Origin of the sequence: Altibacter sp., assembly GCF_019913785.1 — a bacterium.
Lineage (GTDB): Bacteria > Bacteroidota > Bacteroidia > Flavobacteriales > Flavobacteriaceae > Altibacter.
This window is the reverse complement of record NZ_JAIOHK010000055.1, coordinates 173,015-270,645: the sequence shown is the minus strand read 5'-3', so window position 1 is coordinate 270,645 and position 97,631 is coordinate 173,015. Positions and strand designations below refer to the sequence as shown.

Here is a 97,631-nt window from a genome sequence, read left to right as displayed (position 1 = left end):
GAACGCATTGAAATTGTGGATGAGATCTCACTACCCGAGGAATCTAAAAACCCCGATTTCAATAGGGCTGAAGAAAAAGCAGCCAAGGCCATTCAGAAACATGCCATTTATATCGACGGAAAGGAATACAACCCTCAGATAGATGAAGCCTATATGATGTTGGGAAAAGCCCGCTACTACGACATGCGTTTTATTCCCGCCTTGGACGCCTTCAATTTTATTCTGAATAAATACCCTACCAGCAACAATATCAACCGTGCCAAAGTGTGGAAGGCTAAGACCAACATTCGCTTAGACAACGAAGATGTGGCGCTGGAGAATCTGCAGAAGATGTTTGAAGAAGCCTCACTTGAAGATGAAGAATTAGCCGAAGGTGCGGCAATTATGGCGCAGGCCTATATCAATCTAGACTCCATTGAAGAAGCTGTTCCGTATATTAAAATGGCTTCAGAATATGTAAAGGATAACGAATTAAAAGGTCGCTATGCCTATATCAAAGGTCAGTTGTACAACAGATTGGAACAAAAGGACAGTGCCAATATGGCTTTCGATGAGGTTATTGCATTAAATAGAAAGTCGCCCCGTGTTTATATGATCAATGCGCATATTGCCAAGGCCAAGAACTTCAATTACGACAAGGAAGATCGCACTGCCTTATTGTTACTGCTTCAAGACTTGGAAAAGAACAGAGAAAATCGCCCTTTCCTAGATAAGATCTACAATCAGATGGGGGAATACTATCGAAGCACTCAGAATATTGATACAGCGGTAATCTACTATAACAAGTCGATTCAAACCTTCCGGGAAGATAAAATTCTACAAGCCGTAAATTATCAAACCTTGGCGGAAATCAATTTTGACCATGCCGAATATAAAACCGCAGGGGCATATTACGATAGCACCCTTACCTTTTTAGATGTAAATACACGCCCATGGCGACGTGTAAAAAAGAAGCGTGAGAATTTAGACGATGTAATCAAATACGAAGACATTGCCACGACCAACGATAGTATTTTACGATTTGCAAGCATGACCGAGCAAGAGCAATTGGCATATTTTACCGAATACACCACTCGCTTAAAGGAAAAGGCTATTGAAGACTCCATTGCCAGTGTTAAATTGGAAAAGAGCATTGCAAATAAGGAATTTTACAAAAAGCAAAATCCGGCAGGAGGCAAAGATGAAAAAGGAGGGCCAAGTTCTTTTTATTTCTACAATACGGCCACCATTGCCTACGGAAAACAACAATTTAAGAATGTTTGGGGAGACCGAAGATTAGAAGACAATTGGAGACGTTCCAGTAAGCAAACCACCGGAATAAGTGATGACGATGAGGTTATTGCCGACGCAGCCCCTATAGCCGAAAGTGAATTGTACAAGCCGGAGACTTATATATCGCGAATCCCTACCGACCAGAAGGAAATTGACAGTATTGCCAAAGATCGAAATTTTGCCTATTACCAATTAGGCTTAATTTATAAGGAAAAATTTAAAGAGTACGGATTGGCCGCAGATCGCCTTGAAAAACTGTTGACCTTTAATCCCGAAGAAAGACTTATTTTACCAACCAAGTATAACTTACACAAGATATACAGTCAGTTGGAAAACACCACTTTGGCAGACCGGTATAAGAACGATATTATCACGAATCATCCAAGTTCTCGATATGCCGAAATCCTGCTCAATCCAAACTCACAGTTGGCGACAGACGAATCGAGTCCCGAGTTCAAATATAAGGCACTGTATAAGGAGTTCGAAAATAGTAAGTACGACTATGTAATTAGTACCTGCGAAGAATACATTAATTTGTACAACGGAAATGATATTGTTCCAAAGCTCGAAATGCTAAAAGCAACAGCCTTGGCACGTCGCGATGGCTTCGAAGCGTACAAAAAGGCACTGAATTTCATTTCGTTGAACTATCCCAATGCCGATGAAGGCAAACAGGCGCAGACCATTTTTAGTTCGGTCTTGCCGAAATTGGCGAACAAGGAATTTGTAGCCGATGCCGAAAGCGATAGTTGGAAAATAGTGTACAAATTTAGTAGTGAAGAAACGGAAGCGGCCCAAGCATTAAAAGTAAAATTAGATCAGGCCATTGAAGAATATCGCTATACCAATATGAGCACTTCCATAGATTATTACAACCCCGAAACTTCCTTGTTGCTAGTCCATGGCTTGAATACCAGATTGGGCGGGCGCGGTTTTGGTGAGATTCTCAAGGAAAATAAAAAGTATAAGATCAAGAAGCCGTTTTTTGAAATTTCAACACCTAATTATAAGACCGTTCAAATTCATAAGAATCTAGAAGACTATTTAAATAGCGCTTCAGCAGAAGAAAAAAATAGTAATCCCCAAAAGTAAACGACTATGTTTTCAGACAAAAAAGAGAAGAATATGACAGAACCAACCACAGGACAAAATCGTATTAATGAAGGAACCAAATTGAAAGGAGACATCCAATCGGAAGGTTTTTTCAGAATTGATGGCATCATTGACGGAAACGTGAGTACCCCCTCCAAAGTAGTGTTGGGGAAATCGGGTATCATAAAAGGGACCCTCACATGTGAAAATGCAGATATCGAAGGCAAATTTGAAGGCGACCTAAATGTTACGGGAACGCTAACGCTGAGAGCCACTGCACATATTGAAGGAGAGGTAGTAGTTGGAAAATTAGCAGTAGAACCTGGGGCAACCTTTAATGCGAGCTGCTCGATGATAGGATCAAAAAAACCGAAGTCCGAAGCTACAACCACCAATCCCGAAGCTTCCGAAGGCTTAAAAAAACAAAATCATCCTTTTGACAGATCCCAAAGAGTCCAAAAAGCGAAAACCGAGCAGCAAAATTAATGACTATGCGCGCTTCACCGGAATTGGCTTTCAAATGATTGCCATAATAGGTCTGGGAAGTTATGGTGGTGTAAAACTGGATGAAAGCTATCCCAACGATTATTCTTTATGGACCATTGTTTGCAGTCTTGCATCGGTAGGAATTGCCATGTACTTTGTGGTGAAACAAGTGACCGATTTTTCAAATAGAAATAATGAGTAAAGACGTTCTGAAGTTCTTTTTAAAATTAGCCGCATTTACCGGCCTGTTATGGGCGGTACACTTTTATATATTTATCACTTTTTTTTCTGAAGTACTGCTATACTTTCCGCTTTGGATCATCTATATTTTCAACGCGGTATTGGTTCTTGCCGTATATGCGTTTGTAAATTATAAGCTCGCCAAGGGAAGTGAAAAGATTTACAACCTATTTTTAACTCTTACTATTGTAAAAATGGTTTTGGCCATTGTCTTTTTATTGCCTGTATTTGCAGGGAAAGCAGTATCACCAAGAGTTGAAGTAATTAATTTTTTTATTCCTTATTTTATATTTCTGGCCTTCGAAATTTACAGCCTCAGCGAAATTTTTAAAAACCAACAAACAAAGTAATTTTTGGTTTGTCATTTCATTTAGTATTAGTACATTTGCACCAAATTTCAGGAACGCAAAAGCACTATATTGAAAACGACCAATTTTAACTTGATTAGAAGCCTCATTTTAGGGGTGTTTTTTATTTTAGTAGCTAACCCAGCTATTGCAGCTTCACCGGAACCAGAGGGAGACAGCGAATTTAATGTAACCGACATGATCATGCATCACATTAAGGATGCACACGATTTCCATATTATGGATTGGGACGGTCATGCCATTTCAATTCCGTTGCCGGTAATTCTTTGGACGAACAATGGACTGGTAACATTCATGTCCAGTGAGTTCCAACATGACGATACCGGAACAGTAGTAGTCGAAAAGAACGGTCAGCGTTTTGTGAAATACCACGAGGAGATTTATTACGCTTCGGAAGCACCACATGGTGCCACTGCCGAAAAGCCTAGTGAAGGAGTTCATCACGAAGCTGAAAAACCACTTGATTTTTCTATTACCAAGTTGGTGTTTTCTATGTTCCTTTCCATGGTGCTACTTTTATTGATCTTCGGACTTTCAGCGAGAAAATACGATGCCAACGGAGTTCCAAAAGGAATTGCAAAATTCACCGAACCACTAGTGGTTTTCATAAGAGACGAAGTAGCGATACCTAATATAGGTGAAAAGAATTACAAAAGGTTCTTGCCTTTCCTACTCACCTTATTCTTCTTTATCTGGATCAATAACGTAATGGGATTGATTCCTTTCTTCCCATTTAGTGCAAACCTCAGTGGAAACATTGCCTTTACATTGGTTTTGGCTATAATCACCTTTGTAATTACAACATTTGTCGCCAACAAAGATTACTGGAAACACATCTTTTGGATGCCGGGTCTTCCTGTACCTATGAAAATATTTTTAGCCCCCATCGAATTCATGGGGATCTTTATAAAACCAATTTCGCTTATGATTCGTTTGTTCGCAAACATCACGGCGGGACACATTATTGTGCTTAGTTTAATATCTCTAATATTTATCGCGCAGTCTGAATGGGCAGCCATTCCTGCGGTCGTATTCTCAGTGTTCATTAGTATCATTGAGGTATTAGTTGTAGCTATTCAAGCGTATATTTTTACTTTGTTGTCGGCCCTATATATTGGCTCAGCAATGGAGGAGCATGAACACGAACATTAATTAATCTTTAATATTTAAAACTATGAGTAGTTTAGCATTAGTTCAAGACGTAGTAAGTTACGTTCCTTTTGCAGCAATTGGAGCTGGTTTAGCAGCTATCGGTGCCGGTATTGGTATTGGTAGAATTGGTGGATCTGCAATGGACGCTATCGCGCGTCAGCCAGAAATGCAAGGAAAAATACAAGGATCTGCAATTGTACTTATCGCTTTCGTTGAAGCGGTAGCACTTTTCGCGGTGGTTGTATCACTTATTGCAAAGTAAAAAAGAAAGGCGCAACGGTTGGTTGCGCCACTTTTTTTAGATTTTAAATAATTCAGATTATAAAAATATAAAGAAATGGATTTAGTTACTCCAGATGTTGGTCTCCTGTTTTGGACCTTTTTATCGTTTATTGTCTTATTAGTAACACTGAGAATGGTGGCATGGAAACCGATGCTTGGTGCTGTTAATAGCAGAGAACAATCTATTAGAGAAGCATTGGCTTCTGCAGAAGCGGCTAAAAGGGATATGGAAAACCTTACTACCGACAACGAGCGAATCTTAAAAGAAGCACGTGCCGAGCGAGAAGCTATGATGAAAGAAGCGCGCGAGATGAAAACAAAAATGATCGCCGATGCCAAAGATGAGGCAAAAGTAGCCGCCGATAAAATGATCACCAATGCGCAGTCTGCTATTGAAACAGAAAAGAAAGCAGCCATAGCCGAATTAAAAAACCAAGTAGCATCACTTTCATTAGAAATAGCTGAAAAAGTGGTGAAAGCTGAATTGTCCGACAAAGACAAACAACTGAAACTGGTGAAGGATATGTTGGGCGAAGCCACATTAAACTAATGGTACAATGAGCGGAAGCAAAGCAGGGATACGATACGCGAAAGCGGTTTTACAACAAGCTAACGAATCGAATATAGCAAGTGCTGTATTTGATGATATGCAAACGGTAGCTTTGACGTTGGCCGGAAGCAAGGAGTTACGTATAGTACTTCAAAGCCCGGTTATTAAGTCTGAAGATAAAAAAGCAGCATTGTTGGCTATCTTTTCGAATCAGTCGGAAACAACCAAATCACTTATAAAAGTATTGGTAGACAACAAGCGAGTGGCAAAATTGGGCGATGTGGCAGAGAGTTATATCAACCTCTACAATGAAGCAAAGGGAATTAAAGTGGCAAATGTGACCACGGCTGTACCGCTTTCCGAAGCCTTGGAACAGCAGGTGCTGACTAAAGTAAAGGAAATGACCGGTAGCACGAGTGTTACCTTAGAAAATATAGTTGATACGTCCATCATTGGAGGGTTTATCCTTCGAGTGGGCGATCTACAATACAATGCGAGTATTGCAAATCAATTAGGAAATTTAAAAAGAGAATTTAGTAAAAGTTTATAACGTGTGGTCCGAAGCGTAGCGATGGATCATCAAACATAATAAATCAAAATGGCAGAAGTTAAACCAGCTGAAGTATCAGCAATCTTAAAGCAACAACTTACAGGTTTTGAAGCAACTGCTTCCTTAGATGAAGTAGGAACCGTTTTAACTGTAGGGGATGGAATTGCCCGTGTATATGGACTTGCAAATGCACAATACGGCGAATTAGTTGAATTTGCGAATGGCCTTGAAGGAATTGTACTTAACCTTGAAGAAGACAACGTAGGGGTCGTATTGTTGGGACATTCAAAAGAAATTAGTGAAGGAGCAACCGTAAAACGTACGCAACGTATCGCCTCTCTTAAAGTTGGTGAAGGAATCTCAGGTCGTGTAGTAAACACCTTGGGACAGCCCATCGATGGAAAAGGTCCTATCACTGGTGAAACTTATGAAATGCCATTGGAGCGAAAAGCACCCGGGGTAATTTATCGTCAGCCGGTAACCGAACCATTACAAACAGGTATCAAGTCTATCGACGCGATGATCCCGGTTGGTAGAGGACAGCGTGAATTGGTGATTGGTGACCGTCAAACTGGTAAGACAACGGTTTGTATCGACACCATTTTGAATCAGAAAGAATTTTACGATGCAGGGGAACCTGTTTATTGTATCTATGTTGCCATAGGTCAAAAGGCTTCAACCGTAGCGAATATCGCCAAGGTACTGGAAGATAAGGGCGCAATGGCTTATACTACGATTGTAGCTGCAAATGCTTCAGATCCTGCACCTATGCAGGTTTATGCTCCTTTCGCAGGTGCTGCTATTGGCGAATACTTCCGTGATACGGGACGTCCTGCCTTGATCATTTATGACGATTTATCAAAACAAGCGGTAGCCTATCGTGAAGTATCCTTATTATTGCGTCGTCCACCGGGACGTGAGGCGTATCCGGGTGACGTATTCTACCTTCACTCAAGATTATTGGAGCGTTCGGCGAAAGTGATTGCAGATAACGATATTGCAAAAAACATGAACGATTTACCCGATGTCCTTAAACCAATGGTAAAAGGCGGGGGTTCATTAACAGCACTTCCAATTATTGAAACTCAGGCGGGAGACGTTTCGGCATATATCCCAACCAACGTAATTTCGATTACCGACGGACAGATTTTCTTGGAATCAGATTTATTCAACGCAGGGGTTCGTCCGGCGATTAACGTAGGTATTTCGGTATCGCGTGTTGGAGGTAATGCGCAGATTAAATCGATGAAAAAAGTAGCGGGTACGCTAAAATTAGATCAGGCACAATACCGCGAGTTGGAAGCATTCGCCAAGTTTGGATCCGATCTTGATGCAGCCACCATGAATGTTATTTCGAAAGGACAACGCAATGTGGAGATCTTGAAACAGGCTCAAAACGACCCTTTTACCGTTGAAGACCAGATCGCAATTATTTATGCAGGTTCGAAGAACTTGTTGCGTAACGTTCCTGTAGAGAAAGTAAAGGAATTTGAAAGAGACTATTTAGAAATGTTGAATGCCAAGCATAGAGAAACATTGGACACTTTGAAGGCCGGAAAATTGACCGACGAAGTTATCGATGTCTTAACAGCGGTGGCTGCAGATCTTTCTGCAAAATATAAAAAGTAATTGTCATTCCCGTGAATGCGGGAATCTCAAGCTTTTGAGCCCAATTAAAATAGATTCCGTATCAAATATGGAATGACAAAACAGAGGTATGGCAAATCTTAAAGAAATACGTAACAGAATAGCTTCGGTAGGCTCTACGATGCAGATCACCAGCGCCATGAAAATGGTGTCGGCGGCTAAATTGAAGAAGGCACAAGACGCCATTACAGCCATGAGGCCCTATTCTGAAAAGTTAACCGAATTACTGCAAAATCTGAGTGCCTCCTTAGATGGGGATACCGGAAGTAAGTATGCTGCACAACGAGATGTGAAGAAAGTACTGGTTGTTGCAATTACTTCGAACCGTGGTTTGGCAGGAGCTTTTAACAGTAACATTATAAAGGAGGCTAAAACCTTGGCCACCGAAACTTACGCAGGAAAGCAGGTGGATTTCGTTACCCTCGGGAAAAAGGGAAATGACATTCTGAAGAAGACCCATACCATTGTTGAGTACAACAACGGCATTTTCGATGAGTTGAGCTTCGAATCTACCTCGGTAATTGCTGAAAAGTTGATGGAACTTTATGCCAACGGAAGCTATGATAAGATTGTGTTGGTGTATAACCTTTTTAAGAATGCAGCTACTCAGCTAGTAATGACGGAGCAATTTTTACCCATTCTTCCGCCAAAAAGTACTGAAACAAGTGCGAATGCCGATTATCTTTTTGAACCATCAAAGGTCGAGATCGTCGAAGGATTAATTCCGAAGAGTTTAAAAACACAATTGTTTAAAGCACTTCGTGATAGTGTGGCCAGTGAACATGGCGCACGTATGACAGCAATGCACAAGGCAACAGACAATGCAACCGAGTTAAGAGATGCCTTAAAATTACAATACAACAAAGCCCGTCAGGCCGCTATTACCAACGAGATTTTAGAGATTGTTGGAGGAGCCGAAGCGCTTGCCGGATAATAATAAGTGACCTACTTAGTGCGAAAAAGCCTTCTGAACAAGACAGAAGGCTTTTTTGTATCTTTATGGCAAGGGTTTTGTAACCATCTAAAAAAACGGCTATCATGAAACAACTTAAACTGAGTATGGGACTTATTGGAATGTCATTAATTCTCTTTAGTTTTTCCAACTGCGGAAATGCGAAAATGAATAATTCGCAACCTACATTGGTGGAGAATCCACCCTTTATATTAGGAGAAGTTTTCTATCAAGATTGGGTAGCCGGTGTCAAAGAAGGGGGTTCCGGCACACATGTGCATATTACATTTACCGATTTAGAAGCTGGTGTCGTCGTGAAGGATATCTACTTCAGAAATAAAATAATAAAGGCACAAAATACGCCGCAGCATCGAAACCAATATGTAGCATCATTTATGAATGAAACCGTTACAGACATCATCATGGATGCCGATGCTACAAAGGAAGCACAAAACACGCCTCCTGTAAAATCCCCGTTCATGTTAAACGACAGTGATGCTGTGGTTAGCTATGTATACCATGGAAAAATAAACTATTATAAAATCTCCAATATGGAAAGAAAACCCATGTTGGCATACCCGCAGTCTAACCCTAACGATAAGAATTGACAGTTAGGTGATAAACAACTGGAATTTCAATACTTTTACCTCTAAAATGAGCCTGTATTGAGTGTCTTCAAAAATCTTTTTAAGCAAACTTTTATATATGGCTTAGCGACCGTATTACCTAGGGCGTTGGCCATTTTCTTAGTCCCGTTATACGTTATTGTCCTGGGCAAGGAGCAATACGGAATATATGCCTCGCTAATGGCGTTTCTGATTTTAGGGAACGTCCTCTTATCCTATGGGATGGAAACTGCTTTTTTCCGGTTTATCAATAAGGACGAATCTAAGAAAAGCATCGTTCAATCTACGGCACTTACCTCCTTAACGATCTCGACGCTCTTGTTTTTAGGAATCTCAATGTTAGTAAGAGAGCCACTTGCAAATTTTCTAGAGTTCAAAGTGGAATACATAGTCTACGGATTATGGATACTGGCATTAGATGCCCTGGTGGTGTTACCCTTTGTATGGTTTAGAGCGAACGAACAACCCATGCGGTATGCGGTCATAAAAATTTTTAATGTTGTTATTAATCTAGGCTTCAATTTGTTCTTCTTTTTAGTCCTTCCCGATTGGGCGGCCGCAAGTCCGGATTCATTTTGGAGTAGTATTTATTCGGAAGAAAATAATGTAGCCTATGTGTTTATAGCCAATCTTATCGCTAGCGGAATTACCTTGCTAGTCTTGCTTCCATTGTATTTAAAAATAGGCTTTGGCTTTAATCAAAAAATTTGGAAGCAAATGCTGAAGTACGCCTTTCCGGTCTTAATAGCAGGTGTTGCTTTCTCTATTAATGAAGCCTTTGACAAGATATTGTTAAAGTATTTATTGCCTTCAGATATAGCCGAAGCCGAAGTAGGCGTCTATGCTGCCTGCTATAAACTAGGGGTCTTTATGACCTTATTTGCCACCGCATTCCGATTAGGTGTGGAACCCTTTTTCTTCAATCATGCTAAAAGTGAGAATGCGAGGCAAACCTATGCAACAATAACCAAATATTTTACCATATGTGGCAGTATTATTTTATTGATTGTCATTGTATACATAGATATCTTCAAACAAATCCTTATTCCCGAAAGTGAATTTTGGGAAGCACTGGTGATTGTACCGATTATTCTGTTGGCCAATTTATGTTTAGGAATTTATCACAACCTTTCGGTTTGGTATAAAGTAACCGATAAGACCAAATTTGGCGCTTATATATCGGTGATTGGCGCCCTAATTACGATCGCCCTAAACCTGGCACTCATTCCTATTATCAGCTATAAAGGATCCGCCATAGCAACTTTAGCGGCCTATGGCACTATGATGGTGCTGTCCTACCTTATCGGACAAAAGCGGTATCCCATTCCGTACAACCTAAAAAAAATTGGAAGCTACCTATTGCTATCCGTTGGTCTCTCAGGGCTTTCGTTGTATGTTTTTGATGGAGATTTACTTATAGGGACTGCATTATTATTGGTATTTTTGTTGCTGATCTTTTTTTCTGAAAGACATGAAATCAAAAGAATTTTAAGACGATGAAAATTAAGATAATTAACAAATCGGAGCATCCCTTGCCCTCTTACGAAACTATCTATTCTGCCGGAATGGATTTACGAGCCAATGTACCGGGGCCTTCTACCCTGAAACCCCTACAACGCGCCATTGTAAAAACCGGGCTTTTTATTGAATTGCCAATTGGATTTGAAGCGCAAGTGCGCCCTCGAAGTGGGCTGGCTGCAAAAAAAGGGGTGACTGTCTTAAACGCACCAGGAACTATCGATGCCGATTATAGAGGAGAAATAGGGGTTATCTTAGTAAACCTTTCCAATGAGGATTTCACCATTGAAAATGGAGAACGCATTGCCCAATTGGTCATTGCAAAACACGAACGCGCCGCCTGGGAGGAAGTAGATGAACTGGACGAAACAAGCCGTGGCGCAGGTGGCTTTGGTAGCACCGGAACAAAATAAAATGATACTAAAATAAACGAATGAAAATAATTGTCCCAATGGCAGGCCGTGGGTCCCGCCTTCGCCCGCACACCCTAACCATCCCAAAACCCTTGATCCCTGTTGCCGGTAAGCCTATTGTCCATAGATTGGTAGCAGATATTGCAAACGTTCTAAATGAAGAGATTGAAGAAATAGCCTTTATCCTAGGTGATCCTGCCTTTTTTGGTGAAGAGGTTGTTGCAAGTTTAAAAGAACTAGCTAATGGTTTAGGAGCAAAAGCAAATATTTACAGGCAGTTAGACCCCAAAGGAACCGGCCATGCCATTATGTGTGCTGCCCCATCTCTTTCTGGTCCTGCGGTAATTGCTTATGCCGATACCTTAATCCGGGCCGATTTTAACCTCGACAAAGAAGCCGATAGTGTTATTTGGACTAAAAAAGTAGATAATCCCGAAGCCTACGGTGTTGTTAATCTAAATGAAAGGCAAGAAATCACCGAACTTGTTGAAAAACCAACCCAATTTGTGAGTGATCAAGCTGTTATAGGGATCTATTATTTTAAGGAAGTTGGTGTGCTTAAAAAGGAATTACAATACGTTTTGGACCATAATATTATTAACGGAGGAGAATATCAAATTAACGACGGAATTAAACGCATGATGGCGGCCGGAAAGGTGTTTAAGACCGGTACGGTAGACGAATGGATGGATTGTGGAAACAAGGAAGTAACGGTGGAAACCAATCGTAGGATGCTAGGATTTTTAGCAGAAAGTGGCGAAACTTTAGTTTCGGAGAAGAGTTCGCAGCAAAACTCAAAAATTATTGCACCTTGTTTTATTGGCGCAGGGGTTGTTTTAAAAAACAGTACGGTAGGACCGTTTGCCTCTGTTGGAGAAGGCACAATAATTGAGGATAGTACCGTTAAAAATAGTATAATACAAACCCACTCGGTGATTAAAAATGCTACTTTAGACAACGCAATGATTGGTAATCACGCCATTTTTGATGGAAAATTTACCAATGTGAGCATTGGCGATTACTCTGAATTGAAATAGTATGGAATGTCTCCCCAGAGCGCAGTCGAGTTGAACTGCCCAAAGGGTGGAGGGGGTGGTCTTAAATTAAATATGAATCGGAAACATTTTTTATTGATGCTTTTTTTATTCGGAATTGTTTTTCTTCCGACGCCAGCCCTTGCGCAGGAAATTAAAATCGAAACTGAAGAAGAACCCACCGATGACCTGGGAAATGTGAGCGATGCATTTCAGGATTATTTTTTTGAAGCCCTGAAGCAAAAAGGCATTGAGAATTACGAATTGGCGCTCGAAGCCCTAAAAAAAGCTGAAAAGGCAGCAAAAAAAGATCCGATGCAAGAAGCAGTCGTATATTTTGAAATGGGAAAAAACCAAACCTATCTCAAACAATACGATGAAGCAGAGGAAAACTTTAATAAAGTACTTAAGACGGAAGGGGATCGTTTGGACGTCTTGGAGGCCTTGTACGATCTGTACTATATAAGAAAAGATTACGATGCGGCCATCGTTCTGGTCAAAAAATTGGTCAAGTATGACGATGATTACAAAGAAGACCTAGCCAATTTGTACGTCCGAACCAAACAGTACGATGAGGCCATAGAAGTGCTGGACGAGCTCGATGAGCTTTGGGGAGAAAGTGACTACAGAGATTCGCTGCGTACCCAAATATATCGGGAGACCGGAAATACAACGGGACAAATTGAAAAGCTGGAAGTTAAAATTGAAACCAGCACTAAGAACGAAAAAGACTACCTCAGCCTTATATTTTTATACAGCGAACAAGGAAATACCGAAAAGGCCTTTGAAACGGCTCAGGAATTGCTTCAGGCGCATCCAAAATCTCAATTGGTGCATCTGGCGCTTTATAAATTCTACCTAGAGCGTGGCGAAGCCCAAAAGGCGATTGCTTCTATGAAGACAGTGTTTAGCGCCGCCGAAGTGGACAGCGACAGCAAATACAAGGTGCTGGGAGACTTTATGAATTTTGTGAAAGCAAACCCTAAATATGAAAGCGATTTAGACGATGTAGTACTCCTTTTTTCTACCGAAAATAATGGTAAGGTATATGAGCAATTGGGCGATTTTTACATGGCAAAAGGAATGAAGGAAGAAGCTCTAAGATTTTATGAAAAAGGGGTTGCTAGAGACGCAGACAATTATAGCCTGCTTAAAAACACTTTATTGTTGCAACTAGATTTTAAAAAATACGAGGATGCAAGGCAGTTAAGTGCTAACGCATTGGAGATCTTTCCATCTCAGCCGTTATTATATCTAATTAACGGGGTTGCCAATTTAGAATTAAAACAAAACGAAGCGGCCATAGAAAATCTCGAGACGGGCCTAGATTATCTCTATGATGATATAAAAATGGAAAAGGATTTCTACGAGCAACTGGCCTTGGCATACCGCCAAAAAGGAGATGAACGGAAAGCAACAATGTATTCAAAAAAGGCTGCAGACATCAAATACCCCAATTAACTTATGAAGCTGAAGCCAATCTATTTTCTCCTTATTTTTCTGGTGGTCACTTCTTGTGGCGGAGGTAAAGGACTCAATGGTTCTGTGAAGGCAGATAAGGCATTGTCCACAAAGAATATTCTATCGGCACATGAAAGTGCCTCGCCTAATTTTTCAAGCTTGGCCGCTAGACTGCAGGTGGTTTATGAGGACGAAAGCAAATTACAGAGTATCACGGTGAGCCTTCGGATGGAGAAAGACAAGACCATTTGGATCAAGGCATCTCTTTTGGGAATAACCATTTCCAAGGTTTTAATCACCAAAGATAGAGTTAGTTATTACGAATCCATAGGCAACACCTATTTCGATGGAGATTTTTCGTTGTTAAGTGAGTGGCTGGGAACCGAAATCGATTTCGAAAAGGCCCAGGCCATTTTGTTGGGACAGTCTATATTTTCTTTGGATGCTTCCGAATACAGTATGAAGGTGGTTCAAAATAAATATCAGTTATTTCCGAAGCAACAACCTCAGAATTTTATTCATTATCTGTTTCTGAACCCACAAAACTTCAAAGTCGCTTCGGGTTCTTTGTCACAACCCAATGAAGGGCGATTACTCTCCATTCGATATGGAGAATACGAAAAGATAGAGGGCAATTTTTTTCCTTCAGAAATCGCTATACATGCAACAGAAAATAATAAAAATACCAGGATCGAACTAAACTATAAGAAGATTGAACTCAATGTTTCGGTGAGTTTTCCGTTTACTATCCCGGAAGGATATGAAGAAATCCAATTATAAGGTATGAAGAAGTTTAGAATTTATATTTTCATCGCTTTCAGTTTTGTTAGTATTTCTTCTGTATTTGCACAACCCAACAAACAACTAGAGTTGGAAGAAAAACGACAGACACTTCTTCAGGAGATCAAACAGATCAATTCCTTGTTGTTTAAAACGCAGGGTAGGAAAAAATCCATTTTAACAGACGTGGAGGATCTGAATCATCGCATCAATGCGCGGGAAGATCTTATTAAAGTCACGAACCAACAAGCAAATCTCTTAACTCGAGAGATCAATCAAAACGGAAATAAGATATCTAATCTTAAAAAGGAACTGGCTGCCTTGAAGAAGGATTACGCCGCCATGATCAACAAATCGTATAAAAGCAAGTCGCAGCAGAGCCGTCTCATGTTCTTATTGTCTGCTGAAAACTTTCTTCAGGCCTACAAACGCGTTCAATATATGAAACAATACGCCAGGCATCGCAAAGAACAGGGAGAAAGTATTAAAGAGAAGACAGCATTGTTGGAAATATTAAATAAAGATCTGGCGGAACAAAAGAAGAAGAAGCAAGTATTGATCGACGAAAACAAACTTGCCAAACAGCGGCTTACAGAAGAAAAGCTTAATCAACAATCCTTGGTATCTTCTTTAAAAAAGGAAGAGGGAAAATTTTCGGCACAGATTCGTGATAAGCAAAAAGAAGCAGATGCTATAGACCGACAGATAGAAGCACTCATCAAAGCAGCTATTGCAGCCTCCAATAAGGCGGCGGCAGGAACGACCAGTACAGCCACTGTGAAATCTTCTTCAGAAACATTTGCACTAACAGCCGAAGCGAAGGCGCTTGCTGCTAGTTTTACGAACAACAAAGGAAAGCTTCCATGGCCCGTAGAAAAAGGAGTGGTTATAAAGCAATATGGAAAGCAACAACACCCCCAATTGCCAAATGTGACTACTTTTAATAGCGGAGTAGAAATTGTTACTGAGTCCAATGCAAGGGCTCGCGCTGTATTTAATGGAGAGGTAATGGAAATTCAACAGTTGAAGGGCGCTAATAAGGCGGTGTACATTCAACATGGAAGTTATATCACAGTCTATAATAACTTGGTGAATATCAATGTTAAGAAGGGAGATAAAGTGACTACAAAACAAGAGATAGGAACTATTTTTACAAACCCTACAACAGGGAAAACCATTTTAAAATTCCTTATTTATCAAAACACCAATCGTATGAATCCTTCAGATTGGGTATATAAAATGTAATAAAAAAAGGGGCTGTTTTAACAACCCCTTTTTTACTTCAGTATAAGCCGTTTTATTTAACAAGTAGCTTTTTGGTAGTAGACTGATCACCATTTTTAATGGTTACAAAATACAGTCCGGTATGCAAATTAGAAACATTTAGTGAAATCACATTAGTTCCATTCGATGTTGCATCCACGCGCTCTAGGGTTTGTCCTAAACTATTTGTAATAGTCACCTCAAGGGCATCAATAAAGCTGCTATCAAATGCAATAGACACCTGTTGTGTAGCAGGATTCGGATACATTACAATAGAACTCACTTCAAGATCTTCGACACCTAATATACAGTTAAGTTCTCCTCCTGCATAATTGACTGCGAGACTTCTAAAACTCTCCCAGCCTTCAGAGGCATTCTTGGCAGAAACAGCAAACCACATAGGATCTAAATAATTGTCAATAGGTACCGTAATCGAATTGGTCGCCGAATTGCCAACTACCTCCATAAATTTATCTCCCAAAATATATAGATCGTAGGATTCTGCATCGGTTACCGGATTCCATTCGAAGGTTGCGGTATTGTTATCACACACTTGAACGACGGAAATTCCACTTACTTGACTCGCGATAGAAAAGTTATCATCGCTAGTATCTGTAAACGCGCCACTCGTAACTCTTATAAGTGCCTCACCAGTAATTTGGGCAGGAACACTCCATATATGATGACGATTTGCGGCCGGAACAGTTATAATTGAATTCCAGCTAGCTCCATTATCGGTAGAATATTCTAAGTCAAAATCTGCTACGGTATTCACGGCATCCCAATGAATAATTTCACTTACGCTAGGTGTAAACTTTTCTCCCGAATTAGGATAGGTTACCGTTATATTTTCTGAAATAATCTCATACACCACAAAATATTCCTGTGGACCAACCGGCACGTTAAACCCTGTAACTTCCACCGTATAATTTCCAGCAGCAGGATCATTTAAAAGAACCTGTTCCATATTGTTTAGATGGTCAGCTCCATTAGTTGCTGGCGTATCTAAGGCGACCGGATTTGGCGTATGATCCAATATCCAAGGTAAGTGATCTGTTGCTCCGGGATCGGTAACAACTAAATCCAAATCATTCACCAATGCAGGATTGGCACCGGCTACACCAGCCGGATCGTTCCAATACACCATAAAACGCACCTGCTTGGTTCCCGCAGGAACGTTAATAACATGGTTATTGCTATTTCCTTGTGTTACGTTATCTGAAAGATAACGGCCATCTTCGATTAGCATTCCAGCTCGCAGTCCATTTACAAGTCCCCATCCCCATTTGAAATCGGGACCGACATTTCCTTTGTCCTGAGCGGTATTCAACATCGCAGCTTTTATTAAAGCCGACTGTGGAAGTGCCCCGCCATTAGCATCGGCATAGGCTTCGTATAGTTGCGCAGCAACACCAGCAACACCGGGAGATGCAAAAGAAGTTCCACTAGTGCTTGAAATATAGGTATTATTAGGAAGTGTAGAAGAAATTCCATCGCCTTGGGAGGCAATATCGGGCTTAATTCGTCCATCTGATGCCGGCCCACGGCTGCTAGATCCCGCTAGAATACCAGCGGCATTTGAACTCGCAGAAGCGATCACATTTTTCCCTTGCTTATGTCCTCCGGTGATGTTTCCCCATCCAGATCCTGCTCCATATCCACAATTGGAGGTTCCGGAATTTCCACAAGAAAAAACATGTAATAGTGTAGGCTCCACATTAATTTGAGTATCGACTGTCTGAGATCTTGTGGTATAACCATCATTACAACCGTCTCCATAAGAAGAATTGGTAATTTGTACGCTTCCGTCATTGATCAAAGTAGTTGTGTTAACATCCAAGAAAGAGGATACATAGGTCACAACGTATAACTCTGCGCCAGCTGCCATGCCTCGCTTTTCGGGGTTCAAGTTACCGGCACCGCACAATACTCCCGCAACTCTATCACCATGTGTCCCACTTCCTGTTGCCATATTGGTAATACGTCCTTCAAAATCGATATGAGGCCCCACATTTCCATCATCGCGCACCATAACGCCAATTCCGTCTCCGGTATAATTTCTTCCGGCACCGGTTTGTGTATCCAAACCGTTGGATCTTCCTAAATTTCTAGCCCGAAAATCTTCCGGCACTGCAGGAGGCGCAATTAATTCGACCCATTTTACATAGGGCAGATTTGAGAGCTCATCTAAGCAGTTGTTAGGGATGGACAGTTCGAGATTGGTCGAATTTTGATATTGTCTTGTTAGTGCAATTTGTTTACGCGCTAAATCCTGAATAACAAATTCTGAACTTACGTTTTCATGGTGTACCAATGTTACCAAGATATTATTTCCGTCCATCGCCCAACTTTCATAAGGCCCATTTTTTAAGGCCGTTGAAAGCTTAAATGTACTTTCAACAGGAACTATGGATCGCACACCCTTGCTTTGTAGATAACTTACCGAAACACCTGCTGGAAAGAAAAACAAATAGGCTCTGTTCGGAATATATTCTAGCAACTTATAATTGTTTGCTCTAAATTCATCTTGAACACTTTGAGAAGGTGTTTCATAAAACTGAATCCAACCCACATAGCCATTATCAAGTTGAGCAGATTCCGGCATTTGATTCCAGCTAAACGTTGTAATGTTTTCCGGAATTTCGATCGCATCCCCTTGAAGTTGGATGGCATATTGACTCTGTGCAAACGACATAGAGGCCGTCAATAGCAGTGCACAAAAAAATACCGAACCATTTCTTAAAAGAGAAAAAAGCGTAATTTTTTTCATAGTTTTTGGTTTAAATGTTTTGAAATTATCTGACTTTTTAAAGCTCAGAAAAAAAATAGAATTTCAAATATATTCAATTAGGTCATAAAACCCATAAGAAAATAAGTTAATTCGATAAAGAAACTAAAAAATAAAACCCTATAAATCAGCTAGATTTAAGGGCTTAAAGAAGCAATATTAGGTAGGATTTCTAAAGCTTACGCAAAAAGTGCTTTAAGCTCGGTGGCCTCGTTTGGTTTCATTTTACCCGCAAGTACCAAACTCAGTTGTTTTCTTCTCAAGGCCGCTTCAAACCGTGCTTTTTCAAGCTCTGTTTCAGGAACTAATTCGGGAACCGATACCGGATTTCCCATTTCATCTACCGCGACAAAGGTGTAGATGCCTTCGTTTGCCTTGCTGCGAAGTCCACTTTCCCGATCTTCGATCCAGATGTCCATATATACTTCCATGGAACTTCTGAAGGCTCTAGAAACATGCGCTTCAACCGTCACTACACTTCCCAAAGGAATCATTTTATTAAAGGCTACATGATTCACCGAGGCGGTCATTACAATCCTTCTGCTGTGTCTTCGAGCAGCAATACTAGCCGCACGATCCATCCGTGCCAACAATTCACCTCCAAACATATTACCAATAGGATTGGTCTCACTAGGGAGTACGAGATCGGTGATAACGGTTCTGGATTCTTTGGGAGTTCTTGCTGCCATTTCGTAAAATTTTGACAAAGGTACGTAGTATTCTAACGAATGGGAACTACTTTTTACGGAAATGGAAGGCGTTATTTGGTCAGATCGAGGACCAATAGCCAAGCATCTTTATTTTCAGTTTGTTGAATGGAATGTAAGCTTTGTAAAGCTTCCAATCGCTCTTCATGGCTACTGTAGACCACTTGATGTAGCCCATACCTGTTAGCGCCAATCAATCTTGCTGGATAGCCTTTGGCAACCAGTTGTTCCAATTTGTTTTGCGCATTTTCGGGTACTCTAAACGCCCCTGCAATAATATGGTAGTTGCCGGTCTGTTTGGGAAGGGAAATATTGAGAGAAGGCAACGGACTTTCCAACACAAATGTGGCTTCTTGAATTTGCTTATCGACCAATGTATTTGCCTTTTGTTTTTCTACAAAATTGTGCTGTTGCACGCCTCTTTCATACAGTTTTAATCCTCCAAAACTGCTTAACGCAACAGCAACCAAGCCTATGGCAGCATATTTAAGATACGGTCTTGATGCCCTTTTTTCGGGAGTGAATAAGATGGGTGCTTTTTCCTCAAGTGCTTCGGCAGCTTTCTTGTACACCTCCCGCTGAATAGTGGGTGAAACGAATGAACTCAACCCAAAGGCAGCGGTACTGAAGTTTTCTGTTTGAACTGGCACAAATTGCAACGATTTTTCAGCATTTAAGAAGAAATCACCAATCTTTTGTAATGAAACAGTCTCACCTTCCGATAATTGGAGAGAAAGCTTCCCGGTAAAGTTTCTTATTTTCTGAAGTGCAAGCTCATAACTACATTGCTCCACCGAAGCCATATAATTGGCCAGCAAGCCGTCGTTTGTTTGTAATTGACGATTAAAAGACAGTGTTTTTCCCGGAGGATAAAACGTATGGGTTTCAGCATCAATTCTCGCCGAACGGGACTGTGTTAAAAATGCTCCAAAACCTGGAATTATCACACATTCGTAGCGGTACAATAAATCGTTTATGTAGGTTGCCAATTGCATTAAAACAAACTTAAAAGAATTTTTAGGACCATTCAATTTTAAAGATACGAACTTATTAACAACCTAAAAAATTGTATTTTTAAGGACTCCCCGGGTTTTTAGAAACCGAGTTATGCTTTCAAAAAATGAATTATTGTACACGCTTGCACTTCAGCGTGTTCCCAACTTGGGAGATACTTCCGCTAAAAAGTTATTACATACTATTGGCTCTGCGGAAGCAATTTTTAAAGAGACAAAAAAAGCACTTTTAAAGATCGATGGTATTGGCGCTTTTAGGGTAAAGAATCTGTCTGAAAAGAGATTGCTGGAAGAAGCGGAAGAGGAACTTGAATTTATTACCAACAATGAAATTAGCTATAGCTATTTTAAGGATAAAAGTTATCCCGAAAAGCTGAAACATTGCCTGGATGGGCCCATATTGTTTTTTTACAAAGGGAACATCGACTTACAGAACAAAAAGGTAATTAGTATTGTTGGCACTCGAAACGTAACTTCCTATGGATCGGGGTTTTGCGAAAAACTAATCGCAGCACTAACGCCTTTAAACCCTGTGATCGTTTCAGGATTTGCCTATGGTGTGGATATTACGGCCCATAAGGCAGCTATCAAGAATGGGTTGCAAACTATTGCCTGCCTGGCACATGGTCTTAATCAGGTGTACCCTAAAGAGCACCAAAAATATGTTTCAAGTGTAAAGGCAAATGGCGGATTTATCACCGAATTCTGGAGCACCGATCTCTTTGACCGTGCTAATTTTCTTCAGCGCAACAGGATCATTGCCGGATTGAGTGAGGCAACCGTCGTAATCGAATCGGCTGAAAAGGGAGGAAGTTTGGTGACAGCAGATATTGCGAATTCATATCACAGAGATGTTTTTGCCGTTCCGGGGAGAATAACAGATACGCAAAGCCAAGGGTGTAATAATTTGATAAAATCGCAACAGGCTCATGCATTGACCAATGCGGCCGACCTTGTTTATATGTTGGGATGGGAAATCGAAGCAGAGGTCTTAAAACCCCAACAAACCAAACTCTTTATTGAGCTAACGGAAGAGGAACAAATAATCTATGATTTTTTAAATGAAAGGGACAAGGAGGCGTTAGACATCATTGCACTTTCATGTAAGATGCCCACATTTAAGGCAGCAAGTATCCTTCTTAATATGGAATTAAAGGGCGCGGTACGGCCCTTACCTGGGAAATTGTTCCAAGGGGTTTAATAACCTACTTTGGCACGAACCCGATCTAATACCTCATTTGCTACAAGTCTGGCCTTCGAAGCACCAATTTCTAAAGCCTTATCTACCTCCGAAAGCTGTTCCATATAATATGCATAGCGAGTTCGTTCTTCGGCAAAGCGAGAAGTAATTAGTTCGAAAAGTGCCTGTTTGGCATGTCCATACCCGTAATTTCCGCCTTCGTAATTCTTTCGCATTTGGGCAACTGCTTCGGAGGTAGCCAATAGGTTATACAAGGCAAAGACATTACACGTATCCGGATTTTTAGGTTCCTCCATGGGAGTGCTGTCCGTTTCAATTCCCATCACCTGTTTTCGGAGCTGTTTGTCCGACAAAAAGATATTGATGATATTGTTTTTCGATTTACTCATTTTGGCACCATCCGTCCCGGGAATAAGCATGGTGTTTTTCTGCACCTTTGCTTCGGGTAACACAAAAACTTCTCCCATTTGCGCATGAAAGCGGGAAGCCACATCGCGCGTCATTTCTAAATGTTGTAGTTGATCCTTTCCTACAGGAACGATATCGGCATCATATAACAGGATGTCGGCTGCCATCAACATAGGATATGAAAATAAGCCCGCATTCACATCTTCGAGGCGATCTGCCTTATCCTTAAATGAATGTGCCAATGTAAGGCGTTGGTAAGGGAAAAAACAGCTCAAATACCAAGAGAGTTCAGTGACCTGAGGAATATCACTTTGACGGTAAAAGACCGTTTTTTCAATATCCAATCCAAAGGCCAGCCATGCTGCAGCGGTACTGTAGGTATTATTCCGAAGTGTTTCAGCATCCTTGATCTGTGTTAGCGAATGCATATCGGCTATAAATAAAAAGGATTCGTTTTTGGGGTCATTGGCCATCTCGATAGCCGGAAGAATTGCCCCTAGTATATTACCAAGATGTGGTGTGCCAGTGCTTTGTATCCCTGTAAGTATTCGTGACATGCTGAAATTTCTATTTAATATATCACAGTTTTATATATCCTTTTTTGATGCGCTTCAAAAGAATACTTCCCTGCTTTAAATTTTGGCAAAGTTACTTTTTTTAGTGTATTCTCATGTTTCTTATTGCTATTTTTGGGTCTTGATGAAAATCCTACGCTACATTTTTACACCTATTTACCGCATTTGGTTCTATATCTTGGTCACAGTTCCGATTTTGGTGTTATTTCCCATTTTGCTTGTGAGCATATTAAAGGAGGCATGGTATCCATTTTTTTTTAGACTGGCCCGGTTTTGGGCAGCAATCATTTTATTTGGTATGGGTTTTATGCCTGTAGTTAAAAGAGAAGAATCCTATAAGAGAGGGAAGAGCTATATGTTTGTCTCCAACCACACCTCCATGCTAGACATTATGTTGATGCTATATGTCACCAAAAATCCCTTTGTCTTTGTGGGTAAAAAGGAATTGGAAAAAATTCCCTTATTTGGATTTTTCTACAAACGAACTTGCATCATGGTGGATAGAAATAGTCCCAAGAGCAGATCGGATGTGTTTAACAGGGCACAAAAGAAATTTAATCAAGGACTAAGTGTGTGTATTTTTCCGGAGGGAGGTGTGCCGGATGATGAAAGTGTGCTGTTGGACGAATTTAAAGACGGAGCTTTCCGGCTTGCCATCGAACATTGTATTCCTATAGCACCCATGAGCTTTCACGATAACAAAAAACGGTTTCCGTATAATTTTTCATCGGTAAGTTCGGGGCCGGGGAAATTAAGAGTTTCTATTCATAAAACAATTTCTACAAAGCATCTGGAAATAGAGGACAAGCGTCGACTCAAGGATCAAATTCGAAATATCATCTGGACGGCTTTAAAAAAAGGAGTATAAAAAAACCGTCCTATGGCGAAGAACGGTTTTCTCTGTCATCATTGTTTGGTATAATCTCCAAACCTAACCAACTAAAAAAACTAACCTAAAACTTAAAACTCAAGCCACTGTAAATCCCTACATAATAGGGCTTAAAGTCTACAGAGGAATCTGTATACGGATTGAGTTGATATTTAAACATAGGCTCAATATTAAACGTGAACTTTTTACTAATTTTATAATCGAAGCCAAGCCCTACATTCGTGGTAAAGCTCACTGAAGATAGATTATTCGCTTCACCCAAGGTATCGTTGAAATCTCCGGCTTGTACCGAAACTTCGTTGTTTCCTAAGAACAGTGTACTAAACCCTCCAATCAGGTTGATCCCAAACTTATTGTTCACCACCGCATAGGTTAACTCTAAAGGCACTTCGTAATAGGAAATATTTTGTATCAATTCCACATCACCGGAAGTCGATTTCGGCATGATATTGTCAAAGGGGTTGCCTTCACCCGATTGTGCCGCAAAGGTTCCTTTATCCAGTGCTGTGACAACGACTTGACGCCCTCCATAATCAATAGATTTTAAGGCGGCCGAAACAGGGGCAGTCCCCAACTCAAGGCCGGAAGTGGCATAACTAAGATCTACATTGCTAACCCCACTTCTCACTTTTAACCGATTACTAAGGGCATAGCTCACCTGAACTCCGTAGCTAAAATTGACATCTCCTTTTTTATTATTGTCGGCAAAGGAAGGATCTATAGACGAACCTTCTCCTAAACTATTGTAATAAACGGGTGCGAAATTTGGCGCTACATCCCAGCGATCTTTGGGTTTATCCGAAGTCTTAGCAATGGCTTCTACCTCGTTTTTTTCGTTGATAGCATCCAGAATGGAACGTTTTTTTGATTCCTCTTCTATTTTTGAAGCTTCAGCTTCGGTTTTTGGATCAACACCATTTTTAGTCCGATTTGTATCAGTATCTGCCGTTACCACTTTGGTGGTTTCCTCGATGCCGAGTTCTTTTTTGACTGCTGTTTTATTTTTTTCTGAAGTAGTCTCTGCTTCCGTATTTATTGCCACGGCTTCTTTTTTAGTCGAAATCCCTTCCGAAGCATCCTTTTTAATTAAGTTGTCAATAGCCGCCTTTTTCTGTGATGCCGCAACATCTTTTTCGGTACCGGTTTCAATGGCTACTGCACTTTTAACCGCTGTGGATTTTTTAAGAATCGCATCCTTCTCTTTCTCCGCATTTACCACATCGGTTACTGCAGCGGCTTCTGAAGCATCCTTGGTGGAAGGATCATTTTCTTCAGAAGCAACAACAGTCTCATTAATATAATCATTATTTAGCGGATTATCTTGTAGTTCCGAATGGGTAGGATCCGGAATTGTTTTGTCTTCGGTTTCGGTAGTAATGGTATTGTTGGTGTCAAACGGATTAAATACCGTTACGCCTACCGTCAATAAAATGGCCAGTAATGCTGCCACACCACTCAATTTCCACCACAACGGAATCACCTTGCGGTCCTCCTTCTCTTCTTTTAATTTCGCTTGAATCTGTTCCCAGACTTGCGGAGAGGGGGAGGCCTCAAAGTTTTTGAAGCGATCTTTAAAAAGCTGATCTATGTGCTTTTTTTCTTTCATTTAGCGATTACGCTTTATTTGACGTGTTATAGTCTTCTATTTTAGTCTTTAATATACCTCGTGCTCTTGCTAGATTCGATTTAGACGTTCCATCCGAAATTCCTAACAGTTCGGCAATTTCTTTGTGGGAATATCCATCCAAGACATACATGGAAAAAACCAATCGATACCGATCCGGGAGTTCCTGAATGATCTTCAGTAAAAAATCCAACGGAACATGCTGGTCTTCCAGTTCTTCTTCGGCAGCTTCTAACTGCTCCTCATTCGAAATGTCAAAAACACGTTGTTTCCGGTATTTTTGAAGGACGGTATTTACAGTCACCCGTTTCATCCAGCCTTCAAAAGAACCCTTGTCCTTAAACTGCTCTATTTTTTTAAAAATGGTAAGAAATGCATCTTGTAGGTTGTCTTCTGCTTCTACATAATTGGGGGAATACCGTAAACAAATAGAAAAAAGTGTACTTGAATAACGTTGGTACAATTCTCCCTGTGCCTTAGTATTCTGCTTCTTACATTGTAATATGAGCTCGTCTAAAGTCAAATGCAGTCCCGAAAATTATTATTAATTACACTTTTTAAGCGGGCAACCATAACAATTTAGGGTTCTACGTAAAGTAGATACCTTTTTAAGAAAAGGGTTGCGTGAAACGTGTAAAATTATTGGTTCATGGCCTTAATGGCTTCCTTTATTTTTTGCTCCAATTCGTCCATGAGTTCAGGGTTGTCCAATAGTAGTGTTTTTACGGCGTCTCTTCCCTGTCCTAACTTAGTGTCGTCATAGCTAAACCACGAGCCGCTTTTTTTCACTATGTCAAAGTCAACACCCAGATCTATCACTTCACCTACTTTGGAGATTCCCTCTCCGTACATAATGTCGAATTCGGCCATTTTGAAAGGCGGAGCAACCTTGTTTTTAACCACTTTTACACGCGTTTTATTTCCTCTTACATTACTCTCGGCATCTTTAATTTGGGTAGAACGTCTAATATCGAGCCTTACTGATGCATAGAATTTCAAGGCGTTCCCACCGGTAGTGGTTTCGGGATTTCCGAACATAACCCCAATCTTTTCACGTAGCTGATTGATAAAAATAACCGTACATTTTGTTTTACTGATGGAACCGGTTAATTTCCGAAGCGCCTGTGACATCAATCGCGCATGTAATCCCATTTTGCTGTCACCCATTTCGCCTTCAATCTCACTTTTGGGCGTTAGGGCCGCTACCGAGTCGATCACAATAATATCTATAGCGCCACTCCGAATTAAATTATCGGTAATTTCCAAGGCCTGTTCGCCATTATCAGGCTGTGAAATGATTAAATTTTCAATATCCACGCCTAGCTTTTCAGCATAATACCTGTCAAAGGCATGTTCTGCATCAATAAAGGCTGCAATGCCTCCCTTTTTCTGAGCTTCAGCGATGGCGTGCAATGTTAAGGTTGTTTTACCCGAGGATTCCGGTCCGTAGATCTCTACAACACGGCCTCTGGGATAGCCACCTACGCCAAGGGCTACATCCAAGCCCAAAGATCCGGTAGGAATAACTTCTACCTCTTCCACGGCCGAATCGCCCATCTTCATGACAGTTCCCTTGCCGTATGTTTTATCCAATTTATCTAATGTAAGCTTTAAAGCTTTTAATTTCGCGTCTTTTTCAGTGCTCATGTATTCAAAAATTTGTGGTGAAAAATAGATGTTCCCTATGTTAATTTCTTTGACACAGGGAGTATGCTAAGGTACTATTTCTTTGCCGTTGCCCCAAAAGGAAATGTGGGGATAATTGCTTTTTTGTCAACAACAATCCGAATCAATTTTAAAAAAACGAGACCGTCTCCCATAGTGAAAGGATTCTTCCATAACTGGCGAATTCACGTATACGTATCGCGATTCGTGAATTTGAGGAGGAAAAGAGATTTGCACTACTGTTTTTCCCATTTCCTTAAAAATGGTATTTTTGCCGTCATATTTTAGTATTAAATTCTTTTCACTCAAAAAAGTATAGCATGCAACTGTACAACACCTTAAGTGCAAAAGAGAGGGAAGCCTTATTAGAACAGGCAGGTGAAGACCGCCTTACCCTTTCTTTTTATCAATATGCCAAAATTGGCAATCCGCAATTATTTCGAAATCATTTGTTCGTCGCCTGGGACGAGATGGGTGTACTTGGCCGAATTTATGTGGCCCGTGAAGGAATTAACGCCCAGCTTTCGGTACCGGCAAAGCATTTTGCAGTGTTCAAAGAATTTTTAGACGGAATTTATTTTCTGAAGGAGGTACGATTGAACATTGCCATAGAACACGATCTAAAGTCATTTTTAAAATTAAAGGTAAAGGTTCGCGATAAAATTGTAGCCGACGGTTTAAATGATGACACCTTTGATGTGCGAAACAAGGGAGTTCACGTTAACGCCGAAACCTTTAATGAGTTAATAGAAGATCCCGATACGGTCTTGGTAGATATGCGGAATCACTACGAAAGCGAAATAGGCCATTTTAAAGGTGCTATCACTCCCGATGTGGATACCTTTCGGGATTCTTTAGACATTATTGAAGCCGATTTAAAAGACCATAAGGAGGATAAAAAGCTAGTGATGTATTGCACCGGGGGGATTCGTTGTGAAAAGGCCAGTGCCTATTACAAACACAAGGGCTTTAAACAGGTCTATCAATTGGAAGGCGGCATCATTGAATATGCGAGACAGGTAGAGAACAAAGGCTTGGAAAATAAATTTATAGGAAAGAATTTTGTCTTTGACCACCGTAGAGGGGAGCGTATTACCGATGAGGTCATCGCGCATTGCCACCAATGTGGAACTCCTTGCGATACCCATGTGAACTGCGCCAATGAAGCCTGCCATTTGCTTTTCATTCAATGTGAGACATGTGGATTGAAAATGGAAAACTGTTGTTCTACCGATTGTCAGGAAATAATTCAATTACCCTATGGAGAACAAAAACGACTTCGACAAGGCATTCCGAACAGCAACAAAATTTTCAAAAAAGGGCGTTCAGAAAAACTAAAATTCAAAAAGTAAGGTTCTGTAATAAATTGTATCTTTACCTACTAAAGACAATGTTTAATCTTCGTCTCTTTTTTACTTGAAAAAGAGCTATATATAAAGAAATATGGGCTGTACAAGCTGCGCCACGAGTGCCAACGGACAGCCAAAAGGATGCAAGAACAATGGAACTTGCGGAACTGATGGCTGCAATAAATTAACGGTGTTCGATTGGCTTTCCAATATGACACTTCCCGGAAATCAAGAACCCTACAACGGGGTGGAAGTGCGCTTTAAGAACGGCAGAAAACACTTTTATCAGAATTCGGAAAAACTATCTTTAAGTATTGGTGATGTGGTAGCTACCGAAGCCGAAAGCGGTCACGATATTGGTATTGTTACCCTTACAGGCGAACTGGTACGGGTCCAAATGAAGAAAAAGAACGAAACACCCAATCCCGAAGCACTTCCAAAAATTTATAGAAAGGCCTCTCAAAAAGACATAGATGTTTGGCAAAAAGTACGGGATAAGGAAGCCGATGTACAGAAACGGTCCCGTGAAATCGCTATTCGACTAGGACTTCAAATGAAGATCTCTGATGTCGAATTTCAAGGCGATGGTTCGAAGGTGATTTTTTACTATACGGCCGAAGAACGCGTAGACTTTCGACAGTTGATAAAAGAGTTTGCACGTACCTTCAGCACTCGCATTGAAATGAAACAAGTTGGATTTCGCCAAGAAGCATCCCGCTTGGGAGGTATTGGTTCCTGTGGCCGTGAATTGTGCTGTTCTACCTGGTTGACCGACTTCCGGTCGGTGAATACTTCGGCGGCTCGCTATCAACAATTATCTTTAAATCCCTTGAAGTTGGCAGGACAATGTGGAAAATTGAAATGCTGTCTCAATTACGAATTGGACACCTATTTAGAGGCGTTGGATGAGTTTCCGAAGAGCGATGTAAAATTACTGACCGAAAAAGGGACGGCTATTTGTCAAAAGTCAGATATATTTAAAAGGATGCTTTGGTACTCCTATGAGAACGAAGGAATGAACTGGGTTCCAATGAGTTTGGAGAAGGTGAACGAAATTATCGCGCTCAATAACAAAGGGAAGAAAGCCACGAGCTTGGAAGAATATATCGTCGAAATTGAACAACCGAGTGAGGAAATTTTCAGTAATGTGGTGGGACAAGACAGTCTTACCCGTTTCGACAAACCCAAGCGAAGCCGAAATAAAGGCCGCAATAAGAATAGAAACAGAAATAAGAAGCGAAACCCAAGGAAAAATGCGTAGTGCAATTGTACTCTTAGTTTTGATCACGTTTTTTGGCTCGTGTAATTCGAACACCATAGTTAGTGAAACGCAACCGCTTCCGGGGTATTGGGATAAGGATAATCCTGTTGGTTTTAGCATACCTCAATTGGATTCGTTAAAGAAATACAATGTGTTTCTACACATTCGAAATACGAATGCATATCGTTTTAACAATCTGTTTCTAATCGTGACCATGGATTTTCCACATGGGAAAACAGTGGTGGATACTCTGGAGTACCGAATGGCAAATGCAGATGGTTCTTGGCTGGGGCAAGGTATTGGCAGTGTCAAGGAAAATAAATTGTGGTATAAAGAACATGTCTCATTTTTTGAAGAAGGAAATTATAACATAACTATAACACATGCCGTTCGCAATAATGGAGATGTGGAAGGCGTTTCAAAATTAGAAGGCATAACCGATGTAGGGTATAGTATTGAAGAGGCTTCACAACAATAGGTAGTATGGCAAAGCAACAGGCAAAGAAGAAATCAGCTCCCCAGAATAGTAACCGGCAACACGCAAAAAAGTTTTGGAAAATTTTAGGGTGTGTGCTAGGCCTTGTTTTTCTGATATTTATTTTAGCCTCTTGGGGTGTTTTTGGAAGTCTCCCTGATGAAACAAGTTTGGAAAATCCCGAAAAGAACTTGGCCACCCAAATCGTAGGATCTGATGGGGTTGTACTTGGGACATTTTATAAGGAAAACAGAACTCCGGTACAATACGAAGACCTCCCAGATCATCTTATAAATGCACTCATTGCCACAGAGGATGTCCGGTTTTACGATCATTCCGGCATCGATGCTAAGGGTACTGTAAGAGCCGTAGCTTTTTTAGGTACCAGAGGAGGTGCCAGTACTATCTCTCAGCAATTGGCAAAACTGTTCTTTACCGAACAGGTCTCCCGAAACAAACTGTCTAGAGCCACGCAAAAGATCAAAGAATGGATCATTGCCATTCGCTTGGAACGCCGCTATACCAAGGAAGAGATTATTACCATGTACTTTAATGAATACGATTTCTTGAATCAGGCGGTTGGAATACAATCTGCTTCTAAAATTTACTTCAGCAAAGAACCCTCCGAACTATCTACGGTGGAAGCAGCAACGCTGGTTGGCATGTTTAAGAATTCTGCCCTGTATAATCCATTAAGGAATCCCGTTGGCGTAAAGAATAGACGGAATGTGGTTTTAGCACAGATGGAAAAATATGACTATATCACTCAGGTGGTAAAGGATTCGTTGCAGGCTCTCGATCTGAATATAAGACATTCCCCACAGGGACACGACGAAGGAATTGCAACCTATTTTAGAGAGTATGCCAGAGCATTTATGGCCGACTGGATCAAGGAGAACCCAAAAACAGATGGTTCTAGTTACGACATTTACAGTGATGGGCTGAAGGTTTATACAACCATCGATTCAAAAATGCAGGAATATGCCGAGGAGGCTGTTGATATGCATATTGCAAATCTTCAAAAAGAATTTGACAAGCAGAACGAAAAAAATAAAACAGCACCGTTTCGAGATATTACCGAAGAAGAAATAAATGGAATTATGAAGACTGCCATGCGGCGAAGTGACCGCTGGCGTGAAATGGAAAAGCAAGGGAAAAGTGAAACAGAAATCATCAATAGTTTCAGCAAAAAGACACCCATGAGTATTTTTTCTTGGACGGCCAAGGGTAATTCTAAGGATACCATCATGACACCCATGGACTCCATTCGGTATTATAAATCGATCCTACAAGCGTCCTTGATGTCTATGACACCTCAAACGGGAGAAGTTAAAGCCTGGGTAGGCGGGATTAATTATAAACATTTCAAATACGATATGGTAAAAAAGGGGAAACGCCAGATTGGTTCCACTTTCAAACCTTTTGTATATGCGACGGTCATCGATCAAATGCATATGTCACCCTGTGATACCTTACCCAATACCCAATATACTATTCCAGCCGGTAAGTACGGATTACTGAAGCCCTGGACTCCTAAAAATTCGGGAGGGGTCTATGGCGGAATGGTTACTCTTAAAAATGCCTTGGCGAATTCTATCAATACAGTAACGGCCAGATTGATCGATCGAGTGGGTCCGCGGCCCGTTATCGATCTGGTAAAAAAAATGGGGGTAGATACTGAAAATATGCCTGAAGCACCATCAATTGCATTGGGAACTCCGGACGTTTCTTTGTTTGAAATGGTCGGCGCTTACAGTACGTTCGCCAACGAGGGCGTATATGTAAAACCAACATTGATAACGAGGATTGAAGATAAAAACGGTACCGTCTTGTATCAACATGTTCCCGAAACAAAGGATGTAATTAGTAATGAGACGGCCTATGTTACGGTAAGTTTATTGGAAGGGGTAACTCAGTCGGGATCGGGGAGCAGATTACGAGGTACTTGGGCAGTTGGGAATTCGGTCTATAAGAGTGTGGTAACAGGTTATCCCTATGATTTTAAAAACCCGATCGCAGGAAAGACAGGAACTACTCAGAATAATAGTGATGGGTGGTTTATGGGCATGGTGCCTAATTTGGTTACCGGTGTTTGGGTAGGTGGTGAAGATAGGGCGACACATTTTGGCTCTACTACCTACGGACAGGGAGCTACCATGGCATTGCCTATTTGGGGAATCTATATGCGGAAATGTTTTGAGAATGAAGAGCTAGGTGTTTCCAAAGGAAATTTCGCAAAACCGGGTAAGTTATCTATAGTTACCGATTGTAAAGAGTTTAAAGAAGGAAATTCAGATATAGAAGGTATCCCGGACGAATTGGATTTCTAATAGAGAAAATTGCTAAACCCGATGGTTACCTCGGGTTTATTTTTAAAATGAATTTGCTTCGGAAGTAATTCTAAAGCAAATTCAGTATTTTTATAAACGTATAACCCCGTGACATAAATAGCCCGAATTTAATATAACAAATGGGGCCTTCAGAAAAGAATATTCTATGATCAATAAAACAGTTTCTAACGTTTCCGAAGCCTGTGAAGGCGTAAAAGATGGCATGACCTTTATGCTAGGTGGATTTGGATTGAGCGGCATCCCCGAAAATGCGATAGCCGAATTGGTACGCCGCAATGTACAAGGGGTGACGTGTATTTCGAATAATGCCGGAGTGGACAATTTCGGACTGGGGCAATTGCTTCAGAAACACCAGATAAAAAAAATGATCTCTTCCTACGTAGGGGAGAATGCCGAATTTGAGCGACAAATGCTGAGTGGCGAGTTGGATGTTGAATTAATTCCGCAAGGAACTTTGGCACAGCGTTGTCAAGCTGCCCAAAGCGGGATTCCGGCCTTTTATACCCCTGCCGGGTATGGGACCGAAGTGGGTGAAGGAAAGGAATCACGCGAGTTCAATGGAAAGATGCATATTTTGGAAGTGGCCTTTAAGGCAGATTTTGCCTTTGTAAAGGCATGGAAAGGGGATGCCGCCGGCAATCTTATTTTTAAGGGAACCGCCAGAAATTTTAATCCGAATATGTGTGGCGCCGCTACCATAACGGTGGCCGAAGTGGAAGAACTAGTGCCGGTAGGCACTTTAGATCCAAACCATATTCATATTCCCGGAATTTTTGTACAACGTATTTTCCAAGGAGCTAAATACGAAAAGAGAATTGAACAACTAACTGTAAGACAGAGAAACTAATGGGATTAACTAAAGAACAAATTGCACAGCGCATCGCAAAAGAAGTGAAAGATGGCTACTATGTGAACCTGGGCATAGGAATCCCAACCTTGGTGGCTAATTTTGTGCGTAGCGATATTAATGTCGAATTTCAAAGTGAGAACGGAATTTTAGGAATGGGGCCATTTCCCTTTGAAGGGGAGGAAGACCCGGATCTTATCAACGCGGGAAAGCAAACCATTACAGCCTTACCCGGAGCTTCGTTTTTCGATTCAGCGATGAGTTTTTCCATGATTCGCGGTCAGCATGTTGATCTAACCATCTTGGGAGCCATGGAAGTATCGCAAAACGGCGATATAGCCAATTGGAAGATTCCCGGAAAGATGGTCAAGGGGATGGGTGGAGCGATGGATCTGGTGGCTTCAGCCGAAAATATTATTGTCGCTATGATGCACACCAATCGTGCAGGAGAATCAAAAATTTTAAAGGAGTGTACACTGCCGTTAACCGGAGTGAATTGTGTGAAGAAGATCGTCACCGACCTTGCCGTCTTGGAGATTGCCAATGGTAAGTTTAAACTCTTGGAGCGAGCCCCGGGCGTTTCGGTGGAAACCATACAAGCGGCCACCGAAGGCAACCTGATTATAGAGGGAGAAATCCCTGAAATGACCCTCTAGTCTTATAAAATTCTTCCCAAAACCAATGTAAAAACATTGGTTTTTTTATTTCCTATACGTAGGAAAAATCCTAAAATTATATTTGAATAGTTAAAAAAACACGTATTTCATCGAATAAATATGCTTTTTAACGTATTTTACTGAAAATGTTTACATATTAGCAGTCCCAAATAAAATAAACCAACCTACTATGCAAGTTCTTATTAAATCGGTTAAAAATACAATGCGACTATTAAGAAACGTATTGTATGTTGCGAAAAAAGTTTTTCTATTGATGTAATTTTTTTCAGAGAGTACATTACCCCCGAATCATTCATGATTCAAATAGTTGGTCCCGTTCTTTGTGAGGTTAGAACGGGACTTTTTTTATAGCCCCTTCGGAATCGCGTCGATAAGCCGCTTTGTATATGCTTTTGTTGGATTGGCATAGATTTCATCGGCATCTCCTAATTCTTCCGTTTTTCCGTCCTTCATCACCAATAACTGGTCTGCCATGTATTTTACCACGGCAAGATCATGTGAAATAAAGATATAGGTAAAACCAAAATCGTCTTTTAACTCATTCAGTAAATTTAACACCTGTGCTTGAACCGAAATGTCTAATGCCGAAACAGATTCGTCACAGATGACCAATTTGGGTTCCATGGCGATGGTTCGGGCAATACCCACACGTTGTCGCTGTCCGCCGGACAGTTCGTGAGGATAACGGTAATAAAAACTTTCGTCCAGGCCTACCCGATCCAATAATTGTAAAACCCGTTCCCTTCGCTTCTTTTTTGAATTCAATATATGGTGAACCTCCATCGGCTCTATTAGTGCTTCCCCAATAAGGAGTCTTGGGTTCAACGAGGAGTACGGATCTTGGAATATCAGCTGGATCTCTTTTCGAAGTTTTCTAATTTCAGAAGCCGATAACTTAGTCAGTTCTTTTCCATAATATTTTATACTGCCGGCAGTTGCCTTTTCGAGCTGAAGTATCGCTTTCCCCAAGGTAGATTTGCCACAACCCGATTCACCTACCAAGCCTAAAGTTTCGCCTTCAAAAACATTAAAACTCACCTGGTCAACTGCTTTAATGACGCTTTTTTTCTGAAACAAACCCGCATTGCTATAATATTCTTTTTCTAGATTGAGTACCTGCAACAAGGGAGCGCGTGTATATATTTTTTTATGCCGAAGCGCCCGTTGCTGCGCACTTACTACTTTTGGGACAAAGCTTTTATCGGCCAGTGATGCGATGGTGGGTAATTTTTCAAAACGCACATCCAGGCTAGGGCGAGAAGCCAACAAGGCTTTGGTATACTCATTTTTTGGTGTTTTAAAAATTTGAAAAACACTTCCTACTTCCACGATCTCGCCTTGGTACATCACCGCAACCCGATCGGCGATCTCGGAGACCAAACCCAGATCGTGTGAAATAAAAACCATACTCATCTTCGTTTCTTTCTGAAGCTCCTTCAACAGCTGTAGAATCTCTTTTTGTACCGTAACATCCAAGGCAGTAGTAGGCTCATCGGCGATTAGGAGTTTGGGTTTGCAGGCAATGGCCATGGCTATCATAACACGTTGCATTTGTCCGCCACTTATTTGGTGGGGATAGCTGTTATAGATCTCTCGAGGGCGTGGCAGTTTAACTTTTTCAAATAGGGAAATAGTTTCTTTTTTTGCTTCGGAAGGAGATACTTTTTTGTGATGCTGTAAAATTTCTGAAACCTGAAATCCACAACTCAATGAAGGGTTTAGAGCACTCATGGGCTCTTGAAAGATCATGGCAATTTCGTTGCCGCGGAAGTTTCGAAGCGTTTTCTCATGTTCCTTTAAGAGATTTTTTTCTTCAAAGAGAATTTCACCCGATACCAACGCTGTTTTCTTCGGAAGCAATCCCAGTAAGGCCAATGAAGTAACCGATTTGCCCGAACCCGACTCTCCAACAATGCCAAGTATTTCATTTTCAGCGACAGAAAAGGAAATTTCGTGAATTACTTCGACCTTTTTTTTCTTTTTTCCGAAGGAAATAGAGAGGTTTTTTACTGCGAGCAGCGTTTTTTCTGACATAATTTCAAAGGTAGCAAATTGTCCGATTCTTTCTTAAAAATTCTTTAATCTACTAAAACACTGGGAATTAAAAAGTAAGACTGCTTTGTAGGAATATAATTGTTAATAAATTCTTAATGTCGTTCATCGAAAAAAATTTTATTATTCGCATTAAAAATGTTCTTTTAATGGCGAAAATTAAAAATAAACACTAATTATTAACCTAAACACTAATTCCTTATGAGAAACATTAGTAAATTGATTTTTCTTTTTTCACTTTCAGCACTTGTTTTAATGGTGGGTACAACAACCATCCTTGCCCAAAACAAGAGTGATGAAAAGACGAATGTAAAAAAGCCACCCAGCCTTTTGGTATTGGATGAAACACAGAATTTTACACTTCAAAATTCCTCACAGTTGTTCAAAGAAGTATTAAATCCCTCCCCTCAAACTTCCTTTGCAACCGTAAAACAAGAACAAGACAATTTAGGATTCACACATCAAAAACTACAACAGTTTTACAATGGTGTGAAAGTTGAATTTGGAACCTTAATTGTGCATAGTAAAAATGGCGCAATTCAGTCCTTAAGTTCAGAATACTATCCAATTGAAGATTTTAACGTAAGTCCCGGGATTAGCAATACCCAGGCGTTTAACAGAGCGCTCTCTCATATAGGTGCCCAAAATTATATGTGGGAATACCCCGAGGCCGCCAAAGAAATGGATAATTATAAAAAGCCAACAGGTGAATTAGTCATTCTTCCCGACTTCAACAGTGGCCGCGATGTGGCCGATATCAACACCTATAGATTGGCGTATAAATTTGATATGTTCGCAACCAACCCAATGAGTAGAGGTATATTATATATTGACGCTCAAAACGGGCAGGCCTTATTTTACAATGCCATTATCAAGCACGCGAGTACTTTTGGACACGTAGGTGAGATCTTTGTAACTGTAGAGAACGAAGCGGAATACTGTGCACGGATCGCCAACGAAGACTACCTTGCCCTAGTGAGTGGTACTGGAGCCACTCGTTATAGCGGATCGAGAACTATAGAAACAGCACTGAGTGGAAGTAATTATATCCTATCGGATGCAGGAAGGAAAGTGTATACTCGTGATGCCTTAAATCAGGCACCTGGAGGTTCGTATCCCTATGTGAACAACTATGCACAATTCACCGATAATGATAATAATTGGACTTCAGCAGAGCACAACAATGCCGATAAGGATAACGCCGCTTTGGACGCACATTGGGGCGCCATGATGACCTACGATTATTGGCAACAAAAACACAACCGAAACAGTTACAACAATGCAGGTGCGCAAATTAGAAGTTATGTACATGTAGACAATAATTACAACAACGCATTTTGGAATGGATCGGTGATGTCTTATGGAGATGGATCCTGTGTTAGCGAAGGCTGTAATGGTTTCGACGCACTCACTTCAATCGATGTAGCAGCGCATGAAATTGGACATGCCGTAACCGAATTCACAGCAAACCTGGCCTATCAAAGAGAATCTGGGGCACTAAATGAAGGATTCTCAGATATTTGGGGGGCTGCCGTGGAGCATTTTGCCAAGGGGAATGGAAGTGATACCAATCCAACTTCAGCAGTATGGCTGATAGGAGATGAGATCGATAGACGAAGTGGTTCGGCCGCTTTGCGCTCTATGAGCAATCCTACTTCTCAGGGACAACCGGATACCTACGGCGGTACGTATTGGCAAAACCCGAATTGTGGTACACCAACGCAGAACAATGATTACTGTGGTGTACACACCAACTCAGGAGTTTTAAACTACTGGTTCTACCTTACAGTTGTAGGGGGTTCCGGGACTAATGATATTGGAAATGCGTTTAATGTTTCCAGCATCGGAATGACAAAAGCATCTGCGATTGCCTACAGAACCTTGAACAATTACCTTTCTTCAAACTCTACCTTTGCCAATGCGAGAACAGGAGCCATTCAGGCTGCCGTTGATCTGTATGGCGCCGGTGGTGCCGAAGAACAGGCTGTTACAAACGCCTGGCATGCGGTAGGTGTTGGTGCTGCCTATGGCGGTGGCGGTGGTTCGAACTACTGCGCTTCGGCGAGTACCAATGTGAACGATGAATATATTAGCAGAGTTCAGCTGAATACTATTAACAATACTTCAGGTGCGCAATTCTATTCAGATTTTACAAGTATTTCAACCGATTTAACCGAAGGGCAGCAGTATACCATAACGGTAACTCCAACATGGACAGGTACCGTATATTCCGAAGGTTATGCCGTTTGGATAGATTATAACGGAGATAGTGATTTTTCGGATGCAGGCGAACTCGTTTGGTCCAAAGCAGCTTCCACTAACACTCCGAACAGTGGCTCGTTTACAGTACCTTCGGGAACTGTGGGTACTGCTACCAGAATGCGGGTTTCTATGAAATACAACGGTATTCCAACGGCGTGTGAATCGTTTACCTACGGAGAAGTGGAAGATTACACAGTTAATTTGGGAGGATCGGCACCCGATACGCAGGCGCCTTCTGTTCCGGCAAATCTTGTGGCTTCAGGAGTAACTCAAACGACGGTTGATCTTTCTTGGAACGCTTCTACGGACAATGTGGGAGTAACAGGTTATGACGTGTATCAAGGAAGCACCAATCTAGGAACCGTTACGGGTACGTCGACTCAAATTACCGGCTTAACACCATTGACGGCCTATTCATTCAGAGTTCGAGCTCGTGATGCTGCCGGAAATATTTCAGGCTATAGCAATACGGTAAATGTTACTACAGCTTCACCACCCGATACAGAAGCACCTACAACACCGGCAAATTTAGCCGCATCGAATATCACAAATACAACCGTTGATCTTTCTTGGAGTGCTTCTACAGATAATGTAGGTGTTACGGGATACGATGTATATCAAGGAAGTACCAATCTTGGAACCGTTGGAGGAACTTCCACGCAAGTAACCGGATTAACTGCGGCAACTGCGTACTCATTTAGAGTTCGGGCACGTGATGCTGCCGGAAACCTTTCGGGATATAGTAATACAGTGAATGTAACTACTACCGGAGGCGGTGGCGGAAGTGGCTGTACCGGAGGTATTGCTGCCTTTCCATATACAGAAAGTTTTGAAAGCTCTTTTGGTGCATGGACACAGTCTACGGCAGATGATATTAACTGGACACGTGATTCAGGAGGTACTCCATCCAGCAATACCGGGCCATCTACAGGAGCTGCCGGATCATGGTATGTCTATGTGGAAGCATCTTCACCAAACTATCCTAGCAAACGGGCTATTTTAAACTCGCCATGTTTTAATCTATCTGCCGAAACAGCAGCAACTTTCAACTTTAGCTACCATATGTATGGAGCCAGTGACATGGGAAGTATTGCTTTGGAAGCAAGTAGTGACAATGGTGCTAATTGGACCAGTTTATGGAGTCAGACCGGGAACAAAGGAAATGCTTGGCTAAGTGCCAGCATCGATCTTTCTGCCTATGTTGGAGGAGGTGTTCAATTGCGATTTAACCGACTTACAGGTTCTACCTGGCAAGCCGATATAGCTATTGATAACATCAACCTTTCTACAGGTGGTGGCGGAGGAAATCCACCCACCGGATATTGTGCTTCTAACGGGAATAACACCTCCGATGAGTACATTCAACGCGTACAGATTGGAAGCATCAACAATGCTACCGGCGCATCTCCGGGAGGATATGGAAATTATACGTCGTTATCCACCAATTTGGGAGCAAGTAATACCATTACCATTACTCCGGCTTGGACAGGAACCGTTTATCCGGAAGCCTATGCGGTATGGGTTGATTTCAACCGTGACGGTGATTTTGGAGATGCCAACGAATTGGTTTATTCAAGATCGGCTACAACAGCTACTTCGGTATCTGGAAGCTTTGGAGTCCCAACAGGTGCTTCGGCAGGACCGACAAGAATGCGGGTTTCCATGAAATACAATGGAATTCCAACCGCTTGTGAATCCTTTACCTACGGTGAGGTAGAAGATTATATCGTTGTTATTGGCGGTGGTAATCCAATACAAGGAATCATGGGTGGCGATACTTCAGCTAGGTCAAAAGGTGTATTCAGTATCTATCCTAATCCGGTAGAAGGCGCTGTCTTACATGTTGAAGTCTTGGAAGCAGAAGCTACCGATTATGTAATTTATAACCTTATTGGACAAATAGTTTCAAAAGGTGCGTTCACCAACCGTGTTGATGTGTCAACACTGGATAGTGGCGTATACATAATCATGGTTCATGCGGGAGATGAAAAATTCGTTGAACGTTTTATCAAAGAATAACACCAACCATCAATATGTAAAAAGCCTCACGATGAAAATCGTGAGGCTTTTGTTTTATAAACAAACTGATTCAAATTAAAGTGGAGCTCCAACAGGAATATCACAACGATGCCCTGGCTGCCCATGGGCTGGATTTGCCTTTCCGGTTCCCGCGTTAAGCAACGGGGAACTTTTATCGTTGGTGTTGGTGTTGAGTTTCTTTGAAGCAGAATTTAACGGTGCTCCAACAGGAATATCACATCTGTGCCCCGGCTGCCCGTGTGCCGGATTCATGGCAAGACTATCCGCAACGGCCGGCGTACTCGCTTTTACTTCGGTAGCGCTTTTTTCGACCGTAGTATCTGCCTTTGTTTCGGTGGTGTTCTCCTTACAAGAGGTTACCAGTACAAGGGATGATATAAAAAGTAATGTTGCAATTTTTTTTGCTGATTTTTTTAGTGTTTTCATAGCTTTTATTTAAAATAATGTGTGTAAAGCTACATTTTTTTACTGAATTTTCGAAAAACGGATGCTTTTTGACCTGCGAAATACAAGTATAGGGTCATACCGATTGAATCTCATCATCGGAAAGTTGTTCTTCATTCCGAAGGCGTAAAAAGATTTGAGCTACTGTTATGGTATCTTTTTCACAGTATTCTATAATGCGATCAATGTCTTTGTCGTTGTAAAATACATCCCGCACCTGACTCCCGTCAATATCATCTTTTGGAGAGGGAATACCCAAAACATAGGCCATCAATTTCAAAGATGTGAATGTCTTGTAGTCTCCAAATTTCCACAATTCCATAGTGTCTAAATGCGGAATTTCCCATGGTTTTTTTCCAAAAAGATTTAATTTAAAAGGAATGTCAATACCATTGATGATCATTCTTCGGGCGATGTATGGAAAATCGAATTCCTTTCCGTTATGAGCGCATAGCAGGTGTTGAGGTTTGTTGAAATGATGTTCCAAAAGAGACTTAAACTCCTTTAAAATAGTGACTTCTTCGCCGTGAAAACTTGTAACTCTAAAATTTCGGATATCGCCTTTAAACGTAAAATATCCTACCGAAATACAAATTATCTTTCCAAATTCGGCCCAGATTCCGGCCCGGTCGTAAAATTCTTCTGCCGTAAATTCTTCCTTGCGTTGGTACTGTGTTTTCAATTCCCACAATGCCTTTGCAGGTGTTTCAAGATCTTTAAATTGTTCGTGTAGAGGAACGGTCTCAATATCCAAAAAAAGGATATGTTCCAGATTCATTTTTTTAAGCATAGTTTGAAAATAATTGGGGAGGACGTTTAAAACTACAAAATATTTAGGAATTTACGTTTAACATTTCATAGGCTTCTTCCAGTAGGGTATAAAAATCTGAACTAAACGGATCGTCTCCTTTTTCCCCTCGTTGATGTCCCAAACGAACTATGATGATATTGTCTTCGGGAATGGTAATCACGTATTGCCCGAGGATTCCACGCATCACAAAGCTATTTTTGCCCAAATGATTACTGAGCCAAAAACCATAGCCGTATTCCGGGCTTTCTTCAAAGCGTGGAACGATCGAGGTCGCTACAAAGGTTGAATCTAGGATCTGTATTCCATTCCAGTTTCCAAAGTCCTTGTATAATTTTCCGAAGCGGGCAAAATCGCGCGCATTGCTCGCAATACAGCAATAGGCTTTTACCAGGCGATGGTCTTTATCGTCTATTTGCCAAAGTGCCGACTGCTCAAACCCCATTGGCTCCCAAAATCTGGAGGAGAGATAGTTGGTGAGATTTATATGGTCTTTTTCTATGGCTTTCTGAATAAGCATTCCCAACAACTGCGTATTTCCGCTGAGGTAGGTAAATGCTTCACCGGGAGTTTCTGTCACGTTCAAATTTAAAATGGTTTCAGCCAAATCATCATCGTAGTACGACCGTGCTGTCACGCTAAACGGACTCGTATAATTCTCGTTCCAATTGAGGCCCGAAGACATTGAAGACAGATCCCCAACGGTCATGCTACTTTCTTTAAACTGGGGGTAAAAATCGCTTACCGGTTGCTCTAAACCTTCGATATACCCTTCAGAAATTGCTTTGCCAAGTAGGGCCGAGGTAATACTCTTGGCCATCGAAAAGGAGTTGGTCTGAGAGGTGGTGCCATATTTTTCTGTGTAGTCTTCAAACCAAATGCTGTCGTCCTTAATAATTAAAAACGCAACAGTGCCCAACTCGGAGTTCATCTTCGAAAGTCTTTCAGTCATGACAGCCGAATTATAATCTTTGTGAAGCGGCCAAGGTTGTGGGCTTGTACTAGCCGGAATTGTTTCGTTTTCAAAATACACATGATCATCTATAAATGCGGTGGTGTGTCCGGTAAAATAAACCACACGAACGCCTTTTAAAATATAATCATAATCGGTTAGATACATGGTTATAAGCAGTACGATTACAATTCCGATACACCATTTTAAACATTTTTTCATAGGGTACACTTAAAAAAGGGATTGTTGTTTTGCCGGGCTTTCATGTTCCAGCAACCATTTTTTTCGATATAAGCCTCCTGCATAACCGGTAAGGGAGCCATCACTTCCAATTACTCTATGACATGGAATGACGATAGCGATAGGATTTTTTCCGTTTGCGGAAGCAGCCGCGCGAATTGCTTTTGGATCTCCCAAACTATTCGCCACTTGTTGGTAGGAGATGGTTTTCCCAAAGGGAATTTCTTGCAGTTGTTTCCATACCTTTTTTTGAAACTCTGTTCCTTCAGGAGCTAGTTTTAAGCTGAATTCTGTGCGTTTTCCTTCAAAATAGGCCGATAATTGCGAAACGGCAGCTTCTAATTCTGAAGGAATATCATCGCTAATTTCTTCCGAAGCATCCATAAATGTCACCGAAGCCAAACCTTTGACATCTCCTGTTACTTCCAAAACCCCAACGGGGCTTGCAATATATGCGGTTTTCATTATTCGTCGTCTTCTTTGTTATTATTTTGCAACTGAATTCCCATCCGTTTTGCCCTCCGCTCCCAGTTTTTTCTGGCCTGAACCTGCATATCCTCAATGTCGTCACTTTCATCCATAATTTCTAGCCCCAATAAGGTCTCAATGATGTCTTCCATAGTTACAATCCCCGTTGTATTGCCGTATTCATCAACCACCAGTGCGATATGTGCCCGTTGTTTTATAAAAGTGTCGAACAAATCTGGGATGGGAGCATCATCCTGAACTACCGTCATTTCGCGTTTAATCTCACTTAAAGGCTTTTCCCCCTGCTCCTCCACAATTTCTTCTAAAAGGTCATCTCTTAGCACAAATCCGGTTATATTGTGACTCTTGTCTTTAAAAATTGGGATGCGTGAAAAGCGTAAACTTTTATGCTTTTTATGAAACTTATTTAAAGTAATAGTTTCATCCTCACTGATCACCACCGAGAAAGGAGTCATCACATTTTTTGCGGTAACCGACTTAAAAATTAATAGATTCTTAATAACTGCACTTTCGTTTTCTGCGAAGACACCTTCCTGTTCGGCGGCATCGGTAATTGCCATAAATTCTTCCCTGCTAATAGTGCTTACGTGCGCCGACTTACCAATTAATTTCGTCGTTAGTAGTAACAGCCAAAGGATTCCGGAGTATTTTAAGGGAAATATGATAATCTGAAGAAATAGTGCTGTAAAAGAACCTAAATTTTTCCAATAGGTGGCCCCAATGGTCTTCGGAATAATTTCAGAAACAATTAGTATGAGCAGCGTCATTATCGCCGATACAATTCCAACCAGATTAATACCAAAAAATTCCACTTTGTAAGGAAGCTTCTCTGCTTCTACACCTACCAGAATCGCACCAACAGTATGTGCGATAGTGTTTACTGTGAGAATTGCAATTAAGGGCTTATCGATATCTTTTTTAAATTTTGATAATGTCTTTGCGTACCCTTTCCCTTCTTGCGACTTTAGATTGATAAAACTAGGAGTGAAACTTAATAAGGCTGCCTCCAATATGGAACACAGGAACGAAAAAAAGATTGAAACGAGTGCGTAAACAATTAGTAGGGTCATTCTTAGTATAAAAGTTTCTACTAAATTAAAGATTTAAAAACTTATATTCTTAAAATACGAGCTGAATAAAAAAGGGCGGTTTTAAAACCGCCCTTTTTTTAAATTACGATGCCTTGAGATGTGGCTTGATCAATTTCTCCCACTTGATAGCCTGCTGCATACAAACCTGAGGGTCGGTAGCCGGATTGTCCTCATCCTTCTCTTCATAAAACGCGATGTCCTTTTTAGTAGTTGTACCAAGCAACTCCAACCCCACCCAATCTGTTGTTTTTGGAGTAAGTTTGATTGTTTTTACACGGCAGTCTTTTAAAGAAGAGAGCTCGATAATTTGAAATTCTGTATCTATTTGTTTTCTGTTAGACAATATCAATTTAGTGGCGGTTGTGTCTAAGCCAAGCACCACATTCCCGTGAATGTCAAAACTCCCTAAAGCAATATTATTGGCCTTACACAGGGTGTTTACTTTACGTTTTATTCTCTTATCACCGTTTATGGTGTAAATTACTAAAACGGCTAGTGGTACTGCAATAATTGAAAATAAGACGATATCAATGATTAACGATTTTGTTTCCATTTTTAATGAATTTAAGTTTAACTACTTTTTTTTTGAAATACGTGTGCCCCCATTGGCAACTTTATTCAGAAAGTTGAAAGAGACAATAGAATTAAAACAGGTGTTACCAGAAAAAATGGAACGGAAAGAGGTACTGACTAATAAGTTTTCGTTGATCCCGAACTAAAAGCGCTTGATAGCTTGTTGCACGCTTTTGATTGCTGAAGGATATCTCGGCAGTACCTATACCGATGCTATTAAAGAAAGAATTGCTTTCGGATGCGGGCTGAAACACTTCAGAAGGCGCCATTTCTTCAACAAACAACGCCGCTGCATGCGAATCGGTTTGAAACAAATGCTTTTCTTCGGAAGTAGTTTGTGAAAGGACCTCTGTATTGGCGAATACCGACACCCCCGATGCCAGATAAAAGGCGATCAGGAGGAAGAAAACAGAAAGAATTTTCACTTTTTTCACAAAGCAAATGTATGCGAAAAGTAAATTCGTTCTGCTAAAATTTTATTAATTATTTAGAAAATTGATTACCAGCCCACATACTTTGGCGGTTCCACCTCATTGAGGTTGAGGTAGACCACCAGCTGTCCGCGGTGATGTGTTACATGATCCTGTAGCAGATTCAGTATTTGCAGCTTACTCTTCGGTCCTGCAAAGAAATCGACAACAGTCGCCAGCTCTGATTCGGAAGAATTCTTTATAATTGCCAGGGTTGCATCGAAAGCTTCGGAAAGGAGCGCAATGGTTTCGTCTTTGGTTTCCGGCAGTGTTGTTTTTTCTTTTTTGAATTCCTTTTCAGTAAAAAAGGTATTGCTCAACCAATCCATATTACCTTTTATATGAATAAGCTGTTCCTTAAAACTCATTTGACGCTCGGTGGGTTTGAAATCATAGTGTTCCGCCGGCATCGCTTCTGCCATGGCGATCATATAGTGCTTAGAGTTTTCCCATTTCTCTAGAAAGGCTTCTTTTGGAGTGGTTTGTTGTGCCAACACATTTGATATACAAAAAAGGGAGAATACTAGCGCGAGATGCTTCATGTCTTAAACTTACGAAATTAATTTCACCACATCCTTGGCAAAATAGGAGGCAATGATATGGGCACCGGCTCTTTTTATGGCAATAACTTGTTCCATCATCACCGCATCGTGATCCAGCCATCCCTTCTCAGCGGCGGCCTTTAACATGGCATATTCACCACTTACCTGATAAACAGCAACAGGAACGTCTACCGCATTTCGTACTTCGCGAACAATATCCAAATAACACAGCCCCGGTTTTACCATGACGATATCTGCTCCCTCATCGATATCCATAAGGGTTTCTCTAATGGCTTCTTCCCGATTGGCAAAATCCATTTGGTAGGTTTTTTTGTCACCAAATCCCGGAGCCGAGTCCAAGGCATCCCGAAATGGGCCATAAAATGCCGAAGCATACTTGGCACTGTAGCTCATAATCCCGGTATCGTGAAATCCTTCGTGCTCTAAAAGCGATCTAATTTCGAAAATACGACCGTCCATCATATCGCTGGGTGCAACAAAGTCGGCACCTGCAACAGCATGTGACAGGGACATCTGAGCAAGCACTTCATTGGTTAAATCGTTCATGATCTTCCCTTCCGAAACAATTCCGTCATGACCATAATTAGAGTAGGGATCCAGGGCGACATCGGTCATGACAAGCATATCGGGCACAGCGTGCTTCACGGCATGAATAGCGCGTTGCATCAACCCATCGGGGTTTAGTGCTTCTTTTCCGGTATTGTCTTTTAGATTGTCGGGCACTTTTACAAATAGCAAGACCGATTTCAACCCAAGTTTCCACAGTTCTTTTACTTCGGTAGAAAGGAGGTCTAAACTATATCTGAAATAGTTAGGCATGGACGGAATTTCTTCTTTGATTCCCTTGCCTTCTACCACAAACAGGGGCACTAGAAAGTCGTTGGGAGTGATACTAGTCTCTCTTACCAGACTTCGTATGGCTTCGGAGGTGCGCAAACGTCTATTTCTACTTAATGGGTACATAGTTATATAATTTTCTAGATCCAGTTTTTTGGGTTTTTCAACACCCGAATTAATTTTTCTTCCTCACTTCCCGGTTCGGGATGGTAGTCGTAACGCCACTGTACATGCGGTGGCAGACTCATTAAAATACTTTCAATGCGACCATTGGTTTTTAAACCGAATAAGGTTCCCTTGTCATGCACCAGGTTGAATTCGACATAGCGACCCCGCCGAATCTCTTGCCAGTCCTTATGTTGAGAAGTATAAGGGGTATTTTTTCTTTGTTCCACGATAGGAAGGTAACTTTCGAGAAAGCTATCGCCCACTGAGGTTACGAAATTATACCAGTCTTGCATATTCATGGTGTCTGTTGCCTTCAGATAGTCGAAGAATAGCCCGCCAATACCGCGAGCTTCATTGCGATGTGCATTATAAAAGTATTCATCGCAGCGCTTTTTATAGGTGGAATAAAATTCAGAATTATGCGCATCACAGGCACGCTTGCAAATGGTATGAAAATGAGCCGCGTCCGCTTCAAATAAATAATAGGGCGTTAAATCCTGCCCGCCACCAAACCATTGTTCAACTATATTGCCTTGGTTGTTATAAAGCTCGAAATAACGCCAATTGGCATGAACGGTCGGTACAAATGGATTTTTTGGATGCAAAACCAGGCTCAATCCACAGGCAAAGAAATTCGCATCGGTAACTCCGAAGTATTCCTGCATCGATTTAGGCAATTCACCGTGAACTTCACTAATATTCACGCCTCCTTTTTCAAATACAGCCCCGTTTTCGATCACCCGAGTACGACCGCCACCCCCTTCAGGGCGTTCCCAAAGGTCTTCTTTAAACACCGCCTTACCATCCTCAGCTTCTAAACCGGATGTAATGGTGTCTTGAAGATTTCGTATATAATTGACAAATTGTTCTTTCATGCTATTTTTGAAATAGATTCGGGCGCGTTTAGTTTTTTAGTTTCCTTTAAAATCCGGACTGTTTCCGTACTTGCTGCAGTTACCGAAAGCGGTAAGACTAAAATGATCCCAATAACGGGAATTAGCAGCATTAACATGAAAATGATACCATTCCCCACGGCCACACCCCTATTTTGTTTTACGAATTTTACACTCTCTCCTACTTCAAAATGCCGCTCCAAGGTGTAGTCCATATTTCCGAAACCGGCGTAATACGACTGCACTAAAAACAATAAAATAGACGATAGGAAACCAATAATGGGTATAAACCCCAAGATAAAAATAGGAATGGTTAACAATAACTCCATAAGTAAATTCCGAATGTTTATTCGTATCCCACGCCATAATTGCGCCATATTGGACGACTTTCTGTGCGTGTGTGTGATTCCGGTTATATGTGCTTCAATCTTTTCGGAAACGGGGCTCATAAAGGGAGCACTCAATGCCATTACAATGTGTTTGTATACTACCAAACCAACAACAATCACCAAAATAGCTCCAAGAATATCACCAATGCTTCGGAAGGTTTCTGCACCCCATTCCCAAAACCACGCTTTGGCAATAAGCCCTCCTATATTATCAGACAAGGTCCATGCGGTCACCCCAATGAGCAGCGCTGTTAGAAAACTGATAAGCATGGGGATGCCAAAATACTTCCACAATCCCAACTTCGAAATTAGTTGGAAGGTGCCTCCATACGCCTGTATGCCTTTTAAAATATTCTTTACCATTTTTCTAAAATATAGACCAATTGGCCTTCTGCATTGTTTATATCTTCAATTTGGACAATTTTTATCGCTTTTTGCAATTTTTCTTCCAAAAAACGATCGATTTCAGTCAGTTTTAGACTTTTTTGCTCAAAAAAGACCTTTCTTCCTATCTCATTATTGTGTAAATCCATCACCTCGTCCAAAATGTTGTTATTTGTTACTTTTTCATAGGTTTTTGTCACTTTTTCGGCCCAAATCAAAGCTTTTTGACTGTTTTTCGCAATTTTTAATATATTTCGACATATTAAATAATTCCAAAGTGCATGTCGGAATGCATTACTTCGATTGCTCTTGTGATGAGCCCTTCCGAACTTAGCATCACATAACTTCATGGTCTCTTTCGTAGCGCGAATCGTCGGTTGTATATAAAGTGGCTTTCGGGCAAACAAAAACGCCAACTGTAAAAGCTGTTTTATACTTAATTGTTTAATTCGCACCCAAATGTTCACGCTTCGGCTTTGTATTCTTTTACCGCCTGGATAAATGCAGCTGCATTTTCCAAAGGGGTGTTTGGTAAAATACCGTGGCCTAAATTTACGATATAACGATCTTTCCCAAATTCGTTGATCATCTGAGTCACCATTTTTTTAATTTCTGAAGGAGGGCTAAACAATCTTGTAGGATCAAAATTACCTTGTAGTGTAATTTGCCCCCCACTTAAATACCGCGCATTTCTTGGAGAACAGTTCCAATCAATTCCCAATGCCGATGCACCGCTTTTTGCCATCGTATCCAAGGCGAACCAGCATCCTTTTCCGAAGGCGATTACCTGAGTTTCGTCTTTTAAAGCATCGATTATTTGCTGCATATATTGCCAACTAAATTCCTGATAATCGACAGGGGATAGCATCCCACCCCAACTGTCAAAAAGCTGCACCGCATTGACCCCGGCCTTTACTTTCTCTTTTAAATACAGTATGGTTGTGTCTGTTATTTTCTGAAGTAACGCATGTGCCAACAAAGGTTTTGTAAAACAAAATTCCTTGGCTATATCGAAGTTTTTACTGCCCTGCCCTTGTACGCAATAACACAAAATGGTCCAGGGACTTCCTGCGAAACCAATTAATGGGACTTCATCGTTCAGCTTTTCCTTGGTCATTTGTATTGCTTCCATGACATACCCTAAAGTGTCTTCAATGTTTGGAACGATCACTCGATCCAGGTCTTTTTGTGAACGAATAGGTTCCGGCAACCACGGCCCAACACCCGGCTTCATTTCAACATGAATGTTCATGGCCTGAGGAATGACCAAAATATCACTGAATAAAATAGCGGCGTCCATGCCATACCGACGAATAGGTTGTACGGTAATTTCACTGGCCAGTTCCGGTGTTTGACAGCGGGTAAAGAAATCGTATTTATCTTTTAATGCCATGAACTCGGGTAAATAACGGCCGGCTTGGCGCATCATCCAAACAGGTGGGCGATCTACGGTTTCTCCGTTTAAAGCTTTTAGAAATAAATCGTTTTTAATCATAAGGTCAGTTCGCCTAGGTGCGAATTCGTTTAAATATTACTTTCATTTACAAGCGAAATCGCTTTTGCAATCACACTATCTATCGTTGTTTCTTCGGCAATGCATACATTTTTTGTATGTTTTTTTGCTTCGGAAGCTGTGGTAGTACCAATACAAATGGCCGTTGCATCGTTCAAATTGTTTTCAGCAATAAAACTCTGTACGCCACTCGGACTAAAAAACAGGATATAACCCCATTTTTGTTCAAATTTGACGGAATTTAGCTCGGTTTTATAAGTTTTTACTTCAAAACAATCAATTTTCGCGTTTTTTAGCCTGGTTGGAATCTCATCGCTTCGCAGATTGCCACAGAAAAAATAAAACACTTCATTTTTACGCTCTTTTACGATAAAATTCGCTAATTCTGAGGCATATTCAGTGGTTTTTGTCACTTTTTGACCAATTTCTTCCAAAAGTGCTCTTGTGTTTTTTCCAACACAATAACAATCTTGTATTTGACCGAAAAGCGTATTAGCTGTTGAATTTTTCAAAGAATAAACGGCATTCTTACTGGTAAAAATTGCATTTTTAATCGTTGCTGGTGTTTCAAAATCGAGAAATTCGATTTGGATAGCGTCGTAAGCAACCGGCTCTATCTTCGCGTCTGTGAAAATCTTTTTTTGAGGTTCAGACAACAATTTAGTAGAAAGAACGCGCTTCGAACTGATTCTACCTTCCATCTTTTATCAATTTCATCAAATTGGCTCCGCCCTGCTCCAATATTTCGTTTGCACACTCTTTTCCAAAAGTACTGTACCGGTCTAATGGAATTCTTTTTTCAGTTTCCAACTTGGTTTTGCCATCTAAAGAAAGTAGCACGCCTTTAAAGTGTACTTCCGATCCTTCAATTTCGGCAATTGCACCAATAGGCGCGGTACAGCCTCCTTCGAGAGTGCGCAGAAACTCACGTTCTATATGCGTACAGATTTCGGAATTTCGATCATTTAAATTTGCGGTAGCCGCTTTACAATAGCTGTCATCTTCTAGTGCTACAATTACCATTGCGCCCTGTGCCGGAGCTGGAACCATCCAATCGAGGAGGGTATGGTTTGTTGGCAAGACATCAATCCGTTCAAGACCTGCTTTTGCAAAAATGGCCCCATCCCATTGGTTGTCTGTCAATTTCTGCAAACGCGTATTTACATTCCCGCGTAGGTCCACGACTTTGTGATGTGGGTATCTATGTAACCACTGGGCCTTTCTGCGAAGGCTGCCGGTAGCGACCGTACAATTTTTTGAAGGTTCGAAAATGCTATTTGTAACTAGGATATCGTCGAAGGAAGCGCGCTCTAGCACCGCGGTTTGCACAATGCCGTTTGGCAGCAAGGTGGGGACATCTTTCATGCTATGGACAGCAATATCGACAGTTCCGGACAGCATGGCCACATCCAAAGTCTTTGTAAAAATTCCCGTTATACCCAACTCATAGAGCGGTTTGTCCAGAATTAGATCCCCAGTAGACTTTACCGGAACTAATTGAGTTGGAAATCCGAGTTTTTCAAGTTTTTTCTGTACAGTAGTGGCTTGCCACATGGCCAATTGACTGTCGCGTGTACCAATTCGTATAAGCTTTTTCACACTTCGGCATTTTGAAGTTGAAACACTTTTTTGATCAATTCGATACTTTCCGGGGTTGAAACCGTGTCGTCTTTTAAATGATTCGCAAAATGAGTGGTTATCTTCTGAATGAGACGATTGCTGATAAGTTCGGCCTGTGCTTCGTTAAAATGAGGAATTTTTTTCCGTTGAAAATCAATTTCTCCGGCTTTTATTTCGGCCAATTTCAGCTTGAGTGCCTTGATAGTAGGAGCAAACTTTCTGTTTTCGGCCCAGGTATTGAATTCAGTTTCAATTTCTTCTATGATGCCTTCCGCTAGGGGAATTTGCGAGGCACGCCGTTCCATGGTTTTGTCGGTTACGGTTGAAAGGTTGTCCAGATGAACTAAGGTTACGAATTCGTTTTCAGTCACCGAATCGGATACATTCTTCGGAATGGAAAGATCCAAAATGAGTAGCGGCTTTTTTAGGAATAGTAATTCTTTTGAAATCGTTGGGTTTTGAGCCCCTGTAGCAACAATAAGCACATCACTTTTTGCAATCTCACTTTGAATATCGGCATAGTCTCTTACTACCAAATTGAACTTCCCGGCGATCTTTTCTGCCTTGATCTTGGTGCGGTTAATAAGGGTAATATGTTCGTTTTTGGTATGTTTTATAAGATTTTCACAGGTATTTCGACCAATTTTACCTGTTCCGAAGAGTAAAATGTTCTTTTCTGAAATAGTTGGAACATGGTTTAGAATATATTGTACTGCGGCAAAACTCACTGAGGTTGCTCCCGAAGAAATCTCTGTTTCGTTCTTTATGCGTTTGCTTGCCTGAATCACTGCATTGGCTAATCGCTCCAAAAAGGGATCCATCACTCCTAACTTCTTAGATTGCCTGAAACCATTTCGCAACTGACTTATAATTTCGAAATCGCCCAAGATCTGGCTGTCTAAACCGGTACCCACCTTGAATAGGTGGGATACAGCCAATTTGTTTTTATAGATGTACGCTACTTTCTCAAATTCTTCTACCGTGCCGTTGGTGTGTGCGCACAATAATTTGATCAATTGAAAAGGATGTTGGGAAATACCGTATAATTCGGTGCGATTGCAGGTAGAGATAACGCTTAAGGAGGCAATTCCTTCTTCCTTTGCCTGTAGTAAAATAGCTTGTTTAGCTTCTTCAGAAATACTGAAGTGACCTCGAATTTCGGCATCGGCCTTTTTGTAGTTGAGCCCGATGGCGTAGAAATTCCCTTCCGAAGAAGAACTAAGTGTATTGCCGTTTAATTTCATACCTAACGCTGCAAATGTAGAAGCAATATATTTTAAAAAGTAACGCTAGCGGTATGAAATATAACGACGACTGTTAATTTTACTTAAAATATGATAAATATCATATAAATGCCCTAATTTCGTAGGCTCAAGGCGTGTTTTATAGCTGGTAATTTAGAACAATTCTAAATAAAGAATTTAATTATGGACTTATCAATTGGGAAAAATGTCGCTGAAAGTTTCTATGATGAAATTATAATTGAGGATGGTTTTTTTATCCTAAAATTTAATAATGAAACCCATGGGAGTCAGTTATTTAAGCGGGAAGTAAGTTCGCATTTTATTCAGTTTCATTTTTGTTTGAAAGGAACTTCGAGTTTCAGCTTCAATGATGGAAACTACCGATTACCGCTTCAGGAAGATCATTCGTTATTGTTGTACAATCCGCAAAGGGATTTGCCGCTTCACCTTTCCTTAGGCCCCAATTCGTGGGTTATTTCGGTATTACTTCCCATCAAGAAATTTCACGGGTTATTTTCGAGTGAGGCCAACTATATTACCTTTTTAAGTGACGAGAACAAGGATCGGAAATATTATAAAGATGCGCCACTGACGCCTTCTATGGCCATTGTATTAAACCAGTTGATGAATAATAACCTGCATCCCCTTATCAAACCCTTGTACTTTAAGGGAAAAGCATACGAATTGTTGAGTTTGTACTTTAATCGTCCGGTCGAAGCCGATATAGAACAATGCCCTTTCTTAGCCGATGAGGTCAATGTGATAAAGATTAAAAGGGCCAAACAGATCGTCATTTCTAAAATGGCCGAACCACCTACACTGCAAGGTCTGGCAGACGAAATTGGATTGCCCGTAAATAAATTAAAGGAAGGCTTTAAACAAATATACGGTGATTCGGTGTTCAGTTTCTTATTCGATTATAAGATGGAAGTCGCCCGCCAATTATTGGCCACAGGAAATCACAATGTAAACGAAGTAGGACTGAAAGTGGGCTATAGTACCGCAAGTCATTTTATTTCTGCCTTTAAAAAGAAATTTGGAACAACACCCAAGAAGTATTTGATGAGTCTTTCGGCATAGAGCAAATCAATCATTCCATAGACGATTCGTGTACCTCAGTTTTGTCTTATGGTGAATTAAAAATTACTTTTGCACCTTAAAATTGCACTATATGAAGGGAGTTCTCCTAGTAAACCTCGGATCACCGGACAGCACCAATCCAAAAGACGTAAAAAGATATCTCGATGAATTTTTGATGGATCCACGTGTAATCGACGTTCCCCGCTGGGCTCGAATCTTATTGGTACGAGGGATTATTTTAAATACGCGCCCCAAACAATCGGCTGCTGCCTATAAAAAAATATGGTGGGAGGAAGGATCTCCGCTGATAGTTATTTCTGAAAGGCTTCAGAAAAAAATTCAGCAAAAAACAACGCTTCCAATCGCCTTGGCCATGCGATACGGCAGTATGACCCTTAAAAAGGGACTTCAGGAGTTGGTAGACAAAGGGGTAGATGAGGTTTTAGTAGTTCCACTATATCCACAGTTCGCCATGGCCACTACCGAAACCATTGAAGTAGCCATCGAAGCGCTTCAGAAAAAATATTTTCCGCAGCTAGAGATTAGCTCCCTACCGGCCTTTTACAACAAACCGGAATACATTGAAGTGCTTTCCAAAAGCATTTCAGAAACCATTCAGGGACTGGACTACGATCATTTATTGTTTAGTTACCACGGCGTCCCCGAGAGGCATATTCGCAAGCGGGATATTACGAAATCGCATTGTAAAATTGACAAAACGTGTTGTGTAACACCTTCACCGGCACACCAGTTTTGCTATCGGCACCAATGTCTTGAAACAACGCGATTAGTTGTTGAAAAATTAAATTTAAAAGCGGGAACCTATTCAACTTCGTTCCAATCGCGATTGGGTTTTGATCCTTGGCTGCAACCCTATACAGATAGAACCATCGAACGGTTGGGCAAGGCAGGAATTAAAAAAATGGCCATCGTTACTCCGGCCTTTGTTAGCGACTGCCTAGAAACCCTAGAGGAAATTGCCATGGAGGGAGCAGAAATATTTCACGAAGTTGGAGGAAAGGAATTTACAACAATACCCTGTCTAAACGATCGTGACGATTGGGCTGAAGTACTTACCGGATGGATCGACCGCTGGAGAATCGTAGATATTAAATCGGCTATCGCCTAATGGCAAACGAAAAAAGTTCGAATACCTTAGGGACCGACCCCATAAGCAAATTATTGGTGCGGCAAGCCGTTCCGGCTGCTATCGGAATATTGGTGATGTCGCTCAATATGATTGTCGACACCATATTCGTAGGGCGATGGATTGGACCCTTGGCTATTTCGGCGATTACGGTAGTGATTCCGGTTACGTTTTTTATTGGAGCGATAGGGCTTTCTGTAGGAATTGGGGGGAGTTCGGTGCTTTCTCGTGCTTTGGGTGCCAAAGATGATAACAAGGCGCTTCGGGTGTTTGGGAATCAGATTACACTTACCTTTTTGACTTCCGGGCTATTGGCGTTACTCGGACTTATTTTTCAGGATTATTTAATTGAATTTTTTGGTGCAGATGAGTCCTTTAAGGATTTGGCGCTGACCTACTATCGCATTGTGATGTATGGAATTGTGATGTTATCCATGTGTATGATGGGTAATAACGTGATTCGGGCAGAAGGGAAACCCAAATTTGCCATGTATGCTATGATGCTTCCGGCCTTTGGCAATATCCTTATGGACTATTTGCTCATAAATGTGTTTGGTTATGGGATGGCAGGAGCCGCTTGGGCTACATTTATTAGTTATGCTATTTGCTTTGCCTTTATTCTGTGGTTTTTTATTGCTGAAAGTGAGCTTCGCCTGAAATGGGAGTCGTTTAGGCTTCAGAAAAAAATAGTTTCAGAAATCAGTAGCTTGAGTTCGGTGACCTTGGCCAGACAAGGCACCATTGCAGTGCTAACCATCTTATTGAACAATGTTCTCATTACCCATGGCGATGCCTTGGATGTGGCTACCTATGGGATTGTAAGCAGAATGTTGATGTTCGCCCTTTTCCCGGTCATTGGGGTAAATCAAGGTTTTTTGCCTATTGCCGGTTATAATTTTGGCGCGCGAAAGTACGAACGTGTTCGAGAATCAATCAACACATCCATTAAATATTCAGGAGTGATCGCCCTGTTTATTTTTGCGATCATCATGATCTTTCCAACGAACATTGTTTCTATTTTTATAAGTAATAGCGCTAACTTGGATGCAAATACCTTGGCAAATAATGCCGAATTGCTGGAACGTACTCCGAGTGCACTTCGTTGGGTTTTTGCCGCCACACCCGTCATTGTGGTACAACTCATAGGAGCATCCTATTTTCAGGCTATTGGGAAGGCAGTACCGGCCTTGTTATTAAGTTTGACAAAACAAGGGTTCTTTTTAATTCCCCTAATTTTAATATTACCCAACTTCCTAGGTGTTTGGGGTGTTTGGATCTCCTTCCCCATTGCCGATGTACTTTCTACTCTGGTCACCGGATATTATTTGAACAAAGAAGTTAGACAAAGCCTGAAGAATAACTAATATTTTGTATATTTAACATTGGCTTCCCAATATAAACTTCTTTCTTATGAAAAAGTTATTCGGACTTTTCGTATGCTGTATACTCTTCAGTTCTTTCAGTAGCAGTGAATCTTCAAGAAAAGCCCTTTTCGATCCAGATCCGTTAATATTTCAGACTTGGTATTTATACTCAACTTCTGTTGATATGGGAGATCCTAATTATTATTATGGGGCAGATGTTCCGCAAATGACCATATTTCCAGATTTTTCATTTACAGCGATTGATAATTGTTGGGCGATTTCGGGAAACTTCGAATATACAGAGGAAGACATTCATCTGGATTTTGGGTTGATTACCTTAAATTACACCAAAGATTGCATACTTGGAGGAAGTACGGGATACGTTTTAGAATTAATATATGAAGTTACAGACACTGTCAATTGTCTAATTTGGGGAGATATAGGCAATTCAGAATTAATAATTGAAACAGCTGCCTATTTTAATCATCATTTTAAAAACACAATTACACTATCTGTCCCAGAACAACAACTTCAAAAAAGTTATATAACACCCAATCCTGTAAGTGATATCTTCTCAATCAAGACTTCAAATCTGGATATCGATACGATACTTATATATACTATTGATGGAGTTTTAGTGAAGGATGTTTTTACCCTTGATAAAACTGGTATTGATATTTCTGAATTTTCTACAGGAATCTATTTCGCCAAAATAATATCGGGAAATCATTCGGTCGTTAAGAAAATTATAAAAGAATAAAATATTGCTAAACTTGCCTTTTTAGCAGATTTCTCACCTATTTTCAATGATTATTGTCATTTTTTAAATAAAATGATTGTTTCAACTTTATATATTACACCTAATGTTATGCTAAAAGTCGAAGATTTTAAAAATGCTAAAAGTGAGGCCGAGTTTCTCGACATCCTTAAGTCTAAGGTAGAAGAAGAACGGGTTTCAGAAATCTTGTATACCATCCAATACGAACAGGAATTGCTGAAATTACAGGCCGAATTGGTGAACCTGCAGCAGTGGGTGTCGAAGCACAAAAAACGAGTATGTATTATTTTTGAAGGTCGAGACGCTGCCGGAAAAGGAAGCACCATCCGAAGATTTATCGAACATTTAAACCCCCGTTCCATTCGTATAGTTGCCTTGACCAAGCCTACGGAAATTGAAAAAGGGCAGTGGTATTTTAGAAGATATATTAAACAATTACCCAATGCGGGAGAAATTGTTTTTTTCGACCGAAGTTGGTATAACAGGGCAGTAGTAGAGCCGGTCATGGGCTTTTGCAATGAAGAGGAATACGATAAATTTATACGACAAGTCCCCGAATTTGAGCATATGCTCTATGAAGATGGCGTTGACCTTATTAAATTCTGGTTCTCGATTTCGAAAGAAGAACAGTTGCGAAGATTTACATCGCGTTTGGAAAACCCCTTAAAGCGCTGGAAGTTTAGTCCGGTGGATCAGGAAGGGCAGAATCGCTGGGATAGCTATACGCAGTATAAAGAACAAATGTTTAGCAAGACACATACGTCTATAAGTCCGTGGATTATTATAAAAACAAACATTAAAAAAGAGGCTCGCTTGGAAAGTATTCGCTACGTACTGTCTAAATTTAAATACGATAGCAAAGGCGCGTCTGGCACGACCACTTTTCCAGACCCGAATGTAGTACAACGATACCAACGTATGGTAAAACAAATAGACTAAGATGGCGCATAAAATATCGGAAGACGAGTTAAAAAGTTTAAATTCCAAAAAAGGAATCAAACAGTTTTTAATTGAAAACGGCAGTTTTGCAAAGGCCTTACGCTTTATAAAATATGAGAACCGCTTAAAATCGTTGCAGGAAGAGCTTATCAAATTGCAACATTGGGCGGTGGCCAATAACGAGAAAATTGTCATTCTTTTCGAAGGGCGTGATGCGGCGGGTAAAGGGGGCGCTATTCGGCGGGCTACGGAGCATTTAAATCCAAGGGAATTCAAAGTGGTTGCCCTCCCAAAACCCAATGAAGAAGAGCGCGGGCAATGGTATTTTCAACGATATATCAACGAACTTCCCAAGCAAGGAAAGATTGTATTTTTTGATAGAAGTTGGTATAACAGGGCGGTTGTAGAGCCTGTTAACGGATTTTGTACTCAAAAGGAATACAAGGTCTTTTTGAATCAGGTGAACGATTTTGAACGAATGATCATCGCCTCCGGAATTCGTCTTATCAAATTCTATTTTTCAATTTCGAAAGACGAGCAGGCGAAGCGATTCGAAGAAATTAAAGCCAGTCCTGTAAAAAAATGGAAGTTCAGTGCTGTAGACCGGAAAGCATTGCAATTATGGGACAAGTATACGCTTTACAAAGACAAGATGTTTGAATGTACTGATACTGAAATAGCGCCATGGACTATAATTAAGGCCGATAAAAAAACAACTGCACGTATAGAAGCCATAGAGCATATCCTTGCTAGAATTCCTTATAAACCAAAGAACAGAAAGGTCATTAAGCATGTTGAAATTGAGGAATTAGAAGGTGAATAAGGGGTTGTCACAAAAATGCATAAGATTGAGTTGAAGAAACGCTAAGGAAACTTTATCTTTAAAAAAACTTTTTAATCAGAGATTATGCGTCATTTTCGCCTTTCCCTTTCCGTGCTTTTCACAATGCTGTGCTTCGGTTTTTTTTCTGAAAAATCTTTTGCGCAGTCCTATGATTCGGCCTTATACGAGACTGTAGAATATAGATTAATTGGTCCTTTTCGCGGTGGCCGAAGTGCAGCCGTAACAGGCGTTCCCGGAAAACCGAATTTATTTTATTTTGGCGCTACCGGTGGTGGAATTTGGGAGACTAAAGACGGCGGCAGACATTGGGAAAATATCTCCGACGGCTTTTTTGGAGGATCAATTGGCGCTATTGAAGTGGCACAAGATGATCCCAATGTGATCTATGTTGGCGGTGGTGAAAAAACCGTTCGTGGAAACGTCTCTTCGGGCTACGGAATCTGGAAAACCGAAGACGCCGGAAAATCGTGGAAGCAAATGGGTCTTGAAAATGGCAGACATATCCCTCGAATTGCTATCCACCCAAAAGATCACAATCTCGTGTATGCGGCTGTGTTGGGAAATATCTATAAACCAACTCAGGATCGGGGAGTGTACAAATCAACGGATGGTGGAAAAACTTGGCGTAAGACCTTATTTGCCAATGAACACTCCGGTGCTGTAGATCTTATTATGGATCCAAATAACCCCCGAATTTTATATGCTTCTACCTGGAATGTACGACGTACACCCTATAGTTTGAGCAGTGGCGGAGATGGTTCGGCACTGTGGAAGAGTACGGACAGCGGAGAAACTTGGAATGAAATATCAACAAATAAGGGGTTTCCCAAGGATACGCTGGGAATTATCGGGGTGACCGTTTCCCCGGCAAATAGTGACCGAGTTTGGGCCATAGTCGAAAACAAAGAAAATGGAGGCGTTTACCGAAGCGATGACGGAGGCGAAACCTGGTCCAATGTAAACGACGAACGGAAATTACGTCAGCGAGCCTGGTACTACACACGGATTTATGCAGATCCCATGGACGAAGACATTGTATATGTACTCAATGTAAACTACCATAAAAGTACCGATGGAGGAAAAACCTATGAAACCTATAATGCCCCTCATGGGGACCATCACGATCTGTGGATCGCCCCGGAAAATCCGGATAGAATGATCATTGGAGACGATGGGGGAGCTCAAGTGACCTATGACGGTGGAGAAACCTGGAGTACCTATTACAATCAGCCAACCTCTCAATTTTATCGAGTTACGACGGACAATTCATTTCCGTATCGAATTTATGCGGCGCAGCAGGACAATTCAACCATCCGAATTTCACACCGCAATGAAGGATGGAGTATAGACGAAGACGATTGGGAACCCACCGCAGGAGGGGAAAGTGCGCATATAGCGGTAGATCCTAAGAACAATGATATAGTGTATGGCGGAAGCTATGATGGATTTTTAACCCGTTATAATCACGAAAAGGGAACGGTTAGGAGCGTAAGCGTATGGCCGGACAATCCTATGGGACATGGAGCCGAAGCTATGAAGTACCGTTTTCAATGGAACTTCCCAATTTTCTTTTCACCCCACGATCCAAATAAATTATATACGGCATCCAATCAACTACACCTTACCACGAATGAAGGAGAGAGCTGGGAAGTAATTAGCCCGGATTTGACGCGGAATGACCCCACAAAACTAAAATCGTCCGGAGGGCCTATTACACAGGATAATACTTCGGTAGAGTATTATTGCACCATTTTTGCCGCGGCCGAATCGCCTGTAACGGCAGGAGTTATTTGGACAGGAAGTGATGATGGCTTGGTGCATTTAACACGTGATGGGGGAAAAAATTGGGAAAATGTTACGCCCAAAGGAATGCCCGAATGGATGATGATCAACAGCGTGGAACCTTCGGTTTTCGATGCGGCCACCTGTTATATTGCCGGGACGAAGTATAAATCGGGAGATTTTGCTCCTTATCTATATAAAACTTCCGACTTCGGAAAAACGTGGAAAAAGATTACCAATGGGATCTCGGCCGAACATTTTACGAGAGTGCTTCGGGAAGACCCGAAACGAAAGGGATTACTCTATGCCGGTACCGAAACCGGTATGTATATTTCGTTTGACGATGGGGCTAATTGGCAATCGTTTCAGCTTAATTTACCCATAGTTCCCATTACCGATCTCGCCGTAAAAGAAAATAATTTAATTGTTGCAACGCAGGGAAGAAGCCTTTGGATTATCGATGATCTAACGGTGATTCATCAATTGGCTTCAGCAAAGGGAAAGGAGAATTTCCTGTATAAACCAAAGGATACCTATCGAATGGATGGTAATTCCAGAAAGGGATCACTCACCAGTGGCACCAATCACCCGAATGGGGTTATGACTTATTTCTATGTAAAAGATCCTGCGGAAAAGGAAATAAAACTAAGCTACTTAAACTCCAAGAACGATACGATCAAAGCCTTCAGTAATAAGGATAAGGAAGACAAGCTGGAAGTAAAAAAAGGAGCCAATTTTCATACCTGGGACATGCGCGGTAAAGGAGCCGAACGTTTAAAGGGGATGATTCTTTGGTGGGCGAGCACCAATGCACCGCAGGCAGTTCCGGGACAATACAAGGTAGTGTTAACGGTAGGAGCCGAAACTTTTTCGCAGACGTTCCATATAGTTCCCGATGGAAATTCGGAAACAGATATCGCCGGAATGCAACGGCAATTCGATTTTATTACCGATGTGAACGAAACAGTAGATAAGGCGCACAAATCCATTAAAAAGATTCGAAAGATCAATGCACAACTGGAAGCATTTCAGAAGCAATACAAAGAGAATGAACAGGTAAAGGATCTGGTTGAAAAAGCAAAAAAGTTGAGTGAAGATTTCGGAGAGATCGAAAAGGCACTGTATCAAACTCAGAATAAGAGCGGGCAGGATCCCCTTAACTTTCCTATTAAACTAACCAATAAATTAGGGCATTTAAATAGTTTGGTGGGGATGGACGATTTCCCACCAACACAACAGGACATTGCTGTAAAGGATGAGTTGACCCAGCAGATCAATGTAGAATTGGCAAAGTTTGACACCTTAGTTTCGGAAGAGATCAAAGCATTTAATGATCAATTTAATGCGATGAATCTGAATTATTTGTTTGTTGAGGAAGAAAAAGAGTAATGGAATACAACTATATAAAATCCTTACACCTCATCTTTGTGATTACCTGGTTTGCAGGATTGTTTTACATAGTACGATTATTTGTCTACCAGATTGAAGCATTTCACAAACCTTCCCCCGAAAAAGAGATCCTTGGTACACAATTTAAAATTATGGCCAAAAGGTTATGGTATATCATTACCTGGCCCTCCATGATCTTGGCGACCGGATTTGCGATTTGGCTACTCGTGCTTCGTCCCTTTTACCTTGGCGATGCTTGGATGCAGGTAAAACTGGGCTTTGTGGTGTTGCTGATTATATACCACATCAAGTGTCATCTAATATTTCTACAACTTCAAAACGACGAGGTAAAACACTCCTCTAATTTTATGCGAATTTTTAACGAAGGGGCTACTTTAATTTTATTTGCCGTTGTTTTTCTGGTTATTCTAAAAAATGCGGTGAACTGGATCTATGGCGTAGTAGGAATTGTGCTATTCTCTGTGCTTCTTATGTTGGGGTATAAAATGTACAAACGAATTAGGGAACGGAACCCGTAAACAAAATATGGTTTAATTATTGTTACCTTTCCAAGACAAACGGGCTATATGAATTTTACCAAATCGTTGCGATTCCGAATATTCTTATCCATGCTACTCCTAGTAGTGGGCGCCTCTATCTTGATTGCGCTGGTCACCATTTTTCAGTATAGTGAGGAGGCCGAAGACTATCACCGGGAACGCTTACTGCGGAAGGAGACGGCCATACGTGAAAACATAAACTATGCCCTAAAGACAACTACTTACCCTGTAGATACAGAGAACATCCCGCTTATTTTCAAAGAAAAGATATATGAGATTAAAAACATCCACAACCTCGAAATATACCTGTACGACCTCGACGGAAATCTTTTAAAATCGTCCAAGGCCTCCTTCTTTAAAGATACAACAGCCGAAACCTTACCCACCTATGTAATAGAAGCTTTGGAAACTTCCTCAAACAAACACTTTGTGGAACAATTTAAAGAAGACGGACAGGAATACCAATCAGCTTATTCCTATATCACCGACAGTTACTTTAAGCCACTGGCAATCCTCAACCTCCCCTATATCGAAGATGATGGGTTCTTAAACAAAGAACTTAAAGAGAACCTCACCCGACTTGGATATGCCTATCTATTGATGTTGTTAATCGCGATTGCGTTGGCCTATTTTTTATCTAAATACATAACGCGTTCGTTGAACGCCATCAGTGAAAAGATTACGCAAACCCGTCTTAATAAAAGAAATAAAAAGATATTTATTGAAGATACGACGCATGAGATTTCGACCTTGGTAAACGCGTATAATGGCATGATCGATGAGCTAGAATCCAGTGCGGCACAACTCGCAGCGAACGAACGAGAAGCCGCATGGCGTGAAATGGCCAAACAAGTGGCACATGAGATAAAAAATCCGTTGACACCTATGCGGTTGACCGTGCAGAGTTTTCAAAGAAAATTTGATGCAAACGATCCAGATATCGACAAAAAATTGAACGAGTACACCAATACACTCATACAGCAAATTGATACGATGAGTTCGATAGCATCGGCCTTTTCCACCTATGCACAGATGCCGGCACAGCAGGACGAAACCTTAAACGTGGTGAAGATTACAAAATTGGCCTTGGATATTTTTAATGAAGATTATATCTATTTCTTTTCTGAAGAAACTAAAATCATAGCAAAATTCGATCGCACACAATTGATTCGCGTAATCACTAATTTGATCAAAAATAGCATTCACACCATTGAGCAAAAGAATCCCGAAGACCCTAGAATCGATGTAAGGGTTTATTCCGAAGGAAGTAACGCTGTTATCACGGTAAAAGACAATGGGCTGGGTATATCAGAAATGAATAAAACCAAGGTGTTTGAACCAAAATTTACAACCAAAACCAGCGGGATGGGCCTTGGCCTGGCCATGGTAAAGAAAATTGTGGAAACCTATGGCGGATCCATTACACTAACTTCGGCTGATGGGGAAGGAACCACATTTACGGTAATGTTCCCTAAGCAATTGTAGCTGTTTTTGTAATTTTATCACACTGAACCTATAACCCTACAAACCAAAAGGCATGAACTACAAAAATATTCTTTCCGAAACCCAAAACGGAATCACTACAATTACCATTAACAGACCCGAAAAACTCAACGCACTGAATCGTGCAACCATAAAAGAACTGCATCTTGCATTTAAAGCCGCCGACGAGCATAAAAAAGTAAAAGTCGTCATTATAACCGGAAGCGGTGAAAAGGCGTTTGTCGCAGGAGCCGACATTAGCGAATTTGCTGACTTTTCGGTGGCACAGGGCGAGCAATTAGCGGCAGAGGGGCAGGCCAAGCTTTTCGACTTTGTAGCCCATCTGTCAACTCCGGTCATTGCGGCTGTAAACGGCTTTGCATTGGGTGGCGGACTGGAATTGGCCATGGCAGCACATTTTCGAATTGCAAGCGATAACGCAAAAATGGGCCTTCCCGAGGTGAGTTTGGGCGTGATTCCCGGTTATGGCGGAACACAGCGACTTCCACAATTGGTGGGTAAAGGTAGAGCCATGGAAATGATTATGACGGCGGGAATGATAGATGCCAGTACAGCTTTGCAATACGGATTGGTAAATTATGTGACACCTCAACCCGAACTATTAGAACTAGCCAATAAACTCGCAGATAAAATTTCGAGAAATTCTTCGGTAGCTATTGCAGCTGCGATTGCAGCCATAAATGCAGGTTATGAAGATGGAGAGAATGGTTTCGATGAAGAAATCACCCAATTTGGGAAGTGTTTTGGGACAGCCGATTTTCAAGAAGGGACTCAGGCCTTCTTAGAAAAGCGCAAGGCAAATTTTCCGGGAAAATAATATTGGATTAAATCCAAGTTAATTAGGAAATATTCCAAATAATAAATAGCTTTGAAGAAGTCTTCATCTCAACGCTATTTTATGTCTGAATCTTTTTTAAAAGGCCGTGGTGCACAACGCAACATAGCTAACAAGTTTTTCGAACTGCACCACGAAACTCGGGATGATTTCCTCAATTTCTGTGAAACAGAAGGAGAAGAAGCCGATAGGAACAGAACCAACTATATTGAAGTATTCCCAAAATCATTTGTGAACAAGATACATAGTCCCGATGTGGGGATGAATTTTTCGGCAAATCCCTATCAAGGCTGTGAACACGGCTGTGTGTATTGTTATGCTCGTAATAGCCATGAATATTGGGGTTATGGAGCCGGGCTGGATTTTGAACGAAACATTCTTGTAAAAAAGAATGCACCACTATTGCTCGATGAAAAGTTGAAAAACAAAAATTGGAAACCGCAAACCATTGTGTTTTCAGGAAATACAGATTGTTACCAACCCATCGAACGAAAATTGGGCATTACCAGAAAGTGTCTGGAAGTCTTGCTGAAATGGAAACATCCTACTGGTATCATTACGAAAAATTCACTCGTGCTACGTGATTTGGATATTTTAAAGGAAATGGCACGACTCAATATTATTACTGTGAATATTTCCATTACGTCACTTTCGGAAGAGACTAGGAGATTGCTCGAACCGCGTACGGCAAGTATCAAACAACGCTTAAAAACGGTGCAGGTACTTTCAGAAAATAATATCCCGGTTGGCGTGATGATGGCACCTATCATTCCCTCCTTAAATAGTCATGAGATCATTCCTTTGGTGAAGAAAGTAGCTGAAATGGGGGCGAAAAATGTAGCCTTTACGATAGTCCGATTAAACGGACAAATTGCCGCACTATTTAAAGATTGGGCGTATAAAACCATTCCAGATAAGGCAGAACGAATTCTCAATCAAATTGCCGAATGCCATGGAGGGAATCTAAATGACAGTCAGTTTGGAAGACGGATGCGGGGCGAAGGCGTTATTGCTGCTCAAATAAGCGCAACCATGGCGTTGGCTAAAAAGAAGTTTATGAAGGGAAGGGAAATACTACCCTTAGATGAAACACACTACCTGCGACTTAAAAACCCTCAAATGCGGTTGTTCTAATTTTTGACCATGGCACCGATCTGTCGTTCTAGGAGGTCGATAAGGGCATCCGAGCTGTGATCTGAAACTTTGACAGGGGCTTGGATATCAAATGTTAAATGGACTCCCAAAGGGATGGGGAACATGCCTTTGGTTTGTAATTTCCAGGAATTGTTTACCGTAATAGGTAGCACATAGGCTTCGGGAGCATTTTTGAACAAGGTGGTAAGACCCTTTCGATGAAATGTTTTTAAATGGCCATCTCTGCTTCGGGTGCCTTCAGGAAAAATGACTACGGAGCGATTGTGCTCTGAAATGTAATGGGCAATTTTTGTGATCTGTTCGGTTGCTTGTTGTGGATCTTTACGGTCTATGAGGACGCTTCCGCCGTATTTCAGATTGAAAGAAACCGAAGGGATTCCTTTTCCCAATTCAATTTTAGAAATGAATTTTGGATGCAATTTTCTAAGAAACCAAATTAGGGGAGAAATGTCCCACATACTTTGATGGTTAGAAACAATAATAACAGGCACATTCAAAGGAAGCTTTTCATGAATTCTAATAGCATAGGTCCCACCTACAATATGCAATAGTCGGACAATTACCCAATTAAAATAGTCCACGCTCTTTTTATGCGCTTGATATCCGAATACATTCAAGCAAAACCATTGAATAGGATGAAATAAAAGAAGATTAAGACCGAAAAGGAGAAGAAATACAGCCGATAACGGATAGCTGAGGATTTTAGAAAGCTGCTTCATACTTCAAAAGTATAAAAAAACCGCCTCTGAAACAGTGGGCGGCTCTTCAAAAAGATTTTTTGAACCTAACAATACTCGTTATAAGCTCCTTTAAGATTTTCAGCGATCATTTGCGCGGGACGACCTTCAATGTGGTGACGTTCCAGCATATGAACCAATTCACCGTTTTTGAACAAGGCCATGGATGGAGAACTTGGAGGAAAAGGCACCATATGTGCACGAGCAGCATTCACGGCTTCGGTATCTACTCCGGCAAAAACCGTTACCAAATGGTTTGGTTTTTTTTCATTCTGAAGTGACATATTAGCACCCGGGCGAGCATTTGCAGCGGCACAGCCGCAAACTGAATTAACTACTACTAGGGTAGTTCCTTCCTTTTTAAGTGCATTCTCTACATCTGTTGCTGAATGTAATTCGGTGAAACCTACTTTAGTGAGGTCTTCACGCATGGGCTTAACTAATTCCGGTGGATACATACTATGGGTCTTTAAAATGTGTAACAATTTTGATGCAAAGGTAACTAATTTTAAGCTTACCTATGCGTTAAAGGAATCTAAAACTCTCGTTGAAATGGTTATCTTTGGTCGCTGTTAGAAGTTAGAAATTACAGATTATGATTCGTTGGATTGCCGCTATTCTTGGCTATACATTTTTTAGATTTCCCGGGGCAATTTTGGGATTCTTGTTAGGGAGTTTACTCGACAATCTAACCAGTAAAAAAGGCGGTTCCTTTCAGCAGGTGTTTCAGCAACAAAGGGAAACCGTTTCTCCGGCCGATTTTGAGCTGAATCTTTTGTCACTGGCCTCTTTAGTGATTAAGGCAGATGGCACGGTGAATCAAAGCGAACTGGACTATGTGCGTAAGTATTTTGTTCAGGCCTATGGTACGGAAAGAGCCAACGCCACCTTTCGTGTTTTCAATGAGGTAATTAAAAAAAGACAGGTTTCGGCACAGAATATTTCTAATTTGTTACGCTCCAGAACGCGATATGAATCCCGACTTCAAATTCTGCACTTTTTATTCAGTATTGCCAATGCCGATGGACATGTTACAGAACCTGAGGTACAAGAGATTAATAGGATTTCAGGCTATTTAGGCGTTCAATACAGAGATTTCGAAAGCATTAAGGCAATGTTCTTTAAAAACCCGGACAGTGCGTATAAGATCCTAGAGATTGAACGTACCGCCACCGATTCGGAAGTCAAAGCGGCCTATAGAGCCATGGCCAAGAAATACCATCCGGACAAGCTACAACACATGGATGAAGCCTATCAGAAAGGGGCTGAGGAAAAATTCAGAAAAGTCCGAGAGGCCTACGAACAACTTCAAAAAGAACGTGGATTTTAAATAGATCATTTCTTATAATAAGAAAATAAGACTATTTTGGCCTTATATTTAGACAAGGCTAAAAATAAAACACATATAAATATAAAAATATCTTTACCTTTGCCCTATGTTTTCACGTGCAGAAGAGAATTATTTAAAAGCTATTTACCACTTAGAGCAACAAATTCAAGGGGAAGTTAGCACCAACGCCATCGCGGAGCGTATGGATACCAAACCGTCGTCAGTAACCGATATGGTTCAAAAACTGGCCGAAAAGGAAGTGCTTTCCTATAAAAAATACAAGGGAACCCTTTTAACACCTAACGGACGGAAAATAGCGGCAAATGTGATTAGAAAGCACCGCCTGTGGGAAGTCTTTTTAGTTGAGAAACTAAATTTTCAGTGGGATGAGGTGCACGAAATTGCCGAACAATTAGAACATATTCAATCCGACGAGTTGGTAAGTCGGTTGGATAGATTTTTAGGCAATCCCGATTTCGATCCGCATGGTGATCCCATCCCCGATAAACATGGGAACGTGAAGCGAACCGAAAAGAAACTGCTTTCAGAATGTGATAAGAACCAACGCGGCGTCTGTGTGGGCGTAAAAGAGACCAGTGCCGAATTCTTGCAGTATCTCGATAAACGAAAAATAAGTATCGGTACCAAAATTAAGGTGTTGGGAAAAGAGTTTTTTGATGGTTCGATGATTATTCAAGTGGGCGGAGATCAGTTCTTTGTCTCTCAAAAAATAGCCGAAAATTTATATGTACAAACCAATTAATGTGAAGAAACTTATTGTAACAATAGGTGTCGTTTTGTTAACGATGTCTTGTAAAAACAATACAGAAGATAATGGCAAATTGAAAGTGGTTACCACCACGACCATGATTACCGATCTCGTTAAAAATATAGGGGGAGCCCTTATTGAAGTAAATGGTTTGATGGGTGCCGGAGTGGATCCCCATTTGTATAAGGCCAGCGAAGGGGATGTATCAAAACTCTTCGGAGCCGATGTGATCTTTTATAACGGCTTGCACTTGGAAGGAAAATTAGTGGAGGTTTTCGAAAAAATGGAACGTCAGAACAAAATACAAGTGCCATTGGCCGAATCGCTAGATGAAAGCACTTTAATAGGTTCGGAATATTTTGCTTCCAATTACGATCCGCATGTTTGGTTTGATATACAGTATTTCAAACAGTTCTCAGAAAAGGTAGCTTCGGTTTTGAGCCAAGCAGATCCGGAAAATGCCGAAATATTTCAAAAAAACAAAGAGAGTTACCTTGAACAATTGGATGCATTGGAATTTGAAGTGAAAGCAACTATTAATACACTTCCGAAAGAAAAAAGGATCTTAGTGACTGCTCATGATGCATTTAATTACTTCGGAAAGGCATACGATTTTGAAGTAGTAGGGCTTCAAGGACTGTCAACTGCCACCGAAGCAGGCGTACAGGACGTGCAAAGGCTTTCAGATTTTATCATTGAAAAGCAGGTCAAAGCCATTTTTGTAGAAAGTTCTGTGCCGCGACGCACCATTGAAGCGTTGCAGGAGGCAGTTTTGTCGAAGGGGGCCGAGGTCACCATAGGAGGCTCTTTGTATAGTGATGCCCTAGGAAACGCTGGAACAGAAGAAGGCACCTATATAGGAATGTTTCGATACAATGTAAATACAATTGTAAACGCACTACAGTAGCATGGAAAGGAAATTGGCGGTTCAAGTGGATGACCTCACGGTTGCATATAACTACAAACCCGTTTTGTGGGATATCGATTTGGCCGTTCCCGAAGGAGTCCTTATGGCTATTGTGGGACCAAACGGTGCCGGGAAATCGACACTTATTAAAGCAATACTGGGCATCATTAAGCCCATTGCAGGAAGTATATCTATCTATGGGAAACCCTATGATAAACAACGAAAATTAGTCGCCTATGTACCCCAAAAAGGAAGCGTAGACTGGGATTTCCCAACTACAGCTGTCGATGTGGTGATGATGGGGACCTATGGCAGTTTGGGATGGATAAAACGCCCCGGACAAAAGGAAAAGAAGGCAGCTCTTGAAGCCTTGGAAAAGGTAGGCATGTTATCGTTTAAGAACAGACAAATTAGTCAGTTAAGTGGTGGTCAGCAACAACGCGTCTTTTTGGCAAGAGCGCTGGTTCAAAATGCATCCATCTATTTTATGGACGAACCGTTTCAGGGAGTGGATGCTACTACAGAAATAGCAATTATCAATATTTTAAAGGAATTGCGAAAGGCGGGTAAGACCTTGGTGGTTGTACACCACGATCTTCAGACCGTCCCGGAGTATTTTGACTGGGTGACCTTTTTGAACGTAAAGAAGATCGCCACTGGACCGGTAAAGGAAATTTTCAACGATGATAATTTGACCAAGACCTACGGAATTAACTATAAGGTAGCCATCAACAAATGACCATATCCGAGTATTTCGATCTGTTGTGGAATGATTATACGCTCCGAACCATCACGCTCGGAACGGCTGTATTGGGGGCAACTTGTGGCATGTTGGGTAGTTTTGCGGTACTGCGAAAGCAAAGTTTGTTAGGAGATGCCATCTCGCATGCAGCCCTGCCGGGAATTGCGTTGGCTTTTTTAATTACGGGCGCCAAGGACACGAATGTGTTGCTACTAGGTGCTTTGGTTAGTGGGTTAATAGGCACCTTTTGGATTAGAGGCATTACTTCAAAAACACACTTGAAAAGTGATACGGCCCTAGGGTTAATTCTATCTCTCTTTTTTGGCTTCGGAATGTTATTGCTAACCTTTATTCAGAAGCAACCCAACGCCAATCAAGCCGGCTTGGATAAATATTTATTTGGGCAGGCAGCAACGCTGGTCGAAAAGGATGTACAATTGATGCTCATTGTAACCGGCATTAGCCTCTTTGTTCTACTGCTATTCTGGAAGGAATTCAAGATTTTACTTTTCGATGCAGATTACGCCAAAACCTTAGGCTTCAATACCAAATTTATTGACATATTGATCACATTCTTTATAGTGTTGGCGATTGTCATTGGACTGCAGACGGTTGGAGTGGTACTTATGAGTGCTATGTTATTAGCCCCCGCCGCCGCCGCTCGTCAATGGACCAACAGTCTTGGAGTGATGATCGTTTTGGCGGCCGTTTTCGGCGCTTTTTCGGGGGTGTTTGGAACCGCGATTAGTGCCACTGAAGACAGTTTATCTACAGGTCCGGTCATAGTCTTGGTGGCAGCAGTATTTGTACTATTCTCCTTTATTTTTTCGCCGGGGAGAGGGCTATTATTCCGCGAAATTCGTTTCAGAAACAACCGTCGCGATCTGCAATTAAAGAAAACATTACAGTTTATGTATGGTATTGCAAAGGATCACGAAGATATTTCGCATCCACATGCCATTCGTATTTTAAATAATTTTCAAGGATTTACCAAAAAGTCCTTGCAGCGATTGGAAGAGAAAGATTGGATTCAGCTTTTTGGTCAGCAATGGGCATTGACCCAAACAGGTTTTGAAGAAGCCAAAAATTTATTTAGCCAAAAACCAAACGATGACTAGTCCACAGATAGAAATACAATTGATTGCTGCTGTTGTCGCCGTGGCCTGTGCCATACCGGGGGTGTTTTTGGTGCTTCGGAAAATGGCATTGATCAGCGATGCCATTAGTCATTCCATTTTACCGGGGATTGTTGCAGGCTTCTTTATTACGCAAGATTTAAATTCGCCACTACTTATTTTATTAGCGGCCTTGACAGGGGTGATAACTGTGGTCTTGGTGGAGGCCATCCAAAAAACGGGACTGGTTAAGGAAGATACGGCCATTGGTCTGGTATTTCCGGCTTTATTTAGTATTGGAGTTATTTTAATTGCCAAAAATGCCAATGATATTCATTTAGATATTGATGCTGTTTTGTTAGGTGAATTGGCTTTTGCCCCCTTTGATAGGTTGCTCATTTCTGGGATGGATGTAGGGCCAAAGTCGCTTTGGCTGATGGGAGGGGTTTTAATTATAACAGTGGTATTATTGCTGCTCTTTTTTAAAGAATTGAAGATAAGTACCTTTGATGTGGGCTTGTCTTCGGCCATGGGGATTTCGCCTGTGGTGATGCATTACGGATTGATGTCGGTTTCGTCAATAACGGTTGTTGGTGCGTTTGACGCTGTGGGTGCTATTTTGGTGGTCGCATTGATTATTGCCCCGTCGGCTACAGCCTATTTGCTCACGAGCGATTTGCGGCGTATGTTGTGGTTATCCATTGGATTTGGGGTATTTTCAGCGATTGGGGGATATTGGCTTGCGCATATTTTGGATGCGTCTATTTCGGGGTCGATGACCACGGTTCTGGGGATTGTATTTTTATTGGTATATCTGTTTGCCCCTAAGAAAGGATTGCTTTCGGTTTTGTACCGCCAAAAACAACAACGTACGGAGGTCTCTCTCATCACTTTTTTACTGCATTTGAATAACCATTCCGAAGAGACTGAACGACACATCAATCATCTCACAGAACACATTAATTGGCAAACAGTACGTGCAAAAACCGTCTTGGAGCTTGCGCTAAAGAACAATATGATAACCATCGCAAACGATATTGTTTCGCTTACCGAAAAAGGAACAGATTTTACCAATCGCGCATTGGAATATATCATTACCAATAAGGACGATCGTATTGAACATATGAAAGACGATTTCTTTTTATTCAGGGGGTAGTTTTTCTGGCATTATTTTTTCAGTTATCTTTAAAATCAAATATATCTTACATGAAAAAAGCACTGTTTCTCCTTTTAGTTGGGTTCACTCTGGTTGGATTTGCACAGAGCGAAACCCCTGTTGAAGTTCCTCTAATTTTGGTGAGAATCCCTGCCGGCGAAGTGGCCCAGATAGGAGATGCTTCTGTTAGATTCGTTTCGGTATTGGAGGATTCTCGTTGTCCCAAAGATGTTACCTGTATTTGGGCAGGGAGAATACGGGTGCAGATTGAGGTTGGTATAAAAGGAAAACCGGCATTCCAAAAGGAAATTCTTATTGGACAAACAAAACCCGGGGAGTCTTCAGATCGTACCTTATACGATTCGGATGATGTGTTTTTAAAAGTGGCTGCAGTTTCGCCCTATCCTACTTCCGAAGATAAAGGAAATAGAGCATATGCTGTACTAATATCGACTCAGAAATAATCGTATTTTAGTGACAGCCGCAATTGTTTTTACCGCATTTGGTTTTTCCACCGTCTAAGGTTCCGGGCGTTTTTTGCCGTCCTTCAAAAATGGGATTCCACACAAACTTCTTTAATAAGTAGCCTGTTGCGATACAGAAGGTGATAAGGACTAAAATAGTTTGCATAGTACAAAGATATTATTTTAAAAGTTGATAAGCACCCAAGGCAACAACATAAGCGATTGCTGTCATCGCAAATAATTGCCATAAAGGCCATTTCCAGCTATTGGTTTCTCGTTTTACGACGGCAAGCGTACTCATACATTGCATAGCAAATGCATAAAATAGCAATAAGGATACACCACTTGCAAAATTAAATAATGGGGTGCCCAGTACCGGATTGACTTCGGCTGCCATCCTATTTTTGATGGTTTCCTCTTCTTCGCTACCCACACTGTAAATAGTTGCGAGGGTCCCAACAAACACCTCTCTGGCTGCGAAAGAACTTACTATGGCAATTCCTATTTTCCAATCGTATCCAAGAGGTCTTACAGCCGGTTCAATTGCTTTTCCCAAAATACCGATATAGGAGTGCTCTAATTTAAAAGAAGCAATTTTTGTTTCCAGTTCTTTTTCAGACAGATTTTTTGAGGCTGTTTCTTTATTTACGAGTACCTCGGCATTATTAAAATCGCCCGGACCATAGGAGGCCAAAACCCATAATATAACCGATATCGCTAAAATGATCTTACCGGCACCCAATACAAAGGATTTTGTTTTTTCCACCACCGTGATTACAACATTCTTTAACAGTGGGATCTTGTAATTGGGCATTTCGACCACGAAAAAAGTCTTGGTTCGTATACGCAGTATCTTGTCCAACAAATAAGCTGAAAAAATTGCTGATGCAAAACCGAGTAGGTACAGGAACATCAAGGTGAGCCCTTGTAGGCTAAAAATTCCCAGAATGCGTTGTTCGGGAATCACCAAGGCAATAATGATCAAATACACCGGCAGTCGTGCCGAACAAGTTGTAAAAGGAGTTACCAAAATAGTGATAAGCCGTTCCTTCCAGTTTTCAATATTACGCGTGGCCATTATAGCCGGAATCGCACAGGCAGTTCCTGAAACGAGTGGTACGACACTTTTGCCGCTCAGACCGAACTTTCGCATTACGCGATCCATTAGAAATACCACCCGGCTCATATAACCGCTTTCTTCCAAAATGGAAATGAATAAAAATAGAAAGGCGATCTGCGGAATAAAAATAACGATACCTCCCAATCCCGGCACAATTCCTTCCGCAATGAGATTACTGAAATCTCCAGGGGGAAGCGTTTGCTTTAACCATTCACTTAACGAAGCGAAGGAAGTATCAATAAAATCCATGGGGTAACTACTCCAGTCGAAGATGGCTTGAAAAATAAGCAATAAGATACTGAAGAAAATAACGTAGCCCCAAACCTTGTGCGTTAGCACCCGATCGAACCTACTGCGCAGATCTTTTGCGTTGGCGGTATCGATCACCAGTGTTTCTTTTAAGGCATTATTGATAAATTGATAACGCGCTATGGTTTCCTTTTGCTGAAGGCGTTTCAGGTTACTAACCGATTCGGTTTGAAACGTGGCAACCCCTTTCATTTCATTTCGGTTGAGCTTTCCGAAGTTAACGTCCTGTGTAATGACCAGCCAAAGTTTGTATAGATCTTGGTTGGGAAATGCCTTTCGAAGCCGATCAAAATATTGGGGGGCAATTTCCGAAGCATTTACACAAGGAAGGGTAGATAGTTGTGAATAGTTGGTAATGTATTCCTTTAAAAGTTCAAAACCTTCATTTTTTCGCGAACTAATAAGTGCGATTTTCGTCTCCAGCAAGGCTTCCAATTTCTCCACATCCAACGATATGGCCTTACGCTTCATTCTATCCGACATGTTCACCGCAAGGATGGTGGGTATCCCCAAGTCTTTAATCTGAGTAAAAAGAAGGAGGTTCCGCTTTAGGTTTTCAATTTCGGTGACCACTATGGCGACATCGGGGAAGTCTTTGTCATTTTTATTGAGCAGTAATTCGATGACGACATTCTCATCTAGGGAAGAGGCATTCAAACTATAAGTGCCCGGTAAATCTAGAATATGCGCTTTTACCCCGCGTGGTAATTTGCAAACTCCTTGTTTTTTTTCAACCGTAATACCCGGATAGTTACCCACTTTTTGATTCAGACCGGTAAGCCTGTTAAACACCGATGTTTTTCCGGTATTGGGGTTTCCTATGAGAGCAACGTTGATTTGTTTTGCCATGGTCAGTCTATCAATTCTATTTCAATCTGGGCGGCGGTTTCTTTCCGAATAGCGAGGTGACTACCATTTATATTGAGATACAGTGGATCATGAAATGGGGCAAGTTGTACTAAAGTCACTTCATTGCCAGGGAGGCAGCCCATTTCTAATAACTTCAAGGGCACTACATCTACGGAAAAGTCCTTGATAATAGCGCGTTGCCCTTTTTTCAATGAAGCAATTGTTAGCATGTACTTTATTTAGATTGATTTTAAACAAGGCAAAAGTAACCTAAAATTGGGAGGTGAAAAAACATTTCAGTTTAAAAAAATTAGTGCTCTGCTTTCAGCATTTGAATGTCCTCCAAAAGTTTTGTGATGTCCTCCGGACTGGTACCATCGTAAAACCCTCGAATTCGTTTTTTAGCATCGACAAGTACAAAATTTTCGGTGTGGATTAGGTCATTTTCTGAAAATGGATTGTCTTTGGCCGCGAGGTATGATTTACGGGCGAGGTCGTAGATCTCTTTTTTATCTCCGGTGACCAAATTCCATTTTTTGTCGTCCACTCCTTTCTCTAGGGCATACTTTTTGAGTTGGGCGACCGAGTCGATCTCAGGGGTTACTGTATGCGAAAGCAATAACACAGCGGTATCATTTTTAAAAGCTTCCTGAATTTGTAACATATGGTCCGTCATGATGGGGCAGATGGTTTGGCAGGTGGTGAAAAAGAAATCGGCTACATAGATCTTCCCCTCGTAGTCTTTTGAGGTGATTTCTTTTCCGTTTTGATTGAGCAATGAAAAATCGCCAACGGTATGGTATTTTTTTACATGCTGTAGGGTACTGTCTACCATTTCTGCATTCACCTGAGCCGGTTGAAATACGGGTAAAACAGCAGTGGGCTTCAGGATTTGGTAGATTAGGGAAATAATAATGATGGAGAGGACCATTAGTACAATGGCCAAAAACTTATATTTTTCAAAAAACCGGAGCATCTTCAGTAAAAAATTTAAACAAAATTACCATCAAAAAGAATAATATCACGATTGTAACGTATTAAAGTTTTGGAATACTAACGAGTACCCTTGAATTATTTTTTTAACAGGGCAGAAAAGATTACTTTTGTGCCCTAATTTTTATGACTATGACTCCATTTGTGGTGAAGGCACTTCAGCTTATTTTAAGCTTATCTATATTGATTGTTTTGCATGAGTTGGGACACTTTATTCCCGCTAAAATATTTAAAACCAGAGTAGAAAAGTTCTTTTTGTTTTTCGATGTGAAATTTGCATTGGTTAAGAAAAAGATTGGCGATACAGTCTATGGGATAGGGTGGTTACCTTTGGGAGGGTATGTGAAAATCTCGGGAATGATCGATGAAAGTATGGACAAGGAGCAAATGGCGCAGCCACCGCAACCTTGGGAATTTAGAAGCAAGCCAACCTGGCAGCGATTAATCATTATGCTGGGAGGTGTTACAGTGAATATTATTGTTGGTTTTGCTATTTATTCTATGATCTTAGGGTTTTACGGTAGAAATATCACCACCAATGCCGATATGCCCCTTGGGTTTGCCATTGCTGAAGAATTTAAACAATACGGTTTTCAGGACGGAGATCAAATTCTGAAAGTAAACGGAGATGTATTTGAAAATGTGACCGATATTAATAAATATCTGTTTTTGAGAGATGTGACTTCAATTGAAGTAAGACACGAGAACGGCACCACCGAAACACTTGCGGTTCCTGAAGATATTGGTACTGAAATGTTTAAAAAAGACATTCTGAAGCCATTTGTTGAGCGTAGAAACCCGGTGATAGATACGGTGCTTGCAGAGTATCCGGCGGCAATGGCCGGTTTTTTGAAAGGAGACCGAATCATATCGGTAAACGGCTTGGATGTTTCGTATTGGCATGAGTTTACGATGAATGTCGTAGAGAACAAGGATATGGAGAATACCATTGTAGTCGATAGAAATGGTCAACTACTGACCATGAATGTAACACCTAATGAGGACGGAATTGTTGGCGTTAATAATTATGGAAAGACGACACATCTCGACTATACTTTTTTAGAAAGCATCACCGGAGGGGTTGGATTTGGGTATAATATCCTAAAGGACTATGTAAAACAATTTAAATATGTGTTTACCACGAAAGGGGCGAGTCAGTTGGGTGGTTTTGGAGCCATAGGGAATCTGTTTCCGGACACCTGGGATTGGATGAGTTTTTGGCAAACCACAGCGCTCATCTCAATCATATTGGCCTTTATGAACGTACTCCCGATACCGGCCTTGGATGGAGGTCATGTGATGTTTTTACTGTATGAAATGGTAAGCGGGCGTAAGCCAAATGATAAGTTTATGGAATACGCACAAATGGTTGGATTCTTCCTGTTGATTGCATTGGTATTATTTGCAAATGGAAATGATATCTATCGCGCCATATTTGGGGGGTAAAAAAAGTGAAATTCTTTTTTGTAGCACTTAGAAAAATAAATTATATTTGCAACCGCTAAAAGACTAACAGCTTTTATATTTCTATATGAAATTCCTCTTTAGCTCAGTTGGTTAGAGCATCTGACTGTTAATCAGAGGGTCCTTGGTTCGAGCCCAAGAAGAGGAGCGAAAGCGACGAGAAGCCATTCACGAAAGTGAGTGGCTTTTTTTGTGAGGTACACGGCCTGCCGCACTGGCTTTTCTGAGGCCACCTAAATTTTATTTCTTCGCCCAATGACGTGAATAAATCTTTTATTTATACAGGCGAACCCACTCCCTCTATGTAGATGAAAACGAACCACAAATAAGGTTTCAACATTTGTATTAAAAATACCTTTTCAAGATACTGACGCAGCGATAAAAGATAGGGCATTGATTTTTGGTTTTATGGAAATTGGTACTCCTGCTTATCAGTTTGCTTTTTTACAAATTAGGAGTCCAGTTCTTCAATCCCCTTACGCAGTTTTACCCGGATTAAGTGATGCTGTAAATCCTATAGAATTAGTTGCGTTGCTAATTGATTTTTCAGTCACCTCCCAGATACATTTGGTTTAATCCTAATATATGAGCCACATCATATTTTTAGACATGATGGTTATATATTTTTGTTGTTGAATAGACTACGATTAAACAAATACGATTAAACAAATTACCAAGACTAATGAAAATTTTCAGCAAGCGTATTACGGTGTTTATGTTTTTTATTTTGAGTTGTTCCTCCCAATATATAATTGGACAAGACGGGGAGGCTCTGTTTAAGCAAAATTGTACTGCATGTCATAAGTTAGGAAAGAAGTTTCTAGGCCCTGACCTTTTAGGCGTTACTAAAAAGCGGGACAAAGATTGGGTGGTTAGTTTCATTAAGTCATCGCAAACAATGATTAAGGCAGGTGATTCTCTTGCCGTTGCATTGTTCAAAGAAAATAACGAAGTAATCATGAATGACCAACCCGGTCTGAGCAATAACGATATAAACGCAATTCTGGCATATATTGATGAGGAAACAGCGGCGAGAACTAGTTCATCAGTGAGTGTCGTTGAAGAAGCAGTTGAAATTATACCTATCGAATATACAGAAGAGGATGTTAAGAACGGACATCTTCTTTTTTCTGGTAAAAAAAGATTTGCCAATAAAGGAACTTCTTGCATTTCATGCCATCATATCGACAGTGATGAATTGATAAGTGGCGGGATATTGGCGAAAGACTTAACAGCAGCGTATTCCAGAATGGGCGATGCCGGCCTTGTTAGTATCATAGGTACGCCACCGTTTCCAGTCATGGCTGCCGCATATAAGAATAATGCATTGGACAGCTTGGAAGTGATACAGCTTTCAGCGTATCTAAAGCATGTCGATGAAGTAAAAGAAGAACAGCAAACCATAAATAATGGAAATCAAGTCCTTCTTTTGGGTGGAGGAGGAGGCCTAGTTGTGCTGTTCCTTGTTATTGAATTGCTTTGGAGAAGAAGACTTAAGCGATCTGTTAAGCACGACATTTATAATAGGTAATCACAAGTATTAATACAATTTAATAGAATAAACATTTGCTAATAATATGAGTTGGATTGAAGACATTATCTCACCGAAGACCCGAAAGTGGGAAGATTTTTACAGAAACAGATGGCAATATGATAAAGTAGTGCGTAGCACGCATGGTGTAAATTGTACAGGTGGTTGTTCCTGGGGAATCCATGTAAAAGATGGTGTGGTGGTTTGGGAAATGCAGCAGCTGGATTATCCACAATTTAATAAAGAGGTTCCTCCTTATGAGCCAAGAGGATGTCAAAGAGGAATTTCGTATTCCTGGTATTTGTATAGTCCAATACGGGTTAAGTACCCTATTGTTAGAGGAGCTCTCATCGATTTGTTCAGAATTGAGAAGGAAAAAGCGAACGGAGATCCCGTTGCGGCTTGGGCAAATTTACAGGCCGATGACGAAAAACGAAGAAGGTATCAAAGAGCAAGAGGAAAAGGTGGATTTCGAAGAGTACATTGGGATGAAATTACTGAATTAATAGCAGCTTCAAATATATATACGGTTCAGAAATATGGCCCGGATCGCTTGATTGGATTTTCACCTATACCAGCAATGAGCATGTTGAGTTACGCATCAGGGGCTCGATATCTGCAATTAATGGGTGGCGTAAACCTGAGTTTTTACGATTGGTATTGTGATTTGCCAAGTGCCTTTCCTGAAATTTGGGGGGAACAGACCGATGTCTGTGAAAGCGCAGATTGGTATAAATCAAAGTACATTATTTCGATGGGGGCGAATCTGGGAATGACTAGAACTCCGGATATCCATTTCTTTTCCGAAGCTAGGCACAATGGCACAAAAACCGTTGTGATGTCTCCAGACTTTAGTATGGTTGCAAAGCACGCCGATCAATGGTTGCCAGTACATGCTGGTTCAGACGGTGCCTTTTGGATGGCAGTTACTCATGTTATTTTAAAAGAATTTCATGTAGATCGCAAGGTTCCTTACTTTATAGACTATGTAAAGCGATTTACCGATTGTCCTTTTATCATAAAATTAGAGAAAAAAGGAGGAACTTATCATCCCGGAAGAATGGTTCGTGCCAATGAAGTGGCAACGTACAAAGATGCTGAAAATGGAGATTGGAAGTTTCTGAACTTCGATTCAAAATCGGGTGGTCTGGTATCACCCATGGGAACCTCCGGATATAGATGGCAAGATGAAAAAGGCAAATGGAATTTAAACTACAAAGATGGTGAAACAGGGAATGAATATGATCCCGAACTTTCATTAATCGAAAATAATGATGATATACTTCAGGTTGAGTTTACAGAATTCGGGCTGGACAAAAAGGTTAATCGTGGTGTTCCTGTACGTTATATTACAGGTGTAGACGGGACAAAAATCGCGGTTACTACCATTTACGATGTCACCATGGCGCAATATGGAGTTGGGCGTGGTTTGGAAGGTGCTTATCCATCATCATATGATGATAAAGATGCTGCTTATACTCCGGCATGGCAAGAAATATTTACAGGCCTTAGTAGAAATGAGGTATTACAAATTGCCAGAGAATGGGCTAATACGGCAGAAAAGACAGAAGGGGCTTGTATGGTAATTGTGGGTGCCGCCATTAATCACTGGTTCCACAATAACCTGATGTATCGGGCATCGATTATGGCGCAGATGCTCACTGGGTGTAATGGGAAAAACGGTGGTGGAATGAATCACTATGTTGGGCAGGAAAAATTGGCGCCGATGGATTCTTGGGCAACTATTATGAGCTCCAAAGATTGGGGAACCGCACCTCGTTTACAACAAGGTCCAATTTGGCACTATATCAATTCATCCCAATGGCGTTATGATGGTAATCAGAAATACTACAATTCGTCCCCGGATAATAAAATTGCCAATATGCACAGTGCAGACTGGGTGGTAATGGCAGTTAAAAACGGCTGGATGCCCTACTATCCGCAATATAATAAAAGCAATTATGATATTGTGAAAGAGGCCAAGGCCAGCGGACATGCTACTGACGAGGCCATGAGAGATTACATTGTGAACCAGCTAAAGAATGGAGATCTTCAGCATTCTGTAGTTCAGCCCGATAAAGAAATAAATTTCCCTAGAGTCTGGTTTATTTGGCGTGGAAATGCCATAGGAACTTCGGCCAAAGGACATGAGTACTTTTTAGACCATTATTTGGGCACACACAGTAATAAAATTGCCGACGAGGTGGCGGGAGATATAGTTGAGGATATCGAATTTGTCAAAGAAGGCGCTAAAGGTAAAATGGATTTGGTAATTGATATTAACTTCAGAATGGATACCTCGGCCCTTTATTCAGATATAGTGCTTCCAACCGCTTCATGGTATGAAAAGGCAGATATCAACTCTACCGATATGCACTCCTTTATTCATCCACTTTCAGCAGCGATTCCTCCAGTTTGGGAAGCAAAGACCGATTGGCAAATTTTTCAGGGCTTGGCCAAGAAAGTACAAGAAATGGCGCCACAGTATCTTCCTGATGTGATGACAGATGTTGTTAACCTTCCTCTTACGCACGACTCAAAAGATGAAATAAGTCAGACGAACCTTCTAGATTGGAGCAAAGGTGACTGTGAACCTATCCCTGGGAAGACGATGCATAAAATTGTTTTTAAGGATAGAGATTACACTAAGATTTATGATAAATTCATTTCACTTGGAAAAGCAGTAGCCGAAAATGGCTTGGGCGCACATGGAAACCATTATATGTGTGAGGATGTATACGAGGAGATGTTGACAAGAAGACAGCATATTACCAAATGGAAAGATGGAACCGAATACCCTTCTTTAAAAGATGATGTTGAGGCCATTAATGCGATACTTATACTATCAACACTAACGAATGGCAAATTGGCCAAGCGGTGTTATGAAAATATGGCTAAAAAAATTGGCGTACCTGAAATAGCGCAACTAGGAAATCCATACGAAAATATTAAGATGGAGTATTTAGACTTGCAGGCACAACCGCAACGATATAACTCCTCTCCACTTTGGTCTGGATTAATGCATGAAGGAAGGACTTATGCGGCGTATACATATAACGTAGATATGTTTGTTCCTTGGAGAACACTTACCGGACGGCAGCATTTCTATTTGGATCACGACGCATATATTGCTTTCGGCGAACATCTATCAACCTATAAACCATCACCAACACCGGAAACCTATGGTGATTTGAGAGTAACGGTTAACGATGGTAAGGCCAAGATGCTAAACTGCCTTACACCACATGGAAAATGGCATATTCATTCAACTTATGGCGATACATTGAGGATGCTTACCTTGTCTAGAGGTGCCGAACCTTGTTGGATAAGTGAAGAAGATGCGGAAGAACTCGGAATTAAGGACAATGAGCATGTTGAAGTATATAATGATCACGGAACCTATGTAGCCCGGGCCTGTGTAAGTTCTAGAATTCCGAAAGGAGTATGTATTGTTTATCATGCTGTTGAACGAACGTATAATATTCCCAAGTCGCAAGAACGAAGAGGAAAAAAAGGCGAGCCTAGACGTGGAGGGATGAATAATTCCTTTACCAGAGTTCACTTAAAGCCAAACTTAATGTGCGGAGGTTACGGTCAGTTCACCTATCATTTCAATTATTGGGGTCCGGTAGGTGTAAATAGAGACACCCACGTATTGGTACGAAAAATGACAAAAGTAGAATATTAAGAAAACGTATTACAATCATTATGGATATAAGAGCACAAATTTCAATGGTTTTTCATCTTGACAAATGTATAGGTTGTCACACTTGTTCGGTAGCCTGTAAAAACATTTGGACCGATAGAAAAGGTGCAGAATATATGTGGTGGAATAATGTGGAAACAAAACCAGGAACTGGATACCCTACTAAATGGGAAGATCAGGACATATATAAAGGTGGATGGGAGAAGAATGGAAATACGGTATCTCTGAAAGGTGCAGGAAAATTAAAAGGGTTAAAGAATATATTTCATAACCCCAATATGCCTGTGCTTGATGACTATTATCATCCATGGAGATATAAATACGAAGACTTGTTTACAGCTCCTGAAGGAGACGATCAGCCTATTGGTCGTGCTGTTTCTATGATAACAGGTGAACCCATGGAAATAAAGGCCGGCCCCAATTGGGATGACGACCTAGGTGGCTCACCGGAATATGCCAGAAAGGATACCAATTTTAAAAGTTTATCACCGGCAGAACAGGAGGCCATGTTCCAATTGGAAAAAATGACCATGATGTATTTACCTCGTATTTGTAATCATTGTCTTAACCCGGCTTGCGTTGCTTCCTGCCCTTCAGGGGCACTTTATAAAAGAGGAGAAGATGGCATTGTTCTAATCAATCAAGAAAGATGTAGAGCATGGCGAATGTGTGTGACAGCTTGTCCTTACAAAAAAACATATTACAATTGGAATAACGGGAAATCTGAAAAGTGTATTTTATGCTATCCAAGATTGGAATCGGGACAGGCGCCTGCTTGTATGCATTCATGTGTTGGTAGAATCCGTTATTTGGGTGTTATGCTCTATGATGCCGATAGAATAGAGGCTGTTGCCTCCTGTAATGAAGATGTTTTAGTGGAAACGCATCTTGATATTTATCTCGATCCCAATGACCCCAAGGTAATTGCGGAAGCACAAAGAAACGGTATCGCCGATTCCACAATAACTGCTGCGCAAAACTCACCAGTGTATAAGTTTGTAAAAGAGTGGGGAATTGCTTTGCCGCTTCACCCAGAATATAGAACGATACCTAATCTGTTTTACGTACCGCCAATGTTGCCCGGTATGGCACAGGTTGATAGCAGTGGTGTTTATGAATCAAGCGCGAAATCTTTGTTTCCGAGTATAGATCAGAACAGGCTGCCGATGAAATACCTAGCTTCCCTATTTTCGGCCGGCGATACAGATATTGTAAGAACCGTTTACGATAAGCTTATGGCTGTTAAAGTTCACCGACGCGACTGTACAGTTGGGGATTTACCCAAGGACGAGGTTAAGGATTTAATGACTGTTGCCCAAATAGATAAAGATACTGCCAATGCAATCTACAGGTTAACGTCTTTGGCGACATTTGAAGAACGATTTGTAATTCCTCCTGCTCACAGGGAAGAATCTATAGAAATGTTAGAAGCAACTGCCGATTTTAAAGGCGAAACGGGATTTGGATTTAAAGAAAGACCTGCAAGGGGTTTATAATAAAATGAAAGATCAATATATAGCACTTTCTGAAATATTTTTCTACCCGAAAGACGGGTATCAGGACAAGGTGAAATATTGCCAACAATATCTTGAGGAGTTCTACCCCGAAGCGGCTGTTACTTTTCAGCGTTTTGCTGATTATATTGATGACAAATCGGTTTGTGAAATTGAAGAAGTCTTCGGATTTACATTCCACATTCAGGCCATCTGCTATTTGGATATTGGTTATGTCCTTTTTGGAGAAGACTATTCGCGAGGAGAATTTTTGGTCAATATGAAACAAGAACAGGCTAAAATTAATCATGATTGCGGAGAAGAACTTGCCGACAATCTTCCACATGTACTGCAGCTTATTGCCATTTCGGAAGATGAGGAGTTTATTCAGGAACTTGTATTAAAAGCTGCAATTCCAGCCGTCGAGAAAATGCTTGAAGAGTTCGAGGAGGGTAGAATGGCATTAAAGCGTAAGGTGACAAAAAAGAAACAGAAAGCTATCATTATGGAAGACATTACTAATGGTAATATATATCAAAATGCGCTTCAAACCTTACTGAAAGTTTTCAAAATGGATTTTGATGATGTTGATTCCCAAGAACATCAAATCCACAAGTATAACCCAACACTTGTTGGCCTAGCCAATGCCTGTGGAGGAGGTTGTTCATTTGTTCAACAAAAAACAGTTAAGAAATGAGTTTGTTCATTGGATCAGATTTTAGTGAAACGTTATTGTATACAATAATAGGTTTAGGAATTGCCATTGTTTTTTTCTTTGTGTATATCATGATGAAAATCAAAAAAGCCGCAGTATTAAATGGGATTATTCTTCCTCCGAAGCGAACGAATTATTTTTATGTTTTGTTGATTATGCTAGGTGTAGCTGCTGCAAGTATCTATTTAATAAAGCTAGGGTTAGAGGGTAATATTGGAATGCTTAACGATCTGTTTTTCATGATTTTTCCTTATCTGGCTGTTGTCATTTTCCTAATTGGGACTATTTACAGGTACCGTTTTATGGGATTTAAGGTTTCTTCGTTGTCTTCAGAATTTTTAGAACGCAAAAAATTGTTTTGGGGGAGTCAACCTTTTCACTGGGGCTTACTCTTCCTATTTTTCGGACATTTAATTGCCTTTCTCTTTCCGCAATCTGTTTTGGCATGGAACGGCGAACCTGTACGACTGCTTATTCTTGAAGTGTCATCATTTGTATTCGGGCTGGCAGTTTTAATAGGGCTGGTTCTGCTTATTAAACGGAGACTGTCCAGTAAATTGGTCCTCTTGGTGAGCAACAAAATGGACATGCTTGTATATACCACTTTACTTGTTCAGATAATTTCAGGATTATGGGTTGCTTTTTTTGTAAGATGGGGATCCTCATGGTTCGCAGGAACAATAACCCCATATCTGAGATCATTATTTGCCTTTAATCCAGATATTAGTGCTGTAAGTGTAATGCCATTTGCGGTAAAAATACATATCATTTCAGCATTTTTAATTATAGCTATTATTCCCTTCACTCGGTTTATGCACTTTTTGGTTGCTCCAATAGACTATTTATGGAGACGATATCAACTTGTTGTTTGGAATTGGAGTAGAACGGCTATAAGAAATTCGAAATCTCATTTTTTTGGCCGAAAACCGAGAGGTCAATAAGCGTTGAAAGTACGTTTTTATTACTTCTGTATCTAGTCAAAAAGCCCTTTAGGAGATTATTAATCCCGAATATTGGCCAGACTCAATAACTTATTGACATTTAAAAACTCAATCTGCTTACCGTTAAGGTTTAGAATATCAGTTTTATTTAATTCAGAGAGGGTTCTTATGGTGGTTTCTGTTGATACCCCGGCAAGATTACCAATTTCTCTTCTCGATAAGGTAGCATTAAGTGTTTTTCCGTCTTGATCAAGTCCAAATTTTTCTTTCAGGACCAATAACGATTCGGCTATTCTTTCAACTACCGTTTTCTGAGTGATATTGACTATTTTCTTTTCAGATTCTCTGAGATCTCTACTTAGTAATTGAAGGGTTTCCAAAGATAATTCACTGTTTTGCTTTAGCACTTCTAAGAACTGGCCCTTACTAATAAAACAAACAACGCTGTCTTCAATGACCGCCGCAGAAGCGCTGTAAAGCTCATTGCTCAATAGGGAACGATACCCCAATACTTCTCCTTCTTTGGCCAAACGAATAATTTGTTCTTTACCTTTTTCCCCCGATTTATACACCTTTACTTTTCCTTTATAAACGCAATACAAACCATTTCCTCTTGACCCCTCATGAAATATAACCTGTCCTTTAGGGTAAAAGTTTTCCGATTTGCCTTTGGAAATAGTTTCGATTTCACCTTGGGAAAGATTACAGAATATTTGATTTTGAGTACGGTTTTTGCATTCGGAACAACCAAATAATTCTAGTTTCATTTTAACACCCATATCTCCCAAGTTAAAGATGATAGAAATACTAAATCTACCATAACATTTCAGTAGAGACCGAAATATATATTTGATCAAAAATAAGTTAAAATATGATATATATCATAAATCTGATGCAGAATCTTAGAAATGAAAATTGAAGTAAAGCTCAGTGCGAAGTTGAGCAATGCGTAGATGAAGTTCGTCGTTTATACGGCAGTAGAAATATGCTTACCAAAACCCATTATTTTAAAGTCGTTCTCGATTAATTTTATGACACCTTTGTTTTGAAATTCGGCCAGTGGCCTAATAACCTATTCATTGGTAGTGGTAGGAAGACAGAGAGGATATATCTTTTTGGGAGATCCTTTAAGCAAGCCTTTCATTATCCTTGGTATCAATTCCAAAAATTTCAGTATCGGTTAAAAGTTTACAAAATGATACCAGAATAAGGGATAAGTTTTCAGCAAGCTATTGAACAATAAATAGAGGTTGCTAGTTTATTTAATGAACACTTCCATCCTTCGGAACGGTATACCATAATAAACTGACTAATCTTATTTTGCTCAATGTCCTCCTTTATATTTCTTGTTTTTTTAAGGTCTCAAGATTTTCAAATTGCTTTGATACTCTAATTTGATAAAAGGGCTAAATTCGAAAATTCTTCGGTACTTATCAGTTTAAACGCTAGCGGGAAAATTATATGATCTTCCCTGTAAATATGCAGGCGAAGCAGTTCTATCAACTCCTGGCCATTGCTGAATGCGACATCGTAAACAAACATTTTCGAGCCTTTATCGGGAAGTCTGGCAGCCAGCCCGAGTAGATTGAAGGTCAATGCGCCTAACTGAATGAATTTGATATGATCATCTTCCATCATATCAATAGCAGTTTGAGGATCATCGCCTTCTCCGTGTTCTCCTGATTCTATAAGGCGTTTATGAAGTAAGGGGAAAAGGATTTTTTCTTCTCTTTGATTATGATCCATGATGTTGTTTTCAAAGAATTTGAAGAATTCACCAAAAGCATTGTTTATCTCATCATTTAAGCCATAACCATTTTCTTTGAACTGAATTAATCCCTTCTCAAAGCTATCAAGTTTCTCAATACCAACCTTGTGTTCGTCCATAAACTTTTGGATAATAGCCGGCATTTGTTCGTAGCTCACCTCTATACTTTTTGTCGCATCATACGCATCGGGCGGATCCATAGGCGAGTTTTCATCGACCTCCAAATCTTTTTCAATATTGCGTTTTATAGGATCACTTTTTTTAAGTGCCTTATTTACCGCCCTTTTTTCATTGTCTACTCTTTTCCCCGTCTTTGGGTCAATTATTCGTTTATGATAACTCATTACATTGGGTATATGTGTATATGTTAAAGATATAGAATTTACTTTAAACCGTTTAATTTATCAAAGGGGTATTCTTTAAAAATTACGGGTTGTCAAACTCTCTTTTAGGACCCTGATAATACCACCAGTTTAGGAATAAGCATAAAACGTAATACACGGCAAATCCGTACAACGCGTATTCTGCAGTTCCGTTTTGTATTTGTTGTCCAAATACTTTGGGAATAATAAACGCTCCATATGCAGCGATGGCCGATGTCCAACCTAACACAGGTCCGGCCTGCTCCTTGCTGAATATATAAGGAATACTTCTGAAAGTAGAACCATTGCCGATTCCTGTAGCAATAAAAAGTACCATAAAACAGGCAAAAAATGGCCACCAATATTGTTCAGGTGAACTTGCTTCCCTCGCCTGAATAATAAAATATGCTACTGCTAAAGCCGCCAGTATTTGAACAATAGTGCTTATAGCAGTAACTTTTGCACCACTATTAATTTTATCGGAAATAATGCCACCGAGCGGACGCACCAAAGCGCCTAAAGCGGGACCGATGAAGACCCACAGAATAAAGTTAGGGGCATTCGGATTGATGAAAGTAGGATCATGAATATCGCTATACACAAATATGTCCTGACATAACTTCGGAAAAGCAGCAGAAAACCCGATAAAAGATCCAAAAGTCATTGTATAAATGACAGTCATAATCCAATTGTGTTTGCTTTTTAAAATGGCAAATTGCCGGTTTAGGTTTGATCGTATTTCTCCCGGAGTTGCGAACTTCATGAGCAATACCGTTAGAATAATCACGATAGGCAATACAATCCACATATTAATTTGAAGCCCGACAAGTAAATATCCACCAACACCTGCTGCTATTAACCCTAGCAGAATCATAAACAACGTTTTGCCTATTCCCGCAATAGTTGAAGGAATTTTGGGAGTTCCTGTAATAACATTATTCATTCCAAACCAGGCCGCAAATGCGGAAATTATAATTAATGGAACCCACACCCATCCCGCATTTTGTACACCCGATAACAATCCGCTCCCATCAGAATTGACAACAGTTCCTACTGAATCAAAAAGTGCAAACCCAACAACAAAAGGAATGAGTTTCTGCATAACCGCAACTCCAAGATTGCCGATACCGGCATTCATTCCTAAAGCATATCCTTGATTTTTCTTTGGGAAAAAGAAACTGATATTACTCATTGAAGAAGCAAAGTTTCCTCCTCCAAAACCAGACAACAATGCCATTACAGCAAACAGCATATATGATGAATTCAGATCGCTAAGAGCCATTCCTGTTCCGAAGGCCGGGATAACTAATAATAGTGTGGTGGTAAATATTACATTTCTGCCTCCGCCTAGTGAAATCAAAAATGAATTTGGCAGTCGCAACGTCGCACCCGCCAAACCTGCAATAGCGGGAAGCGTATAGTATAAATTATTGACTTCTTTTAGAGCTGCCATATACTCATCGCTATCTTTTACAAGGCCTTCGGTCATTCCAAAATTATAACCAAAGTCCTTCATATAATTTATAATCACACCCCACATAATCCACACCGCAAATGATAACAATAACGCCGGAATAGATATCCAGAGGTTTCTTGTTGCTATTCTTTTTCCTTTGGAATTCCAAAAATCCAAATCTTCAATATTCCACTTTGTAATGTTAGTTTTTGACATAATCTAAGTTTTAGTAGCCTTAAAAAAATTAGATGTTTTTCATTATTTCGGGATGCCCTTTACGAAGCTTCCTTTGAATGACCTGATGCATCCAGATCAAACAGATGAGCGACAGAAAAAACATGAAGATCCAGCAACTTGTCCATAATCCGGTTCGATCGAGCAGGTACCCAAAAATTATGGGGCAAACAAAGCCTCCAAGCCCACCAATAACACCCACAATTCCTCCAACTACACCTACTTCTTCGGGATAGTATTCCGGAATATGTTTATATACTGCTGCCTTACCTATACCCCAAATACTTCCTATTAATATTACCAAGACAGCAAATACCCATACGTTGGCCTGAAAGTAGATTTTGGTAATTCCTTTTGCCAGCAATTGCTTTCTAGTGACCTTATCGCCCACTTTAACGATTGTTTCATGCCAGACATCCTTTGTGGGAAAGATAAAGGTGCCTTCTTCTATGTTAGCTTTTACGTTGGTTGCCTTTGTTAAGCCGTAGCGATGCTCATCAACAACAATTTCATCAGAAGTTACTGCTGTTATCACGCCATCTTGCTTTGCCAATATTCCTTTTCCAGGAGAGGTTATTTCCATTTTAGGAATGATGAGGAAAAAAGAAATCAAACAAGACGATCCCAGTACCCAATACATAACGGTTCTTCCTCCAAGCTTATCGCTTAACCATCCCCCTAGGATTCGTATAATTCCTGATGGAAAACTAAATAAGGAGGCCAAAATACCCGCTGTAACAAGTGATAAAAAATAAACATTTACGAAATAGGGAACCAACCATTGGGAGAAGGCAACAAAGCATCCAAACACGACAAAATAATAGAGCCCAAATCGCCAAACTCGAATGCTTTTTAGTGGGGCCAATTGCTTTAATAGAGTTTTGGTGCTTGAGGTGGGTTTTTTATTAGTGCTAAACAAGTAAAAAAGTATAGCCATCCCTACCAGTACACCACCGTACAACAAAGGTAATTTTCGCCATCCCTCTAAATCTTGCAGATTATTCGTAAAGTACATTAGCAAAGTTGGCGCAAGTAAGGTTGTAATTGCAGCACCCGCATTTCCTGCCCCAAATATTCCCAAAGCAATCCCCTGTCTTTTCATAGGAAACCAAACAGACGTATAGGCAATTCCTACTGAAAAACTCGCTCCTGCAAGACCAAACCCAAAACTACACAAAGCAAATCCAGTATAGCTATTTACAAAGCCAAGTAAAAACATAGGAATGGCACATAAAATAATTAAAATTGTCATGACCGGTTTCCCGCCATATTTATCAGTAAGAATCCCTGCTGGCAATCTAAAAAGGGCACCTGTGAGTACAGGGATGCCTATAAGAAATCCGACTTCTGAAAGTTTCCAATCAAACACTTGATTGGAAATTAAAAAAGTAACTAATACACCATTAAGCATCCATGCCGCGAAGCATATGGTAAATGCAAGTGTGTTGAGGAATAATGTTTTGTTAGCTCCCTTAGGTAGTGTTGTTTCCATTACAATTGTGGATTTCCAATAAAAGTGGGCTTCATTGCGATTATTAACCACTCCAAATTAAATCGAGTCCTCTGATCGGTAAAAATTGCCGTATCCTGTGCAGGAAGGGCCAATGTTATATAACCGTCTCGATACTCTGTCGTTGGTCCTAATTTATCCGTTGGTGTAATCTGTGCAGTACATGGTAGGACAACTAAAAATAGTAGCCCTGCAAAAATTACAATTCTATTTAAGCGTCCAAAAGATGCTTGTTTTTTCATATACTCTTACCGGGTTAAAAAATTGCCATTTATCAATGACGTAAAGAAATTGATTAAGCATGTTTAAAAAAATGATGCGGCTCATATTCTGTGCGCTTTCTGCAATTTTTTTTACTAAATCTCCCTTAGAAACAACGAGTTTGGGTTTATATTTTTTTTTTACTCCCGGCTCGTCTATCTTTGTACTTTCTACTTAACTTAATCCAAATAGCAAGGAGTTATTAACTTAAACAACAGAAATGAGAGAGCTTGATTCCACTAGTGTAGAAAGCAGTGAATTTGTAGAACAAACCTTCAACTTTTGGTTTAACGGGAAAAATCATATCCGTTCCCCGTTTCCTGAGTACATTAGATCTGAACTAAAAATATTATCTGTGAAACGGTTTTTTGAATGGACATCGGGAATAGACCCAAAGGCAAAAGAGGAAGTTAATGATCAAGTTATATCCGCAAAATTTGAAGAATTCATTTTTGATATTGCGCAGGAGCTAGTTCGAACCGAAGATGAAAAACTGACAATAAAATATCCGTTTATGCCAAGAATTGGAGATGAAATGAAGGATGATCTGACAACAGAAAAGAGCATAATTGTAAATCGTTCACTATTCAAGAAAAAAGACGATCAATTCATGAAAGTAAAGCTGCAAAAACAAGATTCCAACGAGATATGGGAAACTAGCTTTGAGTTGCCTATTTAATAAGAAACTACTTTAATTTGTCATTGACATAATACAAGCGTTCTACTATCTGACCGTCCGGACTCCATTTAATATATTCGCCATTTAACATGTCATTTTCGTAAATTCCTTCAGTAAGTTTATTTCCATTTCTATCCCAAGTAATCCAAGTACCTTGTCTTTTTCCATTTAGAAATGTCCCTTCCATTTTTTTCTTACCACTCTCATAGTACCAAATCCACTTGCCCTCGTTCTTTCCATTTTCGACACTGGATATTAGTTTTACTTGACCATTATCAAAATGATCCTGAATTTCGTCTCTTTTACTAAAATGCAAAATTACCCAGCCCATCAATATTATGGCCGTAATAATCTTGTGGTAACTATTATAGCTAAAGAGAGACATAATCTAGCATTATTTCCCTATAAAGATACGCTATGTCCTTCGTATTGTGCAAAAAAATCTCTTTTTGCCAGCTCATAGCCGGATGAAAAGAATGAATGTCTTGGGCAAAACGAAAATGGAATACCGGCAAAATGTTGAAATCAAAGGCCTTTATAATGCCTGTTGTAGCTTTAATGCCATCTCGCCTCTTCGTTTACTATGTCCACAAGACTTTTGTTTATGCACAGTCCGGTTCGAAACCAACATGCAAAATTCTATCCCTTGAAGTATTTATTTTTATGAATTCATTATTTATCCATATTCAAAATAGTGTTATATTTATAGGGAAATAACGCTAAATAATGATTTCGGTTTACGAGGCTTTGCGAATTATAGAAGAAAACGTGTTTCCAACGGTACATTTGGAAACCAGAAATTCGGTAGATGCCCTAGGATTTATAGTTTCCGAAGCCGTTGTTTCACCAATTAATATGCCTCCATTTAGGCAGTCTGCCATGGATGGTTTTGCGCTTCATTTACATGACTTGGACACCTATAGAGTTGTCGGAGAGGTAAAGGCCGGAGAGGCTCACAATCCTATACTGAAAAAAGGAGAGGCGGTACGGATCTTTACTGGAGCGGCGGTTCCAGACTCCGCTGATGCAGTGGTTATGCAGGAAAAAGTATCTGCCAAAGGAGACTCTATTCTATTATCTCATGTTCCTTTTTCAGGAGAAAATATTCGGCCTCTGGGCGAACAAGTAAATAAGGGGGCCGTAGCTCTTAAAAAAGGGACAAGATTGACACCGGCAGCCATCGGTTTTCTAACTTCAATAGGAGTCGAAGAAGTTAAGGTTTTTCAGAAGCCTTCTGTGGCCATTTTAACTACTGGAAACGAATTGATAACTGCTGGACAGCCTCTAAGTCATGGCCAAATATATGAGAGCAATACGTCCATGTTGTCATCCGCGATTCGCAGTCTTGGTTATAATCGAGTGTCCACATATAAGGTTGAAGATGATGCTCAAATGACCTATGATATTTTACAGACCGTCATCAATGAAAATGATATAGTCCTGATTACAGGTGGAATTTCAGTAGGAGATTACGACTTCGTTGGTCGTACTTTGAAGGCGCTGGGGGTTGAGCAGTTGTTTTATAAGGTGAATCAAAAACCAGGCAAACCTTTCTTTTTTGGAAGAATGACCGATACCATCGTTTTTGCACTTCCCGGAAATCCTGCGGCTGCACTGAGTTGCTTTTATATTTATGTGTATACCGCCTTACAAAGATTATCAGGCGACCTCAACTTTCAACTAAAGAGGACAAAGGAAAAATCGGCTTCATTTTTTGTAAAAAAAGGGGGGCGCCCCCAATTTTTAAAGGCAGTCTACGCAAATGAAAAGATCGCTTTGCTAGAAGGACAAAGTTCAGCGATGTTACAGACTTTTGCTATTGCAAATGCATTGGTTTTTGTGCCGGATGATGTTGTTGAAATAGCACCCGACGATATTGTAGATGTGATACATTTACCAAATTAATTCAGTATGAGATTTAAAATTAAGAGTAGAATTTGGATTGAAGTTGATGAGCATGTGTTTTTGGGAGGGGGCAGAGTGCGATTACTTAAGGCAATTGAAGAAACAGGCTCACTGTCTAAGGCCGCAAGGAGCTTAAAAATATCTTATAAAAAGGCTTGGATTCTTATTGATTCGGTAAACAAATCGGCCAATGAACCAGTGATCGTCAGCAGTGTTGGTGGTAAAAACGGCGGGGGAATGTTGCTAACACCATATGGAAAGAAACTTATATCTACATTCGATGATATAAATCACGGTTGTTGGAATTATTTGGATACGCAGCTTAAAAAATTGGAGAATTTATGATGCAAGATATCACAGCTATTTGGCCATTTCTGGTGATTCTACCTATAGTTGCCTTTTTATATGCAAGTGTTGGGCATGGCGGCGCGAGTGGTTACTTAGCGTTGATGGCCATTTTCTCATTTTCTCCGGAAGAAATGAAACCTACCGCGCTCTTACTCAATTTATTTGTGGCTGGTATCGCATTTTACCATTATTACAGAGCTGGATATTTTAATAAAAAAATGTTTATGTCTTTTGCCATAGCTTCTGTTCCAATGGCGTTTTTAGGAGGTATGATTGAGGTAGACGCTTCTATCTACAAAAAGATACTAGGAGTGCTGTTGATTTTTGCCATACTAAAAATGCTGAACGTCTTTGGTAAAGAAGGTACTTTTATAAAGGAAGTTAAAATTTGGCAGGGTCTCCTGGTAGGAGGGATTATTGGATTTTTTTCAGGGCTTATTGGAATTGGGGGAGGCATTATTTTAAGCCCTGTGATTTTGTTATTGCATTGGGGGAAAATAAAGGAGGCTGCCGCTGTTTCTGCTTTATTTATCTGGGTCAATTCGGCTGCGGGCCTGGCAGGTCAATTTAGCAATAACATGAGATTGTCATCACTATCCTTGGTAATGGTAGGTATTGCGGTTATTGGTGGTTTCTTCGGAAGCTATATTGGAAGTAAAAAATTGTACAATAAGCAGTTGAGACATTTACTTGCCATAGTGCTTATTTTCGCCTCTATTAAATTGTTTACTACATAATGAATAGAAATAATTACATAACAGGAATCATTCTCGCAGGTGGGAAAAGCACTAGAATGGGAAGTGATAAGGGTCTTTTGCCTTTTAAGAACAAATTATTTGTCGAGCATATTCTGGAGGTTCTTAAAGCTTTAGTAACAAATGTCATTATTGTTAGCGACAACAAAGATTATGACCGCTTTAACGCTACAAGGGTGAGTGACCTTATAAAGGACGCAGGGCCTTTGGCAGGGATTTATACGGGCTTGTTTTACTCAAAAACTGAAAATAACCTAATATTAAGCTGTGATGTACCCTTAATTGATATTGCCATTTTAAAACAATTGATCGCCGAAGATGACATTTCTTTTGATGTCGTTCAGGTTCAAAGCCAAAATAAAACCATGCCCTTGATCGCTTTGTATAAGAAGCGATGTAAGAACCATTGTTTAACCTTATTGGAATCGGGTGAAAGGCGCTTGCGGGTTTTTGTTGACCAGCTAAAAGTCAAAACCATTGTATTGGACAAGAGCCTAGAAAAACATGCCGTTAATATTAATACCGAACATGATCTAAACGTATTGAAGAATGAATTTGACGATTAAATATTATGGGCTGCTTGCGGAGGCCGTACAGCGGCAAGAAGAGTTATTCTGGTTTTCTCAAGATAGCATTGAAGAACTGCTGGAAGCACTTTATGCAAAGTATCCGCCGCTAGAAGGAATGGATTTTCAGGTGGCACAAAATAATAAGATTGTTCCAACGGAGACTATTATCACTGGTACCGAAATTGTTTTGTTGCCTCCCTTTGCCGGTGGATGATAGAAAATGGTAAACATAAATATGAGCAGATATAGTAGACATATTGTATTACCGGAAATTGGCCAAATCGGTCAGGATAAACTTTCAAAAGCAAAGGTCCTTGTCATTGGGGCTGGTGGTTTGGGGTGCCCTGTTTTGCAATATCTCACCGCAGCTGGGGTTGGTACAATTGGTATTATTGATTTTGATATTGTGGAAGAATCCAATCTACAGCGTCAGGTGTTATTTGGATCGTCCGACCTGGGTAGAAACAAAGCGACGGCAGCTAAAGAGCGGCTTTCTGATTTGAATGACACCATAACCATCCACACGTATCCGTATAGATTAACACATTTGAATGCCTTAGCACTTTTTTCATTGTACGATATTATAGTGGATGGCTCAGACAATTTTACAACAAGATACTTGGTAAACGATGCCTCTGTAATAACCAATAAACCTCTAGTGTACGGAGCTATTTTAAAGTTTGAAGGGCAGGTTGCCGTCTTCAATTATAAAAACGGGCCTAGTTACCGATGTCTATTCCCTACCCCACCAAAAGCGGGTTCGGTGGCCAATTGTTCAGAAATTGGCGTTCTAGGGGTATTGCCGGGGATAATCGGATCCATGCAGGCAAATGAGGTGCTAAAGCTCATTCTTGATTTGGGAAATGCTTTAAGCGGAAGGGTGCTAATTTACAACGCCTTGACGACACATATTACTACCTTGGCCATTCCCCGATCTGAAAGAATCATACAAGAGATAGTTTCGAAAAGGGAAACATTTCAGGAACTCAATTATGCATTTAATTGTGAAATGCCGATCCTTGAAATTGCAATGGAGGGCATTTCAGAATTGACGAATGTTCAATTTATCGATGTTCGTGAGCCGCATGAGACTCCAAAAGTGGCCCTTGAAAATATGATCCAGATTCCACTAAGTCGGTTGGAAGATCAAATAAAGCATTTGAATTCAGCAAAGGAAAAGGTTTTCTTTTGTGCTGTAGGAGAACGAAGCCGAAAAGCAGTATCCATTTTACAAAAACATCAGATTCATAATTGTTATAGCCTGAAAGAAGGCGTTCATGCAATTTTAGCGTATCAAAAAAATAGTCAGTATGAAAGATCGTAAACCAAAGAGCGTATTTATAGAAGGTCCCATTTCGTCAGAATTTATAGGAGACTCAATTGCAAAGCATCAAAGCAAGACAACCATTGGAGCCCACAATATCTTTCTAGGGCAGGTTCGTGCCGATACCCTAGAAGGAAAAACAGTCAAAATGATAAATTATTCATCCTATGAAGAGATGGCCAATGTAACATTTCA

At 40.6% G+C, this 97,631-nt stretch carries 94 protein-coding genes and 1 tRNA gene (1 of these 95 cut by a window edge); 59 read left to right on the top strand and 36 right to left on the bottom strand.

Annotated features, from left to right (window positions below; all coding sequences use genetic code 11):
- The 17 genes from K8F54_RS09435 to K8F54_RS09355 form a co-directional block, all read left to right on the top strand.
- Positions 1 to 2,364, top strand: a 2,364-nt coding sequence (locus K8F54_RS09435) for a hypothetical protein (RefSeq protein ID WP_290789975.1), incomplete at its 5' end; no start/stop codon positions are given.
- Positions 2,365 to 2,370: 6 nt separating this feature from the next.
- On the top strand, positions 2,371 to 2,850 hold the full coding sequence (locus K8F54_RS09430; protein WP_290789973.1) for a polymer-forming cytoskeletal protein: 480 nt from the start codon (positions 2,371 to 2,373) through the stop codon (positions 2,848 to 2,850).
- Entirely contained in the window at positions 2,801 to 3,052 is a 252-nt protein-coding gene (locus K8F54_RS09425) for an AtpZ/AtpI family protein (protein WP_290789970.1), read from the top strand. The genes K8F54_RS09430 and K8F54_RS09425 overlap by 50 nt, the downstream gene beginning before the upstream one ends.
- The gene (locus tag K8F54_RS09420; protein ID WP_290789967.1) at positions 3,045 to 3,440 is read left to right on the top strand and encodes a hypothetical protein; all 396 of its coding nucleotides are present in this window, start codon (positions 3,045 to 3,047) and stop codon (positions 3,438 to 3,440) included. The genes K8F54_RS09425 and K8F54_RS09420 overlap by 8 nt, the downstream gene beginning before the upstream one ends.
- A 69-nt stretch (positions 3,441 to 3,509) precedes the next feature.
- Positions 3,510 to 4,610, top strand: a complete 1,101-nt coding sequence (atpB, locus tag K8F54_RS09415; protein WP_290789964.1) for a F0F1 ATP synthase subunit A — start codon at positions 3,510 to 3,512, stop codon at positions 4,608 to 4,610.
- Between the two features lie 22 nt (positions 4,611 to 4,632).
- Entirely contained in the window at positions 4,633 to 4,872 is a 240-nt protein-coding gene (gene atpE, locus K8F54_RS09410; protein WP_100802676.1) for an ATP synthase F0 subunit C, read from the top strand.
- Between the two features lie 75 nt (positions 4,873 to 4,947).
- Complete coding sequence (locus K8F54_RS09405; protein ID WP_290789961.1) at positions 4,948 to 5,442, top strand: F0F1 ATP synthase subunit B; 495 nt, start codon at positions 4,948 to 4,950, stop codon at positions 5,440 to 5,442.
- A gap of 7 nt (positions 5,443 to 5,449) precedes the next feature.
- The gene (gene atpH, locus K8F54_RS09400) at positions 5,450 to 5,992 is read left to right on the top strand and encodes an ATP synthase F1 subunit delta (protein ID WP_290789959.1); all 543 of its coding nucleotides are present in this window, start codon (positions 5,450 to 5,452) and stop codon (positions 5,990 to 5,992) included.
- A gap of 48 nt (positions 5,993 to 6,040) precedes the next feature.
- Positions 6,041 to 7,621, top strand: a complete 1,581-nt coding sequence (gene atpA, locus K8F54_RS09395) for a F0F1 ATP synthase subunit alpha (protein WP_290789957.1) — start codon at positions 6,041 to 6,043, stop codon at positions 7,619 to 7,621.
- An 88-nt stretch (positions 7,622 to 7,709) separates the two neighbouring features.
- On the top strand, positions 7,710 to 8,573 hold the full coding sequence (atpG, locus tag K8F54_RS09390; RefSeq protein WP_290789955.1) for an ATP synthase F1 subunit gamma: 864 nt from the start codon (positions 7,710 to 7,712) through the stop codon (positions 8,571 to 8,573).
- A gap of 104 nt (positions 8,574 to 8,677) precedes the next feature.
- Entirely contained in the window at positions 8,678 to 9,199 is a 522-nt protein-coding gene (locus K8F54_RS09385) for a hypothetical protein (RefSeq protein ID WP_290789953.1), read from the top strand.
- 57 nt (positions 9,200 to 9,256) lie between these two features.
- Positions 9,257 to 10,717 (top strand): oligosaccharide flippase family protein, encoded by a 1,461-nt coding sequence (locus K8F54_RS09380; RefSeq protein ID WP_290789951.1) that lies wholly within the window; start codon positions 9,257 to 9,259, stop codon positions 10,715 to 10,717.
- Positions 10,714 to 11,148 (top strand): dUTP diphosphatase, encoded by a 435-nt coding sequence (dut, locus tag K8F54_RS09375; protein WP_290789948.1) that lies wholly within the window; start codon positions 10,714 to 10,716, stop codon positions 11,146 to 11,148. The genes K8F54_RS09380 and dut overlap by 4 nt, the downstream gene beginning before the upstream one ends.
- Before the next feature lie 20 nt (positions 11,149 to 11,168).
- The gene (locus K8F54_RS09370) at positions 11,169 to 12,185 is read left to right on the top strand and encodes a sugar phosphate nucleotidyltransferase (protein ID WP_290789945.1); all 1,017 of its coding nucleotides are present in this window, start codon (positions 11,169 to 11,171) and stop codon (positions 12,183 to 12,185) included.
- A 6-nt stretch (positions 12,186 to 12,191) separates the two neighbouring features.
- Positions 12,192 to 13,643 (top strand): tetratricopeptide repeat protein, encoded by a 1,452-nt coding sequence (locus K8F54_RS09365; protein WP_290789942.1) that lies wholly within the window; start codon positions 12,192 to 12,194, stop codon positions 13,641 to 13,643.
- Between the two features lie 3 nt (positions 13,644 to 13,646).
- Positions 13,647 to 14,423 carry a DUF4292 domain-containing protein gene (locus tag K8F54_RS09360; protein ID WP_290789939.1) on the top strand — a complete coding sequence of 259 codons (777 nt, stop codon included), beginning with the start codon at positions 13,647 to 13,649 and terminating at the stop codon, positions 14,421 to 14,423.
- Between the two features lie 3 nt (positions 14,424 to 14,426).
- Entirely contained in the window at positions 14,427 to 15,668 is a 1,242-nt protein-coding gene (locus K8F54_RS09355) for a peptidoglycan DD-metalloendopeptidase family protein (protein WP_290789937.1), read from the top strand.
- A 52-nt stretch (positions 15,669 to 15,720) separates the two neighbouring features.
- Here the strand turns inward: K8F54_RS09355 and K8F54_RS09350 are convergent, their stop codons facing one another.
- The 3 genes from K8F54_RS09350 to K8F54_RS09340 all read right to left on the bottom strand — a co-directional run bounded on the left by K8F54_RS09350 (position 15,721) and on the right by K8F54_RS09340 (position 20,176).
- A complete protein-coding gene (locus K8F54_RS09350) occupies positions 15,721 to 18,456 on the bottom strand; it encodes a S8 family serine peptidase (protein ID WP_290789934.1) in 2,736 nt (911 codons plus the stop codon).
- Positions 18,457 to 18,653: 197 nt separating this feature from the next.
- On the bottom strand, positions 18,654 to 19,163 hold the full coding sequence (locus K8F54_RS09345; protein WP_290789931.1) for an acyl-CoA thioesterase: 510 nt from the start codon (positions 19,161 to 19,163) through the stop codon (positions 18,654 to 18,656).
- Positions 19,164 to 19,234: 71 nt separating this feature from the next.
- Positions 19,235 to 20,176: an SPOR domain-containing protein gene (locus K8F54_RS09340; protein ID WP_290789928.1), complete on the bottom strand. Its 942-nt coding sequence runs from the start codon at positions 20,174 to 20,176 to the stop codon at positions 19,235 to 19,237.
- A gap of 112 nt (positions 20,177 to 20,288) precedes the next feature.
- Here K8F54_RS09340 and dprA point away from each other — a divergent pair, with 112 nt between their 5' ends.
- Entirely contained in the window at positions 20,289 to 21,395 is a 1,107-nt protein-coding gene (gene dprA, locus K8F54_RS09335) for a DNA-processing protein DprA (protein WP_290789926.1), read from the top strand.
- Here dprA and trpS read toward each other — a convergent pair.
- A complete protein-coding gene (gene trpS / locus K8F54_RS09330) occupies positions 21,392 to 22,360 on the bottom strand; it encodes a tryptophan--tRNA ligase (RefSeq protein ID WP_290789923.1) in 969 nt (322 codons plus the stop codon). The genes dprA and trpS overlap by 4 nt on opposite strands.
- 142 nt (positions 22,361 to 22,502) lie before the next feature.
- Here trpS and K8F54_RS09325 point away from each other — a divergent pair, with 142 nt between their 5' ends.
- The gene (locus K8F54_RS09325) at positions 22,503 to 23,246 is read left to right on the top strand and encodes a lysophospholipid acyltransferase family protein (protein WP_290790007.1); all 744 of its coding nucleotides are present in this window, start codon (positions 22,503 to 22,505) and stop codon (positions 23,244 to 23,246) included.
- 85 nt (positions 23,247 to 23,331) lie between these two features.
- Here the strand turns inward: K8F54_RS09325 and K8F54_RS09320 are convergent, their stop codons facing one another.
- The 3 genes from K8F54_RS09320 to recA form a co-directional block, all read right to left on the bottom strand.
- Positions 23,332 to 24,873 (bottom strand): outer membrane beta-barrel protein, encoded by a 1,542-nt coding sequence (locus tag K8F54_RS09320; protein WP_290789921.1) that lies wholly within the window; start codon positions 24,871 to 24,873, stop codon positions 23,332 to 23,334.
- Positions 24,874 to 24,880: 7 nt separating this feature from the next.
- Positions 24,881 to 25,414, bottom strand: coding sequence for a sigma-70 family RNA polymerase sigma factor (locus K8F54_RS09315; protein WP_290789919.1), 534 nt, complete (start codon positions 25,412 to 25,414; stop codon positions 24,881 to 24,883).
- A gap of 116 nt (positions 25,415 to 25,530) precedes the next feature.
- A complete protein-coding gene (gene recA, locus K8F54_RS09310) occupies positions 25,531 to 26,538 on the bottom strand; it encodes a recombinase RecA (RefSeq protein ID WP_290789917.1) in 1,008 nt (335 codons plus the stop codon).
- Positions 26,539 to 26,876: 338 nt separating this feature from the next.
- Between recA and K8F54_RS09305 the strand changes: the two genes are divergently transcribed.
- The 6 genes from K8F54_RS09305 (at position 26,877) to K8F54_RS09280 (ending at position 33,495) form a co-directional block, all read left to right on the top strand.
- On the top strand, positions 26,877 to 27,908 hold the full coding sequence (locus tag K8F54_RS09305) for a rhodanese-related sulfurtransferase (RefSeq protein ID WP_290789915.1): 1,032 nt from the start codon (positions 26,877 to 26,879) through the stop codon (positions 27,906 to 27,908).
- Positions 27,909 to 27,999: 91 nt separating this feature from the next.
- Positions 28,000 to 29,166: a regulatory iron-sulfur-containing complex subunit RicT gene (gene ricT, locus K8F54_RS09300; RefSeq protein ID WP_290789913.1), complete on the top strand. Its 1,167-nt coding sequence runs from the start codon at positions 28,000 to 28,002 to the stop codon at positions 29,164 to 29,166.
- Positions 29,159 to 29,644: a gliding motility lipoprotein GldH gene (locus tag K8F54_RS09295; RefSeq protein WP_290789910.1), complete on the top strand. Its 486-nt coding sequence runs from the start codon at positions 29,159 to 29,161 to the stop codon at positions 29,642 to 29,644. The genes ricT and K8F54_RS09295 overlap by 8 nt, the downstream gene beginning before the upstream one ends.
- A 5-nt stretch (positions 29,645 to 29,649) precedes the next feature.
- Positions 29,650 to 31,971 carry a transglycosylase domain-containing protein gene (locus K8F54_RS09290; RefSeq protein ID WP_290789908.1) on the top strand — a complete coding sequence of 774 codons (2,322 nt, stop codon included), beginning with the start codon at positions 29,650 to 29,652 and terminating at the stop codon, positions 31,969 to 31,971.
- A 166-nt stretch (positions 31,972 to 32,137) separates the two neighbouring features.
- The gene (locus K8F54_RS09285) at positions 32,138 to 32,839 is read left to right on the top strand and encodes a CoA transferase subunit A (RefSeq protein ID WP_290789906.1); all 702 of its coding nucleotides are present in this window, start codon (positions 32,138 to 32,140) and stop codon (positions 32,837 to 32,839) included.
- Positions 32,839 to 33,495 (top strand): CoA transferase subunit B, encoded by a 657-nt coding sequence (locus K8F54_RS09280; protein WP_290789904.1) that lies wholly within the window; start codon positions 32,839 to 32,841, stop codon positions 33,493 to 33,495. Before K8F54_RS09285 ends, K8F54_RS09280 begins: the two co-directional genes overlap by 1 nt.
- Before the next feature lie 366 nt (positions 33,496 to 33,861).
- Here the strand turns inward: K8F54_RS09280 and K8F54_RS09275 are convergent, their stop codons facing one another.
- Positions 33,862 to 35,550: an ABC transporter ATP-binding protein gene (locus K8F54_RS09275; RefSeq protein WP_290789902.1), complete on the bottom strand. Its 1,689-nt coding sequence runs from the start codon at positions 35,548 to 35,550 to the stop codon at positions 33,862 to 33,864.
- 219 nt (positions 35,551 to 35,769) lie between these two features.
- Between K8F54_RS09275 and K8F54_RS09270 the strand changes: the two genes are divergently transcribed.
- Positions 35,770 to 39,849 carry a M4 family metallopeptidase gene (locus K8F54_RS09270; protein WP_290789900.1) on the top strand — a complete coding sequence of 1,360 codons (4,080 nt, stop codon included), beginning with the start codon at positions 35,770 to 35,772 and terminating at the stop codon, positions 39,847 to 39,849.
- A gap of 75 nt (positions 39,850 to 39,924) precedes the next feature.
- On the opposite strand, the gene K8F54_RS09265 is transcribed toward K8F54_RS09270, so the two are convergent.
- From K8F54_RS09265 to hemA, 16 genes are all read right to left on the bottom strand, one after another.
- On the bottom strand, positions 39,925 to 40,296 hold the full coding sequence (locus tag K8F54_RS09265) for a hypothetical protein (protein ID WP_290789897.1): 372 nt from the start codon (positions 40,294 to 40,296) through the stop codon (positions 39,925 to 39,927).
- 94 nt (positions 40,297 to 40,390) lie between these two features.
- Positions 40,391 to 41,104 (bottom strand): 3'-5' exonuclease, encoded by a 714-nt coding sequence (locus tag K8F54_RS09260; protein WP_290789895.1) that lies wholly within the window; start codon positions 41,102 to 41,104, stop codon positions 40,391 to 40,393.
- A 43-nt stretch (positions 41,105 to 41,147) separates the two neighbouring features.
- A complete protein-coding gene (locus K8F54_RS09255) occupies positions 41,148 to 42,296 on the bottom strand; it encodes a serine hydrolase (RefSeq protein WP_290789893.1) in 1,149 nt (382 codons plus the stop codon).
- Positions 42,297 to 42,305: 9 nt separating this feature from the next.
- Positions 42,306 to 42,779: a methylated-DNA--[protein]-cysteine S-methyltransferase gene (locus K8F54_RS09250; protein WP_290789891.1), complete on the bottom strand. Its 474-nt coding sequence runs from the start codon at positions 42,777 to 42,779 to the stop codon at positions 42,306 to 42,308.
- Positions 42,779 to 43,873 carry a CNNM domain-containing protein gene (locus K8F54_RS09245; RefSeq protein WP_290789889.1) on the bottom strand — a complete coding sequence of 365 codons (1,095 nt, stop codon included), beginning with the start codon at positions 43,871 to 43,873 and terminating at the stop codon, positions 42,779 to 42,781. Before K8F54_RS09245 ends, K8F54_RS09250 begins: the two co-directional genes overlap by 1 nt.
- 103 nt (positions 43,874 to 43,976) lie before the next feature.
- On the bottom strand, positions 43,977 to 44,447 hold the full coding sequence (locus K8F54_RS09240; RefSeq protein WP_290789887.1) for a hypothetical protein: 471 nt from the start codon (positions 44,445 to 44,447) through the stop codon (positions 43,977 to 43,979).
- Positions 44,448 to 44,550: 103 nt separating this feature from the next.
- Complete coding sequence (locus tag K8F54_RS09235) at positions 44,551 to 44,901, bottom strand: hypothetical protein (protein ID WP_290789885.1); 351 nt, start codon at positions 44,899 to 44,901, stop codon at positions 44,551 to 44,553.
- Between the two features lie 65 nt (positions 44,902 to 44,966).
- Positions 44,967 to 45,479 carry a DinB family protein gene (locus K8F54_RS09230; RefSeq protein WP_290789883.1) on the bottom strand — a complete coding sequence of 171 codons (513 nt, stop codon included), beginning with the start codon at positions 45,477 to 45,479 and terminating at the stop codon, positions 44,967 to 44,969.
- Positions 45,480 to 45,488: 9 nt separating this feature from the next.
- Positions 45,489 to 46,463: a porphobilinogen synthase gene (gene hemB / locus K8F54_RS09225; protein ID WP_290789882.1), complete on the bottom strand. Its 975-nt coding sequence runs from the start codon at positions 46,461 to 46,463 to the stop codon at positions 45,489 to 45,491.
- A gap of 14 nt (positions 46,464 to 46,477) precedes the next feature.
- Positions 46,478 to 47,380, bottom strand: coding sequence for an oxygen-dependent coproporphyrinogen oxidase (hemF, locus tag K8F54_RS09220; RefSeq protein ID WP_290789880.1), 903 nt, complete (start codon positions 47,378 to 47,380; stop codon positions 46,478 to 46,480).
- The gene (locus K8F54_RS09215; RefSeq protein ID WP_290789878.1) at positions 47,377 to 48,150 is read right to left on the bottom strand and encodes an EI24 domain-containing protein; all 774 of its coding nucleotides are present in this window, start codon (positions 48,148 to 48,150) and stop codon (positions 47,377 to 47,379) included. The genes hemF and K8F54_RS09215 overlap by 4 nt, the downstream gene beginning before the upstream one ends.
- Positions 48,144 to 48,638, bottom strand: a complete 495-nt coding sequence (locus tag K8F54_RS09210; protein WP_290789876.1) for a hypothetical protein — start codon at positions 48,636 to 48,638, stop codon at positions 48,144 to 48,146. Before K8F54_RS09210 ends, K8F54_RS09215 begins: the two co-directional genes overlap by 7 nt.
- Entirely contained in the window at positions 48,635 to 49,666 is a 1,032-nt protein-coding gene (hemE, locus tag K8F54_RS09205) for a uroporphyrinogen decarboxylase (RefSeq protein WP_290789874.1), read from the bottom strand. The genes K8F54_RS09210 and hemE overlap by 4 nt, the downstream gene beginning before the upstream one ends.
- A gap of 29 nt (positions 49,667 to 49,695) precedes the next feature.
- Positions 49,696 to 50,385 carry a uroporphyrinogen-III synthase gene (locus K8F54_RS09200; RefSeq protein ID WP_290789872.1) on the bottom strand — a complete coding sequence of 230 codons (690 nt, stop codon included), beginning with the start codon at positions 50,383 to 50,385 and terminating at the stop codon, positions 49,696 to 49,698.
- Positions 50,375 to 51,283 (bottom strand): hydroxymethylbilane synthase, encoded by a 909-nt coding sequence (gene hemC / locus K8F54_RS09195; protein ID WP_290789870.1) that lies wholly within the window; start codon positions 51,281 to 51,283, stop codon positions 50,375 to 50,377. The genes K8F54_RS09200 and hemC overlap by 11 nt, the downstream gene beginning before the upstream one ends.
- On the bottom strand, positions 51,280 to 52,548 hold the full coding sequence (hemA, locus tag K8F54_RS09190; RefSeq protein WP_290789868.1) for a glutamyl-tRNA reductase: 1,269 nt from the start codon (positions 52,546 to 52,548) through the stop codon (positions 51,280 to 51,282). The genes hemC and hemA overlap by 4 nt, the downstream gene beginning before the upstream one ends.
- Before the next feature lie 183 nt (positions 52,549 to 52,731).
- Between hemA and K8F54_RS09185 the strand changes: the two genes are divergently transcribed.
- The 11 genes from K8F54_RS09185 to K8F54_RS09135 all read left to right on the top strand — a co-directional run bounded on the left by K8F54_RS09185 (position 52,732) and on the right by K8F54_RS09135 (position 65,903).
- Positions 52,732 to 53,628, top strand: a complete 897-nt coding sequence (locus tag K8F54_RS09185) for an AraC family transcriptional regulator (RefSeq protein WP_290789865.1) — start codon at positions 52,732 to 52,734, stop codon at positions 53,626 to 53,628.
- 91 nt (positions 53,629 to 53,719) lie between these two features.
- Entirely contained in the window at positions 53,720 to 54,757 is a 1,038-nt protein-coding gene (gene hemH, locus K8F54_RS09180) for a ferrochelatase (RefSeq protein WP_290789863.1), read from the top strand.
- Positions 54,757 to 56,139 carry an MATE family efflux transporter gene (locus tag K8F54_RS09175; protein WP_290789861.1) on the top strand — a complete coding sequence of 461 codons (1,383 nt, stop codon included), beginning with the start codon at positions 54,757 to 54,759 and terminating at the stop codon, positions 56,137 to 56,139. The genes hemH and K8F54_RS09175 overlap by 1 nt, the downstream gene beginning before the upstream one ends.
- A 46-nt stretch (positions 56,140 to 56,185) precedes the next feature.
- Entirely contained in the window at positions 56,186 to 56,899 is a 714-nt protein-coding gene (locus K8F54_RS09170) for a T9SS type A sorting domain-containing protein (RefSeq protein ID WP_290789859.1), read from the top strand.
- Positions 56,900 to 57,007: 108 nt separating this feature from the next.
- Complete coding sequence (gene ppk2, locus K8F54_RS09165; protein ID WP_290789857.1) at positions 57,008 to 57,856, top strand: polyphosphate kinase 2; 849 nt, start codon at positions 57,008 to 57,010, stop codon at positions 57,854 to 57,856.
- A gap of 1 nt (position 57,857) precedes the next feature.
- On the top strand, positions 57,858 to 58,679 hold the full coding sequence (gene ppk2, locus K8F54_RS09160; RefSeq protein ID WP_290789855.1) for a polyphosphate kinase 2: 822 nt from the start codon (positions 57,858 to 57,860) through the stop codon (positions 58,677 to 58,679).
- Positions 58,680 to 58,802: 123 nt separating this feature from the next.
- A complete protein-coding gene (locus K8F54_RS09155) occupies positions 58,803 to 61,871 on the top strand; it encodes a glycosyl hydrolase (RefSeq protein ID WP_290790004.1) in 3,069 nt (1,022 codons plus the stop codon).
- Complete coding sequence (locus tag K8F54_RS09150; RefSeq protein ID WP_290789853.1) at positions 61,871 to 62,410, top strand: CopD family protein; 540 nt, start codon at positions 61,871 to 61,873, stop codon at positions 62,408 to 62,410. Before K8F54_RS09155 ends, K8F54_RS09150 begins: the two co-directional genes overlap by 1 nt.
- 48 nt (positions 62,411 to 62,458) lie before the next feature.
- Positions 62,459 to 63,916: an ATP-binding protein gene (locus K8F54_RS09145; RefSeq protein ID WP_290789851.1), complete on the top strand. Its 1,458-nt coding sequence runs from the start codon at positions 62,459 to 62,461 to the stop codon at positions 63,914 to 63,916.
- Between the two features lie 52 nt (positions 63,917 to 63,968).
- Positions 63,969 to 64,751: an enoyl-CoA hydratase-related protein gene (locus tag K8F54_RS09140; protein WP_290789849.1), complete on the top strand. Its 783-nt coding sequence runs from the start codon at positions 63,969 to 63,971 to the stop codon at positions 64,749 to 64,751.
- Between the two features lie 81 nt (positions 64,752 to 64,832).
- The gene (locus K8F54_RS09135) at positions 64,833 to 65,903 is read left to right on the top strand and encodes a PA0069 family radical SAM protein (protein ID WP_290790001.1); all 1,071 of its coding nucleotides are present in this window, start codon (positions 64,833 to 64,835) and stop codon (positions 65,901 to 65,903) included.
- Here K8F54_RS09135 and K8F54_RS09130 read toward each other — a convergent pair.
- Together K8F54_RS09130 and K8F54_RS09125 are read right to left on the bottom strand one after the other, a co-directional pair.
- Complete coding sequence (locus tag K8F54_RS09130; RefSeq protein ID WP_290789847.1) at positions 65,900 to 66,643, bottom strand: lysophospholipid acyltransferase family protein; 744 nt, start codon at positions 66,641 to 66,643, stop codon at positions 65,900 to 65,902. The two genes, K8F54_RS09135 and K8F54_RS09130, sit on opposite strands and share 4 nt — an antisense overlap.
- A 65-nt stretch (positions 66,644 to 66,708) precedes the next feature.
- Positions 66,709 to 67,119 (bottom strand): BrxA/BrxB family bacilliredoxin, encoded by a 411-nt coding sequence (locus K8F54_RS09125; protein WP_290789845.1) that lies wholly within the window; start codon positions 67,117 to 67,119, stop codon positions 66,709 to 66,711.
- 137 nt (positions 67,120 to 67,256) lie between these two features.
- Here K8F54_RS09125 and K8F54_RS09120 point away from each other — a divergent pair, with 137 nt between their 5' ends.
- The 7 genes from K8F54_RS09120 (at position 67,257) to K8F54_RS09090 (ending at position 73,144) form a co-directional block, all read left to right on the top strand.
- The gene (locus K8F54_RS09120; RefSeq protein WP_290789843.1) at positions 67,257 to 67,991 is read left to right on the top strand and encodes a TerB family tellurite resistance protein; all 735 of its coding nucleotides are present in this window, start codon (positions 67,257 to 67,259) and stop codon (positions 67,989 to 67,991) included.
- Positions 67,992 to 68,097: 106 nt separating this feature from the next.
- Positions 68,098 to 68,754, top strand: coding sequence for a metal-dependent transcriptional regulator (locus K8F54_RS09115; RefSeq protein ID WP_290789841.1), 657 nt, complete (start codon positions 68,098 to 68,100; stop codon positions 68,752 to 68,754).
- Position 68,755: 1 nt separating this feature from the next.
- Entirely contained in the window at positions 68,756 to 69,667 is a 912-nt protein-coding gene (locus K8F54_RS09110; protein ID WP_290789839.1) for a zinc ABC transporter substrate-binding protein, read from the top strand.
- 1 nt (position 69,668) lies between these two features.
- Positions 69,669 to 70,406 (top strand): metal ABC transporter ATP-binding protein, encoded by a 738-nt coding sequence (locus K8F54_RS09105; protein WP_290789837.1) that lies wholly within the window; start codon positions 69,669 to 69,671, stop codon positions 70,404 to 70,406.
- Positions 70,403 to 71,527, top strand: coding sequence for a metal ABC transporter permease (locus tag K8F54_RS09100; protein ID WP_290789835.1), 1,125 nt, complete (start codon positions 70,403 to 70,405; stop codon positions 71,525 to 71,527). Before K8F54_RS09105 ends, K8F54_RS09100 begins: the two co-directional genes overlap by 4 nt.
- Positions 71,520 to 72,680, top strand: coding sequence for a metal ABC transporter permease (locus K8F54_RS09095; protein ID WP_290789833.1), 1,161 nt, complete (start codon positions 71,520 to 71,522; stop codon positions 72,678 to 72,680). The genes K8F54_RS09100 and K8F54_RS09095 overlap by 8 nt, the downstream gene beginning before the upstream one ends.
- A gap of 50 nt (positions 72,681 to 72,730) precedes the next feature.
- The gene (locus K8F54_RS09090) at positions 72,731 to 73,144 is read left to right on the top strand and encodes a hypothetical protein (RefSeq protein WP_290789830.1); all 414 of its coding nucleotides are present in this window, start codon (positions 72,731 to 72,733) and stop codon (positions 73,142 to 73,144) included.
- A 7-nt stretch (positions 73,145 to 73,151) separates the two neighbouring features.
- Here K8F54_RS09090 and K8F54_RS09085 read toward each other — a convergent pair whose 3' ends face one another.
- The 4 genes from K8F54_RS09085 to K8F54_RS09070 all read right to left on the bottom strand — a co-directional run bounded on the left by K8F54_RS09085 (position 73,152) and on the right by K8F54_RS09070 (position 76,398).
- On the bottom strand, positions 73,152 to 73,310 hold the full coding sequence (locus tag K8F54_RS09085; protein ID WP_290789828.1) for a hypothetical protein: 159 nt from the start codon (positions 73,308 to 73,310) through the stop codon (positions 73,152 to 73,154).
- 12 nt (positions 73,311 to 73,322) lie between these two features.
- On the bottom strand, positions 73,323 to 75,422 hold the full coding sequence (feoB, locus tag K8F54_RS09080) for a ferrous iron transport protein B (protein ID WP_290789825.1): 2,100 nt from the start codon (positions 75,420 to 75,422) through the stop codon (positions 73,323 to 73,325).
- Between the two features lie 2 nt (positions 75,423 to 75,424).
- Positions 75,425 to 75,652, bottom strand: a complete 228-nt coding sequence (locus K8F54_RS09075) for a FeoA family protein (protein WP_290789823.1) — start codon at positions 75,650 to 75,652, stop codon at positions 75,425 to 75,427.
- Between the two features lie 80 nt (positions 75,653 to 75,732).
- Positions 75,733 to 76,398, bottom strand: coding sequence for an SCO family protein (locus K8F54_RS09070; protein WP_290789821.1), 666 nt, complete (start codon positions 76,396 to 76,398; stop codon positions 75,733 to 75,735).
- A gap of 149 nt (positions 76,399 to 76,547) precedes the next feature.
- On the opposite strand from K8F54_RS09070, the gene rseP reads away from it, so the two are divergent.
- From rseP to narI, 7 genes are all read left to right on the top strand, one after another.
- Positions 76,548 to 77,861 carry an RIP metalloprotease RseP gene (gene rseP / locus K8F54_RS09065; RefSeq protein WP_290789818.1) on the top strand — a complete coding sequence of 438 codons (1,314 nt, stop codon included), beginning with the start codon at positions 76,548 to 76,550 and terminating at the stop codon, positions 77,859 to 77,861.
- A gap of 92 nt (positions 77,862 to 77,953) precedes the next feature.
- Positions 77,954 to 78,027: transfer RNA gene (locus tag K8F54_RS09060), tRNA-Asn, on the top strand.
- Positions 78,028 to 78,561: 534 nt separating this feature from the next.
- Positions 78,562 to 79,410, top strand: coding sequence for a cytochrome c (locus K8F54_RS09055; RefSeq protein WP_290789816.1), 849 nt, complete (start codon positions 78,562 to 78,564; stop codon positions 79,408 to 79,410).
- A 46-nt stretch (positions 79,411 to 79,456) separates the two neighbouring features.
- A complete protein-coding gene (locus K8F54_RS09050) occupies positions 79,457 to 83,098 on the top strand; it encodes a nitrate reductase subunit alpha (protein ID WP_290789813.1) in 3,642 nt (1,213 codons plus the stop codon).
- A 20-nt stretch (positions 83,099 to 83,118) separates the two neighbouring features.
- The gene (gene narH, locus K8F54_RS09045; protein ID WP_290789810.1) at positions 83,119 to 84,612 is read left to right on the top strand and encodes a nitrate reductase subunit beta; all 1,494 of its coding nucleotides are present in this window, start codon (positions 83,119 to 83,121) and stop codon (positions 84,610 to 84,612) included.
- Between the two features lie 4 nt (positions 84,613 to 84,616).
- On the top strand, positions 84,617 to 85,306 hold the full coding sequence (locus tag K8F54_RS09040; protein ID WP_290789807.1) for a hypothetical protein: 690 nt from the start codon (positions 84,617 to 84,619) through the stop codon (positions 85,304 to 85,306).
- Positions 85,303 to 86,265 (top strand): respiratory nitrate reductase subunit gamma, encoded by a 963-nt coding sequence (gene narI / locus K8F54_RS09035; RefSeq protein WP_290789804.1) that lies wholly within the window; start codon positions 85,303 to 85,305, stop codon positions 86,263 to 86,265. The genes K8F54_RS09040 and narI overlap by 4 nt, the downstream gene beginning before the upstream one ends.
- Positions 86,266 to 86,324: 59 nt before the next feature.
- Here narI and K8F54_RS09030 read toward each other — a convergent pair whose 3' ends face one another.
- From K8F54_RS09030 to K8F54_RS09010, 5 genes are all read right to left on the bottom strand, one after another.
- Positions 86,325 to 87,032 carry a Crp/Fnr family transcriptional regulator gene (locus K8F54_RS09030; RefSeq protein ID WP_290789801.1) on the bottom strand — a complete coding sequence of 236 codons (708 nt, stop codon included), beginning with the start codon at positions 87,030 to 87,032 and terminating at the stop codon, positions 86,325 to 86,327.
- Positions 87,033 to 87,654: 622 nt separating this feature from the next.
- Positions 87,655 to 88,377, bottom strand: coding sequence for a hemerythrin domain-containing protein (locus K8F54_RS09025; protein ID WP_290789798.1), 723 nt, complete (start codon positions 88,375 to 88,377; stop codon positions 87,655 to 87,657).
- 82 nt (positions 88,378 to 88,459) lie between these two features.
- On the bottom strand, positions 88,460 to 90,067 hold the full coding sequence (locus K8F54_RS09020; protein ID WP_290789795.1) for a nitrate/nitrite transporter: 1,608 nt from the start codon (positions 90,065 to 90,067) through the stop codon (positions 88,460 to 88,462).
- A 28-nt stretch (positions 90,068 to 90,095) separates the two neighbouring features.
- A complete protein-coding gene (locus K8F54_RS09015) occupies positions 90,096 to 91,577 on the bottom strand; it encodes an MFS transporter (protein WP_290789792.1) in 1,482 nt (493 codons plus the stop codon).
- On the bottom strand, positions 91,577 to 91,837 hold the full coding sequence (locus K8F54_RS09010) for a hypothetical protein (RefSeq protein ID WP_290789789.1): 261 nt from the start codon (positions 91,835 to 91,837) through the stop codon (positions 91,577 to 91,579). The genes K8F54_RS09015 and K8F54_RS09010 overlap by 1 nt, the downstream gene beginning before the upstream one ends.
- A 239-nt stretch (positions 91,838 to 92,076) precedes the next feature.
- Between K8F54_RS09010 and K8F54_RS09005 the strand changes: the two genes are divergently transcribed.
- Complete coding sequence (locus K8F54_RS09005) at positions 92,077 to 92,535, top strand: hypothetical protein (protein WP_290789786.1); 459 nt, start codon at positions 92,077 to 92,079, stop codon at positions 92,533 to 92,535.
- Between the two features lie 7 nt (positions 92,536 to 92,542).
- On the opposite strand, the gene K8F54_RS09000 is transcribed toward K8F54_RS09005, so the two are convergent.
- A complete protein-coding gene (locus K8F54_RS09000) occupies positions 92,543 to 92,920 on the bottom strand; it encodes a hypothetical protein (protein WP_290789783.1) in 378 nt (125 codons plus the stop codon).
- Positions 92,921 to 93,261: 341 nt separating this feature from the next.
- Here K8F54_RS09000 and glp point away from each other — a divergent pair, with 341 nt between their 5' ends.
- The 7 genes in view from glp to K8F54_RS08965 are tightly spaced (at most 21 nt apart) and all read left to right on the top strand, a layout consistent with a single transcriptional unit that may run on beyond the window.
- Positions 93,262 to 94,440 (top strand): gephyrin-like molybdotransferase Glp, encoded by a 1,179-nt coding sequence (glp, locus tag K8F54_RS08995; RefSeq protein ID WP_290789780.1) that lies wholly within the window; start codon positions 93,262 to 93,264, stop codon positions 94,438 to 94,440.
- Positions 94,441 to 94,446: 6 nt separating this feature from the next.
- Positions 94,447 to 94,785, top strand: coding sequence for a winged helix-turn-helix domain-containing protein (locus K8F54_RS08990; protein WP_290789777.1), 339 nt, complete (start codon positions 94,447 to 94,449; stop codon positions 94,783 to 94,785).
- On the top strand, positions 94,782 to 95,525 hold the full coding sequence (locus K8F54_RS08985) for a sulfite exporter TauE/SafE family protein (RefSeq protein WP_290789774.1): 744 nt from the start codon (positions 94,782 to 94,784) through the stop codon (positions 95,523 to 95,525). Before K8F54_RS08990 ends, K8F54_RS08985 begins: the two co-directional genes overlap by 4 nt.
- Positions 95,525 to 96,109, top strand: coding sequence for a molybdenum cofactor guanylyltransferase (locus tag K8F54_RS08980; protein WP_290789771.1), 585 nt, complete (start codon positions 95,525 to 95,527; stop codon positions 96,107 to 96,109). Before K8F54_RS08985 ends, K8F54_RS08980 begins: the two co-directional genes overlap by 1 nt.
- The gene (locus K8F54_RS08975; RefSeq protein ID WP_290789768.1) at positions 96,093 to 96,326 is read left to right on the top strand and encodes a MoaD/ThiS family protein; all 234 of its coding nucleotides are present in this window, start codon (positions 96,093 to 96,095) and stop codon (positions 96,324 to 96,326) included. The genes K8F54_RS08980 and K8F54_RS08975 overlap by 17 nt, the downstream gene beginning before the upstream one ends.
- Positions 96,327 to 96,347: 21 nt before the next feature.
- Positions 96,348 to 97,436 carry a HesA/MoeB/ThiF family protein gene (locus K8F54_RS08970; RefSeq protein WP_290789765.1) on the top strand — a complete coding sequence of 363 codons (1,089 nt, stop codon included), beginning with the start codon at positions 96,348 to 96,350 and terminating at the stop codon, positions 97,434 to 97,436.
- Positions 97,423 to 97,631: the 5' end (the start) of a molybdenum cofactor biosynthesis protein MoaE gene (locus K8F54_RS08965; protein WP_290789762.1), read on the top strand. Its footprint extends 235 nt past the window's final position; the window shows 209 of its 444 coding nt (coding positions 1-209); it begins with the start codon at positions 97,423 to 97,425; its stop codon lies beyond the right edge, outside the window. Before K8F54_RS08970 ends, K8F54_RS08965 begins: the two co-directional genes overlap by 14 nt.

Excerpts from the sequence above, each read along its gene's own strand:
- K8F54_RS09040 (WP_290789807.1), top strand. The coding sequence starts at position 84,617 with ATGAAAGATCAATATATAGCACTTTCTGAAATATTTTTCTACCCGAAA.
- ricT (WP_290789913.1), top strand. The coding sequence starts at position 28,000 with ATGGGCTGTACAAGCTGCGCCACGAGTGCCAACGGACAGCCAAAAGGA.
- K8F54_RS09105 (WP_290789837.1), top strand. The coding sequence starts at position 69,669 with ATGGAAAGGAAATTGGCGGTTCAAGTGGATGACCTCACGGTTGCATAT.
- K8F54_RS09285 (WP_290789906.1), top strand. The coding sequence starts at position 32,138 with ATGATCAATAAAACAGTTTCTAACGTTTCCGAAGCCTGTGAAGGCGTA.
- K8F54_RS09145 (WP_290789851.1), top strand. The coding sequence starts at position 62,459 with ATGAATTTTACCAAATCGTTGCGATTCCGAATATTCTTATCCATGCTA.
- K8F54_RS09430 (WP_290789973.1), top strand. The coding sequence starts at position 2,371 with ATGTTTTCAGACAAAAAAGAGAAGAATATGACAGAACCAACCACAGGA.
- K8F54_RS09295 (WP_290789910.1), top strand. The coding sequence starts at position 29,159 with ATGCGTAGTGCAATTGTACTCTTAGTTTTGATCACGTTTTTTGGCTCG.
- K8F54_RS09230 (WP_290789883.1), bottom strand. The coding sequence starts at position 45,479 with ATGAAGCATCTCGCGCTAGTATTCTCCCTTTTTTGTATATCAAATGTG.
- hemH (WP_290789863.1), top strand. The coding sequence starts at position 53,720 with ATGAAGGGAGTTCTCCTAGTAAACCTCGGATCACCGGACAGCACCAAT.
- K8F54_RS08990 (WP_290789777.1), top strand. The coding sequence starts at position 94,447 with ATGAGATTTAAAATTAAGAGTAGAATTTGGATTGAAGTTGATGAGCAT.
- dprA (WP_290789926.1), top strand. The coding sequence starts at position 20,289 with ATGCTTTCAAAAAATGAATTATTGTACACGCTTGCACTTCAGCGTGTT.
- atpA (WP_290789957.1), top strand. The coding sequence starts at position 6,041 with ATGGCAGAAGTTAAACCAGCTGAAGTATCAGCAATCTTAAAGCAACAA.
- hemF (WP_290789880.1), bottom strand. The coding sequence starts at position 47,380 with ATGAAAGAACAATTTGTCAATTATATACGAAATCTTCAAGACACCATT.
- recA (WP_290789917.1), bottom strand. The coding sequence starts at position 26,538 with ATGAGCACTGAAAAAGACGCGAAATTAAAAGCTTTAAAGCTTACATTA.
- narH (WP_290789810.1), top strand. The coding sequence starts at position 83,119 with ATGGATATAAGAGCACAAATTTCAATGGTTTTTCATCTTGACAAATGT.
- K8F54_RS09075 (WP_290789823.1), bottom strand. The coding sequence starts at position 75,652 with ATGCTAACAATTGCTTCATTGAAAAAAGGGCAACGCGCTATTATCAAG.
- narI (WP_290789804.1), top strand. The coding sequence starts at position 85,303 with ATGAGTTTGTTCATTGGATCAGATTTTAGTGAAACGTTATTGTATACA.
- K8F54_RS08970 (WP_290789765.1), top strand. The coding sequence starts at position 96,348 with ATGAGCAGATATAGTAGACATATTGTATTACCGGAAATTGGCCAAATC.
- K8F54_RS08975 (WP_290789768.1), top strand. The coding sequence starts at position 96,093 with ATGAATTTGACGATTAAATATTATGGGCTGCTTGCGGAGGCCGTACAG.
- K8F54_RS09200 (WP_290789872.1), bottom strand. The coding sequence starts at position 50,385 with ATGGAAGGTAGAATCAGTTCGAAGCGCGTTCTTTCTACTAAATTGTTG.
- K8F54_RS09120 (WP_290789843.1), top strand. The coding sequence starts at position 67,257 with ATGATTCGTTGGATTGCCGCTATTCTTGGCTATACATTTTTTAGATTT.
- K8F54_RS09030 (WP_290789801.1), bottom strand. The coding sequence starts at position 87,032 with ATGAAACTAGAATTATTTGGTTGTTCCGAATGCAAAAACCGTACTCAA.
- atpH (WP_290789959.1), top strand. The coding sequence starts at position 5,450 with ATGAGCGGAAGCAAAGCAGGGATACGATACGCGAAAGCGGTTTTACAA.
- K8F54_RS09240 (WP_290789887.1), bottom strand. The coding sequence starts at position 44,447 with ATGGAAACAAAATCGTTAATCATTGATATCGTCTTATTTTCAATTATT.
- K8F54_RS09085 (WP_290789828.1), bottom strand. The coding sequence starts at position 73,310 with ATGCAAACTATTTTAGTCCTTATCACCTTCTGTATCGCAACAGGCTAC.
- K8F54_RS09135 (WP_290790001.1), top strand. The coding sequence starts at position 64,833 with ATGTCTGAATCTTTTTTAAAAGGCCGTGGTGCACAACGCAACATAGCT.
- K8F54_RS09020 (WP_290789795.1), bottom strand. The coding sequence starts at position 90,067 with ATGTCAAAAACTAACATTACAAAGTGGAATATTGAAGATTTGGATTTT.
- K8F54_RS09290 (WP_290789908.1), top strand. The coding sequence starts at position 29,650 with ATGGCAAAGCAACAGGCAAAGAAGAAATCAGCTCCCCAGAATAGTAAC.
- K8F54_RS09385 (WP_290789953.1), top strand. The coding sequence starts at position 8,678 with ATGAAACAACTTAAACTGAGTATGGGACTTATTGGAATGTCATTAATT.
- K8F54_RS09015 (WP_290789792.1), bottom strand. The coding sequence starts at position 91,577 with ATGGAAACAACACTACCTAAGGGAGCTAACAAAACATTATTCCTCAAC.
- K8F54_RS09125 (WP_290789845.1), bottom strand. The coding sequence starts at position 67,119 with ATGTATCCACCGGAATTAGTTAAGCCCATGCGTGAAGACCTCACTAAA.
- K8F54_RS09280 (WP_290789904.1), top strand. The coding sequence starts at position 32,839 with ATGGGATTAACTAAAGAACAAATTGCACAGCGCATCGCAAAAGAAGTG.
- K8F54_RS09000 (WP_290789783.1), bottom strand. The coding sequence starts at position 92,920 with ATGTCTCTCTTTAGCTATAATAGTTACCACAAGATTATTACGGCCATA.
- K8F54_RS08980 (WP_290789771.1), top strand. The coding sequence starts at position 95,525 with ATGAATAGAAATAATTACATAACAGGAATCATTCTCGCAGGTGGGAAA.
- ppk2 (WP_290789857.1), top strand. The coding sequence starts at position 57,008 with ATGCTAAAAGTCGAAGATTTTAAAAATGCTAAAAGTGAGGCCGAGTTT.
- K8F54_RS09345 (WP_290789931.1), bottom strand. The coding sequence starts at position 19,163 with ATGGCAGCAAGAACTCCCAAAGAATCCAGAACCGTTATCACCGATCTC.
- K8F54_RS09005 (WP_290789786.1), top strand. The coding sequence starts at position 92,077 with ATGAGAGAGCTTGATTCCACTAGTGTAGAAAGCAGTGAATTTGTAGAA.
- K8F54_RS09090 (WP_290789830.1), top strand. The coding sequence starts at position 72,731 with ATGAAAAAAGCACTGTTTCTCCTTTTAGTTGGGTTCACTCTGGTTGGA.
- K8F54_RS09095 (WP_290789833.1), top strand. The coding sequence starts at position 71,520 with ATGACTAGTCCACAGATAGAAATACAATTGATTGCTGCTGTTGTCGCC.
- K8F54_RS09010 (WP_290789789.1), bottom strand. The coding sequence starts at position 91,837 with ATGAAAAAACAAGCATCTTTTGGACGCTTAAATAGAATTGTAATTTTT.
- K8F54_RS08985 (WP_290789774.1), top strand. The coding sequence starts at position 94,782 with ATGATGCAAGATATCACAGCTATTTGGCCATTTCTGGTGATTCTACCT.
- glp (WP_290789780.1), top strand. The coding sequence starts at position 93,262 with ATGATTTCGGTTTACGAGGCTTTGCGAATTATAGAAGAAAACGTGTTT.
- hemE (WP_290789874.1), bottom strand. The coding sequence starts at position 49,666 with ATGATTAAAAACGATTTATTTCTAAAAGCTTTAAACGGAGAAACCGTA.
- K8F54_RS09350 (WP_290789934.1), bottom strand. The coding sequence starts at position 18,456 with ATGAAAAAAATTACGCTTTTTTCTCTTTTAAGAAATGGTTCGGTATTT.
- hemA (WP_290789868.1), bottom strand. The coding sequence starts at position 52,548 with ATGAAATTAAACGGCAATACACTTAGTTCTTCTTCGGAAGGGAATTTC.
- atpE (WP_100802676.1), top strand. The coding sequence starts at position 4,633 with ATGAGTAGTTTAGCATTAGTTCAAGACGTAGTAAGTTACGTTCCTTTT.
- K8F54_RS09170 (WP_290789859.1), top strand. The coding sequence starts at position 56,186 with ATGAAAAAGTTATTCGGACTTTTCGTATGCTGTATACTCTTCAGTTCT.
- K8F54_RS09025 (WP_290789798.1), bottom strand. The coding sequence starts at position 88,377 with ATGAGTTATCATAAACGAATAATTGACCCAAAGACGGGGAAAAGAGTA.
- K8F54_RS09215 (WP_290789878.1), bottom strand. The coding sequence starts at position 48,150 with ATGGTAAAGAATATTTTAAAAGGCATACAGGCGTATGGAGGCACCTTC.
- K8F54_RS09305 (WP_290789915.1), top strand. The coding sequence starts at position 26,877 with ATGCAACTGTACAACACCTTAAGTGCAAAAGAGAGGGAAGCCTTATTA.
- K8F54_RS09130 (WP_290789847.1), bottom strand. The coding sequence starts at position 66,643 with ATGAAGCAGCTTTCTAAAATCCTCAGCTATCCGTTATCGGCTGTATTT.
- K8F54_RS09055 (WP_290789816.1), top strand. The coding sequence starts at position 78,562 with ATGAAAATTTTCAGCAAGCGTATTACGGTGTTTATGTTTTTTATTTTG.
- dut (WP_290789948.1), top strand. The coding sequence starts at position 10,714 with ATGAAAATTAAGATAATTAACAAATCGGAGCATCCCTTGCCCTCTTAC.
- K8F54_RS09155 (WP_290790004.1), top strand. The coding sequence starts at position 58,803 with ATGCTGTGCTTCGGTTTTTTTTCTGAAAAATCTTTTGCGCAGTCCTAT.
- trpS (WP_290789923.1), bottom strand. The coding sequence starts at position 22,360 with ATGTCACGAATACTTACAGGGATACAAAGCACTGGCACACCACATCTT.
- K8F54_RS09185 (WP_290789865.1), top strand. The coding sequence starts at position 52,732 with ATGGACTTATCAATTGGGAAAAATGTCGCTGAAAGTTTCTATGATGAA.
- K8F54_RS09360 (WP_290789939.1), top strand. The coding sequence starts at position 13,647 with ATGAAGCTGAAGCCAATCTATTTTCTCCTTATTTTTCTGGTGGTCACT.
- K8F54_RS09340 (WP_290789928.1), bottom strand. The coding sequence starts at position 20,176 with ATGCAATTGGCAACCTACATAAACGATTTATTGTACCGCTACGAATGT.
- feoB (WP_290789825.1), bottom strand. The coding sequence starts at position 75,422 with ATGGCAAAACAAATCAACGTTGCTCTCATAGGAAACCCCAATACCGGA.
- K8F54_RS09325 (WP_290790007.1), top strand. The coding sequence starts at position 22,503 with ATGAAAATCCTACGCTACATTTTTACACCTATTTACCGCATTTGGTTC.
- K8F54_RS09050 (WP_290789813.1), top strand. The coding sequence starts at position 79,457 with ATGAGTTGGATTGAAGACATTATCTCACCGAAGACCCGAAAGTGGGAA.
- K8F54_RS09365 (WP_290789942.1), top strand. The coding sequence starts at position 12,192 with ATGTCTCCCCAGAGCGCAGTCGAGTTGAACTGCCCAAAGGGTGGAGGG.
- K8F54_RS09260 (WP_290789895.1), bottom strand. The coding sequence starts at position 41,104 with ATGCTTAAAAAAATGAATCTGGAACATATCCTTTTTTTGGATATTGAG.
- K8F54_RS09100 (WP_290789835.1), top strand. The coding sequence starts at position 70,403 with ATGACCATATCCGAGTATTTCGATCTGTTGTGGAATGATTATACGCTC.
- K8F54_RS09275 (WP_290789902.1), bottom strand. The coding sequence starts at position 35,550 with ATGTCAGAAAAAACGCTGCTCGCAGTAAAAAACCTCTCTATTTCCTTC.
- K8F54_RS09420 (WP_290789967.1), top strand. The coding sequence starts at position 3,045 with ATGAGTAAAGACGTTCTGAAGTTCTTTTTAAAATTAGCCGCATTTACC.
- K8F54_RS09245 (WP_290789889.1), bottom strand. The coding sequence starts at position 43,873 with ATGACCCTACTAATTGTTTACGCACTCGTTTCAATCTTTTTTTCGTTC.
- K8F54_RS09140 (WP_290789849.1), top strand. The coding sequence starts at position 63,969 with ATGAACTACAAAAATATTCTTTCCGAAACCCAAAACGGAATCACTACA.
- K8F54_RS09255 (WP_290789893.1), bottom strand. The coding sequence starts at position 42,296 with ATGAAAAAATGTTTAAAATGGTGTATCGGAATTGTAATCGTACTGCTT.
- K8F54_RS09175 (WP_290789861.1), top strand. The coding sequence starts at position 54,757 with ATGGCAAACGAAAAAAGTTCGAATACCTTAGGGACCGACCCCATAAGC.
- K8F54_RS09270 (WP_290789900.1), top strand. The coding sequence starts at position 35,770 with ATGAGAAACATTAGTAAATTGATTTTTCTTTTTTCACTTTCAGCACTT.
- ppk2 (WP_290789855.1), top strand. The coding sequence starts at position 57,858 with ATGGCGCATAAAATATCGGAAGACGAGTTAAAAAGTTTAAATTCCAAA.
- K8F54_RS09070 (WP_290789821.1), bottom strand. The coding sequence starts at position 76,398 with ATGCTCCGGTTTTTTGAAAAATATAAGTTTTTGGCCATTGTACTAATG.
- K8F54_RS09370 (WP_290789945.1), top strand. The coding sequence starts at position 11,169 with ATGAAAATAATTGTCCCAATGGCAGGCCGTGGGTCCCGCCTTCGCCCG.
- K8F54_RS09405 (WP_290789961.1), top strand. The coding sequence starts at position 4,948 with ATGGATTTAGTTACTCCAGATGTTGGTCTCCTGTTTTGGACCTTTTTA.
- K8F54_RS09265 (WP_290789897.1), bottom strand. The coding sequence starts at position 40,296 with ATGAAAACACTAAAAAAATCAGCAAAAAAAATTGCAACATTACTTTTT.
- K8F54_RS09320 (WP_290789921.1), bottom strand. The coding sequence starts at position 24,873 with ATGAAAGAAAAAAAGCACATAGATCAGCTTTTTAAAGATCGCTTCAAA.
- hemB (WP_290789882.1), bottom strand. The coding sequence starts at position 46,463 with ATGTACCCATTAAGTAGAAATAGACGTTTGCGCACCTCCGAAGCCATA.
- atpG (WP_290789955.1), top strand. The coding sequence starts at position 7,710 with ATGGCAAATCTTAAAGAAATACGTAACAGAATAGCTTCGGTAGGCTCT.
- K8F54_RS09115 (WP_290789841.1), top strand. The coding sequence starts at position 68,098 with ATGTTTTCACGTGCAGAAGAGAATTATTTAAAAGCTATTTACCACTTA.
- K8F54_RS09250 (WP_290789891.1), bottom strand. The coding sequence starts at position 42,779 with ATGAAAACCGCATATATTGCAAGCCCCGTTGGGGTTTTGGAAGTAACA.
- K8F54_RS09150 (WP_290789853.1), top strand. The coding sequence starts at position 61,871 with ATGGAATACAACTATATAAAATCCTTACACCTCATCTTTGTGATTACC.
- rseP (WP_290789818.1), top strand. The coding sequence starts at position 76,548 with ATGACTCCATTTGTGGTGAAGGCACTTCAGCTTATTTTAAGCTTATCT.
- K8F54_RS09355 (WP_290789937.1), top strand. The coding sequence starts at position 14,427 with ATGAAGAAGTTTAGAATTTATATTTTCATCGCTTTCAGTTTTGTTAGT.